The 113714-nt window shown below is 72.3% G+C and carries 108 protein-coding genes, 2 tRNA genes and 1 other RNA gene (2 of these 111 running past the window's edge); 48 read left to right on the forward strand and 63 right to left on the reverse strand.

The genetic code is table 11. The features are described from left to right. From uvrA to ASD19_RS05460, 8 genes are all read right to left on the reverse strand, one after another. Positions 1 to 1149, reverse strand: the 5' portion of a protein-coding gene (gene uvrA / locus ASD19_RS05425; protein ID WP_055989472.1) for an excinuclease ABC subunit UvrA. It extends 1740 nt beyond the left edge of the window; the window shows 1149 of its 2889 coding nt (coding positions 1-1149); it begins with the start codon at positions 1147 to 1149; its stop codon lies off the left edge, out of view. Positions 1150 to 1216: 67 nt separating this feature from the next. Continuing rightward, the gene (locus tag ASD19_RS05430) at positions 1217 to 1672 is read right to left on the reverse strand and encodes a MarR family winged helix-turn-helix transcriptional regulator (protein ID WP_442922507.1); all 456 of its coding nucleotides are present in this window, start codon (positions 1670 to 1672) and stop codon (positions 1217 to 1219) included. Between the two features lie 324 nt (positions 1673 to 1996). Next, entirely contained in the window at positions 1997 to 4078 is a 2082-nt protein-coding gene (gene uvrB / locus ASD19_RS05435; protein WP_055989478.1) for an excinuclease ABC subunit UvrB, read from the reverse strand. A 63-nt stretch (positions 4079 to 4141) separates the two neighbouring features. Further along, complete coding sequence (locus ASD19_RS05440; protein ID WP_230667499.1) at positions 4142 to 5893, reverse strand: acetyl/propionyl/methylcrotonyl-CoA carboxylase subunit alpha; 1752 nt, start codon at positions 5891 to 5893, stop codon at positions 4142 to 4144. Continuing rightward, positions 5874 to 7475, reverse strand: a complete 1602-nt coding sequence (locus tag ASD19_RS05445) for an urea amidolyase family protein (protein ID WP_055989484.1) — start codon at positions 7473 to 7475, stop codon at positions 5874 to 5876. Before ASD19_RS05445 ends, ASD19_RS05440 begins: the two co-directional genes overlap by 20 nt. Continuing rightward, positions 7472 to 8260 (reverse strand): putative hydro-lyase, encoded by a 789-nt coding sequence (locus ASD19_RS05450; protein ID WP_055989487.1) that lies wholly within the window; start codon positions 8258 to 8260, stop codon positions 7472 to 7474. The genes ASD19_RS05445 and ASD19_RS05450 overlap by 4 nt, the downstream gene beginning before the upstream one ends. After that, entirely contained in the window at positions 8257 to 9027 is a 771-nt protein-coding gene (locus tag ASD19_RS05455; protein ID WP_055989490.1) for a LamB/YcsF family protein, read from the reverse strand. The genes ASD19_RS05450 and ASD19_RS05455 overlap by 4 nt, the downstream gene beginning before the upstream one ends. Before the next feature lie 3 nt (positions 9028 to 9030). Then, positions 9031 to 10287 (reverse strand): NRAMP family divalent metal transporter, encoded by a 1257-nt coding sequence (locus ASD19_RS05460; protein WP_055989493.1) that lies wholly within the window; start codon positions 10285 to 10287, stop codon positions 9031 to 9033. 162 nt (positions 10288 to 10449) lie between these two features. Between ASD19_RS05460 and ASD19_RS05465 the strand changes: the two genes are divergently transcribed. Further along, on the forward strand, positions 10450 to 11091 hold the full coding sequence (locus tag ASD19_RS05465) for a GntR family transcriptional regulator (RefSeq protein WP_055989496.1): 642 nt from the start codon (positions 10450 to 10452) through the stop codon (positions 11089 to 11091). Here ASD19_RS05465 and coaE read toward each other — a convergent pair. Then, positions 11088 to 11690 carry a dephospho-CoA kinase gene (coaE, locus tag ASD19_RS05470; protein ID WP_055989499.1) on the reverse strand — a complete coding sequence of 201 codons (603 nt, stop codon included), beginning with the start codon at positions 11688 to 11690 and terminating at the stop codon, positions 11088 to 11090. The genes ASD19_RS05465 and coaE overlap by 4 nt on opposite strands. 51 nt (positions 11691 to 11741) lie before the next feature. After that, the gene (locus tag ASD19_RS05475; RefSeq protein ID WP_055990541.1) at positions 11742 to 12173 is read right to left on the reverse strand and encodes a DUF1761 domain-containing protein; all 432 of its coding nucleotides are present in this window, start codon (positions 12171 to 12173) and stop codon (positions 11742 to 11744) included. A 134-nt stretch (positions 12174 to 12307) separates the two neighbouring features. On the opposite strand from ASD19_RS05475, the gene ASD19_RS05480 reads away from it, so the two are divergent. Then, a complete protein-coding gene (locus ASD19_RS05480; RefSeq protein WP_055989502.1) occupies positions 12308 to 12664 on the forward strand; it encodes a VOC family protein in 357 nt (118 codons plus the stop codon). Positions 12665 to 12725: 61 nt separating this feature from the next. Here ASD19_RS05480 and ASD19_RS05485 read toward each other — a convergent pair whose 3' ends face one another. The 7 genes from ASD19_RS05485 to rpsA form a co-directional block, all read right to left on the reverse strand. After that, the gene (locus ASD19_RS05485; RefSeq protein WP_055989505.1) at positions 12726 to 13268 is read right to left on the reverse strand and encodes a CoA-binding protein; all 543 of its coding nucleotides are present in this window, start codon (positions 13266 to 13268) and stop codon (positions 12726 to 12728) included. Continuing rightward, on the reverse strand, positions 13265 to 14602 hold the full coding sequence (locus tag ASD19_RS05490; RefSeq protein WP_055989508.1) for an O-acetylhomoserine aminocarboxypropyltransferase/cysteine synthase family protein: 1338 nt from the start codon (positions 14600 to 14602) through the stop codon (positions 13265 to 13267). Before ASD19_RS05490 ends, ASD19_RS05485 begins: the two co-directional genes overlap by 4 nt. Next, entirely contained in the window at positions 14599 to 16620 is a 2022-nt protein-coding gene (acs, locus tag ASD19_RS05495; RefSeq protein WP_055989511.1) for an acetate--CoA ligase, read from the reverse strand. Before acs ends, ASD19_RS05490 begins: the two co-directional genes overlap by 4 nt. Further along, positions 16620 to 17444, reverse strand: a complete 825-nt coding sequence (locus ASD19_RS05500) for an ABC transporter permease (RefSeq protein ID WP_055989514.1) — start codon at positions 17442 to 17444, stop codon at positions 16620 to 16622. Before ASD19_RS05500 ends, acs begins: the two co-directional genes overlap by 1 nt. Next, entirely contained in the window at positions 17441 to 18472 is a 1032-nt protein-coding gene (locus tag ASD19_RS05505) for an aliphatic sulfonate ABC transporter substrate-binding protein (protein WP_055989516.1), read from the reverse strand. Before ASD19_RS05505 ends, ASD19_RS05500 begins: the two co-directional genes overlap by 4 nt. Beyond that, positions 18469 to 19452 carry an ABC transporter ATP-binding protein gene (locus tag ASD19_RS05510; protein WP_134744989.1) on the reverse strand — a complete coding sequence of 328 codons (984 nt, stop codon included), beginning with the start codon at positions 19450 to 19452 and terminating at the stop codon, positions 18469 to 18471. The genes ASD19_RS05505 and ASD19_RS05510 overlap by 4 nt, the downstream gene beginning before the upstream one ends. A gap of 172 nt (positions 19453 to 19624) precedes the next feature. Continuing rightward, on the reverse strand, positions 19625 to 21076 hold the full coding sequence (gene rpsA, locus ASD19_RS05515; protein ID WP_055989519.1) for a 30S ribosomal protein S1: 1452 nt from the start codon (positions 21074 to 21076) through the stop codon (positions 19625 to 19627). A 331-nt stretch (positions 21077 to 21407) separates the two neighbouring features. Here rpsA and ASD19_RS05520 point away from each other — a divergent pair, with 331 nt between their 5' ends. Genes ASD19_RS05520 through ASD19_RS05530 form a run of 3 tightly spaced genes read left to right on the forward strand, consistent with a single transcriptional unit; the run spans position 21408 to position 23290 of the window. After that, entirely contained in the window at positions 21408 to 22586 is a 1179-nt protein-coding gene (locus ASD19_RS05520; protein WP_055989523.1) for a hypothetical protein, read from the forward strand. 30 nt (positions 22587 to 22616) lie between these two features. After that, positions 22617 to 22892, forward strand: a complete 276-nt coding sequence (locus tag ASD19_RS05525; RefSeq protein WP_055989526.1) for a type II toxin-antitoxin system Phd/YefM family antitoxin — start codon at positions 22617 to 22619, stop codon at positions 22890 to 22892. A 2-nt stretch (positions 22893 to 22894) separates the two neighbouring features. Then, a complete protein-coding gene (locus tag ASD19_RS05530) occupies positions 22895 to 23290 on the forward strand; it encodes a type II toxin-antitoxin system VapC family toxin (RefSeq protein ID WP_055989529.1) in 396 nt (131 codons plus the stop codon). A gap of 140 nt (positions 23291 to 23430) precedes the next feature. Here the strand turns inward: ASD19_RS05530 and ASD19_RS05535 are convergent, their stop codons facing one another. Genes ASD19_RS05535 through ASD19_RS05550 form a run of 4 tightly spaced genes read right to left on the reverse strand, consistent with a single transcriptional unit; the run spans position 23431 to position 28585 of the window. Beyond that, entirely contained in the window at positions 23431 to 25347 is a 1917-nt protein-coding gene (locus ASD19_RS05535; RefSeq protein WP_055989532.1) for a glycogen debranching N-terminal domain-containing protein, read from the reverse strand. Next, positions 25344 to 26210 (reverse strand): carbohydrate ABC transporter permease, encoded by an 867-nt coding sequence (locus tag ASD19_RS05540; protein WP_055989536.1) that lies wholly within the window; start codon positions 26208 to 26210, stop codon positions 25344 to 25346. The genes ASD19_RS05535 and ASD19_RS05540 overlap by 4 nt, the downstream gene beginning before the upstream one ends. Next, positions 26207 to 27325, reverse strand: a complete 1119-nt coding sequence (locus ASD19_RS05545; RefSeq protein WP_055989539.1) for a carbohydrate ABC transporter permease — start codon at positions 27323 to 27325, stop codon at positions 26207 to 26209. The genes ASD19_RS05540 and ASD19_RS05545 overlap by 4 nt, the downstream gene beginning before the upstream one ends. Before the next feature lie 12 nt (positions 27326 to 27337). After that, on the reverse strand, positions 27338 to 28585 hold the full coding sequence (locus tag ASD19_RS05550) for a sugar ABC transporter substrate-binding protein (RefSeq protein ID WP_055989542.1): 1248 nt from the start codon (positions 28583 to 28585) through the stop codon (positions 27338 to 27340). 173 nt (positions 28586 to 28758) lie between these two features. Between ASD19_RS05550 and ASD19_RS05555 the strand changes: the two genes are divergently transcribed. From ASD19_RS05555 to ASD19_RS05565, 3 genes are all read left to right on the forward strand, one after another. Continuing rightward, a complete protein-coding gene (locus ASD19_RS05555) occupies positions 28759 to 29754 on the forward strand; it encodes a LacI family DNA-binding transcriptional regulator (RefSeq protein ID WP_055989545.1) in 996 nt (331 codons plus the stop codon). A gap of 83 nt (positions 29755 to 29837) precedes the next feature. Then, positions 29838 to 30848: a DUF4190 domain-containing protein gene (locus tag ASD19_RS05560; protein WP_055989548.1), complete on the forward strand. Its 1011-nt coding sequence runs from the start codon at positions 29838 to 29840 to the stop codon at positions 30846 to 30848. Between the two features lie 5 nt (positions 30849 to 30853). After that, complete coding sequence (locus tag ASD19_RS05565; protein ID WP_055989551.1) at positions 30854 to 31111, forward strand: hypothetical protein; 258 nt, start codon at positions 30854 to 30856, stop codon at positions 31109 to 31111. A gap of 122 nt (positions 31112 to 31233) precedes the next feature. Here the strand turns inward: ASD19_RS05565 and ilvC are convergent, their stop codons facing one another. From ilvC to ASD19_RS05595, 6 genes are all read right to left on the reverse strand, one after another. Then, positions 31234 to 32262, reverse strand: coding sequence for a ketol-acid reductoisomerase (gene ilvC / locus ASD19_RS05570; RefSeq protein WP_055989554.1), 1029 nt, complete (start codon positions 32260 to 32262; stop codon positions 31234 to 31236). A gap of 49 nt (positions 32263 to 32311) precedes the next feature. Then, on the reverse strand, positions 32312 to 32821 hold the full coding sequence (gene ilvN, locus ASD19_RS05575; RefSeq protein ID WP_055989557.1) for an acetolactate synthase small subunit: 510 nt from the start codon (positions 32819 to 32821) through the stop codon (positions 32312 to 32314). 1 nt (position 32822) lies between these two features. Further along, a complete protein-coding gene (locus ASD19_RS05580) occupies positions 32823 to 34631 on the reverse strand; it encodes an acetolactate synthase large subunit (protein WP_055989560.1) in 1809 nt (602 codons plus the stop codon). A 57-nt stretch (positions 34632 to 34688) separates the two neighbouring features. Next, entirely contained in the window at positions 34689 to 36407 is a 1719-nt protein-coding gene (gene ilvD, locus ASD19_RS05585) for a dihydroxy-acid dehydratase (protein WP_055989563.1), read from the reverse strand. A 75-nt stretch (positions 36408 to 36482) separates the two neighbouring features. Beyond that, entirely contained in the window at positions 36483 to 37280 is a 798-nt protein-coding gene (otsB, locus tag ASD19_RS05590) for a trehalose-phosphatase (protein WP_055989566.1), read from the reverse strand. Next, positions 37277 to 38764 (reverse strand): alpha,alpha-trehalose-phosphate synthase (UDP-forming), encoded by a 1488-nt coding sequence (locus tag ASD19_RS05595; RefSeq protein ID WP_082543004.1) that lies wholly within the window; start codon positions 38762 to 38764, stop codon positions 37277 to 37279. The genes otsB and ASD19_RS05595 overlap by 4 nt, the downstream gene beginning before the upstream one ends. A gap of 168 nt (positions 38765 to 38932) precedes the next feature. On the opposite strand from ASD19_RS05595, the gene ASD19_RS05600 reads away from it, so the two are divergent. Then, positions 38933 to 39220 (forward strand): hypothetical protein, encoded by a 288-nt coding sequence (locus tag ASD19_RS05600; protein ID WP_235562979.1) that lies wholly within the window; start codon positions 38933 to 38935, stop codon positions 39218 to 39220. Positions 39221 to 39226: 6 nt separating this feature from the next. Here ASD19_RS05600 and ASD19_RS05605 read toward each other — a convergent pair whose 3' ends face one another. Beyond that, positions 39227 to 39673: a GNAT family N-acetyltransferase gene (locus ASD19_RS05605; protein WP_055989569.1), complete on the reverse strand. Its 447-nt coding sequence runs from the start codon at positions 39671 to 39673 to the stop codon at positions 39227 to 39229. A gap of 248 nt (positions 39674 to 39921) precedes the next feature. Here ASD19_RS05605 and ASD19_RS14905 point away from each other — a divergent pair, with 248 nt between their 5' ends. The 23 genes from ASD19_RS14905 (at position 39922) to ASD19_RS05720 (ending at position 58753) form a co-directional block, all read left to right on the forward strand. Then, positions 39922 to 40545 carry a GntR family transcriptional regulator gene (locus ASD19_RS14905; protein WP_055989572.1) on the forward strand — a complete coding sequence of 208 codons (624 nt, stop codon included), beginning with the start codon at positions 39922 to 39924 and terminating at the stop codon, positions 40543 to 40545. Between the two features lie 115 nt (positions 40546 to 40660). Continuing rightward, a tRNA-Lys gene (locus ASD19_RS05615) sits at positions 40661 to 40736 on the forward strand. Positions 40737 to 40881: 145 nt separating this feature from the next. After that, the gene (locus ASD19_RS05620; RefSeq protein ID WP_055989575.1) at positions 40882 to 42573 is read left to right on the forward strand and encodes a GspE/PulE family protein; all 1692 of its coding nucleotides are present in this window, start codon (positions 40882 to 40884) and stop codon (positions 42571 to 42573) included. A 184-nt stretch (positions 42574 to 42757) separates the two neighbouring features. Then, positions 42758 to 43936 carry a type IV pilus twitching motility protein PilT gene (locus ASD19_RS05625; RefSeq protein WP_327040253.1) on the forward strand — a complete coding sequence of 393 codons (1179 nt, stop codon included), beginning with the start codon at positions 42758 to 42760 and terminating at the stop codon, positions 43934 to 43936. Beyond that, on the forward strand, positions 43933 to 45204 hold the full coding sequence (locus tag ASD19_RS05630; protein ID WP_055989578.1) for a type II secretion system F family protein: 1272 nt from the start codon (positions 43933 to 43935) through the stop codon (positions 45202 to 45204). The genes ASD19_RS05625 and ASD19_RS05630 overlap by 4 nt, the downstream gene beginning before the upstream one ends. 89 nt (positions 45205 to 45293) lie before the next feature. Continuing rightward, complete coding sequence (locus tag ASD19_RS05635) at positions 45294 to 45701, forward strand: type IV pilin protein (RefSeq protein ID WP_156377138.1); 408 nt, start codon at positions 45294 to 45296, stop codon at positions 45699 to 45701. A 125-nt stretch (positions 45702 to 45826) separates the two neighbouring features. Next, positions 45827 to 46177 carry a hypothetical protein gene (locus ASD19_RS05640; RefSeq protein ID WP_235562980.1) on the forward strand — a complete coding sequence of 117 codons (351 nt, stop codon included), beginning with the start codon at positions 45827 to 45829 and terminating at the stop codon, positions 46175 to 46177. Positions 46178 to 46185: 8 nt separating this feature from the next. Beyond that, entirely contained in the window at positions 46186 to 46707 is a 522-nt protein-coding gene (locus tag ASD19_RS05645) for a prepilin-type N-terminal cleavage/methylation domain-containing protein (RefSeq protein ID WP_055989588.1), read from the forward strand. Further along, positions 46698 to 48161 carry a hypothetical protein gene (locus ASD19_RS14765; protein WP_055989592.1) on the forward strand — a complete coding sequence of 488 codons (1464 nt, stop codon included), beginning with the start codon at positions 46698 to 46700 and terminating at the stop codon, positions 48159 to 48161. Before ASD19_RS05645 ends, ASD19_RS14765 begins: the two co-directional genes overlap by 10 nt. Next, complete coding sequence (locus tag ASD19_RS14770; protein ID WP_055989594.1) at positions 48158 to 48985, forward strand: prepilin peptidase; 828 nt, start codon at positions 48158 to 48160, stop codon at positions 48983 to 48985. Before ASD19_RS14765 ends, ASD19_RS14770 begins: the two co-directional genes overlap by 4 nt. A gap of 43 nt (positions 48986 to 49028) precedes the next feature. After that, positions 49029 to 50048: a type IV pilus biogenesis protein PilM gene (gene pilM / locus ASD19_RS05660; RefSeq protein WP_055989597.1), complete on the forward strand. Its 1020-nt coding sequence runs from the start codon at positions 49029 to 49031 to the stop codon at positions 50046 to 50048. After that, the gene (locus ASD19_RS05665) at positions 50045 to 50944 is read left to right on the forward strand and encodes a hypothetical protein (protein WP_055989599.1); all 900 of its coding nucleotides are present in this window, start codon (positions 50045 to 50047) and stop codon (positions 50942 to 50944) included. Before pilM ends, ASD19_RS05665 begins: the two co-directional genes overlap by 4 nt. Further along, entirely contained in the window at positions 50941 to 51594 is a 654-nt protein-coding gene (locus tag ASD19_RS05670) for a hypothetical protein (protein ID WP_055989602.1), read from the forward strand. Before ASD19_RS05665 ends, ASD19_RS05670 begins: the two co-directional genes overlap by 4 nt. 56 nt (positions 51595 to 51650) lie before the next feature. Further along, the gene (locus tag ASD19_RS14315) at positions 51651 to 52154 is read left to right on the forward strand and encodes an OST-HTH/LOTUS domain-containing protein (protein WP_162246654.1); all 504 of its coding nucleotides are present in this window, start codon (positions 51651 to 51653) and stop codon (positions 52152 to 52154) included. 76 nt (positions 52155 to 52230) lie between these two features. Continuing rightward, entirely contained in the window at positions 52231 to 53553 is a 1323-nt protein-coding gene (locus tag ASD19_RS05680; RefSeq protein WP_055989608.1) for an HNH endonuclease signature motif containing protein, read from the forward strand. Between the two features lie 56 nt (positions 53554 to 53609). Further along, positions 53610 to 54437 carry an inositol monophosphatase family protein gene (locus tag ASD19_RS05685; protein WP_055989611.1) on the forward strand — a complete coding sequence of 276 codons (828 nt, stop codon included), beginning with the start codon at positions 53610 to 53612 and terminating at the stop codon, positions 54435 to 54437. Beyond that, positions 54434 to 54973, forward strand: a complete 540-nt coding sequence (locus tag ASD19_RS05690) for a hypothetical protein (RefSeq protein WP_055989614.1) — start codon at positions 54434 to 54436, stop codon at positions 54971 to 54973. Before ASD19_RS05685 ends, ASD19_RS05690 begins: the two co-directional genes overlap by 4 nt. A gap of 159 nt (positions 54974 to 55132) precedes the next feature. Next, positions 55133 to 56095, forward strand: a complete 963-nt coding sequence (locus tag ASD19_RS05695; RefSeq protein ID WP_055989617.1) for a hypothetical protein — start codon at positions 55133 to 55135, stop codon at positions 56093 to 56095. Next, entirely contained in the window at positions 56085 to 56501 is a 417-nt protein-coding gene (locus tag ASD19_RS05700; protein ID WP_055989620.1) for a phage holin family protein, read from the forward strand. Before ASD19_RS05695 ends, ASD19_RS05700 begins: the two co-directional genes overlap by 11 nt. After that, complete coding sequence (locus ASD19_RS05705) at positions 56498 to 57073, forward strand: DUF3618 domain-containing protein (protein WP_055989623.1); 576 nt, start codon at positions 56498 to 56500, stop codon at positions 57071 to 57073. The genes ASD19_RS05700 and ASD19_RS05705 overlap by 4 nt, the downstream gene beginning before the upstream one ends. Before the next feature lie 70 nt (positions 57074 to 57143). Beyond that, the gene (locus tag ASD19_RS05710; protein WP_055989627.1) at positions 57144 to 58208 is read left to right on the forward strand and encodes a YihY/virulence factor BrkB family protein; all 1065 of its coding nucleotides are present in this window, start codon (positions 57144 to 57146) and stop codon (positions 58206 to 58208) included. A gap of 53 nt (positions 58209 to 58261) precedes the next feature. Further along, on the forward strand, positions 58262 to 58441 hold the full coding sequence (locus tag ASD19_RS05715) for a hypothetical protein (RefSeq protein WP_055989628.1): 180 nt from the start codon (positions 58262 to 58264) through the stop codon (positions 58439 to 58441). Positions 58442 to 58477: 36 nt separating this feature from the next. Continuing rightward, positions 58478 to 58753, forward strand: a complete 276-nt coding sequence (locus ASD19_RS05720; protein ID WP_055989630.1) for a hypothetical protein — start codon at positions 58478 to 58480, stop codon at positions 58751 to 58753. 23 nt (positions 58754 to 58776) lie between these two features. On the opposite strand, the gene ASD19_RS05725 is transcribed toward ASD19_RS05720, so the two are convergent. From ASD19_RS05725 to ASD19_RS05730, 3 genes are all read right to left on the reverse strand, one after another. Beyond that, on the reverse strand, positions 58777 to 59073 hold the full coding sequence (locus ASD19_RS05725; protein WP_055989632.1) for a DUF7882 family protein: 297 nt from the start codon (positions 59071 to 59073) through the stop codon (positions 58777 to 58779). Positions 59074 to 59193: 120 nt separating this feature from the next. Continuing rightward, positions 59194 to 59563, reverse strand: a transfer-messenger RNA (tmRNA) gene (gene ssrA, locus ASD19_RS14010). 156 nt (positions 59564 to 59719) lie between these two features. Continuing rightward, complete coding sequence (locus ASD19_RS05730; protein WP_055989635.1) at positions 59720 to 60949, reverse strand: CDP-glycerol glycerophosphotransferase family protein; 1230 nt, start codon at positions 60947 to 60949, stop codon at positions 59720 to 59722. A 52-nt stretch (positions 60950 to 61001) separates the two neighbouring features. Between ASD19_RS05730 and ASD19_RS05735 the strand changes: the two genes are divergently transcribed. After that, on the forward strand, positions 61002 to 62126 hold the full coding sequence (locus ASD19_RS05735) for a glycosyltransferase family 2 protein (protein ID WP_055989638.1): 1125 nt from the start codon (positions 61002 to 61004) through the stop codon (positions 62124 to 62126). Positions 62127 to 62137: 11 nt separating this feature from the next. Here the strand turns inward: ASD19_RS05735 and ASD19_RS05740 are convergent, their stop codons facing one another. The 3 genes from ASD19_RS05740 to ASD19_RS05750 all read right to left on the reverse strand — a co-directional run bounded on the left by ASD19_RS05740 (position 62138) and on the right by ASD19_RS05750 (position 66445). Next, positions 62138 to 63589 carry a CDP-glycerol glycerophosphotransferase family protein gene (locus tag ASD19_RS05740; RefSeq protein ID WP_055989641.1) on the reverse strand — a complete coding sequence of 484 codons (1452 nt, stop codon included), beginning with the start codon at positions 63587 to 63589 and terminating at the stop codon, positions 62138 to 62140. Next, a complete protein-coding gene (locus ASD19_RS05745) occupies positions 63586 to 64896 on the reverse strand; it encodes a CDP-glycerol glycerophosphotransferase family protein (RefSeq protein ID WP_082543006.1) in 1311 nt (436 codons plus the stop codon). The genes ASD19_RS05740 and ASD19_RS05745 overlap by 4 nt, the downstream gene beginning before the upstream one ends. 70 nt (positions 64897 to 64966) lie before the next feature. After that, entirely contained in the window at positions 64967 to 66445 is a 1479-nt protein-coding gene (locus ASD19_RS05750; protein ID WP_082543007.1) for a S1C family serine protease, read from the reverse strand. Between the two features lie 161 nt (positions 66446 to 66606). Here ASD19_RS05750 and ASD19_RS05755 point away from each other — a divergent pair, with 161 nt between their 5' ends. Next, positions 66607 to 67824, forward strand: coding sequence for an aminotransferase class I/II-fold pyridoxal phosphate-dependent enzyme (locus tag ASD19_RS05755; RefSeq protein WP_055989644.1), 1218 nt, complete (start codon positions 66607 to 66609; stop codon positions 67822 to 67824). A 19-nt stretch (positions 67825 to 67843) separates the two neighbouring features. Here the strand turns inward: ASD19_RS05755 and ASD19_RS05760 are convergent, their stop codons facing one another. The 5 genes from ASD19_RS05760 to ASD19_RS05780 form a co-directional block, all read right to left on the reverse strand. Then, positions 67844 to 68647 (reverse strand): carbon-nitrogen hydrolase family protein, encoded by an 804-nt coding sequence (locus tag ASD19_RS05760; RefSeq protein WP_442922509.1) that lies wholly within the window; start codon positions 68645 to 68647, stop codon positions 67844 to 67846. Further along, positions 68644 to 69141 (reverse strand): DUF6328 family protein, encoded by a 498-nt coding sequence (locus ASD19_RS05765; RefSeq protein WP_055989647.1) that lies wholly within the window; start codon positions 69139 to 69141, stop codon positions 68644 to 68646. Before ASD19_RS05765 ends, ASD19_RS05760 begins: the two co-directional genes overlap by 4 nt. Positions 69142 to 69465: 324 nt before the next feature. After that, a tRNA-Met gene (locus tag ASD19_RS05770) sits at positions 69466 to 69539 on the reverse strand. 185 nt (positions 69540 to 69724) lie between these two features. Continuing rightward, the gene (locus ASD19_RS05775) at positions 69725 to 72628 is read right to left on the reverse strand and encodes a UPF0182 family membrane protein (protein WP_055989650.1); all 2904 of its coding nucleotides are present in this window, start codon (positions 72626 to 72628) and stop codon (positions 69725 to 69727) included. Between the two features lie 67 nt (positions 72629 to 72695). Further along, entirely contained in the window at positions 72696 to 73739 is a 1044-nt protein-coding gene (locus tag ASD19_RS05780) for a YlbL family protein (protein WP_082543056.1), read from the reverse strand. 188 nt (positions 73740 to 73927) lie between these two features. Here ASD19_RS05780 and ASD19_RS05785 point away from each other — a divergent pair, with 188 nt between their 5' ends. After that, on the forward strand, positions 73928 to 75394 hold the full coding sequence (locus ASD19_RS05785; RefSeq protein ID WP_055989656.1) for a zinc-dependent metalloprotease: 1467 nt from the start codon (positions 73928 to 73930) through the stop codon (positions 75392 to 75394). 790 nt (positions 75395 to 76184) lie between these two features. On the opposite strand, the gene ASD19_RS05790 is transcribed toward ASD19_RS05785, so the two are convergent. Both ASD19_RS05790 and nudC read right to left on the reverse strand, forming a co-directional pair. Further along, the gene (locus tag ASD19_RS05790; protein ID WP_082543008.1) at positions 76185 to 77963 is read right to left on the reverse strand and encodes an ATP-dependent helicase; all 1779 of its coding nucleotides are present in this window, start codon (positions 77961 to 77963) and stop codon (positions 76185 to 76187) included. After that, positions 77960 to 78871, reverse strand: a complete 912-nt coding sequence (nudC, locus tag ASD19_RS05795; protein WP_235562981.1) for an NAD(+) diphosphatase — start codon at positions 78869 to 78871, stop codon at positions 77960 to 77962. The genes ASD19_RS05790 and nudC overlap by 4 nt, the downstream gene beginning before the upstream one ends. A gap of 129 nt (positions 78872 to 79000) precedes the next feature. Here nudC and ASD19_RS05800 point away from each other — a divergent pair, with 129 nt between their 5' ends. Continuing rightward, positions 79001 to 80296: a phosphotransferase gene (locus ASD19_RS05800; protein ID WP_055989662.1), complete on the forward strand. Its 1296-nt coding sequence runs from the start codon at positions 79001 to 79003 to the stop codon at positions 80294 to 80296. On the opposite strand, the gene ASD19_RS05805 is transcribed toward ASD19_RS05800, so the two are convergent. The 3 genes from ASD19_RS05805 to ASD19_RS05815 are packed head-to-tail and all read right to left on the reverse strand — an operon-like array spanning position 80221 to position 87786. Further along, a complete protein-coding gene (locus ASD19_RS05805; protein WP_082543009.1) occupies positions 80221 to 83748 on the reverse strand; it encodes an ATP-dependent helicase in 3528 nt (1175 codons plus the stop codon). The two genes, ASD19_RS05800 and ASD19_RS05805, sit on opposite strands and share 76 nt — an antisense overlap. Then, positions 83745 to 86975: an ATP-dependent helicase gene (locus tag ASD19_RS05810; RefSeq protein WP_055990562.1), complete on the reverse strand. Its 3231-nt coding sequence runs from the start codon at positions 86973 to 86975 to the stop codon at positions 83745 to 83747. Before ASD19_RS05810 ends, ASD19_RS05805 begins: the two co-directional genes overlap by 4 nt. A 10-nt stretch (positions 86976 to 86985) precedes the next feature. Then, positions 86986 to 87786 (reverse strand): fructosamine kinase family protein, encoded by an 801-nt coding sequence (locus ASD19_RS05815; protein ID WP_055989665.1) that lies wholly within the window; start codon positions 87784 to 87786, stop codon positions 86986 to 86988. A gap of 128 nt (positions 87787 to 87914) precedes the next feature. On the opposite strand from ASD19_RS05815, the gene ASD19_RS05820 reads away from it, so the two are divergent. From ASD19_RS05820 to ASD19_RS05830, 3 genes are read left to right on the forward strand one after another with little or no spacing between them, the layout of a single operon-like run. Beyond that, positions 87915 to 88136, forward strand: a complete 222-nt coding sequence (locus tag ASD19_RS05820; protein ID WP_055989668.1) for a DUF3107 domain-containing protein — start codon at positions 87915 to 87917, stop codon at positions 88134 to 88136. A 5-nt stretch (positions 88137 to 88141) separates the two neighbouring features. Further along, on the forward strand, positions 88142 to 88432 hold the full coding sequence (locus ASD19_RS05825) for a hypothetical protein (protein ID WP_055989671.1): 291 nt from the start codon (positions 88142 to 88144) through the stop codon (positions 88430 to 88432). Between the two features lies 1 nt (position 88433). Next, the gene (locus ASD19_RS05830; protein WP_055989673.1) at positions 88434 to 89096 is read left to right on the forward strand and encodes a DUF6226 family protein; all 663 of its coding nucleotides are present in this window, start codon (positions 88434 to 88436) and stop codon (positions 89094 to 89096) included. Here the strand turns inward: ASD19_RS05830 and ASD19_RS05835 are convergent. After that, the gene (locus ASD19_RS05835) at positions 89093 to 89809 is read right to left on the reverse strand and encodes a ferritin-like fold-containing protein (RefSeq protein WP_055989676.1); all 717 of its coding nucleotides are present in this window, start codon (positions 89807 to 89809) and stop codon (positions 89093 to 89095) included. The two genes, ASD19_RS05830 and ASD19_RS05835, sit on opposite strands and share 4 nt — an antisense overlap. Positions 89810 to 90017: 208 nt before the next feature. On the opposite strand from ASD19_RS05835, the gene ASD19_RS05840 reads away from it, so the two are divergent. Continuing rightward, complete coding sequence (locus ASD19_RS05840) at positions 90018 to 91439, forward strand: DEAD/DEAH box helicase (RefSeq protein WP_055990565.1); 1422 nt, start codon at positions 90018 to 90020, stop codon at positions 91437 to 91439. 198 nt (positions 91440 to 91637) lie between these two features. Here ASD19_RS05840 and ASD19_RS05845 read toward each other — a convergent pair whose 3' ends face one another. Continuing rightward, a complete protein-coding gene (locus ASD19_RS05845) occupies positions 91638 to 92528 on the reverse strand; it encodes a PHP domain-containing protein (RefSeq protein ID WP_235562982.1) in 891 nt (296 codons plus the stop codon). A 129-nt stretch (positions 92529 to 92657) separates the two neighbouring features. Here ASD19_RS05845 and ASD19_RS05850 point away from each other — a divergent pair, with 129 nt between their 5' ends. Next, a complete protein-coding gene (locus ASD19_RS05850; RefSeq protein ID WP_055989679.1) occupies positions 92658 to 93686 on the forward strand; it encodes an endonuclease/exonuclease/phosphatase family protein in 1029 nt (342 codons plus the stop codon). A 3-nt stretch (positions 93687 to 93689) separates the two neighbouring features. Here the strand turns inward: ASD19_RS05850 and ASD19_RS05855 are convergent, their stop codons facing one another. Further along, complete coding sequence (locus tag ASD19_RS05855; protein WP_230667517.1) at positions 93690 to 94073, reverse strand: DUF3054 domain-containing protein; 384 nt, start codon at positions 94071 to 94073, stop codon at positions 93690 to 93692. A 56-nt stretch (positions 94074 to 94129) separates the two neighbouring features. Between ASD19_RS05855 and ASD19_RS05860 the strand changes: the two genes are divergently transcribed. Further along, entirely contained in the window at positions 94130 to 95527 is a 1398-nt protein-coding gene (locus ASD19_RS05860) for an aminopeptidase P family protein (protein WP_055989682.1), read from the forward strand. 106 nt (positions 95528 to 95633) lie between these two features. Here the strand turns inward: ASD19_RS05860 and ASD19_RS05865 are convergent, their stop codons facing one another. Both ASD19_RS05865 and ASD19_RS05870 read right to left on the reverse strand, forming a co-directional pair. Continuing rightward, positions 95634 to 96290: an alpha/beta hydrolase family protein gene (locus tag ASD19_RS05865; RefSeq protein WP_055989685.1), complete on the reverse strand. Its 657-nt coding sequence runs from the start codon at positions 96288 to 96290 to the stop codon at positions 95634 to 95636. Continuing rightward, complete coding sequence (locus tag ASD19_RS05870) at positions 96287 to 96958, reverse strand: general stress protein (RefSeq protein WP_055989688.1); 672 nt, start codon at positions 96956 to 96958, stop codon at positions 96287 to 96289. Before ASD19_RS05870 ends, ASD19_RS05865 begins: the two co-directional genes overlap by 4 nt. An 85-nt stretch (positions 96959 to 97043) precedes the next feature. Here ASD19_RS05870 and ASD19_RS05875 point away from each other — a divergent pair, with 85 nt between their 5' ends. Genes ASD19_RS05875 through ASD19_RS05890 form a run of 4 tightly spaced genes read left to right on the forward strand, consistent with a single transcriptional unit; the run spans position 97044 to position 100564 of the window. Next, complete coding sequence (locus ASD19_RS05875; protein WP_134745741.1) at positions 97044 to 97532, forward strand: ASCH domain-containing protein; 489 nt, start codon at positions 97044 to 97046, stop codon at positions 97530 to 97532. Positions 97533 to 97590: 58 nt separating this feature from the next. After that, entirely contained in the window at positions 97591 to 98883 is a 1293-nt protein-coding gene (locus ASD19_RS05880) for a magnesium transporter MgtE N-terminal domain-containing protein (protein ID WP_055989691.1), read from the forward strand. Next, the gene (locus ASD19_RS14320; RefSeq protein WP_055989694.1) at positions 98883 to 99419 is read left to right on the forward strand and encodes a DUF1003 domain-containing protein; all 537 of its coding nucleotides are present in this window, start codon (positions 98883 to 98885) and stop codon (positions 99417 to 99419) included. Before ASD19_RS05880 ends, ASD19_RS14320 begins: the two co-directional genes overlap by 1 nt. Then, positions 99416 to 100564, forward strand: coding sequence for an Mrp/NBP35 family ATP-binding protein (locus tag ASD19_RS05890; RefSeq protein WP_055989697.1), 1149 nt, complete (start codon positions 99416 to 99418; stop codon positions 100562 to 100564). Before ASD19_RS14320 ends, ASD19_RS05890 begins: the two co-directional genes overlap by 4 nt. A 3-nt stretch (positions 100565 to 100567) precedes the next feature. On the opposite strand, the gene ASD19_RS05895 is transcribed toward ASD19_RS05890, so the two are convergent. Next, positions 100568 to 100939 (reverse strand): hypothetical protein, encoded by a 372-nt coding sequence (locus ASD19_RS05895; protein WP_055989700.1) that lies wholly within the window; start codon positions 100937 to 100939, stop codon positions 100568 to 100570. 77 nt (positions 100940 to 101016) lie between these two features. Here ASD19_RS05895 and ASD19_RS05900 point away from each other — a divergent pair, with 77 nt between their 5' ends. Next, a complete protein-coding gene (locus tag ASD19_RS05900; protein ID WP_055989704.1) occupies positions 101017 to 101646 on the forward strand; it encodes an O-methyltransferase in 630 nt (209 codons plus the stop codon). A 63-nt stretch (positions 101647 to 101709) separates the two neighbouring features. Here the strand turns inward: ASD19_RS05900 and ASD19_RS14015 are convergent, their stop codons facing one another. From ASD19_RS14015 to dapE, 3 genes are all read right to left on the reverse strand, one after another. Beyond that, complete coding sequence (locus ASD19_RS14015; RefSeq protein ID WP_082543011.1) at positions 101710 to 101880, reverse strand: DUF3117 domain-containing protein; 171 nt, start codon at positions 101878 to 101880, stop codon at positions 101710 to 101712. A gap of 120 nt (positions 101881 to 102000) precedes the next feature. Continuing rightward, positions 102001 to 103212, reverse strand: a complete 1212-nt coding sequence (locus tag ASD19_RS05905) for a hypothetical protein (protein ID WP_055989707.1) — start codon at positions 103210 to 103212, stop codon at positions 102001 to 102003. Then, positions 103194 to 104270: a succinyl-diaminopimelate desuccinylase gene (dapE, locus tag ASD19_RS05910; RefSeq protein ID WP_055989710.1), complete on the reverse strand. Its 1077-nt coding sequence runs from the start codon at positions 104268 to 104270 to the stop codon at positions 103194 to 103196. Before dapE ends, ASD19_RS05905 begins: the two co-directional genes overlap by 19 nt. Positions 104271 to 104293: 23 nt before the next feature. Here dapE and dapD point away from each other — a divergent pair, with 23 nt between their 5' ends. Beyond that, entirely contained in the window at positions 104294 to 105241 is a 948-nt protein-coding gene (dapD, locus tag ASD19_RS05915) for a 2,3,4,5-tetrahydropyridine-2,6-dicarboxylate N-succinyltransferase (protein WP_055989713.1), read from the forward strand. Positions 105242 to 105302: 61 nt separating this feature from the next. Here the strand turns inward: dapD and ASD19_RS05920 are convergent, their stop codons facing one another. The 10 genes from ASD19_RS05920 to ASD19_RS05965 all read right to left on the reverse strand — a co-directional run. Continuing rightward, on the reverse strand, positions 105303 to 106601 hold the full coding sequence (locus ASD19_RS05920; protein ID WP_082543012.1) for a citrate synthase: 1299 nt from the start codon (positions 106599 to 106601) through the stop codon (positions 105303 to 105305). Between the two features lie 215 nt (positions 106602 to 106816). Then, positions 106817 to 107929, reverse strand: a complete 1113-nt coding sequence (dapC, locus tag ASD19_RS05925; protein ID WP_055989716.1) for a succinyldiaminopimelate transaminase — start codon at positions 107927 to 107929, stop codon at positions 106817 to 106819. A 128-nt stretch (positions 107930 to 108057) separates the two neighbouring features. Continuing rightward, positions 108058 to 108387, reverse strand: coding sequence for a ferredoxin (gene fdxA / locus ASD19_RS05930; protein WP_055988408.1), 330 nt, complete (start codon positions 108385 to 108387; stop codon positions 108058 to 108060). A gap of 9 nt (positions 108388 to 108396) precedes the next feature. Then, on the reverse strand, positions 108397 to 108852 hold the full coding sequence (locus tag ASD19_RS05935; protein ID WP_055989719.1) for a hypothetical protein: 456 nt from the start codon (positions 108850 to 108852) through the stop codon (positions 108397 to 108399). Between the two features lie 40 nt (positions 108853 to 108892). Further along, positions 108893 to 109207, reverse strand: a complete 315-nt coding sequence (locus tag ASD19_RS05940) for an AzlD domain-containing protein (protein WP_055989722.1) — start codon at positions 109205 to 109207, stop codon at positions 108893 to 108895. After that, positions 109204 to 109938, reverse strand: coding sequence for an AzlC family ABC transporter permease (locus tag ASD19_RS05945; protein WP_230667526.1), 735 nt, complete (start codon positions 109936 to 109938; stop codon positions 109204 to 109206). Before ASD19_RS05945 ends, ASD19_RS05940 begins: the two co-directional genes overlap by 4 nt. A gap of 33 nt (positions 109939 to 109971) precedes the next feature. Continuing rightward, complete coding sequence (locus tag ASD19_RS05950) at positions 109972 to 110454, reverse strand: NUDIX hydrolase (protein WP_055989725.1); 483 nt, start codon at positions 110452 to 110454, stop codon at positions 109972 to 109974. Positions 110455 to 110469: 15 nt separating this feature from the next. Continuing rightward, a complete protein-coding gene (typA, locus tag ASD19_RS05955; protein ID WP_055989728.1) occupies positions 110470 to 112374 on the reverse strand; it encodes a translational GTPase TypA in 1905 nt (634 codons plus the stop codon). A gap of 96 nt (positions 112375 to 112470) precedes the next feature. Further along, entirely contained in the window at positions 112471 to 113046 is a 576-nt protein-coding gene (locus ASD19_RS05960) for a PH domain-containing protein (protein ID WP_055989731.1), read from the reverse strand. Positions 113047 to 113048: 2 nt separating this feature from the next. Then, positions 113049 to 113714 carry the end of an ABC transporter ATP-binding protein gene (locus ASD19_RS05965; protein ID WP_055989734.1) on the reverse strand. Its footprint extends 1059 nt past the window's final position, so only the last 666 of its 1725 coding nucleotides appear in the window; its start codon lies beyond the right edge, outside the window; its stop codon occupies positions 113049 to 113051.

The following is a 113714-nucleotide window of genomic DNA, read 5'->3' on the forward strand; positions in this document are numbered from 1 at the left end:
GTAGCGGACCTCGCGTCCCCAGCGGTTCTTGTAGCGGACGTTGACGTTGTAGCCCTCGCCGTACAGCACGGCGTCCTTGACCGACTCGGGCAGCGCGCGCCACGGGGTGTCGAGCGAGAAGTTCAGGTCGTGCGCGAGGCCCACCAGCAGGCGCTCGTAATACTGGAACAGCCCCTTGCCCTGCGTCGTCCACGGGACGATGACGCCCTCGCGGATCGAGAGCTCCTCGTCGCCCAGCATGAGCTCGACGTCGACCGACATCCGGGTGCCGAGGCCCGAGCAGGCGGGGCACGCGCCGAACGGCGCGTTGAACGAGAACGTGCGCGGCTCGATCTCGGTCAGCTGCAGCGCGTGCCCGTTGGGGCACGACAGCTTCTCGGAGAACGACTGCCACGCGTCCTCGCCCTCCTCGTCGACGAAGTTCACCTGCAGCACGCCCCCCGCGAGGCCCAGCGCGGTCTCGACCGAGTCGGTGATGCGTCCGAGCATGTTCTCGCGCGAGACGAGGCGGTCGACCACGACCGAGATGTCGTGCTTGTAGCTCTTCTTGAGCACGGGCGGCTCGGACAGCTGGATCAGGTCGCCGTCGACGATCGCGCGCGAGTAGCCCTTCGCGCCGAGCTCCTTGAAGAGGTCGACGAACTCGCCCTTCTTCTGCGACACGACCGGCGCGACCACCTGGTAGCGGGTGCCCTCGGGAAGCGCGTTCAGCTGATCGGCGATCTGCTGCACCGTCTGTCGCTGGATCCGCTCGCCGCACTCCGGGCAGTGCGGGACGCCGATCCGCGCCCAGAGCAGGCGCATGTAGTCGTAGATCTCGGTGATCGTGCCGACGGTCGAGCGCGGGTTGCGGTTCGTCGACTTCTGATCGATCGAGACCGCCGGGCTGAGGCCCTCGATGAAGTCCACGTCCGGACGGTCGACCTGACCCAGGAACTGGCGCGCGTACGCGCTCAGCGACTCGACGTACCGGCGCTGCCCCTCGGCGAAGATGGTGTCGAACGCGAGACTCGACTTGCCGGACCCGGACAGGCCCGTGAACACGACCATCGAGTGGCGCGGGATCTCGAGGTCGACGTTCTTCAGATTGTGCACGCGGGCACCGCGCACACTGATCTTTCCGGGGCTGGAGACGGGGACGATCGGCACCGTTCCAGTCTAGGTGGGGCCTCCGACACGGGATCCGAGAGCCCCGCGCCCACAGGCGAACCCCAGGCTAGGCGACCGGCTCGAAGCGCCCGGTGAAGGGCTTGATCGCGTCGCGGATCTCGGACACCTGGTCGATCGACATGCCGAGGCGGGCGAGCACCTTGCCGGGCACCAGGAGGGCTTGCTCGCGGAGGGCCTGTCCCTTGTCCGTCAGCTCGATGTCGAGGCGGCGCTCGTCGTCCGCGCGGCGCGAGCGGTGGATGAGCCCCTGCGCCTCGAGGCGCTTGACGAGCGGCGAGGCCGTCGCCGGGTCCATCGCGAGCTCGTCGGCCAGCTCGCTGAGCGTGCGCGGCGACTTCTCCCACAGCGCGAGAATCACGAGATACTGCGGGTGCGTGAGCCCCATGGGCTCGAGGACCGGGCGATAGATCGACACGACGTTGCGCGCCGCCGTCACCATCGCGAAGCAGAGCTGGCGCTCCAGCTTGAGCAGGTCGTCGGCGGCGATGTCCATAGTTGCCATGGTCCCCCTCAACCTTTCGTGTGCCCCGGATCATCCCGCCCGGCTCGGGGCGAGTCGAGTTCCCCGCACCGCGGCCCGGAGCGATTCAGTCTTAGTACACTCACCGTTATGACAGAGAAGACCACATGGCGCAAGAGGGTGCGCGATGCCGGCGGTCTGTATCAGTGGGCGAACGCCACGCTCATCCGGCTGGCGGGTCCGCCCCAGCTCAGCCCGAACGTCCCGCGCGACCGCGGCGGGGATCCGTGCGCTCACTGCGGTCGCCCCCGGCGGGACCATCGCCCGGAGGGCGAGACGCTGCTCTGCCCGGAGGGCTGACGCCGGTCAGGCGTGGCCGGCCTTCTCCATCTGGCGAAGCTCCCGCTTGAGGTCCTGCACCTCGTCGCGCAGGCGGGCCGCGAGCTCGAACTTGAGCTCCTCGGCCGCCGACAGCATCTGCTGGGTCAGGTCGGCGATCGCCTCCTCGAGCTGCTGCGCCCCCTCGGCCGCGATCCCCTCGCGCTTCTTGATCGGCGTCGGGGTCTTGCCCTTGCCGCTCTTCAGGCGTGACGCGTCGCGCTTCGACAGCAGCGCGTCGGTGTCGGCGCCCTCGCGCGCCAGCTGATCCGTGATGTCCGCGATGCGCTTGCGCAGCGGCTGCGGGTCGATCCCGTTCTCGCGGTTGTACGCGATCTGGATCTCGCGGCGCCGTTCGGTCTCCTCGATCGCGTTGCGCATCGAGTCCGTCATGGTGTCGGCGTACATGTGCACCTGACCGGACACGTTGCGCGCGGCGCGGCCGATCGTCTGGATCAGCGACGTGCCCGAGCGCAGGAAGCCCTCCTTGTCGGCGTCCAGGATGGCCACGAGCGAGACCTCGGGAAGGTCGAGGCCCTCTCGCAGCAGGTTGATTCCGACGAGCACGTCGTACACGCCCTGCCGCAGCTCGGTGAGCAGCTCGACGCGGCGCAGGGTGTCGACGTCCGAGTGCAGGTAGCGCACCCGCACGCCGTGCTCGCCGAGGAAGTCCGTGAGCTCCTCGGCCATCTTCTTGGTCAGCGTCGTGACGAGCACGCGCTCGTCGCGGTCCACGCGGATCCGGATCTGCTCGAGCAGGTCGTCGATCTGCCCCTTGGACGGCTTCACGACGATCTCGGGGTCGACGAGGCCGGTCGGACGGATGATCTGCTCCACGACGCCGTCGGCGACGCCCATCTCGTACTTGCCCGGCGTGGCGGACAGGTACACGGTCTGGCCGATCCGGTTCTTGAACTCGTCCCAGCGCAGCGGCCGGTTGTCCATCGCACTGGGCAGGCGGAAGCCGTGCTCGACCAGCGTCCGCTTGCGCGACGCGTCGCCCTCGTACATCGCCCCGATCTGCGGCACGGTGACGTGCGACTCGTCGATCACCAGGAGGAAGTCGTCGGGGAAGAAGTCCAGCAGCGTGTGCGGCGGCTCCCCCGGGCCGCGTCCGTCGAGGTGACGCGAGTAGTTCTCGATGCCCGAGCAGAAGCCGAGCTGCTGCAGCATCTCGAGGTCGAAGGTCGTGCGCATCCGCAGACGCTGGGCCTCGAGAAGCTTCCCCTGCGACTCGAGCTCCTTGAGGCGCTCCTCGAGCTCGTGCTCGATGGTCTTGATGGCGCGCTGGATCGTATCCGTGCCCGCCGCGTAGTGGGTGGCCGGGAAGATCGCGACGGCGTCGAGCCTCTCGATAACGTCACCCGTGAGCGGGTGGAGCTTGTAGAGCGCCTCGATCTCGTCGCCGAACAGCTCGATCCGGATCGCGTGCTCCTCGTAGACGGGGATGATCTCGATCGTGTCGCCGCGCACGCGGAAGTTGCCGCGGGAGAAGTCGACGTCGTTGCGGTTGTACTGCATCGCGATGAACTGCCGGATGAGCGCGTCCCGGTCGTACCGCTCCCCCACCTGCAGCGCGACCAGGGCGCGCAGGTACTCCTCGGGCGAGCCGAGGCCGTAGATGCACGACACGGTGCTGACCACCACGACGTCGCGGCGGCTCAGCAGCGAGTTCGTCGTCGAGTGGCGCAGGCGCTCGACCTCGGCGTTGATCGACGAGTCCTTCTCGATGAAGGTGTCCGTCTGCGGCACGTAGGCCTCGGGCTGGTAGTAGTCGTAGTACGACACGAAGTACTCGACCGCGTTGTTCGGCAGCAGGTCGCGGAACTCGTTCGCCAGCTGCGCCGCGAGCGTCTTGTTGTGCGCCATCACGAGCGTCGGGCGCTGCACCTGCTCGATCAGCCAGGCGGTGGTCGCGGACTTGCCCGTTCCGGTCGCGCCGAGCAGGACCACGTCGGTCTCGCCCGCGTTGATGCGGGCCGCGAGCTCGGCGATCGCCTTCGGCTGGTCGCCGGACGGCACGTACTCGCTGACCACCTCGAACGGGCGCACGCTTCGGGTCGTCTGCATGGATTCCAGCCTAGGAGGGGCCACGGACACGCGGCCCGCGGCGACGGCGCTCGCGGCGGACGCTCAGCCGTCGATCGCGCCGAGGGCCTCCCCAACGAGCACGCCGTCGCCCGCCTGCGCCGCGTGACGCAGCGTGCCCGCGCGGTGGGCGGGCACCCGGGTCTCCATCTTCATCGCGTCGATGACCGCGACGTCCTCCCCAGCGGCGACCGAGGCGCCGTCGTCGGCGAGCCATCGCACCAGCGTGCCGGGCACGGGTGCGACCAGCTCCGCCGGGTCCGCCTCCTCCCCCTCGACCGAGTCCCCGACCCCCGCCGACGCCGACGGCGCGCCGAGGCCGCCGAGCAGCGCCGCGGGCAGGCCGAGCACGACGCGCCGTCCGTCCAGCTCGATCGGGAAGCGAAGCAGCTCGTCCGCCGCGACCGGCTCCGGGCGCGCCTGCGCGTCGAGCCGCGGCATCAGCTCGGACTCGATCCACTGCGTGTGCACGGCGAACCCGGCGGTCGTGAACGCCGGGTCGTCGATCAGCTCCCGCGCGAACGGCGCGACGGTGGCGACGCCCTCGACGCCGAGCTCGCGCAGGGCCCGCCGGGCGCGCACGATCGCCGCGTCCCGATCCGCCGCATGCACGATCAGCTTCGCGATCAGGGAGTCGAATGCGGGCTGGACTGCATCGCCGGCCTCGAGACCGCCGTCCCAGCGCACGCCCGGGCCGCCGGGCACCCTCAGCGCCGACACCCGGCCGGGACTGGGCAGGAACCCGCGGCCGGGGTCCTCCGCGTTGATCCGGAACTCGATCGCATGGCCGACGGGCTCCGGGGTGGAGCGGAACGTCATCCCCTCACCGGCCGCGATGCGCAGCTGCTCCCGCACCAGGTCCACGCCGGTCACGGCCTCCGTGACCGGGTGCTCGACCTGGAGGCGCGTGTTGACCTCGAGGAACGAGATGACGCCGTCCGCGCCCATCAGGAACTCGACCGTGCCCGCCCCGCGGTACGACACCGCGGCGCAGATGTCGCGTGCGGCGTCGTGGATGCGGCGCCTCTGCTCCTCGGTCAGCCCGGGCGCCGGCGCCTCCTCGACGAGCTTCTGGTTGCGACGCTGCAGCGAGCAGTCCCGGTCGCCGACCACGACGACCCCGCCCTCGCCGTCGCCGAGCACCTGCGCCTCGATGTGGCGCGGACGCTCCAGGAACCGCTCGACGAAGCACTCCCCGCGGCCGAAGGCGGCCACCGCCTCGCGCGACGCGGAGGCGAACGCCTCGGCGACATCCTCCATCCGGCGGGCGACCTTGAGGCCGCGGCCGCCGCCGCCGAACGCCGCCTTGATGGCGATCGGCAGGCCGTGCTCGGTCGCGAACGCGACGGCCTCCTCCGCCGACGCGAGCGGCCGGTCGGTGCCCGCCACCAGCGGCGCCCCGACGCTCTGGGCGATCCGGCGGGCCGTGATCTTGTCCCCGAGGCTCTCGATGCTCTCGGGCGTGGGGCCGATCCAGATGAGACCCGCCTCCTCGACGGCGCGCGCGAACGCGGCGCTCTCCGAGAGGAAGCCATACCCCGGGTGCACCGCGTCGGCGCCGGCGGCCCGCGCGGCGGCGATCAGCCGGTCGATCGAGAGATAGCTGTCGGCCGGCGTGGTGCCGCCCAGTCCCTGCGCCTCGTCGGCCAGACGCACGTGCAGCGCGTCGGCGTCCTGATCCGCGTACACCGCGACGGATGTCATCCCCGCCTCGGCGAGTGCCCGGATGACCCGCACGGCGATCTCGCCCCGGTTGGCGATCAGCACCTTCTGCACATCAGGCTCCTGTCTGGTCATGTGCGCCGCGCTGAGGTGCGACGGCTCGGAAGCGGATGCGGACGCCGGGCGGCAGCTGGCCGGCCAGGTCCAGGTCGGCGTCGATCACGGCGCCGATGATCGGGTAGCCGCCCGTCAGCGGATGGTCCGGCAGGAACAGCACGGGCTGCCCGTCCGGCGGGACCTGGATCGCGCCGGTCACGGCTCCCTCGCTGGGAAGCTCGCCGGGGACCGCGCGCTCCAGCGGCACGGTGCCCGCGAGCCGGATGCCGACGCGGTCCGACCGCGGCGTGACCGTCCACTCCTGCTCGAGGAGCGTGCGCACGCCGGCGGCCGTGAACCAGTCATCGCGTGGCCCGAGCACGACGCGGAGGTCGACGACCTCGCCGGCGACGGGAAGGGGGTCGCGCGGAGCCGGCACCGGCTGCACGGCGGCGGAACCCGCGCGGGGGCCGTGGAGCGGGATGACCATGCCCGCGGCGAGCGGGGCGCCGCCGAGCTCCATGGGCCCCACACCGGCGAGCGTGTCGCTGGACAGGCTGCCCAGGGCCGGCGAGAGGTCGATGCCCCCTCGCACCGCGATCACCGCGCGCAGCCCATCCCGTGCGTGGCCGAGGCGCAGCTCGTCCCCACTCTCGACGGACGCCGGCGCCCCGTGCGGCACGGGCAGCTCGACCCCGTCCGTCCTGGCGATCACGGCATCCGCGCGGGCCCCTGTCACGGCGACGACCCCCGGGCCGCGGAAGCGGAGCACGGCGCCGCCTCCGGCCAGCTCGAAGGCGGCCGCGCCGGGACGATTGCCGACGGCGACGTTCGCGTCGCGAAGGGCCCTGCGGTCGGCGACCCCGGACGCCGAGACCCCGAGCGCAGCGTGCCCGGGACGCCCGAGATCCTGGATCACCAGCTGCAGGCCCGGGCGCACCACCTCGACGGCGAAGGGGCCGTGGTGCGGCGCGGGTGGCGCCGGAGGCGGGAGCTCGACGCGCTCCCGTGACGCACGCTCGAACCGCACCACGGCGCCGGGCTCGAGCAGGGCCGGAGGCTCCCGACGCAGGTCCCACATGACGGCGTCCGTGCGTCCGATGAGCTGCCAGCCGCCGGGGCTCTCTCGCGGATACACACCGGAGAAGTGCCCCGCGAGCCCCACGGACCCGGCCGGGATGCGCGTGCGCGGGGACGAGCGGCGCGGAACGTCGAAGATCGGATCGTCGCCCACCAGGTACCCGAACCCGGGCGCGTACCCGGTGAACGCGACGCGCCAGGTCGCCCCGAGATGCCGCGCCACGACCTCGTCGGCCGGGATCCCCAGATGGCGCGCCACCTCGTCGAGGTCCTCGCCGTCGTACCGGACGGGCAGCGTCACGGTGCCGGCCGCGACCGCCGCGGCCCGCGTGGCGCTCAGGGCCGCGATCCGCGTGCGCAGCTCGGTGCCGGTGATCGCGAGCGGGTCGAAGCGCACGAGCACCGTGCGCGCCGCCGGCACGAGCTCGTGCACACCGGGCAGCCCGGCGGCGAGGAGCGCAGCATGCAGGCTCATGGAGCCCTCGAGGTCATCCTCCTCGACCAGCAGCGCCCGGTCCGAGGCGGAGAGGACCCGCCTCACGCGAGGTACTCCGAGTCCGGCACGTCCGTCACGAACATGTGCCCGGGCGCGTGCGTCAGCGCGAACGGAGGACGCGACGCCATGATCGCCGCCTGCGGCGTCACGCCGCACGCCCAGAACACGGGGACCTCTCCGTCGCGCATCTCGGGCGCGTCGCCGAAGTCCGGTCGTCCGAGATCCGTCACTCCGAGCGCCGCCGGGTCGCCCACGTGCACGGGCGCCCCGTGCACCGCGGGATACCGGCCCGAGATCCTCACCGCGTCGGCCACCCGGTCCGCCGCCACCGGTCGCATGGAGACGACCATCTCGCCCCGCAGCCGCCCGGCCGGAAGGCACTGCCGGGAGGTGCGGTACATCGGCACGTTCCGTCCGAGCTCGCGGTGACGGATCGGGATGCCGGCGTCGGTCAGGCCCGCTTCGAACGTGAAGCTGCAGCCGATCAGGAAGGACACCAGATCCGGGTGCTCCGCCCAGGCGGCGGACGCATCGCTCGTCTCCTCTGCGAGCTCCCCGTCGCGCCACACCCGGTAGGCGGGGAGGTCCGTCCGCAGGTCCGATCCCGGCGCGAGCGTCGACTCGACGGCGCCGGCGTCGAGCACCTCCAGGACGGGACAGGGCTTGGGGTTCCGCTGGGCGAACAGGAGCACGTCGTACGCCCAGTCCGCCGGCACGGCGATGAGGTTGGCCTGGACGAGACCGTGCGCGACGCCGCTCGTGGGGGCGACGAGACCGCCGCGGTAGGCCGCGCGGGCGGCGCGCGCCTCGTCGACGACCGCACGCGTCATCGCGCTCCCTCCGCGAACGGCGCGATCCGGATGCCCCCGCTCTCGAGCAGCGCCCGCGTAGCAGCCGCCATCGCGATGGCGCCCGCGCTGTCGCCGTGCACGCAGATCGAATCCGCGCGCACCCGCACGTCGGTGCCGTCGATCGCTCGGATCACCCCCTCGCGTGCAAGGCGCAGCATGCGCGTCGAGACCTCGTCGGGGTCGTGCAGCACGGAGCCTGCCTCGCTGCGCGAGACCAGGTCCCCGGAGGGCGTGTAGGCGCGGTCCGCGAACGCCTCCGCAGCGGTCGCGAGCCCGGCCCGCTCGGCGACGTCGAGGACGACACCGCCTGCCAGTCCGAGCAGCACGAGCGACGGGTCCACGGCCCGGACCGCGGCGACGACGTCGCGCGCCTGCCGCTCGTCGCGCGCGATCGTGTTGTAGAGCGCGCCGTGCGGCTTGACGTAGCGGACGCGCCCGCCGACCCCGGCCGCCAGGCCGAGCAGCGCGCCGAGCTGGTACTCGACGTGGGCCTGAAGCGTCGCGGAGTCGACGTCCATGGCGTTGCGGCCGAAGCCCTCGTAGTCGCGGTAGCCGGGGTGGGCGCCGATCGTGACGCCGTGCGCGACGGCGGCTGCGAGCGTGTCGCGGATCCCCTCCGGGCTGCCGGCGTGGAACCCGCAGGCCACGTTCGCGCTCGTCACGATGCCGAGCATGGCCCCGTCGTCGGCCACGATCCGGTCGGGCGTGTTCTCACCGAGGTCGGAGTTGAGGTCGATCGACGTCACGGGTCAGCCGCCGATGCCGATGAACGCGAAGATCGGGCCGATCGAGACGGCTCCCATGTACCAGGTCAGCAGGGTGGCGAGCGTGCCCACGACGAGCAGCCAGACCGGGTAGCGGTAGCCGCCCAGGATGTCCCGCTGCCGGAACCAGCCGATGTACATGAAGATCGTCATGCCGATGGGGAGGATGAGCCCGTTGAAGCCGCCCACGAACACCAGGATGGCGGCGGGAGCCGCGCCGATGGCCAGGTAGAAGCCGAGCGAGACCACGATGAAGGCGACGGTCGTGATCTGCAGCGGCCATCCCGATCCGAGCTTCTTCGAGAAGGTCGAGATGAACGTCGCGGACGTGTACGCGGCCCCGATGACCGAGGTGATCGCCGCGGCCCAGAAGATCGCGCCGAAGATGCGGATGCCGGCGTCGCCGAGGACCGCGCCGAACGCCTGGCCGGCAGGGTTCGCCGCCTGGCTCGACAGGTCGAGGGTCACGCCGGAGGCGACGACGCCGAGGATCGCGAGGAAGAGCACATAGCGCATGACGCCCGTGACGAGGATTCCGCTGATCGACGCGCGATGCACGGACGCCACGTGCTCGGGGCCGGTCTTGCCGGACTCCAGGTAGCGGTGCGCTCCCGCGTAGGTGATGTACCCGCCGACCGTTCCGCCGACGATGGTCGTGATGGTGGCGAAGTTCAGCTCGTCCGGGACGAACGTCTGGCGCAGCGCGTCGCCGACGGGCGGCTGGGACACGATCGCGACGATGAGGGTCAGGACGATCATGACGATGCCGAGCACCATGACGACGGCGTCGACCACGCGCCCCGCGCGCTTGTAGAGGAAGATGCCGATCGCGAGGAGCGCCGAGAGCAGCCCTCCGATCTTGGCGTCGATGCCGAGCAGCGCGTTCAGGCCGAGGCCCGCGCCCGCGATGTTGCCGATGTTGAAGGCGAGGCCGCCGATCACGATGAGGGTCGCGAGCACATGCCCCGAGAACGGGATCGCCGAGTTCGCGAGATCGCCGGCGCGCTTTCCCGAGACCGTGATCATCCGCCACACGTTCATCTGCAGCGCGAAGTCGATCAGCACCGAGGCGAGGATCGCGAACGCGAACGCGGCGCCGAGCTGGGCGGTGAACGTGGCGGTCTGGGTGATGAAGCCGGGTCCGATGGCCGAGGTGGCCATCAGGAAGATCGCGCCGAGGATCGGTCCGCGACGCGAGCGGGCGAACGTCTTCGCCCGCTCGGCGGTGGTGGTCTCGCTCATGTCGTGCTCCTCTGGGGAAAGGGCCTGCGGGATGTGGGAAGCGGTCGCGGTGGGGCGCGCGACCTGATGTCGAACAACATCCCACGGATTGTTGAACAATCCAAGTCGTTTTTGTTTCAATCCTGTTGCGGCGCGCTCGCGGGCCCGCCGTAGGATTCCTGCATGCCCGCCCACGACGAGACGCTCGCCGACGTGCTGCGGCAGCGGATCATCGCCGGTGATTTCGCGCCCGGCACGCGGTTGTCGGAGACCTCGCTCTCCGAGTTCTTCGGCGTCTCGCGCAACACGCTGCGCGAGGCGTTCCGCGTCCTGGTCGAGCAGGGCCTGATCGAGCACATCCCCCATCGGGGCGCGTCCGTCGCGTCGCCCACGGTCGCCGACGTGATCGACATCTATCGCGCGCGTCGCACCATAGAACCCGCCGTGCTCGCCGCGGGGTCCCCGCTGCACCCTGCCGTGGACGCGATGCGCGACGCGGTCGAGGCGAGCGAGGCGGCCCTGTCCGCGAAGGACTGGCGGGCGGTCGGCACCTCCAACATGGCGTTCCACGCGGCCATCGTGGCGCTGGCGGACAGCCCGCGCCTCGGACGTCTGTTCCGCGACATCGCCGCGGAGCTCCGCCTGGCGTTCCTCGAGATCGACAGCCCCGAGGCGCTGCACGCCCCCTACGTGCCCCGGAACCGGGCCGTGCTCGAGGCATTCCTGACCGAAGGCGGACCGGCCGCATCCGACGAGCTGCACGCGTACCTCGTCCATTCCGAGCAGACCGTGCTCGGGGCGTTCACGCGGCTCGGACGCCGCTAACCCTCCGCCCGGAGCCGCTCCCACAGCGCGTCGGTCTGCACGAGCGTGTCGTCGAGGGATCCGGACGTGTCGATCACGACATCCGCGAGCTTCAGGCGCTCCTCGTCGGGCACCTGGTTGGCGATGCGCGCACGCGCCTCGTCCTCGCTCATGCCTCGGTGCTCCACCATGCGCGCGACGCGGACGTCGGCCGGCGCGTGGGCGACGACCACGGTGTCCCACTCCCCCGTGCCGCGCGCCTCCGCGAGCAGCGGCACGTCGTAGACCACGACGGCGCGAGGGTCCGCGTCGAACGCCGCGCGGAACCGCCGCTGCGACTCCGCCTTCACCGCGGGGTGGACGATGCCGTTGAGCGCCGCCAGCCGGTCGCGGTCGCCGAAGACGAGCGCACCGAGCGCGGCGCGGTCGAGCGCGCCGTCGGCGGTCAGCACACCGTCGCCGAACTCGGCCGCGATGGCCGCGAGCACCGGCGTCCCCGGCTGCTGCAGATCCCGCACGAGCGCGTCGGCGTCGATCACCACGGCGCCGTGCTCGGCGAGGCGGCGGGCGATCGTGGACTTGCCGGACGCGATTCCGCCGGTGAGCGCGACGAGGGGCATGCCAGCAGTCTGGCACGCCCCTTGCGCGCTGATCTGCGGTCGCCGCCCGGATCAGACCGTCCCGGCGGGCGGCCAGACGCCGATGATGATCGCCATGACCACGACCGTGACGAGCTCGTGCGCGATGTTCATGAGCGTCAGCTGGCCCGGCCGGCCCTCGAACGCGTCGTGCGTGATGAAGCGCGCGGCGGTGAGGCCCGCCCACAGCAGCACGGCGGTGACGAGCGCGGCCATGAGGTAGCTGCCCTGGTAGAAGTGCCAGGCGATGGTGATCGCCCCGGCGAGCACCCAGGCGGTGATGAAGCTGACGACCACGGTCACGACGATGGGCACGGTCGCGTCCTTGCCGGTGCCCTCCATCGACACCCCGGCCAGCTGCGACCACCGGGTGCCGAAGACCTTCGGCGCGTACCAGACCGAGCCGACGACCATGCTCGAGAGGGTGGCCAGGACGACGGCCCAGTAGTTGATCTCAGGAATCATGCCGCGACTGTACCGCGCGCCCGCCTCGCCGCGCGGGAGGCCGATCGAACGATCGCACTGCGGCCCCTTGCCGGTGTCGGCGGCCGGGCATACCGTGAGCGCGTCGGAGGCCACCCCACGACGAAAGGGCAGTCATGGCACACGGAGACGTCACGCACCTCGAGATCCCGGTCTCGGACCTGGAGAAGGGCAAGGCCTTCTACGCCGACCTGTTCGGCTGGCAGATCGAGGCTCCGCCGGGCTTCGAGGAGTACCCCATGTGGCAGAACCCCAACGGCGTCAGCGGTGGCGCGCTCACGCCGCGCGAGGAGGGCTTCACGCAGCCGCGCTCGATCGTCGAGGTCGACTCGATCGACGACACGCTCGCGAAGGCCGTCGCCGGCGGCGGCGAGATCGTCAAGGAGCGGACGCCGATCACCGAGACCAGCTGGTGGGCGCTGTTCCGCGACCCCGACGGCAACGTGGTCGGGCTGTTCGAGGGATCGATGTGATCACGTGACGACATGACGGGGCCGCACGGACATCCGTGCGGCCCCGGATCGGGTCGGTCGGTCAGCGCGACAGCAGCTGGCGCTTCGAGCTGATCACGCCGGTGTCGAACCCGGCCAGGTGCAGGCCGCCGTGGAAGCGGGCGTGCTCGATCTTGACGCAGCGGTCCATCACGACGGACAGGCCTGCGGCCTCCGCGAGCGCCGCGGCCTCCTCGTTCCAGGAGCCGAGCTGCAGCCACAGGGTCTTGGCGCCCACGTCGATCGCCTCCTGCGCGACGCCCGGCAGATCCTCGTGGCGGCGGAACACGTCGACGAGGTCGGGCACGACCGGCAGGTCGGCGAGCGACTTGTAGGCCGGGCGCCCCAGGATCGACTCGGCGCGCGGGTTCACGAAGTACACGTCGTAGGGCGAGCTTCCCAGCAGGTACGTCGCGACGAAGTAGCTCGCGCGCGCCGGGTTGTCGGACGCGCCGACGATCGCGATCGACTTGGTGGCGCGCAGGATCTCGTAGCGGTCCTGCGCTCCCGGGCCGACCCAGGTGCGGCCCGCCACCGGGGCCGAGGCCCAGGGCAGCTCGCAGGCCACGATGCCGCTTGCGCTCATCGGTTGACTCCCGTCGCCTCGGTGAGGGCCTGATCCAGGTCCCAGATGATGTCCTCGACGTCCTCCAAGCCGACCGAGATGCGGATCAGGTCGGCCGGGACCCCCGCGGCGACCAGCTGCTCGGGCGTGAGCTGCTGGTGCGTGGTGGACGCCGGGTGGATGACCAGCGTACGCGCGTCGCCGATGTTCGCCAGGTGCGAGGCCAGCTTGACCGAGTCGATGAAGCTCTCGCCCGCGGCACGGGCCGCGGCGGCGCGCTCGGCGTCGTCCGCGAACTCGCCGGCCGGCTTGACGCCGAACGCGAAGACCGAGCCGGGCCCGAGGGGGAAGTACTTCTGCGCGCGCTCGTGGTGCGGGTGCCCCTCGAGGCCGGCCCACGTCACGAACGAGACTCGCGGGTCGGTCGACAGCCACTCGGCGACCACGCGCGCGTTCGCGACGTGCGCGTCGATCCGCTGCGGCAGCGTCTCGACGCCCTGCAGCAGGTTGAACGCCGCCTGCGGCGTCAGGGCCGGGCCGATGTCGCGCAGCTGCTCGCTGCGGAGCTTGGTGAGGAAGCCGTACTCGCCGAAGTTGTCCCACCAGCGGATGCCGCCGTACGACGGCACCGGCTCGGTCATGGTCGGGAACTTCCCGTTCCCCCAGTCGAACTTGCCGGACTCGATCACGATGCCGCCGAGCGTCGTGCCGTGGCCGCCGAGGAACTTGGTGACCGAGTGGATCACGATGTCGGCGCCGTGCTCGAGCGGGCGCGACAGGTACGGGGTGGCGAGCGTCGCGTCGACCACGAGCGGCACGCCGGCGGCGTGCGCGACCTCGGCGAGGCCCGCGATGTCCGCGATCTCGCCGCCGGGGTTGCCGATCGCCTCGGTGTAGACGACCTTCGTGTTCGGGCGGATCGCGGCGGCGAAGTCGGCCGGGTCGCTCGAGGCGACGAACGTGGTGTCGACGCCGAAGCGGCGCAGCGTCACGTCGAGCTGCGTGATCGTGCCGCCGTACAGCTGCGCCGAGGCGACCACGTGGTCGCCCGCGCCGACCAGCGCGGCGAACGTGATGAACTCCGCGCTCATGCCGCTCGACGTGGCGACCGCTCCGATGCCGCCCTCGAGCGACGCCAGGCGCTCCTCGAGCGCCGCGACCGTCGGGTTGCCGATGCGCGAGTAGATGTTGCCGTACTTCTGCAGCGCGAACAGGTTCGCGGCGTCCTGCGCCCCGTCGAAGACGAACGACGTCGTCTGGTAGATCGGCACCGCGCGGGCGCCGGTGGCGGCGTCGGGGGTGCCGCCCGCGTGCAGCGCGCGCGTGCGGAACCCGAAACGGTGCTCCTCGGTCACAGGTTCTCCTTCTGGTGGGGCTTCTGGGCGGACTCCACCGCGGCGCGCACGCCGTCGACGGCCCAGGGGTTCTGCAGCGACGTCGTGTCGCCCAACTCGTCACCCTGCCACAGCTGCGCGAGCAGGCGGCGCAGGATCTTGCCCGAGCGCGTCTTGGGCAGCTCCGGCACGAACACGATGTGCTTGGGCTTGGCGACGGGCCCGATGTCGCGAGCGACCTGCGCGCGCAGCTCGTCCGCGTCCACGTCCTCGCGCGCCGCGACGAAGGCCGCGACCGCCTGGCCCGTGAGCGGGTCGGCGACGCCGGCGACGCCGGCCTCGCCGACCGCGGGGTGCGCGACCAGCGACGACTCGATCTCGATGGTCGACAGGCGGTGCCCCGACACGTTCACGACGTCGTCGAGGCGGCCGAGGATCCAGACGTTGCCGTCGGCGTCGATCGTCGCGCCGTCGCCCGCGACGTAGTACGCCCCGTGCTCCCCCTTGCCCGCGTAGGGCGCCCAGTACGAGTCGCGGTAGCGCTGCGGGTTCCCCCACACCGTGCGGGCCATCCCGGGCCAGGGACGGCGCACCACGAGCGTGCCGGCGCGGCCGGGCGCGACGGGCTCACCCTGCTCGTCGACCACCGCGGCGTCGATGCCCGGCAGCGGCACGGTCGCCGATCCGGGCTTGAGCGTGGTCACGCCCGGCAGGGGCGCGATCATCGCGGCGCCGGTCTCGGACTGCCACCACGTGTCGACCACGGGCACCTCGTCGCGGCCGTGGTTGCGGCGGAACCACACCCACGCCTCGGGGTTGATGGCCTCGCCGACCGTGCCCAGCAGGCGGATGGTCGACAGGTCGTACCCCTCGGGGATGCGCTCGCCCCACCACGTCATGAACGTGCGGATGAGGGTGGGCGCCGTGTAGTACACGGTCACGCCGTAGCGCTGGATGATCTCGAGGTGCCGCTCCTGCGTGGGGGTGTCCGGCGTTCCCTCGTAGATCACCTGGGTGAGACCGTTCGACAGCGGGCCGTATAGCTCGTAGGTGTGCGCGGTGACCCACGCGAGGTCGGCGGTGCACCAGTGCACGTCGTCGGGCTTGGCGTCGAAATGCGCCCAGTGCGCCCAGCTCGCGTGCGTCAGGTAGCCGCCCGACGTGTGCACGAGGCCCTTGGGCTTCCCGGTCGTGCCCGACGTGTAGATGATGAACAGCGGGTGCTCGGCGTCGAAGGCCTGCGGCTCGTGCACGTCCGGGGCGGTCTCGACCACGTCGTGCCACCAGACGTCGCGGCCCTCGGTCCAGGGCACGTCCTGGCCCGTGCGGCGCACCACCAGGACGTGCTCGAGGTGCGCGATGTCGGCCGCCGCGGCGTCGGCGTTGGACTTGACCTCCACGGCCTTGCCGCGGCGCCACTGGCCGTCGCTCGTGACGAGCAGCTTGGCGCCCGTGTCCTCGATCCGGAACCGCACCGCCTCCGCGGAGAAGCCGCCGAAGACGAGCGAGTGGACGGCGCCGATCCGCGCGCATGCGAGCGCGATCACGACGGTCTCGACGAGGACCGGCAGGTACACGACGACGCGGTCGCCGGGCTCGATGCCGAGCGCGAGCAGGCCGTTCGCGGCCTGCGACACGCGGCGCTGCAGGTCGGCGTACGTCACGGTGAGGCGGTCGCCGGGCTCGCCCTCGAAGTGCAGCGCGACCTTGTCGCCCCGCCCTCCGGCGACGTGCCGGTCGACGCAGTTCGCGGCGACGTTCAGCCGTCCGCCCGCGAACCAGCGCGCGGCGGGGACGGTCAGCTCGCCGTCGGCGCCGCGGACCGGCGGCTCCCACTCGTGCGCGGTGTGCCACGGCTCCGCCCAGTCGAGGCGGCGCGCCGCCTCCTCCCAGAATGCGATGGGGTCCGCCGCGGCGCGCGCGTACGCCTCGGCGCCCACGTTCGCCTGCGCGGCGAACGCGGCGGGCGCGGGGTATGCGCGCGTCTCCACGAGGCGGCTCTCCTCGGCGGAGGGCGCCAGCTCGGTCGCATCCGTCATCACAGCCACCTCTTCAGCACGGCCCGCTCGAACAGGACGAGCAGGGCGTTGGTCAGGGTGCCCAGCAGGGCGAGCAGCACGATCGCGAGCAGGATGCGGTCGACGCGACCGGTCTGCTGCGAGTCGGTGAGCAGCCAGCCGAGGCCCATCGATGACGCGATGAGCTCAGCCGCCACCAGGAAGAGCCACGCCTGCGCGAGAGCGAGGCGGAGGCCCGACACCAGGGACGGCACGACGGCGGGCAGCTGGATCGTGCGCAGGAGCGACCAGCCGCGCAGCCCGAACGAGCGGCCGGCCTCCACCAGATGCGGGTCGACGCGGCGCAGCGCGGCGGCCACGGTCGTGTAGACGGGGAAGAACGCGCCGATCGCGATCAGCGTGATCTTGGACTCCTCGCCGATCTGCAGCCACAGGATCAGCAGCGGCACCCAGGCGAGCGACGGCACGGCGCGCACCGCGACCAGCGTCGGGCTGAGCAGGATGTCCCCGAGGCGGGACAGGCCGACGATCGCGGCGGCCGCGAGCCCGATGACCGCCCCGGCCAGGAAGCCGATCACGACGCGCTGCGTCGAGATCGCGATGTGGAGCCACAGGCTGCCGTCGCCGATGAGCTGCCCGGCCGCCTGCACGACGGACAGCGGCGCCGGCAGGCGGTAGACGGGCACCGCGCCGGAGGCCGTGGCGATCTGCCATACGGTCACCAGCAGGACCGGCAGCGCGAGCCCTCCGACGACCCGGACGGACGTGCGCGACCACCACGGCCGCGCCGCGACCGGCGCCGCGGGGGCGCCGGTCGCGGCGTGCGTGCCGGAAGGCTGCGTCACTGTCCCGTGGCCTGCTTCGCGAAGGAGTCCTCGATGATCGACTCGAGGGCGGCGTCGACGGCCTCCTGGCCGCCCGCGACGTCGCCCGACTCCACGATCACCGGCGCGATCTTCTCGAGCACGGCGAGCTGGTCGGCGCCGGGAACCCCCGAGACGTCCAGGTTCGAGCGCTCCTCGATCACCGTGGCCGCGACGACGGGGGCGATGCCCGCGGCCTCGGCCAGCAGCGCCGCGGTCTCCTCCGGGTTCTCGAGAGCCCACGCGCGGGCCTCCTCGTACGCGTCGACGATCACCTGGGCGACATCCGCGTGGTTCTCGATGAAGTCCTCGGTCGCGTTGAGGAAGCCGTAGGTGTTGAAGTCGACGTTGCGGTAGATGAGCTGCGCGCCCGACTCGACCTCGGCGGCCGCCATGATCGGGTCCAGCCCCGCCCACGCGTCGACCGAGCCGCCCTCGAGCGCCGCGCGCCCGTCGGCGTGCTGCAGGTTCTGCACCTCGACGTCGTCCAGCGACAGGCCCGCGGTCTCGAGCGCCTGCAGCAGGAAGAAGTACGGGTCGGTGCCCTTCGTGGCCGCGATCGAGGCGCCCTCGAGCTGCTCGACCGACGTGATCTCGCTGTCGGCGCCGACCACGAGGGCCGACCACTCGGGCTGCGAATAGATGTCGATCACCTTGATCGGCGAGCCGTTGGCACGCGCGAACAGCGCCGCCGATCCGGCGGTGGACGCGACGTCGGCGGAGCCCGAGCGCAGCAGCTCGTTGGCCTTGTTCGAGCCGGCGGACTGCACCCACTCGACCTCGACGCCGTCGCCGAGCGCCGCCTCGATCAGGCCCTGGTCGCGGACCACGAGGCTCAGCGGGTTGTAGGTCGCCCAGTCGACCGTGACCGTGTCGGTCGACCACTCGGCCTCTCCCGACGCGGCCGCGGGAGCCGGCGCGTTCTCGCCCGCGACGCAGCCCGTGGCGACCATCGCCATGGCGCCGACCAGAGCGAGCGTCGGGACGGTGCGGCGGATGAGAGTGCTCATCGGTTCTCCTTGCGGGTGGTGGGGTGATGGTGGGTGTGCACGCCGAGCCCTTCCAGCAGGCCCGTGCGCAGATCCGCGAGCGCGCGATCGGCGCGGTCGCGAGGTCGGGAGCCCGGGACGGTGACGACCCGGGCGATGGAGCGGGGCGCGCCGGGGGCGGCCGCGGTCGCGGGCTCGTGGCGCTCCACGGCGACGGGCACCGCAGCTCCGGCGTCGCCGATGCCGGCGCCGGAGCCCAGGGCGACGACACGCGCGCGCTGGGCTGCGGGCGCCTCGGTCGGGTCGACGGCCGGGGCGTGGAGCGAGCGCAGCAGCAGGACGCGGTCGCCCAGATACAGGGCCTCCTCGACGTCGTGCGTAACGAGCAGGATGGTCGTCGGCTCGGCCGCGTGGATGTCCAGCAGCAGGTCCTGCATCCGCAGCCGCGTGAGCGCGTCGAGCGCGCCGAACGGCTCGTCGAGCAGCAGCACACCGGGGTTCCGCGCCAGCGCACGCGCGAGCGAGGCGCGCTGCGCCATGCCGCCCGAGACCTCGCGCGGGCGCTGGTCGGCGGCGTGCTCGAGCCCGACCAGCTGCAGCAGCTCGCGGACGCGCTCGCGCCCCTCGCGGCGGCCGGCGCGGCTGCTCAGCGTCCCGCGCGGCAGGCCGAGCTCGACGTTCTGCGCGAGCGTGCGCCACGGCAGCAGGCGCGGCTCCTGGAACGCCACGGCCGTGCGCTCATCCGTGTCAGACAGTGCGGTGCCGTCCAGGGTGATGGACCCGGCGGTCGGGGCGTCCAGCCCCGCGATCAGGCGCAGAAGCGTGGATTTGCCGCACCCGGACGGGCCGATCACCGAGAGGATCTCGCCGGGCGCGAGATCGATGTCGATGTCGCGCAGCACCTCGCGCGATCCGCCGGGCGCGGCGAAGGTGCGTCCGACGCCGGTCAGTGTGACGGCGCCGGCGCGCGCAGGGGCGACCGTTGGGGTGGGGAGGGACATCTCCCCCATGCTGACGCCGCGGACGCCGTCGTCCGAATCCGCGCGCAATATGACGTCACATTCCGCCGGGACCCGCGACATCCGACAGAATTCGCCCCTGCGGCTCCCGGACACACGAAGACGGGGTCGGATCCCGAAGGATCCGACCCCGTCTCAGGGTGTCAGCTGAGGATCAGCGACCGGCCAGCTTCTCGCGCAGAGCGGCGAGCGCCTCGTCGTCGGCCAGGGTGCCGGCGCCGGCCGACTCCGAGCTGAACGACGAGCCGGCGGCGAAGTCGTCGCCCGCCTCGGCCTCGGCCTCGGCGGCCTTGGCCACCTGAGCCTTGTGCTGCTCCCAGCGGGCCTGGGCGGCGGCGTACTCCTGCTCCCACTTCTCGCGGGCCTCGTCGAAGCCCTCGAGCCACTGGTTGGTCTCCGGGTCGAAGCCCTCGGGGTACTTGTACTCGCCGTTCTCGTCGTACTCGGTGACCATGCCGTACAGCGCCGGGTCGAACTCGGTGCCGTTGGGGTCGACCATCTCGTTCGCCTGCTTGAGCGAGAGCGAGATGCGGCGACGGTCGAGGTCGATGTCGATGACGCGGACGAAGACCTCCTCGCCCACCGAGACGACCTGCTCGGCCAGCTCGACGTGCTTCGACGACAGCTCCGAGATGTGCACGAGGCCCTCGATGCCGTCGGCGACGCGGACGAACGCACCGAACGGAACCAGCTTCGTGACCTTGCCCGGCGTGATCTGACCGATCGCGTGCGTGCGGGCGAAGACCTGCCACGGGTCCTCCTGGGTCGCCTTGAGCGACAGCGAGACGCGCTCGCGGTCCAGGTCGACCTCGAGGATCTCGACGGTGACCTCCTGGCCGACCTCGACGACCTCGGAGGCGTGCTCGATGTGCTTCCACGACAGCTCCGAGACGTGCACGAGGCCGTCCACGCCGCCGAGGTCGACGAACGCACCGAAGTTGACGATCGACGAGACGACGCCCTTGCGGACCTGACCCTTGTGCAGGTTGTTCAGGAACTGCGTGCGCGTGGCCGACTGCGTCTCCTCGAGGAGGGCGCGGCGCGAGAGCACGACGTTGTTGCGGTTCTTGTCGAGCTCGAGGATCTTGGCCTCGATCTCCTGGCCGAGGTACGGCGTGAGGTCGCGGACGCGGCGCAGCTCGATGAGCGACGCGGGCAGGAAGCCGCGCAGGCCGATGTCGACGATGAGACCGCCCTTGACGACCTCGATGACGGTGCCGGTGACGACGCCGTCGTTCTCCTTGATCTTCTCCACGTCGCCCCAGGCGCGCTCGTACTGCGCGCGCTTCTTCGACAGGATCAGACGGCCTTCCTTGTCCTCCTTCTGGAGGACCAGGGCCTCGACGACGTCTCCGACGCTGACGACCTCGTTGGGGTCGACGTCATGCTTGATGGAGAGCTCGCGCGAGGGGATGACGCCCTCGGTCTTGAAGCTCACGTCCAGCAGCACCTCGTCGCGGTCGATCTTGACGATCGTGCCCTCGATGATGTCGCCGTCGTTGAAGGACTTGAGGGTCTTCTCGACCGCGGCCAGGAAGTCCTCAGCAGAGCCGATGTCGTTGATCGCGACCTGCTTGGTGGCCGGGGCGGTCGTTGCGTTAGTCATGTAGTGGGTTGTCCTTGTTGGATTGTTTGCTCGGGCCGCGGCTCGGTCCCGGCCTCCGGTGCCCCGGACGCGCGAGACCACGGTTCGAACCGCGGCAGTTGGATTGTTCTCTTTCATCACGCGGTGGTCCGTCGCGGGAGAACCCGGATGACGCGCACACGCGTGACAGTTCAGGCTATCAGAGTCGAGGGTCCGTTCGGGGGCCGGATGCGAGCGGATCGCCCCGCGACAGGCCACGCTCGCTCGTCCACAGCCTCAGGTCGCGGGCGATGCCTTCCTCATCACACGAGATCACCCCCGCGCGTCGGCATCGAACGCCTACGTTCGCGGCATGTGCATCACGTCGAGCCCTCGATTCTCGATCGTCGAAGTGCGTCGCATCGGCGACGCGGAACCGGAGCGGGTGTTCCGGATGCTCGCCGACGCGCCGATCCGCATTCTCGCGCGCGCCATGCAACTCACGACCGGCGACGAAAGCAGCTGGGTGCACGAAGCCGAGTCCGACTGGTCACTCGCCGAGCTCGGCCGACGCGGGTGGGACTGGGAGGACGACGAACCGGGCTGCGACGAGCCGCTCGGCCCCGGGTACCGCGTCACCATCACCGGGTCCGAACCGGCCGAGGTCGGCGACTCCACCGTTCTCCTGCTCCGCTGCGGCGCCGAGCACCTGCCCAGGTTCTCGTGGTGGGATCTCGCGACGCCGATCGATCCGACACTTCTGCAACGCGACCTCGACATCGAGTTCGGGTTCGTGCCACGCCTGGTCGATCCCTCGCGCGCGGACGGCCCGGCACCCGGATCCCCTCTTGCAGACCTGTGCGCCCACCTGCCGCCGATCGACCGCGTGGCATTGGAGTCCCACCTCGAACAGCATGGACTGCTGCACCCCGCTCCCCTCGATGCACGGGAGACCACGGAGCTGACGTGGGCATTCGCGGCACTCGGCGACGCGATCGGCGGCGGCATCCCACAGGGCGCGGATGGCGGTCTCACGGCCGGATTCACCGAGGAGCTCGCGGGCACCCTGGGCTGGGAGCACACGCACGCGGGCGCGCTGATCGATGCCGCATGGCGGCATCGGCTGATGCGCCGGCTGCGCGGCCGGATCCTCACGACCAACCGGGGTCGGCTGAACAGCGCCAGAAGCAAGGCCGACATCGCCATTGACGCCGTCGGACTCTCCGCTCGCCATCCCTGGTCCGGGTCGCGAGAGACCGGCTCGACGCTCGCACTCCTCGCGATCGCCGACGGGATCGGCGAGCGCCTGGCCGACATCCCTTCCCTGCTCGCCGAAGCCCTCTCTCCTCTCGACGCACCCCGGGGAACGCACCCGCACGCCGAGTTCATCGGCGACCGCAGTCGCGAGACCCTCGCCCGCGACGATCTCCCCGACGTGCTCGCAGGCCTCGCTCTGCTCAGCGCACGTGGAGCACACGGCGTGATCACCCCACCGATGCGTCGACTCGCGAACCACCTCGCGGTGCAGCCGCGACGGTTCAGCCCCTTCTGAAGCGAGCATGCATGTTCTACAATGAAGCACATGTCGGAGATCGGGATCCGCGAGCTCAAGCAGAACGCCTCCGCCGTGGTCGCGCGGGTCACGGCGGGTGAAACCGTGGTGATCACCGACCGACGTCGCCCCGTGGCCCAGCTCTCGCCTCTGCCGCAATCGCCGCTCGAGCAGCTGCGAACGGCCGGTCAGGCCCGCACCGCGAGACGGTCGCTCGACGAGCTCGGGATGCCACCGGGCGGCATCGACGAGAGCGGGCGGGTGACCGCGGCCCTCCTCGCGCTGCGTGAAGACGAACGGCACTGAGCGTGGCCCACTACCTGGACACGTCCGCACTGGTGAAGCTGGCCGTGCATGAGGCCGAGAGCGCGGCACTGTTCGCCTGGGCGAAGGGTTACGGCGGCGATGCGCTCGTGACGTCGGATATCGCGCGAACGGAGCTCATGCGCGCCCTGCGGCGCTCGGCTCCCGACGCCGCGCAGCGCGGGCGCATCGTGCTGGAGAGCGTCACGCTCATCGGCCTGAGCCCGCAGATCCTCGACGCGGCGGGCCGCCTCGAACCCGTGACGCTGCGCAGTCTCGACGCGATCCATCTCTCCTCAGCGCTCGCGCTGGGCGACGACCTGGAGTCGCTCGTCACCTATGACGAACGACTCGCTGACGCGACGCGCGCATACGGCATCCCTGTCACCGCACCGGCCTGATCCGCACGACGGCCCCGCCTGGATGCCCGCAGCCCAGGTCACATCATCCGTCGCGAGATCACATCCGTCCCGCGAGATCACCCGCGGATGCATGTCTCCTCGCCGCGCGGATGTGATCTCGGTACCGGATGGAAGCCCGCTCAGCCCGCGGCGAGCGCGCTCCACGCCACGACGGCCGCGGCGGCCGACCACGCCTGGGGCCGGCACGCGGCCGGGTACGGCGTGGGCGCCGCGGTCTCGGTCGCGGGGTCGCCGCTGTGCAGCTCGGGCACGCGGTACCCGAAGCCCTCCGCCGCGGCGAGCAGCCCGCCCACCACGCCGCGCGCCTCGTCGCGCAGGCCCGCGCGGAGCATGCCGTGCGCGGCGATCGCGGTGTCGTGCGCCCACACGCTGCCGCCGTGGTACGACAGCGGCCAGTAGCCGCCGGCCCCCGTGGACATGGTGCGGATGCCGTAGCCGGACGACATCGACTCCCCCAGCAGCAGCGAGGCCACGTGGCGCTCGTCGTCGGGATCGAGGATGCCGGTGCCGAGCAGATGGCCGATGTTGCTGGTGAGCGTGTCCACCGGGCGCTTGTCGCGGTCGAGCGCGACGGCGGGATAGCGACCCTCCGGGGTGGAGACCCAGTACGCGTCCGCGAACCGGCCGCGCAGCGTCGCGGCCCACTCGCGCAGGCCCGTGGCGTCCTCGCCGAAGCGATCGAGCACGTCCGCGCCCCCGAGGACCGCCTCGTACGCGTACCCCTGCACCTCGCACAGCGCGATGGGCCCCTGCGCGAGCGCGCCGTCGCGCCACTGGATCGAGTCGCCCGAGTCCTTCCAGCCCTGGTTCGCGAGGCCGCGCCCGGATCGGTCGAGGTAGTCGAGGAACCCGTCGCCGTCGCTGTCGCCGTGCTCGGTGATCCAGGTCAGGGCGCGCCGCAGATGCGGCAGGAGCGCGCGGACCTCGTCGTCCGGCATGCCGGCGCGCCACGCGTCGACGAGCAGGCACACCCACAGCGGCGTCGAGTCGACGCTCCCGTAGTACGTGGGCGGCAGCACTACCTGCTCCCCCGGGATCTCGAGCGTCGTCGCGCGCAGCTCGTGCAGGATCTTGCCCGGCTCCTGCGCGGAGTCCGGATCGTCCTCGGCGCCCTGCAGACGGGCGAGGACGCGCAGCGTGGACGCCGCGATGCTCGCGTCGACAGGGAGCAGGAGACGCGCCGCCCAGATCGAGTCGCGGCCGAACAGCGTGAAGAACCACGGCGCTCCGGCCGCGTAGAACTCGTCCTCGGGCGCGTCCGGGAGCGCGAGCCGCAGCGCGTCGAGGTCGTCGAGCGCCGTGGCGAGCCACCGGGCCAGGCGCGGCTCGGGTCCCCGGACGGATGCGGCGAGCGCCGGCGCGTCCCAGGGCGCCGGGCGCGCAGCGGGCCGCACCACGAGCGTGTCGTCCGACAGCGCGACGACCCAGTCCACCGACACGCTTCCGCGCGGGGGCGCCGAGACCCGCCACTCCAGCTCGACGAGCTCCTCCGCGATCCGCACCTCCCCCCGGTGCGCCACCACGGTGAACCGGTGCGTCCCTGCGGCGACCGCGACCGATCCCTCGGTCGACAGCACCTCGAACTCCGCCGGCTCGGCCTCCCCCGCCTTGACCGCGTGCAGCGACGCGAACTCGGGCCGCAGTCGCACGCGCAGCGTCGCCTCGACGGGGATCGAGCGCCCGTTGCGGATCTCGAGGCGCTCCCGGACGGCGGCCCCCTCCGCCGTCCGGTCGCGGATCAGGCGCACGCGCGGATCCGGCATCGCATCGTCGATCGCCCGCAGCAGCCCGGAGAACACGATGCGCGACGCGCCCGGGCGCGACGTGCCGATCCACTCGATCGGCGACTCGTCGCACGTCAGCGTGAGCGCGCGCACGTGCCGGACGTCGCCGTGGTAGATCCCGTCGATGGGCGCGGCCCCCAGGTCGCCGCCGGGGCCGGACCACACCTGCGTCGGTGCGCGCAGCACGACCTCGGCCGCGTCGAGCAGCGGCTGCAGCGGCGGGGCGGGCGCGTCGGCGTGGTCGGACGTCATTCCTTCACGGCTCCTTCGCTGGCGTTCATGATGCGGCGCTGGAACACGAAGAACAGCACCGCGACGGGGATCGTCATGATGGCCGCCGCCGCGAGCTTCAGCGGGTACTGGCTCCCCTGGCTCAGCTGCCCGCTCGCGAGCGACGCGACGCCCTTGGTGAGGGTCGTCAGCTCGGGCGACTGCGTCGAGACGATGAAGTGGTTCAGCTCGTTCCACGACCCCTGGAACGACAGGATGATGATCGTGATGAGCGCCGGGCGCGCCATGGGCAGCACGACGGACCAGAACGTGCGGAACACGCCAGCGCCGTCGATCCTCGCCTGCTCCTCGACCGCGGTCGGGATGGACTCGAAGAAGTTCTTCATGATGAACACGCCCGCGGCATCCACCAGCAGCGGCAGCACCATGCCCGCGTACGAGTCGTACATGCCGAGCTGGTTGATCACGAGGAACTTCGGGATGAGCAGCACGACGGCGGGCACCGACATCACCGCCACCAGGGCCGCGAACACCACACCGCGCCCGCGGAACCGCAGGCGCGCAAGGGCGTAGCCCGCGAGCGAGTTGAAGAACACCCGTCCGGCGGTGACGAGGATCGTCACGAGCGCCGAGTTCGTGAACCAGACCGGGAAGTCCGAGTGCAGGAACAGCCGCTCGTACGCGGCCCAGGTGAACGTCGCGGGGAACAGCGAGACGGGCGAGGACGCGGCCTCCGCATCCGGCTTGAACGACGTGGCCACCTGCACCAGGAACGGATAGATGTACACGAGCGCGACCGCCGCGAGCACCGCGTACAGCAGGATCTGCCGCGCCATCACCCCGCCGGATCCCGCGCGGCGCACGCGCAGCGCCGACCCGCTCATCGGACGACCCCCACCCGCGCCTGGTCGACGCTCTCGGCCATGAGCATCCGCCGGCGCGAGACCGGGCGGTCGCGCAGCGCCCACCGCTGGATGAGCGTCATCAGCACGATGATCGCGAACAGGATGAACGCGATCGCCGCGCCCTGACCCCACTCCTGCGACAGGAAGGCCGAGTGGTAGCTCAGGTACGCGGGCGTGAGGGTGGTCTTGCCGGGCGCACCCTGCGTGCCGGTGTAGATCTGGTCGAAGACCTGCCAGCACCCGATCAAGCCGAGCGTGAGCACCGTGAACAGCGTGGGCCGCAGCTGCGGCAGCGTGACCTGCCAGAACCGCTGCCAGGCGTTCGCGCCGTCGACCATCGCCGCCTCCGTCACGTCGCCGCCGAGGTTCTGCAGCGCCGCGAGGAACAGCAGCATGAAGGTGCCCGACGTGGTGAACACCGCCATCGCGATGAACGCGCTCATCGCGACGGAGGGCCCGGCGAGCCAGTCCCACCACGTCACGCCGAGCGCCCGGTTCTCGGCCAGGGCGCCGGTCGGCTGCGTGATCCCGAGCGCGCCCAGCGCGATGTGCACGATGCCGCGCGGATCGTTGAACCAGTTCGGGCCCGCCGCCCCGATGTACGACATCACGCGGTTCACGACGCCGTTGGTCGAGAACAGGAACAGCCACAGCACCGTGATGGCGACAGAGCTGGTCACGGACGGGAAGTAGAACGCCGTGCGGAAGAAGCCCTTGCCACGCAGCGCCGCGCCGTTCACCAGGACCGCCAGCAGCAGCGCGAGCGCGGTCTGCACGGGGACCACGAGCAGCACGTACCAGGCGTTGTTGCGCAGGGCGATGCCGAAGTCGCGCTCGGCCAGCCCGCCGCCCGCCGTCACGGCCGCGTAGTTGTCCATCCCCACGAACGACACCGACGGCGACAGCGGGCTGCCTCGCCCCGTCCAGTCGCTCACGCTGACCCACAGGGCCATCAGCACGGGCAGGAAGAGGAAGACGCCGAGGATGATCACCACCGGAAGGGTGAAGATCCAGCCGGCGGCGCCCTCGCCGCGCCGGATCCCGGAGGGACCGGTGCGGCGAGGGCGGGCGGATCGCGCGGTCGAGGCGGTCATGGTCGCCGCCCGTCAGCCGAGCGCGGCTTCGAGGTTCCCCTGCACCGACTGCAGGATGGCCGCCGGGTCTCCGTCGCGCAGACCCTCGAGCTGGGCGTTGAAGTCGGTGATGATGTCGGCCGACCCCTCGATGTTCGGCGGGAACTGCGCGTACTCGGCCCCGTCCAGGAACGGCGCGAGCTCCGGGTTCGCCGACTGCCACTCCTGCGCGGCCGACTGGATGGACGGCATGGGGCCGAAGGCCTCCGAGAACGCGAGCTGCTGCTCCGTGCTGGTCAGGTACTCCACGAGCTCGAGCGCCGCCTCCTGGTTCGGGCTGTCCGCCGCCATGCCCCAGCAGTTGGTGAACTGCAGCGTGCCCTCGCCGCCCGGGCCCGCCGGGAGCGGCGCGACCGTGTAGTTCACGTCGGGGTAGTCGTTGGTCATCGCGCCGCCGATCCAGTTGCCCTCGATGACCATCGCGGCCGCGCCGGTCCCGAACGCCTCGCCACCCCAGCCGGCGCCGATGTCGGCGGCGTACGCGAACGATCCGTCGGTCAGACGGTCCTTGACGTACTGCAGAGCCTCGACGTTGGCGTCGCTGTCGGCGATCGCCTCGCCGCCCTCGATCAGACCTCCCCCGGCCTGCGCCATGAAGACGCCGATGCGCTGGTACTCGGCGCCGAACGCCAGGCCCACGCGGTCCTCGGTCGTGAGCTGCCCGGCGACCGCGGTGAGGTCCTCCCAGGTGGTCGGGATGTCGGCCTCGGTGAGCCCCGCCTCCTCCCACATGTCCTGGTTGATGATCAGCGCCAGCGTCGAGAAGTCCTTCGGAGCGCAGTAGAACTCGCCGTCGTATGTGAAGTTCTCCACGAGCGACGGGTAGAAGTCGTCCTTGTTCTCGAGCTGGTCGCCGTACGGCGCCAGGGAGCCGTTGCTCGCGTACCCGGCCAGAGCGTCGGTCGACAGGTAGAACAGGTCGGGCGGCGATCCGGCGGCGAAGCCCTGCGACAGCTGCTGCGGCAGGTCGTTCGCGACCTGGACGCTCGCCTCGACGCCCGACTCCTCGGACCAGGCGGCCACCGCCTCCTCGACCGCCGCGGTCTCGGCGTCGCCGGACGATCCGATCAGGATGCTGAGCTCGCCCGTGGGCGCCTCGCCGGTCGGCTCGCCGCCGCCCCCGCCCCCGTCGTCGAAGCCGGAGCCGCATCCCGCGAACAGGGCGGTGGTGGCGAGGAGTGCGGTGGCGCCGAGCGCCCGTGTGCTGCTGTGCCGTGCCATGAGACTCTTCTCCTTTGACGAGGCCTGACGGCGGATGATCCGGATTTGATCGTTCAACTCCCGGTGTTGGGGATCACAGTATGAACGTTCCAATGTCTCTGTCAAGAGGGGTGCGCGAAGGCCTAGGATGAGCCACTACCGGCGCATGCCGGGACGATCGCGAGGGAGACGGGATGAGCCGGGCGCCGAGACTTCAGGATGTCGCGCTCGCGGCCGGCGTCTCACGGCAGACCGTGTCGAACGTGATCAACTCCCCCGAGATCGTGCGGGAGGACACGCGCATCCGCGTGATCAAGGCCATCGCGGATCTCGGGTACCGCCCCCACGCGGCCGCCCGCAGCCTGCGCACCCGGCGCAGCTCGACCATCGCGGTGCACCTCGATCCGTACGCCGGCGGGGTTTCGGGCGTCGTGCTCGACCGCTTCGTGCACGCCCTGGCGGACCTGGCCGGGGATCGGGGGATGCGGGTCCTGCTCTACACGGCGCGGACCGAGGCCGAGGAGATCGCCCGCCTCGGCGACCTGCTGGACGGCGGCGAGGCCGACGCGATCATCATCACCGGCACGTATCACGGGGACCCGCGCACGCAGTGGCTGGCACGGCGCGGCACGCGGTTCGTGGCCTTCGGGCGCCCGTGGGGCGACGACGACCACCACGCGTGGGTCGACGTCGACGGGGCGGCCGGCACGCGCAAGGCGGCGCTCTGGGCCGTGGAGCACGCGGGCCCGGATGTGGCGTTCCTGGGCTGGCCCTCGGGATCGGGCACAGGCGACGACCGTGAGAGCGGATGGCGCTCCGTCGTGCCGGAGGGCCGCGGCGTGCGGCTCGTGTCCGAGGAGAGCGTGAGTGCGGCGCGGGCGGTGGTCGGCGAGGCGCTCGCCTCCGGCGCGGCCTTCGACGCGCTGGTGTGCGCGAGCGACGCCCTGGCGATGGGCGCGCATCTGGCCGCCGTCGCCGCCGGCCGTCCGGAGCTGCCGATCATCGGCTTCGACAACACGCCGGCGGCCGAGGCCATGGGGCTGAGCAGCGTGGAGCAGCTCCCCGAGCAGGTGGCGTCGGCCGCCCTGGATCTGCTGCTGGCATCCGGAGACGACCGCCCGGAGGACCGCCACGTGCTCGTGGAGCCGCAGCTCGTCGTGCGCGGATCCGCCGACGACGGGCAGGAGTGACCGGGGCGGACTGCCCGCCCGGAGCGCCCTGCCGCGGGAGCCCCTGCGCGATATCGTTCTCGCAGAACAGCTGAGGAGGCCCCATGTCCCTGCCCCCGAACCACGACGACGGCGCCACGCCGGAGTCCCCGACGCCTCCGACGCCCCCGGCGCCCCCGGCGCCGGCCGACGACGACGCGCCGCAATTCCAGGCGCCCACGACGCAGACGTCGATCCCGGAGTACACGCTTCCGCCTGCGCCGGTGCCGGACCCGGAGTTCACGGTCCCGCCGGCGCCGCCCGCCCCCGCAGGCGGTCCGCCGCCGCCCCCGGCCGGATCGCCGGAGGCCGCATCGGCCGCCTCCCTCGGCGCCTCGTTCCCCGGCGCGCCGCAGCCGGGCACGACTCCCGCCGATCAGGGCTACCCGGCCCCGGCGCCGCTGCCGCCCTACGCCGCGGCCCAGCCTCAGGGCTATCCGGGCGCGCCCGGAGCCGGACACCCCGGCGGGCAGCCCGGGCCGGGCTATCCCGGGTCCGGCTACCCGGGAGCCCCCTACGGCGGTGCGCCGTACGGCGGCGTCCCCGTCGCGCCGCCCAGCGCGCCCGGCAAGGGCCTGGCGATCACCGCGCTCGTGCTCGGCATCCTGGGCTTCCTCGGCGCGCTGATCCCGTTCGGGATCTTCGTGGCCGGCCTGCTGCTGCTCGCGGCCGTCGTGATCGGCATCATCGTGCTGGTCCGCAGGATGCCCGGCAAGGGCCTCGGCATCGCAGGGCTCGTGCTCGGCGTGATCGGCCTCATCGCCGGGACCGTGTCGACCATCGCGACCGTGAGCTTCCTGACGACGCAGGTGCCGACGATCATCCAGGAGGAGTGCGAGAACCAGGGCCTCAGCCCCGAGGAGTGCGAGGCCCTCATGCAGGGCGGCGGCACGGACGGCGACCCCTCGGGCGCGCCGGCCGATCCCGGTGTCGACGCCGTGCCGATCGCGATCGGCACCCCGTTCGAGGTGCCCATGGTCGAGGGCACGGCGCAGGTGACGGTCAACTCGGTCACGACGTCGGCGGACGCGCTTCCGGGCACCGACATCACGCCCGTCAACGGGAGTTCCTGCTGATCGACATGACGTGGGAGGTCACGTCGGGTTCGGTGGAGTACGTCGACGGCTATGACTTCGTGGAGCTCCTCGATTCGGAAGGCGAGTGGTACTTCAGCGAGTACGACTTCGAGGGCTACCTCGCGTCCGACGCCCTCGAGACCGGCGGCACCGTGCAGGGCCTGGTCGCGTTCGACGTCGACCCGGCCACGGGCCCGTTCGTCATGGAGATCTACGACGAGACCTACGAGCTGGCCTATCGCGGGCAGCTCCCCGGGGTCTGACGCCCCGCCCGAACGGAGCGACCCCCGCACCTTATGGGTGCGGGGGTCTGTTCCAGCTCAGGTAGAGCGGTCTGGGGCGTCGGCGATCGCCGCGAGCGGCGCCGCTCCGACGCCGTCGGAGATCAGCGCGCGGCCGAGCCCTCGACGTAGTCCTCGTCGGTCTGCTTCCAGGCGAACAGGGCGCGGAGCTCCTTGCCGGTCGCCTCGATCGGGTGACCCTGCTCCTTCTCGCGCAGCGCCAGGAACTCCTGGGCGCCGTTGTCCTGGTCCTCGATGAAGCGCTTGGCGAACGCGCCGGACTGGATGTCCGCAAGGACCTCCTTCATGCGCTCCTTCGTGCCGGCGTCGATGACGCGCGGGCCCGACACGTAGTCGCCGAACTCGGCCGTGTCGGAGATCGACCAGCGCTGCTTGGCGATGCCGCCCTCCCACATCAGGTCGACGATCAGCTTGAGCTCGTGCAGCACCTCGAAGTACGCGATCTGCGGCTGGTAGCCGGCCTCGGTCAGCACCTCGAAGCCCGCCTGCACGAGGTGGCTCATGCCGCCGCACAGCACGGCCTGCTCGCCGAACAGGTCGGTCTCGGTCTCCTCGGTGAAGGTCGTCTTGATGACGCCGGCGCGGGTGCCGCCGATGGCCTTCGCGTACGACAGGGCGACGTCCCAGGCCTGGCCCGACGCGTCGCGCTCGACCGCGATGATGTCCGGGATGCCGCGGCCCGCGACGTACTCGCGGCGCACCGTGTGACCCGGGGCCTTGGGGGCGACCAGGATGACGTCCACTCCCTCGGGCGCGTCGATGTAGCCGAAGCGGATGTTGAAGCCGTGCGCGAACGCGAGGGTCTTGCCGGGCTTGAGGTTCGGGGCGATCGACTCCGAGTAGATCGAGCGCTGGTGCTGGTCCGGCGCGAGGATCATGATCAGGTCGGCCCACTCGGTCGCCTGCGCGACGGTCATCACGCTGAAGCCCTCGTCGTGCGCCTTCTGCACCGACTTCGAGCCCTCCTTGAGGGCGATCGCGACCTCGACGCCCGAGTCGCGCAGGTTCTGCGCGTGCGCGTGTCCCTGCGAGCCGTATCCGACGATCGCGACCTTCTTGCCCTGGATGAGCGACAGGTCGGCGTCGGCGTCGTAGAAGATCTCGGTGCTCACGGTTGTGGTTCTCCTTGGTGGGTTGGGGTTCTGAAGCGTACGGGGAGCGTCAGCCGCGGAGGACGCGCTCGGTGATGGACTTGCTGCCGCGGCCGAGGGCCAGCAGGCCCGACTGGGCGAGCTCGCGGATGCCGAAGGGTTCGATCGCCTTGAGGAACGCGTCGACCTTGCCCTTGTCTCCCGTGATCTCGATGACCAGCGCGTCCGGCGCGTAGTCGACCACGTTCGCGCGGAACAGGTTGACGACCTCGATCACGTTCGACCGCGTCTGGTTGTCGGCGCGCACCTTCACGAGCATGTGCTCGCGCTGCACGCTGGTCGACGCGTCGAGCTCGACGATCTTGATGACGTTGATCAGCTTGTTCAGCTGCTTGGTCACCTGCTCGAGCGGCAGCTCGTCGACGTCCACGACCACGGTGATGCGGGACAGACCCGGCACCTCGGTCACGCCCACGGCGAGCGACTCGATGTTGAAGCCGCGGCGCGCGAACAGCCCGGCGACGCGGGTCAGCAGACCCGGCTTGTCCTCGACGAGGAGGCTCAGCACGTGCGTCGTCATCTCAGTCCTCCTGCTCGCTGAATGCCGGCGCGTGGTCGCGCGCGTACTGGACGTAGCTGTTGCTCACGCCCTGCGGCACCATCGGCCACACCATGGCGTCGGCGCTCACCACGAAGTCGATCACGACCGGGCGGTCGTTCGTCTCGAGCGCGGTCTGGATCGCGGCGTCCACGTCCTCGGCCTTCTCGACGCGGATCGCGAGGCAGCCGTAGGCCTCGGCAAGCTTGACGAAGTCCGGGATCCGGATCGTGTCGTGGCCCGTGTTGAGGTCGGTGTTGGAGTACCGGCCGTCGTAGAACAGGGTCTGCCACTGGCGCACCATGCCGAGCGACGAGTTGTTGATGATCGCGACCTTGATCGGGATCTTGTTGATCGCGCAGGTGGCCAGCTCCTGGTTGGTCATCTGGAAGCAGCCGTCGCCGTCGATCGCCCACACGTGGCGGTCCGGCTGCGCCACCTTGGCGCCCATCGCGGCCGGCACCGAGTAGCCCATGGTGCCCGCGCCGCCCGAGTTCAGCCACGAGTTGGGGCGCTCGTACTTGATGAACTGGGCCGCCCACATCTGGTGCTGGCCCACGCCCGCCGCGTACACGCCCTCGGGGCCGGTCAGCTCGCCGATGCGCTGGATGACGTACTGCGGCGCGAGCAGGCCGTCCGTGGTCGGCGCGTAGCCGAGCGGGTACTGCTCCTGCAGCCCGCGCAGGTACGCCCACCACTCGGCGATGTCGGCCTTCTCCCCCGCGGCGTGCAGTGCGGCGTCGAGGTCGACCAGCACGTCCTTGAGGTCGCCCACGATCGGCACGTCGGCCGTGCGGATCTTGGAGATCTCGGCCGGATCGATGTCGACGTGCACGACCTGCGCCTTGGGCGCGAACAGCGCGGCCTTGCCAGTCACGCGGTCGTCGAACCGGGCGCCCAGCGCCACGATCAGGTCGGCCTCCTGCAGCGCCAGCACGGCCGGCACCGAGCCGTGCATGCCCGGCATGCCGAGGTGCTGCGGGTGCGAGTCGGGGAACGCGCCCCGCGCCATGAGCGTCGTCACGACGGGCGCACCGCTCGCCTCGGCGAGGGTCTTGAGCTCCTCGGCCGCGCGGGCGCGGATCACGCCGCCGCCGACGTACAGCACGGGCTGCTTGGCCTGCGCCATGAGGGCTGCCGCGGCCTGGATCTGCTTGCCGTGGGCCTTGGTGACCGGCCGGTAGCCGGGAAGGTCGATCTTGGGGGGCCACACGAAAGGCGCCTCGGCCTGCTGCGCGTCCTTCGTGATGTCCACGAGCACGGGGCCGGGACGGCCGGTCGAGGCGATCTCGTAGGCGGCGGCGATGGCGCCCGGGATGTCCTCGGCGCGCTTGACCAGGAACGAGTGCTTCGTGATCGGCATGGTGATGCCGACGATGTCGGCCTCCTGGAACGCGTCGGTGCCCATGAGGGTCGAGAAGACCTGGCCGGTGATCGCCACGAGCGGCACGGAGTCCATGTACGCGTCGGCGATCGCCGTCACGAGGTTGGTGGCGCCGGGGCCGGAGGTCGCGATCGCGACGCCCACCTTGCCGCTCGCAGACGCGTAGCCCTCGGCCGCGTGGCCGGCGCCCTGCTCGTGACGCACCAGGATGTGGCGCAGCTTCTCGGCCGACATCAGCGGGTCGTACACGGGCAGGATGGCGCCGCCGGGCAGGCCGAAGACGTCGGTGACGCCGAGCAGCTCGAGCGAGCGGACGACCGCCTCGGCGCCCGTGATCACGGGCGCGGAGGCCGGCTGCTGACGGGATGCGGGCGGCCGGGGCGTGGCCGGAGCGGTATCGGAGGGCATGGTGATGCTTCCTTGAGTCGGATCGAGTCGAGGGAGGTCCGCGTGTGAGGAGCGGAATCAGCCGGTCGTCGCGCCCTCCGCTGCGGAGCGCACGAGTCGCGAGTACTTCGCCAGAACGCCTCGGGTGTAGCGCGGGGGCAGGGGTTCCCAGCCGGAACGGCGGGATTCGAGCTCCGCCTCGTCGACGAGTAGGTCGAGAGAGCGGGCCGCGATATCGACCCTGATCAGATCACCATCGCGCACCAGGGCGATCGGACCACCGTCCACCGCCTCGGGTGCAACATGGCCGATGCACAGTCCGGTTGTGCCGCCTGAGAATCGACCGTCCGTCAAGAGTAGTACATCCTTGCCGAGCCCAGCGCCCTTGATGGCCGCCGTGATGGCGAGCATCTCGCGCATGCCCGGGCCGCCCTTGGGGCCCTCGTAGCGGATGACCACGACGTCGCCCGCGGCGACCTTGCCCTCGGCCAGGGCGTCCATCGCGGCGCGCTCGCGCTCGAACACGCGCGCGGGGCCCTCGAAGACCGCGGCGTCGAAGCCGGCCGTCTTCACGACCGCGCCCTCGGGTGCCAGCGAGCCGTGCAGGATCGTGATGCCGCCCGTCGCGTGGATCGGGTCGTCGAAGCGGTGGATGACCTCGCCGTCGATCGGGTCCGGGTTCAGCTCGCGCAGGTTCTCGGCCACGGTCTTCCCCGTGACGGTCAGCGCGTCGCCGTGGATCAGGCCCTCGTCGAGCATGGCCTTCATGATCACGGGGATGCCGCCGTGGCGGTCGACATCGTTCATGACGTACTTGCCGAAGGGCTTCATGTCCGCGACGTGCGGCACCTTGTCGCCGATGCGGTTGAAGTCGTGCAGGCTCAGGCCGATCTGCGCCTCGCGCGCGATCGCGAGCAGGTGGAGCACGACGTTGGTCGAGCCGCCGAGCGCCATGGCGAGCGCGATCGCGTTCTCGAACGACTCCTTCGTCAGGATGTCCTTGGTCGTGATGCCCTGGCGCAGCAGGTTCACGACGGCCTCGCCGGAGCGGTGCGCGAAGTAGTCGCGGCGGCGGTCGGCCGACGGCGGCGCGGCCGAGCCCGGCAGGCTGAGGCCCAGCGCCTCGGCGACCGACGCCATCGTGTTGGCGGTGTACATGCCGCCGCACGCGCCCTCACCCGGAGCGAACGCGCACTCGATGCGCTTGAGGTCCTCTTCGGTCATCAGGCCCGCGCGGCAGGCTCCGACGCCCTCGAACGAGTCGATGATCGTGATGTCCTTCTCGGTGCCGTCCGAGAGCTTCACCCAGCCGGGCGCGATCGATCCGGCGTAGAGGAAGACGCTCGACAGGCCGAGGCGCGCGCTGGCCATGAGCATGCCGGGGATCGACTTGTCGCAGCCGGCGAGCAGGACCGTGCCGTCGAGGCGCTCCGCCTGGATCACGGTCTCGACGCTGTCGGCGATGACCTCGCGCGAGACGAGCGAGAAGTGCATGCCCTCGTGGCCCATCGAGATGCCGTCCGAGACCGAGATGGTGCCGAACTGCAGCGGGTAGCCGCCGCCCGAGTGCACGCCCTCCTTGGCGCCCTGCGCCAGGCGGTCGAGGCTCAGGTTGCAGGGGGTGATCTCGTTCCAGCTGGACGCGATGCCGATCTGCGGCTTCTCCCAGTCCGCGTCGCCCATGCCGACCGCGCGCAGCATGCCGCGCGATGTGGTGGCCTCGATGCCATCCGTGACGACCCGGCTGCGGGGCTTGATGTCGGGGGTTCCGGAGGGGGATGAAGCGAGGTCGACCATGAACGGAAGTCTATGCCCGCACGAGGGCCGCCCCCGTGCCCGTGCAGACCGCCCGACGAGCTCCGTTTCGACGCGTCAGGATGCTCGCGCGTCGGCCAGAGCGGTGAGCAACTCGGCGAGCTCGAGCGGGTCGGCGACGCGCACGCGCGCGGCCGTCTCGCCATCGCCCACGCGGACGCCGAGGTCGTGCGGCGCGAGGCTGCGCAGCGCGTCCTCGTCGGTCACGTCGTCGCCCGCGAACAGCACGGCCGTCGCGCCGGTCTCCGCACGAAGACGGGCGATCGCGGAGTCCTTGCCTTCATGCCGCCAGGCGTATTCGATGACGTTCTTGCCGGTGCGCCGCCGCCAATCGGGGGCCCGCTCCGCGACCAGCACGTCCACGAGCGATCCGGCGCGGCTCGCGTCGGCGGGGGCGGCCAGGCGCGTGTGCAGCGCGAAGCCGTAGGCCTTTCGCTCGATCCACGCGCCCTCGATGTCGTCGACGAGCCGCTCCGCGTCGGCGACGAGCGCGTCCGCGGCCGCGGCCTCCTGCACGACATCCGCCATCGCGACCTCCTCGGGCTCGAAACCCGCGGCGACGGCCGCCGGGCGCCAGAACTCGGCGCCATGGGATCCGGCGAGCCACACCGAGGAGTCGTCAGAGTGGGCGCCGATGACGCGCAGGTCCGTGAGCTGCCGTCCCGAGACGAACGCCACGACCGTGTCGGGCAGCTCCGCGAGCCGGCCCACCGCCTCCGCCGTCTCGGGCAGCGCGCGGACGGCCATCGGGTCGTCGCCGAGGGGCGCGAGGGTGCCGTCGAAGTCGAGCGCGATCAGCAGGCGCTCGGTGCGGGCCAGCTCGGCGATCGCCTCCCGCCAGTCCGGCGCGGTCATGCGCGGTCGCCCGTGGTCTTGGCCGGCCGCGCGGCGCCGTTCCGCGCGGCGCGCGACTTCTGGCGGCGGGCCTGCCGGACCTTGTCGATGTCGCTCAGGAAGTCGTGCGACCAGTCCTCGACGTCGTGCTCCAGCACGCGGCGACGCAGAGCGCGCATCCGACGCGACTGCTCGCCTGGGGACATCTCCACGGCCCGCATGATCAGGTCCTTCAGGCCGTCGATGTCATGGGGGTTGACCAGGAGCGCGCTCGTGAGCTCGTCGGCTGCGCCGGCGAACTCGCTCAGCACGAGCACTCCCGTGTTGTCGGTGCGGGAGGCGACGTACTCCTTGGCCACCAGGTTCATGCCGTCGCGCAGGGCCGTGACGAGCATCACGTCGGCGGCCAGGTAGAGCGCCACCATCTCCTCGCGCGGGAACCCCTGGTGCAGGTAGCGGATGGCCGTGTGGTGCATCGTGTCGTGGTCGCCGTTGATCCGCCCGACCGTCAGCTCGATCTCGTCGCGGAGGTCGGCGTACGCGTCCACACGCTGGCGCGACGGGCTCGCGACCTGCACGAGCGTCGCCTCGCCCACCTTGAGGCGACCGTCCTCGAGGAGCTCGCCGAACGCCTTCAGACGGTGCCGGATGCCCTTCGTGTAGTCGAGACGGTCGACGCCCAGCAGGATCGTCTTCGGGTCGCCGAGCTGCTCGCGGATCTCCTTGGCGCGGGCCTGCACCGCCGGGTCCTCGGCGAGGTCGATGTACGACTGCGCGTCGATCGAGATCGGGTACGCCTTGGCGATCGCCACGCGCGGGTTCTCGCGGTCGTCGTCGCCCGAGGGGACCACGATCTCGCTCGAGCGCGTCGTGTGGTGCAGCACGCGCCGCACCGACCGCTGGAAGTTGCCGGCGTCGGCCTGCCGCTGGAAGCCGATGACGTCGGCGCCCAGCAGCCCCTCGAGCACCTGGCGGCGCCACGGCAGCTGCGAGTACAGCCCGTATGCGGGGAACGGAATGTGGTGGAAGTAGCCGATCGTGACGTCCGGGCGCAGCTCACGCAGCATCTTCGGCACGAGCTGCAGCTGGTAGTCCTGCACCCACACGACCCCGCCCTGCTCGACGGTCTCGGCGGCGGCCTCCGCGAAGCGGCGGTTGACCCGCACGTACGACTCCCACCACGACCGGCGGTACACCGGCGCGGCGATCACATCGTGGTAGAGGGGCCAGATGGTGCCGTTGGCGAAGCCCTCGTAGTACGACTCGATCTCGCCCGCGCTGAGCGGGACGGGCACCAGCCGGGCCCCCTCGAAGTCGAACGGCTCGAGGTCGAGATCGGGCTGTCCGCCCCAGCCGACCCAGGCCCGGTCGGGCTTGCGCATCACGGGCTCCAGCGCCGTGACGAGCCCACCGGGCGAACGCCGCCAGGTCTCGTCCCCGTCGGGCGAGACCACGCGGTCCACGGGGAGACGATTGGCGACGACGACCAGATCTGCGCGAGTCATGAGGCTCCTCCTGCCGGTCTGGCCACAGTATCAGCGGGCCCGTTCGGACACCGTGCCTGGCCCCGGGGCTTGACGTCCCATGCCGCTGTCGTTATGACCGCATGCCATGCGCCCCGCCGGCCGCGCAAGCCCCTGCGGCGCGCGCGGTGTGCCGCTAGCGTGGGGGCCATGGGGATCCGCAAATACCTGAGTGGCACGGGACTGATCGGCACGCTCACGAGCGGCTACGCGCTGCTGCGCGGCGCGAACGCCCAGAACTTCACGTGGCGGACGGCGCTCGGCTGGCTGAGCTGGGCCATCACGTTCGCCCTGACGATCGGCACGATCCTCGACATCCGCAAGGCCAGCCAGGGTCGTCCGGTCTCCGATGACTCGCCCATCAAGGGCAAGGAGGGCAAGTACTACAAGCAGCAGGTCGCCGACACCGGCGGCGCGAAGCGCGCGCGTCGGCGCTGAGCGGTCTCAGCCCAGCGGGATCGAGTACTGCATGAAACCCGTGTCGGTCGCGACGCGGTCGTAGAGGGCGCGGGCGGTCGTGTTGGTGTCCCGCGTGAGCCAGTACACCTTGGCGCAGCCGCGCTCGCGGGCCCACTCGGTCACGTGGGCGATGAGCGCCCGGCCGTACCCGCCGCCGCGGGCCTCGGGCGAGACGAACAGGTCCTCCAGGTAGCAGTACTCCCCCAGCGACCACGTCGCGGGGTGGCTCAGCCAGTGCACCAGGCCGACGGGCGTGCCCGCGTCGTCGCGTACGAGCGCCCCGCGGATCGGTCCCTCCGGCTCGACCAGCCGCCGGAACGTGCCGTCCGTGACCTCGGGCGAGAGAGTCGATCCGTAGAAGTCGAGATAGCCCTCCCACAGGCCCTGCCAGGCGGTGCGGTCGGCGTCGGTGAGCTCGGTCACGAGGGGCATGCGGCCAGGCTATCCGGGGGCTGAGCAACGCGGCGGCGGCGGGCCGCGACCGCCTCGGAGCATCCTGCGAACCGGAATCCGCTCTGGACCCTCCCATTCACCAGGGCGTAACGTTTCAGTTCGCCCGGATATCGGTCAGCACGCGTACCCGACGCGACCGCGGGCGAATCACCCGATCCGCACCGGCTCCGCCGCGCCCTCTCCCGTGGGCTTGGTGGGAGCGGTGCCACCAGATGTGAGAGACAGAGATGATCGACACCCTCGAAGTCCCCAGCATGCGCCTCAGCGACATGGTGGCGGAGCGGATCGCGACCGCGATCATCGACGGCACGATGCCGGCGGGATCGCGCGTGCGGGACCAGGAGCTCGCCCAGAAGCTCGGCGTCTCCCGCATGCCCGTGCGCGAGGCGCTGCAGCGCCTGCAGCGCGTCGGCCTGATCGAGACCGCCGCCAGCCGGTACACGCGCGTCACCGCCGTCACCCCCGAGGTCGCGCAGGCGACGCGCCAGTTCGCCGGCCACTACGTCACGTCCCTGATGCGCATGGCCCTCGCCGCGGCGACGCCCGAAGCCCGGGTCACGGCCGCCGCGGAGATCGACGCGATGGTGGCGGAGCTGGACGCGGGAGGATCGCCGGCGGTGGCGTACCGCGAGCTTCAGGCCCTCTTCATGCGCGTGGCGGACAACGCGTTCATGTCCATGGTGTCCTCCGACCTGGGCCTCGCGATCGAGCGCAATCTCGCCGCCCTCGACGGGCCGGACGGCACCCAGGTGGCGGCCATGCTCCGCGATCTCCGCGATGCCATCCTCGACGGCGACGCGGCCGCGGGCGCGCGGGTGCTGCAGAGCGCGTTCGGCGTCGAAGACGAATGAGCCCCGCCCGGGACACGCCCGGGCCACGCCGTTTCCGGCCCCGATTGGCGCCCTCGGCCGCCGCCTGGTAACGTAGTCCCTCGGTTCGCGAGAGCGGAAAACGCTCCCGGATCATGCACCTCTAGCTCAATCGGCAGAGCAACTGACTCTTAATCAGTGGGTTCAGGGTTCAAGTCCCTGGGGGTGCACCACTCGAGAAGGCCCGGTCCACGCGACCGGGCCTTCTGCGTTGCACGGGCGACGACTCCTGCCCGGGGAGATCGACGGCGATGCCCGGGTACGGCATAGGATGCGATTCCCGACATCCTGGTAGCTCGCGTACCGAAAGGCAGGCCCATGGCCGGTCTCATCCACATCCTCGTCCGCCAGGGCGCTCTCCCCTTCGCGCGGGCCCAGCAGCTCGCGGGCACGGATCGCGAGGAGTTGATGCGGATCCGCGAGCTGCTCGCCGCCGGCGAGCTGTCCGAGGAGGAGTTCGCGCGTGCGCGGGCGACCGAGGCGGATGTGCCGTTCGTGCGCCTCGAGGACGAGCCGGTGGACGCCGACATCCTCGCCAGGATCTCCGTGACGTTCGCGCACGCGCACGAGCTCGTGCCGCTGCGCACGATCGAGCATCGCGGCCTGCCGCACCTGCTGCTGGCCATGGCCAACCCCGACGACGTGATCGCGCTCGACGACGTGCGCGTGGCGTACGGGATGCCGCCGTACATCGTCGTGGCCACGGCGAGCGAGATCCACGCCACGATCGACCGCCATCACCGCGCCGACGCAGAGATGACCGAGCTGACGTCCAGCCTCACGGTGGAGGAGGCGGAGGATCCGGACGACGGGTCCTTCAACGTCAGCGGCGGCGGCTCCGACGAGGACGACGACGCCCCCATCATCCGGTTCGTGAACCTCGTGCTCGGCCAGGGCATCCGCGACCGGGCCAGCGACATCCACATCGAGCCGACCGCGGACCGCGTGCGGGTGCGGTACCGGATCGACGGCGTGCTGCACGAGATGCCGAGCGCCCCCAAGGCGATCCAGTCGGGCGTCATCTCGCGCCTGAAGATCATGAGCGACATCGACATCGCCGAGCGCCGGATCCCGCAGGACGGCCGCATCTCGGTGCAGCACGACGGCCGCAAGGTCGACCTGCGCGTGGCCACGCTGCCGACCGTGTGGGGCGAGAAGATCGTCATGCGCATCCTGGACCAGGCGAGCACCGCGCTGAAGCTCGAGACGCTCGGGCTCTCGGAGCGCAACCTGACGGCCTACCGTCGCGCCTACACGAAGCCCTACGGGATGATCCTGGTCACGGGACCGACCGGCTCCGGCAAGTCGACCACGCTGTACTCCACCGTCGCCGAGCTCGCCCGGCCGGAGGTCAACGTCATCACGATCGAGGACCCGGTCGAGTACCGGATGGCCGGCGTCAACCAGGTGCAGATCAACACGCAGGCGGGCCTCACCTTCGCGAGCGCGCTGCGCGCCATCCTGCGCTCGGATCCCGACGTGATGCTGGTCGGCGAGATCCGCGACGCGGAGACCGCCAACATCGCGATCGAGTCGGCGCTGACCGGCCACCTCGTGCTGTCGACGCTGCACACCAACGACGCCCCCAGCGCCGTCACGCGCCTGGTCGAGATGGGCGTCGAGCCGTTCCTGGTCGGCTCCGCTCTCGACGTCGTGGTGGCGCAGCGCCTGATCCGGCGCCTCTGCGACCGCTGCAAGGAGCCGGACGAGATCGGCGCCGAGGCGCTCGCGGCCGCGGGCTTCGCCCGCGCCGAGACCGAGAACGGGACCCTGTTCCGGCCCGTCGGCTGCGCGCACTGCGCGGAGACGGGCTACCACGGCCGGGCCGCCGTGCACGAGGTCATGACGGTCACCGAGGAGATCGAGCGGCTCGCGGTCGCGCATGCCTCGAGCAACGACATCGCGCGGGTGGCGCGCGAGCAGGGCATGCGGACGCTGCGCGAGGACGGGTGGGCCAAGGCCCTCGCGGGGCTGACCTCGGTCGAGGAGATCCTGCGCGTCGTGATCTGACGCGCCCGGGGCGGCCGCGGAGCCGCCGGACCCGGGTGACAAGCCGGGTGAATTCAGCGGCCCGACCCGAGAGGCCGGACCCGCAGAAAATCAAGGTTCACCCCTGAACTACCCGGGTAGTTTCAGTCAGGAATGGCGAAATCTGGGTATTTCTCCCCGGGGACCTGTGCGTATACTGAGCGGCGTGACGGTACCCCCCTCCGTTGCCACGCAGGTCTCCCCCGAAGGCCTCCTGGCACCTCAGCTGACGCTGCTCGACGCCCTGCACCGCGTGGTCGCCCAGGGCGCGTCCGACCTGCACGTCACGGCGGGCGTCCCGCCGATGATCAGGGTCGACGGCTCGCTGCGGCCCATCGAAGGCGCCCCGGTGTGGACGGCGGAGACCGTGGCGCGTGAGATCGCGACCCTCATGTCCCCCGAGCAGCGCGAGCGGTTCGAGCTCGATCAGGAGCTCGACTTCGCGCACGCGCTGTCGGACGAGGCGCGCTTCCGCGTCAACGTGTACCGCCAGCGCGGGGCGACGGGCGCCGTGCTCCGTCTCATCCCCACGCGGATCCGCTCGCTCCGCGAGCTCGGCATGCCGGCCGCGGTCGCGAGGTTCGCGACGCTCCCCCGCGGCCTCGTCCTCGTGACCGGCCCCACCGGCTCGGGCAAGTCGACGACGCTCGCGGCGATGATCGACCAGATCAACCGCACGCGGGCCGACCACATCATGACCATCGAGGACCCGATCGAGTTCCTCCACACGCACCAGCGGTCGGTGGTCAACCAGCGCGAGGTCGGCCAGGACACGGAGTCGTTCCAGCGGGCGCTGCGCCAGGTGCTCCGGCAGGACCCCGACGTCATCCTGATCGGCGAGATGCGCGACCTCGAGACCATCCAGGTCGCGCTGACGGCTGCCGAGACCGGACACCTCGTGTTCGGCACGCTGCACACCCAGAGCGCGCCGCAGACGATCGACCGCATCATCGACGTCTTCCCGCCGCACCAGCAGGACCAGGTGCGCACCCAGCTGGCCTCCACGCTGCGCGGCGTCGTCTGCCAGACGCTGATCCCGCACGCGAGCGGATCCGGACGCGTCGCGGCGACCGAGGTGCTCGTGATGACGGCGGCCGTGGCCAACCTCATCCGCGAGCAGCAGATGCACCAGATCCCGGGCGTGCTGCAGGCCGGGTCGGCCCACGGCATGCACACGCTCGACCAGAACCTCGCCGCGCTCGTCGACGACGGCCGCATCACGTACCAGGCGGCCGAGGAGCGCGCGCAGGACCTCGAGGGCTTCCGCCAGCTCGCCCGGCACACCAGCGGCGGATCCGACGGCATCGACTACGGCGACGGCTTCACCAGGCGGAGCCTCAGGTGAGCGCTCCGTCCTCAGCCGGCCCGCAGGCCGGCTCCCCGTCGACGCCTACCCAGGCGTGGGACTACGTCGGCGCCGACTCCACGGGCCGCAAGCGCAAGGGCACGATCGACGCTCCGAGCCGCGCCGCGGCGCTCGCCCGGCTGCGCGAGCAGGGCATCACGGCGACGTCGCTGCGCGAGTCGAGCATCCTGACGCGCGAGCTCGACGTGTCGTTCCTGAAGAAGAAGATCAAGCTCGACGAGATCTCGCTCGCGACCCGCCAGCTCGCCACGATGCTGGATGCCGGCCTCACGCTCGTGCGCGGGCTGACCATCCTCGTGGACCAGGTCGAGAACCCGCGGCTGCGCGACGTGCTCCAGACCGTGCGGCGCGACATCGAGCGCGGCAAGCCCCTGTCGGACGCGCTCGGCGCGCGGCCCGAGGTGTTCCCGCCGCTCCTCGTGCACATGGTGCGCTCGGGCGAGGCCGGCGGCTTCCTGGCCGAGGCGCTCACGTCGGCCGCCGACGGCTTCGACGCCGATCTGAAGATCCGCAACACGATCAAGGCCGCGATGACCTACCCCATCATCGTGATGATCGTCGCGGTGCTCGCGGTGATCGCGATGCTCGTGTTCATCGTCCCGGTGTTCAAGAAGATGTTCGAGGGCATGGGCGGCGAGCTGCCGCTGCCGACCCAGGTGCTGGTCACCCTGTCGGAGAACATGCTCTGGATCGGCCCCGCGCTCGTCGTGCTGGTCGTGGCCGCCGTGCTGTGGTTCCGCCGCTACGGGCGCGAACCCGACGTGCGGCTCGCGATCGACACGGCCCGGCAGAGGATCCCGGTGCTCGGCCCGTTCTTCCGCAAGGCGGCCGTCGCGCGGTTCACCCGGACGCTGTCCACGACGCTGAGTGCGGGCGTGCCGATCCTGCAGGCGCTGGGCATCGTGAAGCAGACCGCCGGAAGCGCCCTCGTCGAGGACGCCGTGGGCCGCATCGCCGACGGGGTCCGCCGCGGCAAGGGCCTGACCGCCCTGATGGCCGACGAGCCCGTGTTCCCCCAGATGGTCACGCAGATGGTCGCCGTGGGCGAGGACACCGGCGCGCTCGACACCATGCTCAAGCGCGTCGCCGAGTTCACCGACCGCGAGGTGCAGCAGACCGCGCAGCGCCTCACCGCCATGATCGAGCCCCTCATGGTCGTGATCGTCGGCTGCATCATCGGCGGAATGATCGTCGCGATGTACCTGCCCATGTTCGGGATCTTCGAGCAGATGCAGCAGTCCGCCTAGTCGTGCCGGCGCCGCCGGACCCCCGTGCACCGCGACGCGGAGCACTCCTTCCTCCCCACCCACAGAAAGAGAGAGTCCTCGTGAAGAACATGATCGACGCGCTCGTGCGTCGCCAGAACGAACTCAAGAAGGACGACCGCGGCTTCTCGCTCATCGAGCTGCTCGTGGTCGTGCTGATCATCGGCGTCCTCGCCGCGATCGCCATCCCGGTGTACATCGGCACCGTCAACGCCGCCAAGGCCTCCGCCGTGGAAGCCGCAGCGACGACGGCAAAGGCTACCTATACGGCGCTGGTTTTCGAGTACGAGTCGGACAGCGACCCCACGACTACGTGGTCTCAGGCCGCGACTGAGGCGGCCGGAAAGGCAACCTCGGCGGACATCTCAGTCGTCGTGGCCGGCACGCCTGCAACTGCGGATGACGTCGAGTTCACTGCGACCCACGATGACACGGCTATCGCGCCGTTCACTACCTCCACCGGCGCGCCGACGTCGTAACCGTCTCGGGCCCGTGGGCGCGGCTGCCACGTCCACGGGCCCAATTCTCGCAACCGACGATGCACAGACAGACAAAGCCCGAGCATGGGTTTGGGTCACTTGAGGCGCTGATAGCCATGTTCCTGGTGGCAGTGGTTGCGGTCGCATTCCTGCCGATGATCATGACGGGCCTCCGGTCCGCCGTGACGAACACGACGGCCACCACCGCGACACAGCTGGTCAACGAGCAGCTGTCGCCGCTCTCCGCGAAGCCGCACTCGTGCACCGCCGTGCAGACGTGGCTCGGCACCTCGGTCCCCACGGTCACCGACCCCCGGGGTCAGACCATCTCCATCCAGCGCAGCGGACCCGCGAGCCTGAGCTGCAGCACACCGCCGACGACGGTCACCGTCACGGTGACCGCGACCGGCACCGACCCCTGGTCCGGCGACGCCCGCACATGGGCGACCGCCACCACCATCGTCCTGATCGACTAGAGGACCCCATGATCCGCCCGACACGCGACGACCGCGGCTTCACGCTCGTGGAGCTGCTGGTCTACGTCGTGCTGCTCGCGGGCATCCTGACGCTCGGCGCCGGTCTGGTCATGAGCGTGACCCAGGGCTCACTGCGGGTCACGAGCTCGGCCGACGCCTCCCGCGACGGCCAGACCATCGCCCGCACGATCACCACGTCGGTGCGCAACGCATCGCACGTGAGCGCCGACGGCGACTTCGTCGTCGCCCGCCTCGAGGACGGCGCAGGCGACGCATGCCACGCGTGGTACGCCTATGGCGGCTCCGTCTACGCGCGCATCTCCGACGCGGCGATCGCCCAGCCCGCCGGCGCGCCCGGGTCGACCTGGATGCGCGTCGGCACCGGGCTGGTCTCCACCTCGGGCGTGTTCACCGCGGCTTCGGGCGGCGTCAAGGTGACGTTCCAGGTCGACACCCGCACCTCCCCGACGCTCATCGAGACCGTCGCGGTCCCGCGCCTGCTGGGCACCGGAGGCAACCCATGCGCCTGATCTCCCTCGCCTGGGCGAGCCGCGACGACCGGGGCTCCGCGCTCGCGGCCGTGGTCGGCATCGTGCTGCTCACGGTCGTGGTCGCCCTCACGGTCGCCACCACGACCGTGCAGTCGCTCGAGCGCACCGACGACACGCGCGACACCGTGTCCGCGGAGTTCGCCGCCGAGGCTGGCGTCGCGGTCGCGCAGGCCGCGATCGAGGGCGCCGCGTGCGGCGGCGGCACCTTCGCGAGCTCGTCCGCCGCGCCGTTCCATCGCACAATCGTGCAGCACGTCGTGGGCGGCGTCATGACGAACGGATGCCCGACGGCCGACGAGGAGTACCGGATCGTCGCGACCGGATACGACAGCGCCGCCTCCTATGCGGCCGACGACGGCCGGAGCGTCGAGGCGAGATACGAGGCCGTGCCGCAGCCCTTCGCGCCGACCGGCCCGGCGATGTACTCGCACGGCGGCATGAGCTTCGGCAACAACGGCGACATCCAGCCCCTGACGGGCGACGACATGAGCATCATGATGCACGACGGCGACCTGGTCTGCGCGAACTCCATCTCGGGCAACACCGACGTCATCGTCAAGAGCGGCAACCTGACGGCCAGCAACGGATGCGAGATCGGCGGCGACACGTGGGTGTCGGGCTCGGCGACCCTGGCCAACGGCGCGAGCATCGCCGGCAAGCTCGTCGCGAGCCACCTGATCCTGCAGAACAGCCACTCGGGCACGCTCGGTCCGCTGTACGCGGACGACACCACCGGAAGCGCCCCGGGCCAGCTCGTCGATCACGGTCCGGTGCAGTCGAAGAGCGCCGCCGGCGCCATGCCCACGGTCCCCGGCTGGGTCGACTTCGAGTTCGAGGCCGCCGACTGGCCCGGGTACACGGTCGTCACGCTCTCGGGCTGCAATCGCACGGCCGCGAAGAGCGCCCTCGACTCCCTGGGCGGATCCCCCGGCGTGCTCAACGCGCTCCACTGCATCGAGCTGGATCTCACCGGCCTCGGGCAGACGACGGTCCAGACCCTCACGGCGAACGTCGCGATCTTCGCCCCGAGCTTCAAGCTCTCGCAGACCAAGTTCGCCGGGCAGACCGGGAACGAGCGCCTGTGGCTGGTCACTCCCGACTACATCGACAACGGGGTGCCGAGCTGCGGCGAGGCCGACGGCACGGGCATCATCGTGCCCGACGACACGTCGCTCGCGAACTCGTCGGAGTTCACCAACCTCGCGGTCATGCTCTACACGCCGTGCAGCATCTCGTTCGGCAACTCGCTCGTGATCCACGGGCAGGTGTACGCGAACTCCATCCACGTCGAGCAGCACCTGACCTACCGCTACGCCCCGACGGGCCTCCCAGGCACCAACCTCTCGACGGGGGCGGACACGCCGCCCATCGAGCTCGCCCTGAGCTCGTACCGGAACACGTCCACGACCGCCAAGAGCCTGGGGGCGCCGTGATCGCCGTCGTCACCACCGGGGTCGGCCTGTTCGGCCTCGCGATCGGATCCTTCCTGAACGTGGTCGCGCACCGCGTGCCGCTGGGGCAGTCGGTCGTCGCTCCGCGCAGCGCGTGCCCGGCGTGCGGGCACGAGATCCGGGCGTACGACAACGTGCCCGTGCTGTCGTGGCTCATCCTGCGCGGCCGGTGCCGCGACTGCGCCGCCCCGATCTCGGCGCGCTACCCGATCGTCGAGGCCGTCACGGCAGCGCTGTTCGTCGTCGTCGCCGCTGCCTTCGCGCCCTCGATCGCCGCGGCGACGACCGCGGCCGGGGCGTGGGCCGCGTCGCTCGTCCTCGTCGCGCACCTGGCGCTCGCCGGCTTCGGCGTCGCGCTCGCGGCGATCGACCTCGACACGCAGCGCCTCCCCGACGCGCTGGTGCTGCCCCTGCTCGGGACGGGCGTGGCGCTGTTCACCGCGGCGGCCGCGCTGACCGGCGCCTGGGGCGACCTGCTCCGGGCCGGCATCGGCGCCGCCTCGCTCGGCCTTGTGTACTTCGCGATCTTCCTCATCTCGCCGCGCGCGATGGGCTTCGGCGACGTCAAGCTCGCGCTGCCGCTCGGGATGTTCCTCGCCTGGCACGGGTGGGGCGCGCTCGTCGTGGGCGCGATCGGCGCGTTCGCGCTGGGCGCCGCGGTGGGCGGGGCGCTCATCCTGGCGCGGCGCGTCGACCGGCGCGGCGGCATCCCCTTCGGGCCCTGGATGATCGCGGGCGCCTGGCTCGGCATCCTCGCGGGCGAGGTCCTCGCCCGCGCCTATCTGCAGCTGTTCGGACTCGCGTGATGAAGGGCGGATCCATGTACTCCACTCCGACGGGAGCCCTCACATGGGCAGGGTGATCGGGCTCGACTTCGACAGCACCTCGGTCCGCGGCGCCGAGCTCTCAGGCGTGGGCACCGCGTCGCCGCGCGTCGAGCGGTTCGGCGAGGTCCGGCTGCCGCCCGGCGCCGTCCACCACGGCGAGGTCGTGGAGCCGAACACCGTCGCGGATGCGCTGCGGCGCCTGTGGGAGAGCGCGCGGTTCAGCACGCGCGCCGTCGCGCTCGGCATCGGCAGCCACCGCGTGATCGCGCGCCCCCTCACGGTCGATGACGGCAAGCCCGAGCAGGTGCGCCTCGCCCTGCCCATGCACGCCGACGGGCTGCTGCCGTTCCCATCGTCCGAGGCGCTGATCGACTTCTACCCGATCGAGCGCGATCCCGCGCATCCCGGCAAGGTGCGCGGGCTCCTCGTCGCCGCCGCGCGCGACGCGGTCGACGACAACGTCAGCGCCGTGCGGCGCGCCAAGCTCCGGCCCGAAGCCGTCGATCTGGTGCCCTTCGCGCTGGCGCGCACCCTGCTGCGCGGCGACCACGCCGACGGCACGGTCGGCCTCGTCGAGGCGACCGGCTCGACGACCAACGTGCTGATCGCGTCCGACGGCGTGCCGCAGTTCCTCCGGATCATCCCGAGCGGCCTCGACGAGGTCGCGACCCAGCTGGCGGCCCTCCTGGGCCTGGAGGACGCCGAGGCGCAGGCGGCCGTCGTGACCGCCGACCTCGCGAGCGAGCCGTACCTGATCGACGCGCTGCGCGACGCCGCCCAGCCGCTCGTGAACGCGGTCGGGAACACGGTCGACTACTACCTCGGCACGAGCGAGGCCGGCGAGCTGCGCCACATCCTGCTGACCGGTCACGGGATGCACTCGCAGCTGCTCGGCGAGCAGCTCCAGGCCCGCACGCGCAAGCGCGTGCTTCCCGCCGATCCGCTCGACCAGGTGCGCCTGGCGCGCCGCGTCGACCGCGCCGCGATCGCCGCGAGCTCCTCGGCGGTCGCGATCGGGCTGGCGATGGGGGTGGCGTCGTGAGCGCCGACGAGGAGGTCGGCGGTCGCCGGGCCCGCCGCAGCACGTTCGGCGACGGCGCGCCCGCCTCGGACGACGCGTTCGCGGTGCTCCTGGCGGGAGAGCAGACCGACGCGGCGCCCGGCGGCAAGGTGAAGAAGAAGGTCGGGAAGGCCGCCAAGGCTCCGAAGCCCGTGGCGAAGGCCAAGCGCCCCCGCCCCGCGCGGCGCCCCGCGAACGCGCTCGACGTCGGCGGCGTCCCCCGCGTCGATCTGCTGCCGACCGAGCTGCGCAATGCCCGCGCCTGGCGGGTCGCGCGCGGGCGCGCGCTCATCATCGTGCTCCTCGCGGCGATACTCGTGCTCGCGGGCGTCGGCACGGCGCTGTGGCACGCGGCCACGACCGACCTGGCTCGCGACGCCGCGGCGGCGCGGACCGTCGAGCTGACCGACCGGCAGGGCCGCTTCGGTGACGTCAGCGCGCTGCTGTCCCGCATCACGCGGTCCGAGGAGGCGCTCGCGACCGCATCCGCGGACGAGGTGGACTGGCCGCGCCTGCTCGACGATCTCGGTCGCGCGCTGCCGGCGGGCTCCCGGGTCACGACGGTCGCGGTCGACTCGACCACGCCCCTCACGGAGATCGCGCAGCCCGCGGATCCGCTCCGCGGCGCCCGGATCGGCACGCTCACCTTCACGGCCTTCACGCCCACGATCCCCGACACCGCCGCCTGGGTGCGCGCGCTCAACGAGGTCGAGGGATTCGAGAACGCCACGCCGCGGGCGGCGGTCGCCGAGGCGCCCGACGCGCTCGGCACCGGGGTGCTGGGCTACACGATCGAGATCGCGGTCGACCTGACCGACCGCCGGCTCGTGACGCCGCCCGAGGCGGAGGCCCCGGCGGAGGAGGAGGACGCATCGTGAACCGGATCGGCGCGACCTATCTGCTGGCGACCGTGCTCGCGATCGGACTGCTCGGCGTCGGCTTCGTGTGGGGCGTCAAGCCGTCGCTCGACGCCGCCGCGGCGGCCACGACCGAGCGCATCCAGATCGAGTCGCAGAACCAGCTGTTCGAGATGCGCATCGCGCAGCTCTCCGAAGCGCGCGACGGACTCGCCGCGCACGAGGATCGCCTTGCCGAGCTGCAGCGCGCCGTCCCCGCCGACGGCGATTACGACGACTGGCTCGCGGAGCTCGACCGCCTCGCCGCGGCGACCGGGGTCTCCATCACGCAGGTGACCGTGGCCGACTCCCAGCCGCTCGCGACCGAGGCGCCGCCCGCGGCTCCCCCGGCCTCCGACGGCGCGAACCCCGACGGTGCGGCAGCGCCTGCCGCTCAGCCCGAGGCCGCGCCGTCCGCCGGGGCCCCGGCTGCGCTGCTCGCCATCCCGGTGCAGATCGGCGTGAACGGCCCCGCCGCCGGCGTGCGCGGATTCATCCGGGAGCTTCAGGGCGCCGAGCGCCTGACGCTCGCCTCGCGGTTCGCGTTCTCGTCGAGCGACGAGCAGCCCGACGTCCTCGCCGGCACCACGGGCGCGCTGATCGACGGCCTCATCTGGGTGCTTCCCGAGTGACGCCGGCGGGTGCGGCGCTCCCGGCTCGGGGGTCGCGCCGCGAGAAGTCCATCGCCGTGCTGTTCGACGCCGAGAACATCGCCCCGGCGTGGGTCGGACCCGTGCTGGGCGAGGTGGCGCGCCACGGCATCGCGTCGAGTGACGGCGACTTCACCCGACTGGCGGCGCGCATTCGGGAGGACGGCATCCCGGTGCTCGGATACGGCGAGCGCAAGACGCCGAGCGCGTTCCGCAACGCGTGCGACCAGTTCACCTACTTCGATCTGCTCGAGGGCGCCACCCCGGCACGGGAGCGCGACGGCGCGACGAAGACGTCGTCACCAGGCGGCGATGCGAAGCTCGTCGCGCTGCTGCGCGCGGCGGTCCTGGCCACTGCTGACGAACAGGGCTGGGCGAATCTCTCCCCGGTCGGACAGCACGTCCGCAAGAACGCGCCGGACTTCGATTCCCGCAACTGGGGGTTCGCGCGCCTGAGCGAACTCGTCAAGGCGACGGAGCGCTTCCACATAAAGACGCGCGGCACGACGATCGTGGTGGCCGACAAGGCCCTCGTCCCCTAGGTTTCCGAGCTGATCCACTTCTCCACACCCCGCGAACATTCGAACAGATGTCCGAGGCGGGTGCGAGAATGGGGGCATGCCGAGGTTCGAGGATGCCGACGAGGTCAGCTGGGGGTTCACCCCGGCGGAGCGGTCGCGCACGCGTGCCTCGATCGAGGAGCTGAAGCGGATCCGCGCCGAGCGCGCCCGGCTCGACGCGCGCGAGGCCGGGCTCCTCTCCGACGTGACCGGGATCGCGCTGGAGCAGGTCGCACGCGACCCGAACGGGAGCGACCACGCGTTCCCCCTCCGCTCGATGACCGCCGAGCTCGCTCTGGCCCTCAAGGAGTCGCCTCGCACGATGCAGTCCCGGATGGATCGCGCGCACGAGCTCGTCTCGAAGTTCCCCGCAACGCATGCCGCATTGTCGAACGGGCGGATCACCGAGCGGCACGCTCGCGAGATCGTCGCCGCGGGTACGGACATCCCGGAGCCCGAGGCGCGCGAGGCCTATGAACGCGAGGTCGTCCGGCTCGCCGCCACGAGGACGCCGCACGGGATCAAGAGCCTCGCCAGGCAGATCGCCGAGCGCCACCACCCGACGACGCTCGCGGAGCGCGACGAGCGCGCGCGGGCCGATCGGCGCACGTGGGTCGAGGACCTGCCCGACGGCCAGGCCATGCTCGGCATCATCGGACCGGCCGTCGCCATCCATGCCGCGCACGACCGCCTCACCTCCTGCGGCGAGGAGGTGAAGCGCGACCGCCGCGCGGTCGTGCGCGATCTCGACGGCGTCGAGCCCGCGCCCGAGGACCCCGCCTACGCCAAGTACACGGACGATCGGCACCTCAGCCAGCTGCGCGCCGACATCGCGCTCGACCTGCTGCTGTGCGGCCTGCCCACGGGCCACGAGCTGGAGCAGGCGATCACCGCGACGGTCGAGGTGGTCATCCCCGTGACGACGCTCGCGGGCCTCGACGACGGGCCCGCCCTCCTCGCCGGCTACGGCCCGATCGACCCCGACACCGCCCGTCGCCTCGCGGGAACCGCCGTCGGGTGGGAGCGGGTGTTCCTGCACCCCGACACCGGCGCCCTGCTCACGGTCGACCATCACCATCCGACCGCCGCGCAGCGTCGATACCTGCTCGCCAGGGACCGGACGTGCCGGGTCCCGGGATGCACCGTCAAGGCGAAGCACGCCGACATCGACCACACCATCCCGTGGTCGCGCGGCGGCCCGACCGCGGTGACGAACATGGCCGCGGTCTGCGAGCAGCACCACATGATGAAGCACTTCTCCCCCTGGCGCTTCGAGCAGCTCTCGCGCGGCCGCATGCGGATGCGCAGCCCCGCGGGGTACGACTACGTCCACGCGGCGGAGACCATCTACTACCTGCCGCGCACACCCGCTCCCTTCTGATCCAGGTGCGGCGGCGCCTCAGCGGGGGCGACACCACCCGCAGGTATCCTGTTCCGGTGACTCCCCCCGCGTCCGGCTCCCCCCTGTCGTTCGGCGATCTCGACGCGGACCTGCAGCTCGCGCTGTGCCTGGCCGACGCGGCCGATGCGCAGACCCTGCCCCGCTTCGACGCGGCCGACCTCGACGTGTCGCGCAAGGCCGACCGCACCCACGTGACCGACGCCGATCTGGCCGCCGAGCGCGCGGTGCGCGAGCTGCTCGCCCAGCAGCGCCCCGACGACGGCATCTTCGGCGAGGAGTACGGCGCCGACGAGGACCGCGCTCGCCGCTGGATCATCGACCCGATCGACGGCACCGCCAACTTCCTCCGCGGCGTCCCGGTCTGGGGCACCATGATCGGCCTCCAGATCGACGGCGTGATGCGCCTCGGCGTGGTCAGCTCCCCGGCGCTCGGCCGCCGCTGGTGGGGCGCCATCGGGCTCGGCGCGTGGACGAGCGTCGACGGCGGCGAGCCGCGCGCCATCCGGGTCTCCGAGGTCGCCACGCTCGACGACGCGAGCGTCAGCTTCCAGAGCATCGGCCAGTGGGACGACGCCGGCCACCTCGACGCCCTCGTCGCGCTGACGCGCCGCGTGTGGCGCGACCGTGCCTACGGCGACGTGTGGTCGTACATGCTCCTCGCCGAGGGCAGGCTGGAGATGGTCGGCGAGTTCGACGTCAAGGAGTACGACCTCGCAGCCGCGGCCGCCATCGTGACCGCGGCGGGCGGCCGATTCTCCTCGTTCGAGGGCGAGCCGACGATCGCGTCCGGCTCGGCCGTGGCGACCAACGGCGTGCTCCACGACGCGATCCTCGAGGTCCTGCACGGCACGGGGACGTCATGACCCCCGGGCGCCGCGCGGCGGCCGTCCTACTCGCCGTGACGGCGATGCTGGGCCTCGCCTCGTGCGCGCCGGAGCCGGGCACGGCGCCCGCCGACCCCTCGGCGCCCACCGCGGGGGCGAGCGCTCCGCCGGCCGATCCGAACGCCGAGCCGACGTGCGAGACGATCCTGTCGGAGTCCCTCGTCGCGGAGTTCAAGGGCTACGGCCTCGAGGCGATCGAGGAGCCGTTCAGCTTCGGCGATCCCGCTACCACGTCGATCGAGGGCGGCGTGATGTGCACGTGGGGCGCACCGGACGTCGCGACCGACCACGGCGTGCAGATCTTCGGATGGGCCCCGCTCGACGCGGCCGGCGCGGAGAAGTGGCAGGCTTTCCTCACCGAGCAGGGCTGGACGCGCAGCGATGAGGGCGGGCTGGCGGTCTACACCGAGCCGTTCGCGCCGGTTCCCGAGGACGCCATGGCGTACGCGTTCGGCGACGGCTTCGTGAAGGTCGCCGCGCCGAAGCAGAACCTCGCCGTCATCACCTGGCCCTGACCTTCTTCCGTCGATTCCGCGCCTGACTGCGCCACTGGATGGCGCTCCGCGCGTTCTCATGCCACGGCCGCGCCTTCGCGTCAAGAGGTAGGTGCCGCCCGCGATTTGCGCGTTACATCGAAGTCCCACGTCCGCAAGCGGTAAGGGAGAGGAAGACCGATGTCGCAGAACTATGGAGCGGTGCCCCCGTCGACCACGACAGGCACAGGATCCACGTCAGGCACGACCGAGACGGCGAAGCAGGAGGCTTCGGAGGTCGCCGGCACGGCCAAGGCCGAGGCCGGGCACGTCCTCGACACCGCCAAGCAGGAGGCGTCGACGGTCGCCCGCGAGGCGAAGACGCAGGCGAAGCAGGTGTACGCCCAGACCAAGCGCGAGCTGAGCGACCAGGCGGCCACGCAGCAGCAGCGGGTGGCCGACGGCCTCCGCTCGATCGGCGACGAGTTGCAGTCGCTCGCGCGCAACTCGGAGAACGGCGGCGTCGCGACCGACCTCGTGCGCCAGGCGTCCACGAAGCTGACCGACGTCTCGTCGTGGCTGTCCGCCCGCGACCCCGGCAGCCTGCTCGACGAGGTGAAGACCTTCGCGCGGCGCAAGCCGGGCCTCTTCATCGGCGGCGCATTGGTCGCCGGCGTGCTGGCGGGTCGCCTCGCACGCGCACTCGGCGAGTCCGCGGCCGACGAGCGCGGCGCCACCGCCGGCACCTCGGGCACGGTCCCGCCGCCCGCGCCGGTGACCGGCACGGGCGTCGGCGCGAGCACGGGCTACGGTGCGGGCGGCTACTCGCCCGGCACGGCTGTCGGCACGGGCGTCGGCGCCGGGGTGGGCGCCGGGGCGGTCGGCACGGGCGCCGGGACCGCAGGCTCGAGCACCGCCGGCACGGGCACCGGAACCGGCGAATGGGCGAGCGGCGAGGGCGACGACCCCGCGACCGCGCACACCGTCGACCCCGCGTTCGGCTCCGGCGTCTCGGACATCCGTCCGACGCCCCAGGGCGGCCAGCCGGTGACGTCCACCGGCGCGGCGGGCGAGTCCACGCCGCTGTACGACGACTCGCACGCTGCGAACCCGGCCGCCGAGCCGGGCTTCGAGGGACTCGGGGAGCCGCACGATGGCCGATGAGACGACGCCCTCGGAGCAGAAGGCCGCGAACACGTCGCTCGGCGACCTGCTGGGCGAGGTGACGCAGGATCTCTCGCTGCTGATGCGGCAGGAGATCGCGCTCGCCAAGGCCGAGCTGAAGGAGTCCACCACCCGCGCGGCCAAGGGCGGGGGGATGATCGGCGGCGCCGGCTACGCGGCGTCGATGGCGATCTTCTTCCTGTCCGTCGCCCTGTGGTGGGGACTCGGTCAGCTCATCGGGCTCGGCTGGTCCGCCGTGCTCGTCGCGGTCATCTGGGCCGTGATCGCCGCGGCGCTGTTCCTGACGGGCCGCAATCAGATCAAGGAAGTGAAGGGGGCTCCGCGCACCGTGGAGTCGCTCGGGAAGATCCCCGACGCACTGAAGAGGAATGAGGAGAACCGATGACCGATTCGCCTGAGGCGATCCGCGCCGACATCGAGCGCACTCGCCGTGAACTCAGCCGCGACGCCGACGCTCTGGTCGACAAGGTCACGCCCTCGAAGGTCGTGCACCGCCAGACCGACAAGATCAAGGGCGCGTTCGGCTCGCTCCGCACCCGCGTCATGGGCGCCGCCGACGACGCGGGCTCGGCATTGCACGATCGCGGCTCGTCCGTCGCGGGCGGCGTCTCCGACGCGACCCACCGCGTGGCCGCCAAGGCCGAGGGCAACCCTCTCGCCGTGGGCCTCATGGCGTTCGCCGCCGGGCTCGTGGTGTCCTCGCTCATCCCCGCCTCCGCCAAGGAGAAGGAGCTGGCCGAGGGCGTCAAGGAGCAGGCCCAGCCGCTCGTCGACGAGGCCAAGCAAGTCGCGCAGCAGGTCGGTCAGGACCTGAAGGAGCCCGTGAAGGAGGCCGCCACGGCGGTCAAGGACACCGCCTCGGACGCCGCATCGCACGTGCAGTCCGACGCGCAGGATGCCGCCGGCACCGTGCGCGAGCGCGCAGACGAGGCACGGTCGAACGTCAGCGGCAGCTGACCTCCGACCACCCGCACGACACGGGGGCGGCGGCACGGGCCGCCGTCCCCACCCCTGGAAAGGCACGATCATGAGCCGCACGACGTCCGCGCCGGTCGACGACCAGAAGCACTCCCCCGATCCGGATCATCCGGACAAGCCCGACTCCCTCGGCGAGATCGAGAAGCCGTCATGGAAGTACGCGCTGAAGAAGACGGTGGCGGAGTTCGGAGACGACGAGTGCCGCGACCTCGCCGCCGCCCTCACGTTCTACACCGTGCTGTCGCTGTTCCCCGGCCTGATCGCGGTGTTCTCCCTGCTCGGCGTGGTCGGGCAGGACGGCGAGGCCGCGAACGCCGTGCTCGGCATCGTGCGCGAGGTCGCGCCGGACGCGGCCGAGGGCCTTCGCGGCCCGCTCGAGGAGGTCGCGAGCTCCTCCAGCGCCGGCATCGCGCTGATCGCCGGTGTCGCCGTCGCGATCTGGTCGGCGTCGGCCTACGTCGGCGCGTTCAGCCGCGCCATGAACCGCATCTGGGAGATCGACGAGGGCCGCCCGTTCTGGAAGCGCAAGCCCGCGCAGCTCGCATTCACGCTGCTCACGATCGTGCTGGCCGTGATCGGGATCGGCCTCCTGATCATCTCGGGTCCCGTCGCCCGCACCGTCGGCGAGGCGCTGGGCATCGGCGAGACCGGCCAGCTGATCTGGCAGATCGCGAAGTGGCCGCTGCTCGTGGGCGTCGTGATCTTCTTCGTGGCCGCCCTCTACTACTTCACTCCGAACACCGAGCAGCCGAAGTTCCGCTGGGTGAGCGCGGGCGCGGTCATCGCGATCGTCACGCTCGCGCTGGCGTCGCTGGGCTTCGGCATCTACGTCGCGAACTTCTCGAGCTACGACCGGACCTACGGGTCGCTCGCCGGAGTCGTGATCTTCCTGCTGTGGGTGTGGATCGCGAACATGGCGCTGCTGTTCGGCGCCGAGTTCGATGCGGAGCTGGAGCGCACCCGTGAGCTGCAGGCCGGCATCGAGGCGGAGGAGCGCATCCAGCTGCCGCCACGCGACACGACGCAGATCGAGAAGGCCGCCGAGAAGGAGAGGAAGGACCTCGCCGAGGCCCGCCGCATCCGGGAGTCCGCGCGCGAGCCCGATGACGAGTGACGCGTGTATCTGTGGCGCGTCTCGCGCATCCTTCAGTGCGGGAGGTACGGGAGATGTACGACGTGGACACGGACGGCAGCCACTACTGGTTCGAGTACGCCGTGAAGCGCTCCGGCTCACCCGGCAACGCGGTCGGCCCGCTCTCCCGCCACGAGGCGGAGCGCCTGGCCGCCGAGACCGGCGGAGTGCTGCTCCGGCGCCGCATCAGCCAGAGCCTGTGGGCGACCGCCTGACGGGTCGCCGGCGCGGCCCTCGATAAAATCGAGGACGTGCTGATCGGCGTCATCCGTCCCACCGAGACCCGCGAGCTGAGCGCCGAGGGCGCAACGCTGGACGACGTGCACCGGGCCCTCGAGGCGCAGGTGCCGGAGGGATGGCAGCTCACCCACGCGAAGGTGTCGATGCCCAAGGGATCGAGCGCGCTCACCGCCACCGGGCGCATGGCCCGCTGGGGCGAGACGCGCGAGATCAGCGCGGCGGACATGGCCGCGCTCGAGGCGCAGGTGCCGGAGGGCTGGTCGCTGCTGGCGGTGCGGAGCGACTGACGGCTCGAGAGCGGATCGCCCGGCTAGGTCGACACGAGGCGCTCGCCGAGCTGGATGCCGCTGAGCCCCAGGGCCTCCTCGGCGAGCTCCTCGAGCAGGTCCGGGTCGAGCTGCGGCGACTCGGCGGACTCGAACACGAAGCGGAGCGGGATGCCGGGCCCCACCCAGATCGTGCTGCGACCGCTGCCGTCGCAGTGCGGCCAGGACACGCAGAAGCTCTCGTGGCGACGGAGCTTGGCCAGCATCACCACCTTGAGATGCGCCAGCGTGCGATCGTCCAGGTCGACTGGAGGGAGGTCGCCATACAGGAGGATGCCCACGCGAGATACCGTAATTTCGAGAGCGCTCCCACCGCCAGAGGGACGACGAGTGTTACGCGCCGCGACGCAGAAGGCCCCGCGTTCCAGAGGATCGCGGGGCCTTCGCACAGTGCGACAACGTCGTGGAGCTGGGGGGAATCGAACCCCCGTCCAGCGCTGAGTCTCTGGGGATTCTCCGGGCGCAGTCTGTGAAGACGTTCTGCTCGGCCCCGACCTTTGTCACAGACACCTAAGTCGACGGGCCCAGTCGAGAAAGAGTCCCGCGTGACGTCCCGACACCGTCACGCAGCAAGATCCCTAGATGACGCCAGAATCCGTGTCGGGATCACCCACGGTCTGACGGACTATCGGGCTCGCTTAGGCAGCGAGGGCGAAGTCAGTGCGCTTTGCATTGGCACTTATTGTTTTGCAGGGAGCGTTTTCGAGATAACCCTGCATCCTCGGCCCGCTTCTCGCAGATTCGCAAGCACTGTCGAAACCGATCAGCCCCGTGAATTCCTTCTCGCGAAGGAGCCGTTGTCGCACGCTGTGGAATTGCCATCCCGGTCCGGAGACCGGGCGATCTCGGTGACGAGCACCGAGCATCACAGACTACAACGGATCGGAGCGCGACGCCATTCCCGGCGAGTCGGCCGCGCCGCGCGGGTCACCGGCCGGCCCGCGCGCTCCAGTCGTCCCACTTCGCCATGAGCTGCTCGATCGCGGCGTGGAGGCGCGCGGTCGCGGCGCCGGGCGTCGTGTCGCCGAAGTAGTGCGTAACCCAGTGGCGCAGGCGCTCGGCCGCCTCGGGGTCGTGGCGCACGCGCTCGACCTCCTCGACGATTCTCGGCGCGTCCTCGGCGCGGAGCCATTCGCACGCAGACAGGTAGCCGCCCTCGTCCACCTCGGCGGCCGGATCGGCCGGGCGCGTGATGAGCAGCGGCTTCCCGGCCGCGAGGCGGTCGTAGACCATGGCGGAGATGTCGGCGATCGCGACATCCGCGGCGGCCAGCTGCCAGCCGAGATCCGGGCCGTCGTCGTACACGTGATGCGCCTCCGGATCCGCCGCGTTCGCCGCCTCGATCGCCTGGATGATCCGCTGGTTCGCCTCCCCGAACTCGGGATCCACCACGCCGCTGCGCGGGTGAGGGCGATAGATCACCCGATGGCGCCCGGTCGCGAGCAGCGCCTGCACGAGCGCCTCGCCGTGGGTCCGGATCGAGCCGTAGTGCGCGGCCGGACGGTCGCCCTCCCACGTGGGCGCGTAGAGCACGACGGTGCGCTGGTCCGGCGTGTAGGGAAGCTCACCCGAGTAGTGGTCGGCCTGCGGCCGGCCGATCTCGATCGTGCGGCGGTCGAGATCGAAGTCCCACAGCGTGCGGCTCAGGCGCTCGCGCGCGGCCTGCCCGGCGATCAGGGCGTAGTCGTAGGCCTTGTACTGGTTGGTGGTCATGTACATCTTGTCGGACTCGCCGTGGTTGATGAACACGTGCCAGCGCTCGCCGTACCGGAACATCTGGAAGTTGCGCGTGTTCTGGTTCACATACAGGACGATCCGGATGTCCTGCGCGTCGAGGAACCGCTCGATGTCCCGCACGGTCGGCACGAACGCGACGGGGAGCGCGTCATCCTTCAGCAGGGCCGCGGCGCCGGTGGCGCTGCGCGCCATCACGACCACCGGGTGCGTGTGGGCGAGCTCGGCGAGCGGGCGGTACCACTGCCGCATCTGGTACATGTTCACGTCGCCGTCGGCGAAGTACACCGCGATGCGGAAGGTACCCGGCGTGTGCGGGGGGCGGGCGGCCAGCGCGGCCCTGATGGCGTGCTTCGCGCGGCGTGAGGCGAGGGCCTTCCGAAGGAGTCCGACCGCCGTCTTCACATCCCGCGCCACGCCCATCCGACCAGCCTAACCAGCGGTCTCACGGGCACCTGCGTGGGATGATCGACGAATGCGTAACGATCCCGCCGAGCGGCTCCGCGCGTCTCGGCAGGAGGCGCCGCGACGCGACGCGCCGGCGGTCCCGCCCGGCTCGGGCGTGTCCTTCGTGATGCCCGTGCTGAACGAGCGGCGCTATCTCCGGCGCGCGGTCGAGACGGTGCTGGAGCAGCGGGTCGACGGCCCGGTCGAGGTCGTCCTCGCGCTCGGCCCCTCGAGCGACGGCACCACCGAGCTCGCGCGCGAGCTGGCGGCCGAGGACGGCCGCATCGTGCTCGTCGAGAACCCGGCCGCCGACATTCCGGTGGGGCTCAACGCCGCGATCCGCGCCAGCTCCCACCCGACCATCGTGCGGGTGGACGCCCACTCGGAACTCGCGCCCGGCTACACGGCGCGGGCGCTTGCGACGCTCGAGCGCACGCGCGCCGGGAACGTCGGCGGCGTGATGCGCGCCGACGGGCGCACGCCGTTCCAGCGCGCCGTGGCGCGCGCGTACAACTCGCGGATCGGGCTGGGAGGCGGCGCCTACCACGGCGGGGCTCCGGAGGGCGAGGCCGAGTCGGCCTACCTGGGCGTGATGCGCCGCGCCGTCCTCGAGCAGGTAGGGCTCTTCGACGAGTCGATCCGCCGCGGCGAGGACTGGGAGCTCAACCTGCGCATCCGCTCGGCCGGCTACCGCGTCTGGTTCGATCCGGCGCTGTCCGTCACGTACTGGCCGCGCGAGAGCTGGATCCGGCTGGCGCGGCAGTTCGTGGCGACCGGCACCTGGCGCGGCGAGCTCGTGCGCCGCTACGGTCTGCGCAACTCGCTGCGCTTCTTCGCGCCGCCCGTGCTCGTGCTCGCGGTGCTGCTCTCCGTCGTGGTGGGCGTGCTGCAGATCACGGGAGTCGTCTCGGGCGTCTGGGCGGCAATCGCGTCGCTCGTGCACGTGCCCGTGGCCGCGTACATCCTGCTCGTCCTGGTCGTCGCGGCCGGCCGCGGCGGCGGATCGGGCCTGCGCGACAAGCTCTGGACCCTCGCGGTGCTGCCGACGATGCACCTGGCGTGGGGCGCCGGGTTCCTCGTCGGCCTCACGCGCGGCGCGCACGACACGGTCGACACCTCCCGGCTCGACGGCCGCAACACACCGCTGCCGTAGCCGGCCGCGGGTCAGCGGTCGAGGAGGCCCTGATCGAGGATGCGGGCGACGACCCGCTCCGACGCCCGGCCGTCGTCGCGCGCATTGAACCGGGCGGTCCAGGCCGCGTATCGGTCCGCGTGCTCGGCCGGGTCCGCGGCGAGCGCGGCGACCAGCTCGTCCTGCGTGCGCACCAGCGGTCCCGGCGCGCGGGCGGCGAGGTCGAAGTAGAAGCCGCGAAGCTCGCCGCGGTAGTGCTCCATGTCGGGCACGAGGAAGTACATGGGCTTGCCCGTGACCCCGAAGTCGAACATGACGGAGGAGTAATCCGTGATCAGCGCGTCGGCCGCGAGCAGCAGCGGCGCGGCATCCGGATAGCCGGTCACGTCGATCACGCGGGCGCCCGCCACGTCGTGCCCCGGCAGCAGCGTGCGGGAGTGCCCGCGCACGAGCACGACCGCGCCGGTCTCGGCGGCGAGCGCCTCGGGGTCGAGGAAGTCAACGATCTCCTGACGGTCGTCGCGCCAGGTGGGGGCGTACAGCAGCACCCGCTCCCCCGGCGCGATGCCCAGCTCCCCGCGGACCGCCGCGGGGTCGCCGTTCACGAGCGCGTCGTTGCGCGGGTAGCCCTCCACCCAGATGGGACGACCGAAGAACGCGTACGCCTTGCGCAGGATGCGCGCCGCGTACGGGTTCTGCGCGAGCAGCACGTCCCAGCGCAGCGACTCCTTGACGACGGCGCCCGCGCGCCGGGGGTCGAAGCCCGGCCGGTGCAGGGCGAGCCGCTTGAGGGGCGTTCCGTGCCACGTCTGCAGCACCTTCTGCCCGCGTCGGCGCACGTACCGGCGTCGCAGCCAGTCGTTCACGACGAGCACGCGGGCCGCGCTGCGCGCCCGCCACCACTCGGGGCTGCCCTCGACGACAGCGACGGCTCCCTCGGGCACGCGCACCGACAGGTCGACGACGCTCCAGTACCGGATGACGCCGGGAGCCACCCGGGCCAGCTCCCGGTCGATCGCGAACGGGTTGCAGCCCGCGCCGCGCCCGTAGAAGCTCTCGAAGAACACGGCGTTCTCGAGCGGCGTCGCGCGGTCGACGTAGCGCCGCTCGAGCGCGCCCTGCGCATCGGGATCGTCGTAGACCGGGTCGACCGGCGGGCCGACGACGAGCGCGGCGCCGCGCAGCTCGGCCCGGAGGCCCGCACGCGACGATCCGCCGAGCACCCGCATCGGCAGCTGCGCGTCGATCTCGACCCCCTCGATACCCACGCGGTACTCGCCAGTGGGCAGCGGGAGCTCGGGTCCGCCCCAGCGCGACGCGCGCAGCGGGAACCGCACGGTCCAGGTCTTCCCGCCCCCGGTGATCCGGCCGTCGACGTGCGCGCGCGGGCCGGTGAGCGTGGCGGACGCAGGTCGCGCGCCCGCCCCCTGGATCACGAGCTGCGGATCGCCCGGCTCGAAGCGGGCCGTGATCTGCGAGGTCATCGAGTGGCCTTCCGTACTCGGTCGTTCGGGTCGTTCGGGCCGGTGGATCGGCCGGCGGGTCGCGGGACGTCCGGCGCCAGGCCCGCGCGCGCGACGATCGCCGCGTAGACGCGCTCCGCGCTGCGGCCGTCGTGGAACGCGTGGACGCGCTCGCTCAGCGCGCGCGAACGCGCGGTGCGCTCCGCCGCGACGGCGGGATCCCCGAGGAGCGCGTCGAGCTGCGGCAGCAGCTCCGCCCACGTGGTGGCGGCGTCATGGCCCGCCACGTCGCGATACGCGCCGTAGAACCCGCGGCGTCGCGCGTAGGCCGCCACGTCCGGCGCGAGGAACAGCACCGGGAGCGGGACCAGCGCGGCGTCGTACACGAGCGACGAGTAGTCGGTGACGAGCGCGTCGAGGCCCGGGAGCGCCGGTGTGACGTCGTTGAGCAGCTCGGCGCCGAGCGAGCGCACCCGCGACACCCCCGCGGGCGGCGCGTAGTCCCCCGCGCCCAGCCGGTGGGAGCGGACCAGCAGCACCGCGTCATGGCGCGCGAGCGCCTCGTCGATCGCCTTCCAGTCGGCGGCCCCCGGGACCGCGGGATCCGGCTCGCCGTCGCGCCACGTGGGCGCGTACATCACGAGCCGCTCTCCCGGAAGGTCGGGGACGAGCCTCCGGATCACCGTCTGCGCGCTCTCGCGCCGTTCCTCGGCCGTGCCTCGCGAGAGGACGTCCGTGCGCGGCTCTCCGGTCACGACGATGCGCTCGGCGGGCAGGCCGAACGCCGACTCCAGCCGCCCGCGCACCAGGTGCGAGGCCGCGGGCAGGAGGTCGATGCGGCGGGCCGCGGCGCGGTACATCAGCCCGAGCGCGCGGCTCACGAGCGCGGCGCCCACGCGGATCGGGCTGCGCAGCGTCTCGGGCGCGTCCAGGCCGATCCGCTTGAGCGGGATCCCGTGCCAGAGCTGCGCGACGAAGCCGCTCCCGATCGCATAGGGGTTGACGTCGCCGAAGCCGTACGCCACGACGATCACGCCGGCGCGGGCCGTGGCCCAGAACCCCGCGAGCGACGACTTGCGCAGCGTGGGGATGCCCAGCGCCGCCGCGTCGCGCGCCTCCCGCGGGTCGTCGGTCAGCCAGACCGCGTCCCGTCCGTGCTCGGCCGCGACCTGCCAGAGCGCGAGCGCCCCGTCGCCGATCCCCGCGCCGCAGCCGAAGACCCAGCTTTCGGTGCGCGGGGTCACCAGCGTGACCAGCCGCCCGAGCGCATACAGCGGCAGCCGGGCGATCTTCCGCGCGTTTCCCGCACCGAAGGAGAAGGAGGCCACCCCGCGAGCCTATGACATGCCCGTCCGGGCCTGCCGTGGCTCGCGGGGCGGCCGATCACTCGATCGCCGGCTACTCCCCCAGCGATCCGAGGGTGACGTCGATCGTGTGCGACTCCCCGTCCCGCACGTACGTCAGCGTCGCCTGGCTGCCGCCCGCGGCGGCGCGCACCTGCGCGGTGAGGTCCACGGCGGATCCGATGCGCACGCCGTTGAACTCGGTGACGATGTCGCCCGCCCGCAGGCCGGCCTGCTCCGCGGCGCCGCCCGGAGTGACCTCCTCGATCAGCGCGCCCGCCGTGGTCGCGTCCCGCGCGGCGCTCGCCGGCGTGACGCTGGCCCCGAGCAGGCCGTGCGTGGCCTTGCCCTCGGCGATCAGCTCGTCCGTGACCCGCTGCACCACGTTCGACGGGATCGCGAACCCGACCCCGATGGATCCGGACTCGCCGCTCGAGCCGCTCGCCGTGGCGATCGCGACGTTCACGCCGATCAGCCGGCCCTGGGAGTCGACCAGCGCACCGCCCGAGTTGCCCGGGTTGATCGCGGCGTCGGTCTGGATCACCGCGATGGAGATGGACTCGCGCGCCTGGCCGGGGTACTCCTGTCCCGGGATGTCGAAGAACCAGGGGCTCTCCTGCTCCTGCTCCGGCGTCTCCTCGGCCTCGTCGCCCTCCTCGGGCGTCGCCGCCGACGCGATCTCGATGCTGCGGTTCAGCGCGCTGACGATGCCGGTCGTGACCGTGTTGGACAGCCCGAGCGGGGCGCCGACCGCGACGGTCGTGTCGCCGACGTTGAGCTTCGCGGAGTCCGCGAACTCGATCGGCGTGAGCCCCTGGGCGTCCGCGAGCTTGATGACCGCGAGATCGTAGGTCGGGTCGGTGCCGACGATCTCGGCCTCGTAGATCCGGCCGTCCGACGCCGTCACCCGGATCTGCGCGTCTCCGGTCGCCCCGCCGAGCGTGACCACGTGCGTGTTCGTGACGACGTAGCCGTCCTCGCTCAGCACCACCCCGGATCCGGATCCGGATTCGGATCCGCCGGCCACCTCGATCGTCACGACGCTGGGCAGCACCTCGGTCGCGACGGCTGTGGCCTCGTTGACGGAGCCCGGATTGTTCACCGTGATGTTCGAGGGGCCCGACGCGGCGCCGGGGGCGCCGTCGGATCCCCACAGCGCGTCGCCCGCGTAGCTGCCGCCGAGACCGGCCGCCCCGCCGACGAGCGCGGCGGCGACCAGCAGGGCGGCGACCCGGCCGGCGCCGGGCTTCGCGCGCTCCTGCCGATCCTGACCGGCGCCCCCGTGGAGGTCCTTCGGCAGCGGCTGGGTGGGCTGGGTGAGCTGGGGGTGCGCGGCCTGGCCGAACGCGTGACCGTGAGGCGCAGGCGCGGAATACCGCGCCGGCGGGACGGTGCCGTAGGCCGGCGAGGGGTGGGGCGCCGGGGGCCGCGGCGGGATGTGCAGTCCGTCCGGGGCGCGGTAGTCGCCCGGCCCGGCCTGCGGGGCGCCGCCCGAGGTCGGCTCGGGCGTCTCGTCGGAACGCTGGGTGTCCATGGCTGCTCCTTTGTACAGATGCTTCGGGGATGCGAGCGCTTCAGGCTTCCGAAGCCCTTCCAGGGTCGCGCCGTTTCCTTTGCGAAACCTATGACGGCAGTATGGCGTCTGTGTGACCGCCCGAGGGCGCTGCGCGGCGGGCCCGGCGGTAGCCTGGCGGGATGCGAGACGTAGCCGGCGCCTGGCGGCGCACCGCCGAGGGGGCGGGACTCCTGCGGACCGATCCGAGCGGCGGCGGGGTGGTCGTCGGCAGCACGATCTTCGCCGAGATGACGGCTCTGGCGGGCCGCACCGGGGCGATCAACCTCGGTCAGGGGTTTCCCGACGAGGACGGTCCCGCCGAGGTGCTCGAGGCGGCCAGGGACGCGATCGCGCGCGGCGCCAACCAGTACGCGCCCGGTCCCGGCATCCCCGAGCTCCGCCAGGCCATCGCCGAGCATCAGCAGCGCTTCTACGGGCTCGGCCACGACCCCGACGGCGAGGTCCTGGTCACCACGGGCGCGACCGAGGCGCTCGCATCCGCGCTGCTGGCGCTGATCGACGGCCCCGAGGACGAGGTGGTCGTGTTCGAGCCGTACTACGACTCCTACGCGGCCTGCGTGGCGCTCGCCGGCGCGACCCTCCGCACCGTGCCGCTGCGCTGGCCGGACTTCCAGCCCGACCTCGACGAGCTCGCGGATGCCGTGACCGACCGCACCCGCGTCATCCTGGTGAACAACCCGCACAACCCGACCGGCACGGTCTTCGAGCGGCGCGTGCTCGAGGAGATCGTGAGCCTGGCGCACCTGCACGACGCCGTCGTGGTGTCGGACGAGGTGTACGAGCACCTGACGTTCGACGCCCCGCACCTGCCCGTCGCGGCGCTTCCCGGCGCCGCCGAGCGCACGCTCACCATCTCGTCCGGCGGCAAGACGTTCCGCACCACCGGATGGAAGATCGGCTGGGCGTGCGGGCCCGCCGAGCTGATCACGGCCGTCCAGACCGTGAAGCAGTTCCTGACCTATACGAGCGGGTCGCCGTTCCAGCCGGCGATCGCCGCCGGGCTGCGTCTGCCGGACGCGTTCTTCGCCGGGATCGCGGCCGACATGAAGCGCAAGAGCGAGATCCTCGGCGAGGGCCTGCGGGCCGCGGGCCTGGCGGTGTCCGCGCCGCGCGGCTCGTACTTCACGGTCGCCGACGCGTCGTCCCTCGGCGTCGCGGACGCCGACGCGTTCTGCCGCGGCGAGCTCGCGCAGGCCGGCGTGGTCGCGATCCCGCTCACGGCGTTCGTGACGCCGGAGCGCCGGGCGGAGTACGCCTCGCTCGTGCGCTTCGCGGCGTGCAAGCGCACGGAGGTCCTGGACGAGGCCGCCGCGCGCCTGGCGGCCTACGCCCGCTGAGGGCGACCGCGGCGGCGGCTCAGCGCGGCACGACGCGGTAGCGCCGCAGCGCGAGCGCGGGGTTCACGCGGCGCACGGTCGCGATCGCGTCGCGGTCGGCCCATCCGACGGTCACATCCGTGCCGGTGCCGATCGCCGCGATCGCCACGCCCTGCGGGTCGATCACGGCGGAGTGCCCCACGCCCAGCGTGGGCGGATGATCCGCGGCCGCCACATACATCGTGTTCTCGATCGCGCGAGCGGTCAGCAGCGTCGTCCAGTGGTGCTCCTTGAGCGGTCCGCGGACCCACTCGGCGGGCACGAGCGCGACGTCCGCGCCCGCATCGGCGAGCGTCCGCGCGACCTCCGGGAAGCGCAGGTCGTAGCAGGTCATCAGGCCGAACGTGAGGCCCGCGACCTGGAACATCTCCGGCTCCGACAGCTCGCCCGCCTCGATCCAGTCCGACTCGCGCTGGCCGAACGCGTCGTACAGGTGCTGCTTGCGGTAGCGGGCGATCACGCCGGAGGCGTCGACGGCGACGACCGTGTTGCGGACGTGGCCCTCGTCGCTCGCGCGCTCCACGAGCCCGGCGACGACGACGATCCCCAGCTCGGCGGCGACCTGCGTGAGCATCTGCACGAAGGGGCCGTCGAGCGCCTCGGCGTGGGCCGCCAGCGTCTCGTCGAACGGGTCGGTGAAGAAGCTCGAGTACTCCGGGAACACCACGACGTCCGCGCCCCGGTCGGCGCCGCGCCGCGCGAGCTCGGCCACCGCCTCGCGGTTCGCCGCGACGTCGGCGGTGGGGGCGAACTGGGCGACGCCGATCCCGATGGGCGCGGTCACGATTCGCCCCGCCGATTGCGCCGGGACCGCAGGAAGAGCGGCACGATCAGCCACAGCACGACGACGAACACCGCCAGCACGATGGCGGCGATCCACGACGCCGTGTCGCTCACGACCACATCGAAGATGAACGCCACGACGCCCACCAGCAGCAGCGAGACGATCACGAGCGCGGACTGCAGGGACGCGTGACCGTAGGCGACGATCGTCCCCTTGGCCCCCTCGCGGAACAGGATGCGATGCAGCGCGACCGGAGCCAGCGCGATCACGGCGCTCAGCGCCGAGAGCACGACCAGCACCAGGTAGAAGATCCGCTGCCCCTCGGCCAGGTCGAGGAACGCCGGCTGGAACGCGAGCGCGAGCAGGAATCCCGTCAGGATCTGGGTGCCGGTCTGCAGCACGCGCAGCTCCTGCAGCACCTCGATCCAGTTACGGTCGTACCGCTCGGCCGGGGTCTCGTTGCGCAGCGCGTCGCGATCGGTGGAGCCGGTCATGCGCCCATCCTCCCGCCGTGCGCCCACGCGGGCAAACCCGCACGCCGCGGCTTGACAAGGCCGCGGCGCGGGTCCTCAGCCTGGGGCTGGAAGAGGGTGGGCACATCAGATCCTCGGTCCGTGGGCGCGAGCGGCGTTCGACGCGCGCACCGCGATCCGGACTGACAGGATGTGGAGCAGAACGTCCCCGCGCAGTCCGAGGCGACTCAGGAGCCCGAGCGCCCGGAATCCTCGTGCTCGACGTCGCGAGATCCGGTTCGCTCGACAACCCACCCCTGCGCATGGCAAAAGGCCCGGTCAGAAGACCGGGCCTTTCGCTTTTTGTTGCGGGGGCAGGATTTGAACCTACGACCTCTGGGTTATGAGCCCAGCGAGCTACCGAGCTGCTCCACCCCGCGGCACAAGAGTTAACTTTAGCACGCGATCCCAGAGGTGGCCAATCGGGGCGGTCACCCGTGATTCCCGGGCGCGTCGCCGGGCGTTCATCCGCGCGTCAACCTGCCCCGGGCCAGGAGAAAGCCGCGAGGCGAGGAGAATCCGGGTGGGATCGTCCTCGCCTCGCGGCGTCTTCCTTGTGTCGCGGTCACTCCCCGGTGAGCTCGACGAGCCGCTGCACAGCCTCGTTGAGGCGCTGGTCGGCCTCCGCGTAGGCCACCTGGTCGTCGGACGCCAGGGCGGCCTGCTTGTCGGCCAGGGCCTGCTGCGCGTCGGCGAGCGCCTGGGCGTACGCGTCGCCCTCGGCGGGCGGCTCGGTGCCGGGGTCGGCGGGTGGCTCCGTACCGGGGTCGGCCGGCTCCTCGCCCGGTTCGACCGGCGTGACCTCCTCGTCGCCCGTCTCGGCACCCGAGTCGCCGCCGAACAGCGTGTCGAGCGCGTCGGCGAGCGTGTCCTCGAAGGCGAGCTGGTCGCCGAACGCCACAAGCACCTTGCGCAGCAGCGGGTAGGTCGTCCCACCGGTCGACTGCACGTACACGGGCTGCACGTACAGCAGACCGCCGCCGACCGGCACGGTCAGCAGGTTGCCGAGCCGGACGTTCGAGTTGCCGATCTGCAGCACGTTCATCTGCGACGCGATCTCGGCGTCCGAGTCGAACGCGTTCTGCACCTGGCCGGGGCCGGGCACGGTCGTGTCGGCCGAGATCTCGAGCATCCGGAGCTTGCCGTAGTCCTCGCGCTTGACGCCGTCCTCGCTGCCGGCGTCCGAGTCCACCGAGAGGTAGCCCATCAGCACGTTGCGCTGGCCGCCGTCCGGGATGAACGTCGTGAACATCGAGAACGTCGGCTCGTCCTGGCCGGGCATCCGCATCGACAGGTAGTACGGCGGCTGCAGCACCTGGTCGTTCGCGGGGTCCGGCGGCGTCGCCCACGCGTTGTCCCGCTGGTAGAACGCGCCGGCGGTGTCGACGTGGTACGTGCCGAGCATCGCCCGCTGCACCTTGAACAGGTCCGTCGGATAGCGCACGTGGCTCATCAGCTCGCCCGACATCTCGCTGATCGGCTCGACGGTCGAGGGGTAGACCTTCTGCCACGCCTGCAGCACCGGGTCCTCCTCGTCCCACGCGTACAGCGTGACGCTGCCGTCGTAGGCGTCGACCGTGGCCTTGACCGAGTTGCGGATGTAGTTGATGTCGTCCAGACGCAGGTTCGGCGTCGGGTTGGTCGAGTCGCTGATCGCCTGCGACAGGCTCACGCCGGTCGAGTACGGGTACGTGGCGCTGGTCGTGTACGCGTCGACGATCCACACGATGCGCCCGTCGACCACGCTCGGGTACGGGTCGCTGTCGATCGTCAGGTACGGCGCGACCTTCTGCACGCGCACCGCGGGGTGGCGGTCGTACAGGATCTGCGACTCCTCGTTCACGTTGTCCGAGAACAGGATCTGCTCCGACTGGAACTTCATGGCGTACAGCAGCTTGTGGAAGAAGCTGCCGATGCTCGGCCCGCCGTCGCCCTCGAACGTGTTGCGCGTCTCGCTGGCGCCCTCCTGCCCGCGCGGGTAGTCGAGCTCCATCGGATCGGTGCCGTCCGGCGCGCCGACGATCGAGTACTCGGGCGAGTTCTCGCCGAAGTAGATGCGCGGCTCGTAGTCGAGCTCGGACAGGAAGCCCGACGACGGGATGTCGCTCTCGATGAAGACCGGCTCGCCCTCGTTCGTGCGCTCGTTGCCCTTCGCGGCGACGAGACCGTAGCCGTGGGTGTAGACCATGGTCGTGTTCTGCCAGGTCTGCGCGCTGTCGTCGAGCTGCTGCAGGTCGAGCTCGCGGACCGCCACGACGGTGTCCTGGGTCTCGCCCTCGATCTCGTACCGGTCGACGTCGAGCCGCTCGTTGAAGCCGTAGTACGCGCGGTACTGCTGCAGCTGGCGCACCGTGGGGCTGATGATCGCGGGGTCCATCAGGCGCAGCGAGGCGGTGGTGTCGGCGTCGTTGCGCAGCTGTCCCGCGGCGGCCTCGGTCTCGGCGCTGAACTCGGTCTTCTCGATCCCGTCGAGGCCGTAGGCCGCCCGGGTCATGTCGACGTTGCGCTGGTAGTAGTCCATCTCGAGCGCGCGCTGGTTGGGGCGCACCTGGAACGTCTCCACGGCCCACGGGTAGCCGACGCCCACGACGAGCGACGTGACGATGAGCAGCGCCGTCGCGACCAGCGGGTAGCGCCAGCGGCCGATCACGGCGGTCACGAAGAACAGGATGGCCACGAGCGCAGCCACGACGGCGAGGATCGTCTGGCCGGGGATGACCGCGTTGACCTCGGTGTACGCCGGACCGGTGATGCGGTCGCCCGGCGCCACGAGCGTGGCGTACCGGTCGAGCCACAGGCTGACGGCCTGGATCAGCAGGTAGACGCCCGCGATCACCGCGAGCTGGATGCGGGCCGGCTTCGAGATGCGCAGCTCGCCCTGGCCCGCGCGCACCGAGCCGTAGAGGTACGACACCACGCCGGTCATCAGAAGGCTGATCAGCGTGACGGCCGAGGCGAAGCCGACGATGGCCTGATAGAAGGGCATCGCGAACATGTAGAAGCCCGTGTCGAGCCCGAACTCGGGGTCGGTCTGCCCCGTCGCGACGCCGTTGATCCAGAGCCAGGTGGTCTCCCACTGGGCCGAGGCGGCGAAGCCCGCGAAGAAGCCGAAGAACACCGGGATGCCCCACATCGCCAGGCGGCGGAGCGGCTCGACGACCTCCTGGTAGCGGTCCAGCTGCGAGCTCAGCCGCGCGTAGACGGGGCGCAGGCGGTACGCGAGGAAGATCGCGAGCCACACGGGCGCGGCCATCGCGACGAACCCGATCACGAACATCACCACGCGCGCCAGCCATTGCGTGGTCAGCACGTTCTCGAAGCCCAGCTGGGCGAACCAGAGGAACTCGGCGTAGAGGTTCGAGAAGGCGAAGAACGCGACGACGAGACCGGCGATCACCGCCAGGGAGGTCGTCACTATGCGTCGGAACGGGGACGGCGCGGCCGCCCTGGGCGCGGAGGTCGTGGTCACCTTCTCAGTCTAGGCATGGGTGTCTATGCCCCTGCCGCGAGGATCGGCGCCCCTCGCGATCCGTCCGTCAGCCGCAGGTCGGCAGCTCGGCGGTCTCGCCGGCCTTGATGCCGTCGAGCGCATCGAGCGCGTCGTCGAGGGTCTCGACCGAGAACACGTGAAGGCCCTCGGGCACGTGCCCGACCACCTCGCCGCAGTTCGCGGCGGGAGCGAGGAACCACTCGGCGCCGGCCTCCCGCGCGCCGTAGAGCTTCTGCCGGATGCCGCCGATCGGGCCGACCGTGCCGTCCGCGGCGATCGTGCCCGTGCCGGCGACCTCCTCGCCGCCGTTCAGCGCCCCCGGCGTGAGGACATCCACGATCCCGAGCGCGAACATCATGCCGGCGCTCGGCCCGCCGACGTTGTCGAGCTGGATCTTGACGTCGAACGGGAAGTCGAAGGTCGTGGTCAGCGTGATGCCGATCAGCCACGCGGTCTCGCCGTCGATCGCGGCCTGCTCCGGCGTGATCCGGACGCTGTCCCGCACGCCGTCGCGCTCGTAGACGATCTCGACCGGGTCGCCGCCGCCCTGCTGGATGAGCTCGCGCAGCGCGGCCGCGTCGGCCACCCGGGTGCCGTCCGCCGACACGATCTCGTCGCCCGGCTCCAGGAGACCCGCCGCGGGCACGTCCTCCCCGGCCAGGGCCGCGACCTCCACCTCGGCGCCCACGTCGTGACCGAGCTCGCTCAGCGCGGCGGCGGTGGCCTCGGCCTGCGAGTCGACCATCAGCGTGGCGTTCTGCTCGTCCCGCTGCTCGGGGCTCACGCCCTCGGGGAAGACGGCGTCGATCGGCACGACCGCGCGCGACGGGTCGGCCCACGCGAGCGCCAGCTCGAACCAGGAAGGCGTGCGCTCGCGGTTGCCCACGACCTGCACCGTGGTCAGGTCGAGCGTCCCGGATGTCGGGTAGGTCTCGGCGCCCGAGATCTCGATCAGGGGCAGCTGCTCGCCGTCGGCCGACTCGGCGGTGCCGATCGTGTCGTACACGGGACCGGGGCGCTGGATGACGTACGCGGTCGGGAGGAAGGTCAGCACGACCAGCACGACGATGGCCACGACGACCGCCCACATGCCCGCCAGAGTGCGGCGCGGCAGCGCGTGCTCGCGGACCGGCTCCGCACCCTCGTACTGCGTCACAGCTTCCTTTCGCGCCGTCGTTCGCGGGCGGCGTACAGCGCTCGCGGCGAAGCCCGGCTGGGCGGGGACGGGTGAGACTAGCGTAGTTCTCGATCGGACTGACCGGCTGAAAGGCGGCTGACGTGGCAGATGACGACCGCTCCCCCGAGGAGCAGTTCCAGGAGCTGATGCGGCAGCTGTTCGGCGCGTCCGGCGAGGACTTCGATCCGTCGCAGTTCGCGCGGATGGACCCCGAGCAGCTCGCCCGCCTGACGGGCGGGCAGATCGACCCGGCGACGCTCTCGCAGGTCATGCAGAACCTGCAGAGCGCGTTCCGGCAGTCGGGCGGCGGCATCCCCTGGGAGGTCACCAAGCGCCAGGCGCTGCACCTGTCCAACCAGGACGGCCTGAGCGTCACGCAGGGCCAGCGCAGCGATCTCGACCAGGCCTTCCACCTTGCGGACCTGTGGCTGTCGGAGGCGACCGCGATCTCGGACCTCGGCAGCATGCCGCGCGCGATCACACGCGGCGAGTGGGTCGAGCAGAGCCTGGCCGTCTGGCAGGAGCTCGCCGAGCCCGTGGCGACGAGCGTCGCCGACGCCCTGACGGAGAGCCTGAGCTCGCAGGTCCCCGAGGAGATGCAGGGGCTCGTCGCCAACGCCGGCCAGGTGATGCGCAGCGTCGGCGGCTCGCTGTTCGCGACCCAGCTCGGCCAGGTCGTCGGCAAGCTGTCGCTCGAGGTCGTCAGCGGCGGCGACGTCGGCATCCCCGTGCTCCCCGCGGGGACGGCGGCCATCCTGCCGCAGAACTTCGCGGATCTCGGCCGCGGCCTGGAGATCCCGGACGATCAGCTGGCGCTCTACGTCGCGGCGCGCGAGCTGGCGCACGCGCGCCTGTTCCGTCACGCCAAGTGGCTGCGCCTGCACGTCCTGTCGCAGGTGACGGAGTACGCGCGCGGCGTGCACATCGACACCGAGCGGCTGGAGGAGATGGCGTCGCGGTTCGACCCGTCCGACATGGACGAGCTGCGCGCGGCCCTGGAGAGCGGCGCGCTCCTGCCGCAGCAGACCGAGGCGCAGAAGCGCGCTCTCGACCGCCTCGAGAACATGCTCGCCCTGATCGAGGGATGGGTCGACGTCGTCACCGCCGACGCGACCGCGCGGATCCCGAACCTCGACCGCATCGCCGAGGCGATCCGCCGCCGCAGAGCCGTAGGAGGGCCCGCGGAGGACGCCCTCGGCGCGCTCGTGGGGCTCAAGCTGCGACCGCGCCGCCTGCGCGAGGCCGCCGCGATGTGGCGCGCGGTGACCGAGGCGGTCGGCATCGAGGCCCGCGACGCGCTGTGGGACTCCCCCGACTTCGTCCCCGAGTCCACCGACATCGACGACCCGTCGGCGCTGATCGCGCGGCTCGAGGCGAGCCAGCGCGGCGAGGCGCCCCAGCGGGACGAGATGGACGACGCGCTCGATCGGCTTCTCGCGGAGGCCGAGCACGGCCGCCCGGAGGACGCCGGTCCGGACGACGCAGGGGGCGCGGGATCCGGCGGCGGTGACGACGAGGGTCCGGGGACGCCAGACGGCGGCACGCCGGAGGGCCCCCGCCCCGTGTGAGCCTCGTCCACAGGCCGGCGCCCAGCACGGGCGGAGCCGGTCCTGTGGACAGCGCCGCCGCCCGCCGGCGCGGGCGAGCACGATGGCGGCATGACGATCCTGCGACTCGATCCCGCGCTCCCGGCCCTCTGGCGCGACGAGCGCACGCTGCAGCTGGGCGCGCACGCCGTCGTGACGCTGCCGGATCCCCCGCCCTGGCAGCAGCGCGTGCTGCACGCGATGGAGCGCGGGGTCGCGCCGGCGACGCTCGCCCGGCTCACGGCGGCTCTCGAGGTGCCGCCGGCCGAGCTCGAGGCGTTCCTGGTGCTCGTGGACGCGGCGCTCGCCCGTCCGCAGGAGGTCCCGCGGATCTCCCTCTGGGCCGCCGACGGCGTGGACGCGACCACGTGCACGGACGTCGCCGAGGCGCTCGGCGCGGCGGGCTTCGCGGCCACGTGGCCGCCCACCGGGGCCGCGGTGGACGCCGACGCGGTGGTGCTGCTGGCACAGCATCACGTCCCGCCGCACCTGCCCGCGCGCCTCATGGCCGGGGACGTCGCCCACCTGCCGGTCGTGTTCGACGGGGGAGGTGCGACCGTCGGGCCGCTCGTCGCGCCCGGGCGCACGGCGTGCCTGGCGTGCCTGGCCGCGCACGAGCGCGACCGGGATCCGGCCTGGCCGGCCATCGCGGCGCAGCTCGTCGGGCGCCGGCCCGTGCCCGTGCCGCGGCCCAGGGCGATGGAGGCGGGCTCCCTCGCCGCCCGGCTGCTGCGCGACGCGCCTCGGGCCGACGCCGCGGCGCAGCGCGGCGTCAGGGCGACGACGTCCGTGCGCCAGGACGCCGAGGCGCGCCGGTCGTGGCGGTCGCACCGCCCTCATCCCGAATGCCTCTGCCGGTCGGCGACGCCGGCGAGCGCCGATCATCGCCCGCACGCAGGTGCGGACCGATCTCGGCGAGGAAGCGAGACGGCGACCGCTCGCCCCGTCCCGATCCGCGAGACCACGAGATCGACAGGGTTCGCTCGGCCCGCGTGATGCCGACGTAGGCCAGGCGCCGCTCCTCGTCCACGCCCTCGAGCGACGACGCGTAGGAGATGGGCAGCAGCCCCTCGCTGAATCCCATGATGTGCACGTGCGGCCACTCGAGGCCCTTGGCGGCGTGCAGCGTCGACAGCGTCACGGTGCGCAGGGACGGCTCGTGCTGGTCCTTCGCGCGCGCCATCAGGTCGTCCGCGAACGAGCGCAGCGTCGTCCCCTGCGGGGCGTCCTCGGCCAGCCGCAGGATGGCCGCGCGCGCCTCCCAGGCGTCCCGCACCGCTCCCCCGGCGGCCGGCGGCTCGTCCTGGTGCCCGAGCCCGCGCAGCGCGGTGCGCACCTCGTCGACGAAGCCGTCGCCGTGCGGCGCGACGGCCGCGGCGCGGATCGCGAGCACGGCCTGGCGCACCTCCGGCATGTCGAAGAACCGCGTGCCGCCCAGGACGGTGGTCGCGATGCCGCGCGCGGCCAGCGCCTGCTGGATGAGCGCGGACTGCGCGTGCGACCGGTACAGCACAGCGATCTCGTCGGCCGTCGCGTTCCGCAGCTGGCGCGAGACCACGTCGGCGACGCCCTCGGCCTCGGCCTGGTCGTCGGGGTACGCGGTCACCTCGGGCTTGGGCGACGAGGACTCCCCGCGCGCGGCGACGAGCGTCAGGGCGCCGGGACGCCCGCGCATGAGGGCGTTCGCGACGTCGAGCACGGCGCCGTCCGATCGGTAGTTGCGCTCGAGGCGCACGACCGTGGCATCCGGATAGCGCGTGCCGAACTCCAGCAGGAAACGCGAGTCCGCGCCCGTGAACGAGTAGATGGTCTGGCTCGCGTCGCCGACCACGCAGAGGTCGCGGCGGTCGCCCAGCCAGAGCTCGAGGAGCCGGTTCTGCAGCGGCGAGACGTCCTGGTACTCGTCGACCGTGAAGTGCCGGTACTGCTCGCGGACCGCGATCGCGACGCGCGGCTCGGCCTCGAGCATGCCGGCGCACGCGAGCAGCACGTCCTCGAAGTCAAGCTGCCGGCGCTCGTCCTTCAGCTTCTCGTACTGGCCCATGAGGTCCACCAGCTGCTCGTGCCGCAGGGACCCGACGGTGCGGCCGAGCCGCGCGTACTGCTCGATCGAGCGCATCGTGACCTTGCGCCATTCGATCTGCGACGCGATGTCGCGCAGCGTCGCCCGGTCGGGCCGCAGCCGCAGCGCGTCGGCCGCGTGCGCGAGGAGCTTCACCTTGTTGTCGACGATGCGCGGGGCCTCGTCTCCGGCGATCTGCGGCCAGAAGAAGTTGAGCTGGGCGAGCGCGGCCGCGTGGAAGGTCTTGGCCGACACTCCCTCGACGCCCATCGACCGGAGGCGCCCGCGCAGCTCCCCCGCCGCCTTTGTCGTGAACGTCACTGCCATCACGCGCTGGGGCGAGTACGCGCCCGTGTCGACGCCGTGCGCGATCCGGTGCGTGATCACGCGCGTCTTGCCCGCGCCGGCGCCCGCGAGCACGGCGACCGGCCCGCGCAGCATCGACGCCGCCTCCCGCTGGTGCTCGTCGAGGCCGTCCAGCGCGCTCATCGCTCGTCCCCCGGGGCGGTCTCGTCGTACCACGCGCGGATCAGGCGGTGCGCGATCGAGACGCCGCTCGGGAAGGCCGTGGACCCCCGGCCGGCCAGGCCCTCGCCGATCTCGTCGCGTGTGAACCAGCGCACCGCGAGGATCTCCGTGCCGTCCGGACGCGCCGCCTCGACGTCCTCGGCGACCGCCTCGAACCCGAGCATGAGCGAGCGGGGGTACGGCCAGGGCTGCGAGCCGCGGTAGCGCAGGTCGCGGAGCCGCACACCCGCCTCCTCGAGCAGCTCGCGGTGGATCGCGGACTCGAGCGACTCGCCGGTCTCGACGAACCCGGCGAAGCACGAGTGCATCCGCCCGCCCCAGGCGGCGTTGGCTCCGAGCAGCAGGCGCGTGCGGCCCGGATCCGTCACCGCCACGATCACTGCGGGATCGGTGCGCGGGAAGTGCTCGCGGCCGCACGACTCGCATCGGCGCGACCACCCGGCCTGCTTGAGCACCGCGCGCCCGCCGCACGCGGGGCAGAAGCGGTGGCCGACGAGCCAGCGTCCGAGGCTCACCGCCACGATGAACGTGTGGGTCTCCCCGGGGTCCAGGGTCGCGCCGATCTCGCGCAGCCCCGCCCAGCCGGCGGGGGCGTCGAACGGCTCCGGCTCGGCCGGATCGAACGCCGCGACGAGCACCGCCGCACCGTCGGCGTCGCGACCGAGGAAGCCCCATTCGGCGCCCGCCGGGACGTCGGCGGGCGCGACAACGTGCAGGGCGGGGACGTCGCCGGCCGCGCGCGGAGCCGCGTCTCCGCGCACCGCGAGCACGCGCGTGGACGCGTCGCCGCGCAGGCGCTCCAGCAGACCGGGGAGCTCCCGCTCGGGTGCCGCGAGGTCGCTCGCGATCACGGCGGCGGATCGGCTCATCGACATCTCCTCGCGTCGCGCGCACGGGCTGTCCGACGGTGTCTCCGACGGGCGGACGTCCGCGGGCGCCTGGCCCTCGCGGGCGTGGCGCGGTGGGGCGCCGGGACGTTGCGACCTAACCTGGGAGGCATGGCACGCTCTCCTCTCACTCTAGCGGCGGCCGTCACGGCGGCCGTCCCGGACGTGGAGGTCGTCGGCGTCCGGCGCCTCACCGCGGGCGGCGGCGGGCGCTTCGACGCCGCGGTCGCCCGTCTCGCCGACGGCCGCGAGCTCGTGGCGCGCGTCGCCTCCGAGGAGAGCGTCGACCAGGAGATCGCCGCCGAGGTGGTCGCGCTGCGCGCCCTCACCCCCGGCGTGCGCGGCATGCTGCCGTTCCTGGCGCCCGAGTACGTCGGCGCGACCGCGCTGCCGGGCGGACGGGCGATCGTCACGACGTTCGTGCCCGGCTACCTGATCGACGCCGACGAGATCCCGCCCGGCGAGGGCGCCGCCACGTCCGTGGGCCGAGCACTGGCCGCGCTGCACGCCCTGCCGCCGTCCGTCGTCCGCTCGGCCGGGCTGCGTGAGCGCACGGCTGAGCAGTCCCGTGCCGAGGTGCGCCGGTTGATCGACGCGGCCGGCGCGAGCGGCCGGCTGCCGGTGCGGCTGACCGTGCGCTGGCGCGACGCGGTGGACGACGACCGCCTCTGGGCGTTCGAGCCGGCCGTCGTGCTCGGCGGCACGCAGGCCACGTCGTTCCTCTACACCGACGACGAGCGGGGAGCCCCGGCCGTCTCCGGCGTGCTCGACTGGCACGGGCTCTCGATCGACGACCCGGCCGTCGACCTGCGCTGGATCGCCTCGGCCCCGGATGCCGCGCGGGACATCTTCCGTGCCTACGGCGAGGCCGCGCACCGCGCGCCGGATGCCGGGGCGCGGGTCCGCGCGCGCCTGCACGCCGAGCTGGAGTTCGCTCGCTGGCTCGTGCACGGGCTCGAGGCGCACCGCGCGGATGTCGTCGCCGACGCCGCCCGGCTGCTCGAGTCGCTCGCAGAGGGCGTGCGCGACGATGTCCTGCTGGCCGAGATCGACGACGACGGGCGCACCGACATCGACGACGCGCTCACTGTGCTGGCGAACGTGCCCGCCACGCCCGCCGCGCCGGCCGTCGACACGTCGATGCAGACCGACGCGTTCGACCCGGACGAGCTCTCGCTCGCGGCCGACGGCTCGTGGAGCGACGACATGCGGGCGCGGGCCGCGTCCGCGGCCAACGAGACGCAGCCGCTCGACCCGTCCGAGTTCGTGGGCGTCACCACGCCGGAGGGCGAGCGCCCGGCCGAGGCCGATCCGGTCTCGCCGGACGAGGATCAGCGCGACGCGGAGGAGGCGCGCCGCTCGGCGCGCGCCGCGTTCCAGCGCTGGACCAGCTCCTCCTCGGAGTAGATCCGGTCGCCGCGGATGACGAGGTCGTCCGCGACGTAGTACAGCGCGACGTCGATGCGGTCGAGCGGCACCCCGTGCCGGCGGTGATACGCGAGGCGGTAGAGCGCGAGCTGGAGCATGCGCTCCTCGCGCTCGGCCGCGGTGCGGGGCGCCTTGCCGGTCTTCCAGTCGACGATCTCGATCCGGCCGTCCCGCTCGTACACCGCGTCGAGCTTGCAGATCACGATGTGCGCAGGCGATCCGCCGGCCTCCGAGGCCGCACCGAGCGCGAAGTCGATCTCGGTCTCGACCTCGAGCGGCCTCAGCGGGGCCCACTCGCTGCGCAGGAACGTCTCGCGCAGGCGCGCGAGCGCGGCCTCGTCCTCGGCCGAGACCTCGGTCTCGGGCGTCGCGGCGTCCGACCAGATCTCCTCGTCGCTCTCCCACAGGGCGTCGTCGGTCGACGATCCAGCCCCCGCGATGCCCGATCGCTGCTCGACCCACTGGTGGAACAAGGTGCCGATGCGAGTCTGCGTGTACGGCCGCTCGGGCAGCGGACGGTCGATGGACGCCACGGTGCCGGCGAAGTCGGCGACGTAGTCCTTGAACCGCGACGCCGGGATGCGGGTCGGCGCGGCGGGCCGCCGGCCGCGGCTGCGCTCCTCGCGCTCGGCGAGCAGCCGGGCGGCCTGACCCGTGGGCTCGGCCGGTGCCGTGGCGCGCACGAGCTCGGCCGCCGCCATCACGCGGCCGCGCCGGTTCCCGAGGGGGTCGAGCGGCCACTGGCGCGTGAGCGCGGTGCCCTCGTACGGGTTGTCGTCCTTGTCGACCTCCCCGACCTCCTCCAGCCCCAGCTCCTCGATCAGCTCGACGAGGTACGGGCTGGGGCGCCGCGGCGACTTCTGGCCCGCCCAGTGCGCCCCGGTCAGCAGCAGGTCGCTGCGGGCCCGGGTCACCGCCACGTAGGCGAGCCGGCGCTCCTCCTCCTGCTGGTAGTCGCGGTAGGCGTCCTTGAAGCGCACCAGCGCGCCGCCGTGCGGGTAGGCCTTGGTGCGGCCCGCCGCGAGCGAGTCCAGCGCGGCCTTGTGCCGCTTGAGGGGATCCTCCCCCGCCTCGGCCATGGCTCCCGCGGGATCCCAGCCGAACCGCGGCAGCGCGGCCGCGTCGCCGCGGAGCGAGAACGGCGCCACGCCGAACCCGAACCAGCCCGACGTGTCGCTCACGCGGCTCGGGAGCTCGTCCTCGACCATCCGCACGACCGCGACCGCATCCCACTCGAGGCCCTTGGAGCCGTGGATCGTGAGGAGCTGGACCACCCCGGGCTCGGGAGGCTCGGTGCGCGGCATGAGCTCGTCGGTGGACTCGGCCTTGTCGAGCCAGGCCAGCAGGCTGCCGATCGTGCCGCGCTCGTCGGCGGCGAGGAACCCGCGCACCTCGTCGACGAACGCGCGCAGCTGCGTCGACGCGACGCGCGCCGATCCGCGCGTCTCGTTGGCCGCGAGCTCGATGTCCAGGCGCAGCTCTCCCTCGATCAGGCGGATCAGCTCCGGGATGGGCTGCCCCACCGCGCGGCGCAGCCGGTCGAGCATCTCTCCCGCGCTCCGAAGGCGCGCGCGTCCCTCCGGCGTGATCCCCTCGAGCAGGCGGTAGTCGTCGCGCGCCGTGCGGACGAAGTCCAGGGCGTCGACGATCGACACGGCCTCGTCGACCCCGGCCGAGGTGCGCAGCCGGTCCTTCAGCTCGTCCGGCAGCGGGGCGAGAGAGCCGTCGCGCACGGCGAGCGTGGCCGCCAGGTCGTACAGCGCGGCCATGTCGGCGACCCCGATCCGGAAGCGCGGGCCCACGAGCAGGCGGATGAGTGCCGAACCCGCGGTGGGGTCGTGCAGCACCCGCAGCACGGACACGACGTCGGTGACCTCCGGCGTGGAGAGCAGGCCGCCGAGGCCCAGGATGCGGTGCGGGATGCCGCGGTCGCCCAGCGCCTTCGCGAAGGTCTGCATGTGCTTCTTGGACCGGAACAGGATCGCGCCCGTGTGCGGCTTGTCGCTCGTGTGCTCCTCGCGCACCCGCGCGAACCAGTCGGCCACGGCCGCGGCCTCGTCGTCGACGGTGAGCTCGAACCTCGACGACACGCGTCCCTCGCCGGCGCCCGGGCGGGGCTCGAGCTCCGGCACGGTGAACGAGCCGCGGCCCTGCAGCGGGCGCAGCACGCGGTTCGCGGCCGCGAGGATCCGCGCGTCGTTGCGCCAGCTCGTCATCAGGCTGAAGTGCGCGGCGGGCACCTCGCGCGCGAACGCGGAGTCGAACGCGTACAGGTTGTCGGCGCTTGCGCCGCGCCAGCCGTAGATGGACTGGTGCGGGTCGCCGACCGCCATCACGGTGCCGTCCCGGAAGAGCTCGGCCAGGAAGCGCGTCTGGATCACCGAGGTGTCCTGGTACTCGTCGAGCAGCACGACCCGGTACTGCGCCCGCAGGTCCTCGCGCACCTGCGGCGCGGTCTCGACGATCTCGTAGGCGCCGTTCACCTGATCCGCGAAGTCGAGCACGCCGCGGCGCTGCTTCTCGGCGATGCAGTCGCGCACGAGCTGCACCAGGATCGGCGTGGCGAGCAGGTTCGCAGCTGCCTTGTCGACCGCCTCCTTCTCCCGGTACGGCTCGAACGCCGCCGCCTGGTCGAGCGCGACGCGCTGCAGCTCGTCGAGGTCGATGCGGTGGTCGAGCACCTCGGCCGACAGCCGCTGCACGGCGTCCACGACGCCGTTCAGCGCGCGGTCGACCTCTTCGAGGCCGGGGATCTGCGCCCGCAGCACCACCTGCCGCGCGATCAGCCACGACGCGGACTGGCTGAGCATCGCGGCGTCCGGGTCGCGGCCGATGCGGGCCGCGTGCTCGCGCACGATCGAGTCGGCGAACGCGTTGTAGGTCGCCACGCGCGGCCGGATCATGAGGTCGTCGACCGTGCGCGGCGCTGTCGGGTCCCATCCGGTGTCGAAGGATCGGGCCAGCGCGTCGAGCACCTCGCGCCGCACCACCTCGCGCTGGGCGGGCGTCGCGGCGGCCTCGATGCGCGCCAGGGCGCCGCTGCGCACGACGTCCCGCAGGTGCGGCAGCAGCCCGCGCCGCCCGAACTCGTCGATCAGCGCGAGGCGGGCGCCGATCCGCTCGGCGAGCTCGCCGGCCGCCTTGCGGGTGAAGGTCAGCCCGAGGATCTCGTCGCGCCGGACGTGCTCGTTCGCGACGAGCCACACCACGCGGCCCGCCATGGTCTCGGTCTTGCCGCTGCCGGCCCCCGCGACCACGAGCGCCGGGCTGGGCGGCGCCTCGATCACGCGCTGCTGGGCCTCGGTGGGCGTCGGCAGGCCCAGCGCGGCGGCGATGTCGGTCGCGGCGATGCCGTGTCCGCCGCGCCACTCCGGCGCCGCGCCGCCTGCGGCCGGCTCGGGAATCGGATCGAGGTCGGTGCGCAGGGTCATGCGCTCACCGCGTCGATCGTGTGGATGCGGCAGGGTTTCACGAACATCCCCTCGGTGCAGTGCGCGTCGACCTGGGCCGTGAAGCTGCTCGCGGACATCCCGCGCGCCGCCTCGGCCACGCGACGCAGGAACTGCGCGCGGGGCTCGTCGGCCAGCCGGTGCTGGTGCGCGACGCGGTAGTCGCTCTTGGCGAGCGTCTGCGAGACGATCACGAGGCGCGCACCGGCCAGCGAGCCCGCCGGCGCGCCCTCGACGAGCCCCTCCTGCACGGCGACCTGATACGCGGCCAGCTGCGCGTGCTCGACGACGTCGCCATCGCCGGGCTTCTCGTAGCGGCCGCTCTTCAGGTCCACGACGACGACGTGCTCGCCGGCCGCCGGATCGCCGCACTCCATGGCGGTCCAGCCTCGCGAGCGCCCGGGCGCATGCTCCCCCGCGCCCGTCGGGTACGTCTCCACGCGGTCGATCACACCGCTCACCACGGCGCGCTGCGGGCCGTGGATCTCGTCGCCCACGTACACGGCCGGGGGCGCGTCCTCGGCCGGGCGGGTGTCGACCGCGAAGCGGAACGGGGCCTCGGACGCCACATGCGCTCCCCCGTCGGCGCGCACGGCCGTCAGGTAGGCGTGCAGGCGATCGACGTAGAGCTCGGCCCTCGCGCGCTCCTTCGCGGCGATCCACGGGGTCTCGAAATCGAGCTCGGGCCAGCGCTCCGCGAGCACGGCGCGCAGACCCTCGAGGTCTCCGTCGGGGTGCCGCTCGAGCGCGGCGTGCAGGATGGTGCCGATGCCGGCGCTCGGCGGGGTGACCGTGCTGCCGCCGAGGCTGTCGATGACCCAGCCGAGACCGCACTCCTCGAACGCCTCGAGCCGCGACGGCGAGACGCGCGCGGGCCCGGCGTCGAGGTCGCGCAGGGGCGCGTCCGTCGACGGCTCGCGCACGCCGTACCACTCGCGGGGGTCGGCGCCGGGCACTCCCGCGGCGGCGAGCATGGCGAGCTGCCCGGCGGCCTCGGCCCGCGCCTGCTCGTCGCCCGACTCCGTCAGCGCGCGGCGATGCCGTGCGACCAGCCCGCGCAGCGTCAGCGGATGCTCCGCGCGGCCGTCGTCGGGCGGCGGGTCGGGCAGGAAGGAGAACAGCGCGCTCGGGCCCGTGTCGTCATCGTCCACCGCGGTCACGAGCAGGCGCGTGCGCGCGCGGGAGACCGCCCGCACGAACAGCCGCAGCTCGTCGTGCATGGCCGCGCGCCGCCGGTCCAGCACGCCCGCCGGCTCCGCCCCGGCGCGGCCGTCGCGATGCGCGGCGACGGCGTCGGCGAGGCGCCACGACTCCAGCAGCCCGCCGCGCAGGCGCACGTTCGGCCAGACGCCCTCCTGCACCCCGGCGATCACGACGGCGTCGAACTCCACGCCGAGAGCGTTCGCGGGGGTCATCAGCGTGACGGCGCCCTCGCGCTCGGGGGCCGCCAGCATGTCCTCCGGGACATCGCTGTCGAGGATCTCGCGGATGAACGGCTGCGGGCCCTCCTCCGGGCTCCGCTCCACCGAGCGCTTCGCCGCCGCGAACAGCGCGACCAGCCCGTCGAGGGCGCGCCCGATCTCGGCCGCGAGCGGGCCCTGCCCCTGCGCCGCCTCGTGCCACGCCCGGTCCAGGCGGCGGCCGTCGCCGGTGCGCGCACGGTCCCACACCAGCCACAGCAGCTCGTGGATGGTCGCCCCGCGCGCTCCTTCCTCGTGGACCAGCCGCAGCGTCTCGGCCAGGCGCCGCCCGGTGCGGGCCTCCGGGGTGTCGATCAGGTCGAACGTCGCCGGGTGCCCCAGCGCCTCGTGCAGCAGCTCGCGCGCCGGGCGGTTGCCGCCGTCGGCGAGCTCGGCGTGGCGCATGTGGGCCCGCAGGCGGCGCAGACCGACGCCGTCCAGCCCGCCGAAGGGCGAGCGGAGGGCCTCCACCAGCCGCTCGGCGTCGCGCTCGGCGTGGGCCTGCAGGCCGAGCCGCACGATCTCCACGATGTCGTGCACGACCGCCTCGCTGCCGAGGGGCCGCTGGACGCCTGCCGCGCGCGTCGGAACCTCGCGCGCCGCGAGCTCGGCTTCGAGCATCGTGAGCTGCCGCGTGTCGTGCGCGATCACGGCCATGCCGGACCACGGCACGCCTCCGAGCAGGTGCCAGTCCCGGAGGGTCCACGCGATCCGGTCGACCTCCTCGTACGGAGACGCGGCCAGGCACGTCGAGACGGCGCCGTCGTCCTCGGCCTCAGGACCCGGCGGGCGGCGGTGCGCGACCACGCCGCTCGCGCCGATGGCCTGCGTCACCGAGCGGGTCAGACGGGTGAGGGCGGGCGCGGCCCGGTGCGCGCCGTCGAGCACGAACCGCTCCCCCAGCGCCGTCGCGAGCTCCAGGAAGAGCTCCGGCGTCACGCCGCGGAACGCGCCGGATCCGACATCGGGGTCGCCGAACGCGAGCACCGCGACGCCCCGTGCGCGCAGCGCCCGCACGACGGCGACGCCGCCGCGGGTGAGCTCCTGGGCGTCGTCGATCAGCACGATGCGCAGCCGCTCGAGCCCGGCGATCACCGCGCCGGCGCGCAGGGAGGCCGCCGCCTCGGCGTAGAGCTCCGCGACCTCGCGATGGGGCGAGCGCATGCCGTCCAGCACGTTCCGGTAGTCCCTCGCGAAGCCGGCGACGGCCGTCCAGGCCGGCACCCCCATCCCCTCCAGCTCGTCGGGCCCCACGCCGAGCTCGGCGAGCTCGCTGAGGAACGCACGCAGCTCCGAGCGGAAGCCCTTCGAGGCGCGCACCGGCGCGGCGAGGTCGGCCGGCCAGCGGACGACCCCGTCCCGCTCGTCCTCCTCGTCGCCCGCCAGGATGTCGGCCACGATCCGGTCCTGATCGGCGCCCGTGAGCAGCTTCGGCGGTTCCTCGCCGCGGCGCACCGCCTCGGCGCGGACGACCTGGAACGCGAACGAACCGATCGAGCGGGCGAGCGGACCGGGGGTCGCGACGGCGACGCGCACCCCGAGCTCGTCGCGCAGCCGCGTCGCCGATGCGCGCGTCGGCGTGAGCACGACCACCTCGTCGGACGCCGCCCCGCGAGCGAGCAGACGCGCGACGCGCTCGACCAGGACCGCGGTCTTGCCGGTGCCGGGCGCGCCGATCACCGTGCCCGACGCGTCGCCCGGCAGCTCGAGGACGGCGCGCTGCCCGGCGTCCCACTCGCGAGAGGTCATGCCGTCCACGCTAGAGGCGGCCCCGGACATCGGCGCGATCGCGCCCGGCGAGTGCGAGCACGGCCGCGGCCGCACGCGCGAGCTCGACGCCGTAGGCACGTCCGTGGCCCGCTGCGTGCACCGCGAGGGGATGCAGCTGATGCAACGGGACGCGCGCCCGCCAGCCGTCCCGCAGCGGATGCGCCGCGTCGTATCCGGCCAGGATCTCGCTCAGGTGCGGCGCTCCGAACAGCGCCAGCATGGCCAGATCGGTCTCCCGGTGGCCTCCGTGCGCGGCCGGGTCGATCATCACGACGCCCTCCGGCGAGAAGAGCACGTTGCCCGCCCACAGGTCGCCGTGGACCCGGGCGGGCGGCTCGCCGTCGTCGAACGCGCCGGCGGCGACGGCGTCGCACGCCCGGCGCACGAGATCCGCCTCGTCGCACGTGACCGTGCCCGCCGCAACCGCGATGTCGAGGAACGGCAGCACCCGGTCGCGGGCGTAGAACGCGCCCCAGCTGGCCTCGTGCGCGTACGCCTGCGGCCGCCGCCCGATGAACCCGGGCCCGTCCCAGCCCTCGGGCGGCGCCCCGAACGCGGCCGCGCCCGCGTCGTGCGTGCGGGCCAGGGCCGCGCCGAACGCGCGCGCCGCCGCGGGCGTCGGCCGCGCCTCGGCGACGCGCTCGAGCACGATCCGCCCCGGCCCGACCCGGATCACGTCCACGACCCGCGCTCCCCCGTCGGCGCCGCCGAGCCAGCGCAGTCCGGCCGCCTCCGACTCGAAGAAGCCCTCGGGGGCGTGCGGGTCCTCCTTCACGACCGTCGCGCGCATGTCACCAGTCTCGGTCGATTTCGCCCTCAGCGTTCAGCGCCCTGCCGCGTCCGTGCCCTGCCATAGAGTTGACGCACGGCCCGTCCGACACGGATCGGCCGGTCAGGCGCGACGAAAGGCAGTCACCCGTGGACATCCGCATCGGCATCACCAACACCGGCCGCGAGCTGAGCTTCGAGTCGTCGGAGAGCGCCGACAGCATCAAGGCCACGGTGGCCGAGGCGATCACGTCCGGCGCCCCGCTGACGCTCACGGACGTCAAGGGCAACTCCTACATCGTGCCGACCGCGAACCTGGCGTTCGTCGAGGTCGGCAGCGAGGAGACCCGCCGCGTCGGCTTCGTGGCCTGACGCCGGTGTACATCCTCCTGGCCCTGATCGCCGCCGTGGCGATCGGCGTCGGCGTGCACTTCGCCCTGCCGCACCGTGAGCGCCGCGGCGTGGCGCTCGCCCCGTCGATCGCGGGCGCGGCGGCCGCCGTCGCCTACGGCGTGTGCACGTGGACCGGGCTGGGCGAGGCGAACATCTGGACCTGGGTGATCTCGCTGGCCGCCGCCGCGGTCGTCGGCGTCGCCGGCACGGCGGCCATCACCCGCTCGCGCGCCGCGCGCGACGAGGCCGCCGCCCGCCGCCTGGGCCTGGCCTGACATGACCGGGGCGGGCGGGTACGCCCGCCCGCCGATCGCGCCCGCCGTGTTCGTCGACGACCTCGGCCGTCCCTACGGGGAGCGCTGGGGCATGGATGGGACGCCCGAGGACAGCTGCTCGGTCGTCAGCCACCCCGAGCGGTTCGCGCCGCTGCACGAGGTCGCCGATGCGCTGGTCGACTGGCTGAGCGCGACGTTCGACGTCCAGGTCGAGGAGGGCGCGGAGCTCGCGTCCGACCTGCTGCATCCGCGGCCCTCCGTCCTGCGCGCCGTTCGGCTGACCCCGGCGCATCCGGATGCCGCCTCGCTCACGTTCGTGTGGACGGACTTCCCGGGGATGATCGTGCACGCGGGCCTGCTGCACGACTTCCCGTATCCGGCCTGCGGCTGCGACGCGTGCGACGAGACCTGGCAGACCTGCGCGGACGAGCTCGAATGGCTGGTCGCGGCGGTCACGGCGGGCGGGTACGCCGAGACGCTCACGGGCGGCGCGCACGCCGAGCTGTGGCACCGCCTCGCGACGACGGATCGCCGCGGGTCCGGCGGAGGGCCCGCGGGGCTCGACGGGCGCGTGCTCGACGCGGCACGCCCCACCCTCGACCGCCTGCCCGGCGGCTGGGCCGCCTGGCCTCGGCGAGCCGGCACCGAGGACGGCGCCCGCTAGGCCGCCAGACCGAGGGCGTCCATGCGCCGTGCGTGCGCGGCCATGAGCGCCGTGAAGACCGGCTCGACCTTCTTCTCGTCGGCCTCACCGAGGCTCTGCGGGCGCAGTGCGGCGCGCGCGACCAGCAGCGTGTCACCCACGAGGCGACGGGCCCACATCGACAGCAGGGAGCGCATCTCGTCGTCGGCCTCGATCGTCGCCCGGATGAGGTCGACGATCAGCTCGCGGTCGCTGTCGACGTTCAGGATGCGCGCCACCCGGCGCCCCGTGTCGCCGTAGCTGGCGGCCAGCGTCCGGTAGAAGTCGTCGAGCATGCCCGCCGTGATGTGGACCGACAGCATGGTCTCGCGCGGCCGCGCCCCGATGGTCGCGCGCCGGAAGCCGTCGAGCTGCTCGCGGAACGGCGCCATGATCTCGGTCGGCTCGTCGCCGCGGTCCCGGATGACGTCGACGATCGCGCGGTGCTTGACCAGCGCGGCGCCGGCCGCGAGCGACAGCGCCTCCTTCTCCTGGAGATCGGGGGTCGCGCGGATCAGCCGCGTCAGCGTCTCGAAGTAGCCGAGCTGGAGGTATGCGGCCTGCCCCAGGAACGTGTCGACATCCGGCGCGAGCTCTTCGAAGTCGACGCGGGTGGCGTCGCCCATCTCGCCCCGCGGACGCAGCCGCAGGATGCGCGCGGGCGGGCGCCGCTCCCAGAACCTCCAGTTGACCACGGAGCCAGCCTACGGCGTCGAGGCTCCCGGACCCGAGCGATCCGCGCCCACGCGAGCGCGTCGCGCGCTCCGGGGCCGCCGCGCACCCCTCGGGTAGGCTGGTGCGGTCCCCGGCGACGGATCGGGGCCGCCGCGCCTGGAGCAGATCGAGGGCGTGGATCGCACTTCACCCAGGCAGCGCTGGCTGCCGGACAGGCTCGAGCACATCGTGACCACTTTCACCGACCTCGGCGTCGATCAGGACATCGTCGACGCCCTCGCCTCCAAGGGGATCGTCGACGCGTTCCCGATCCAGGAGCAGACCATCCCCCTGGCGATGCCCGGCCAGGACGTCATCGGCCAGGCCAAGACCGGCACCGGCAAGACCTTCGGCTTCGGCATCCCCGTGGTGCAGCGCCTCGGGCCGAACCCGGAACCCGGCGTCAAGGCGCTCATCGTCGTGCCGACCCGCGAGCTCGCAGTGCAGGTGTACGAGGACCTCGACCTGCTCACGTCGAACCGCTCCACCAGCGTCGTCGCCATCTACGGCGGCAAGGCCTACGAGGGCCAGATCGACCAGCTGAAGGCCGGCGCGCAGATCGTCGTCGGCACCCCCGGCCGCCTGATCGACCTCGCGGGCCAGCGCCTGCTCGACCTGTCCAACGCGACCGAGGTCGTGCTGGACGAGGCCGACAAGATGCTCGACCTCGGCTTCCTGGCCGACATCGAGAAGATCTTCCAGAAGGTCGCCCAGGTGCGCCACACGCAGCTGTTCAGCGCCACCATGCCGGGTCCGATCGTCGCGCTCGCGCGCCGGTTCATGTCGAACCCGATCCACATCCGCGCCACGGACCCGGACGAGGGCCTCACGCAGGCGAACATCAAGCACATCGTCTACCGGGCGCACTCGCTCGACAAGGACGAGGTCATCGCCCGCATCCTGCAGGCCGAGGGCCGCGGCAAGACCGTGATCTTCACGCGCACGAAGCGCGCCGCGCAGCGCCTGGTCGACGAGCTGACCGACCGCGGGTTCAACGTGGGCGGCGTCCACGGCGACATGGGTCAGGAGCAGCGCGAGCGCTCCATGGCCGCGTTCAAGGCCGGCAAGAAGGACGTGCTCGTCGCGACGGACGTCGCCGCGCGCGGCATCGACGTGGACGACGTCACGCACGTGATCAACCACACCATCCCGGACGACGACAAGACGTACCTGCACCGCGCCGGCCGCACGGGTCGGGCGGGCCGCACGGGCATCGCGGTCACCTTCGTGGACTGGGACGACCTGCACAAGTGGGCGCTCATCAACCGCGCGCTCGAGTTCGGCCAGCCCGAGCCCACCGAGACGTACTCGTCGAGCCCGCACCTGTACACCGACCTGGACATCCCGGCCGGCACCAAGGGACGCCTGACGACGGCCCCCAAGGCCGAGCGTCCGCAGCGCAACGAGCGCCGCAGCGAGGGCGAGGGCCGGGAGCGCACGCGCCGTCGCCGTCGCCCCGAGGACCAGGCCGCCGAGGCGCCCGCCGAGAAGCCCGAGGGCTCCGGCACGCACGACGGCGCCGGCAAGGAGCACCACGACGGCAAGCCCGCCGCGGCGCGCCGCCGCCGTCGCCGTCGCCGCGCCTCGGGCCAGACCGCCCAGGGCGCCTGATCCAGCAACGCCCGGGGGCGGGACCCCGCCCCCGCGTTTCGCGAAGCACCTGTGCCGTCGTGCGAGCGTCAGCGAGCGTGGAGCGAAGCGACCGCGCGCGAAGCGCGCCCTCACGCCTCAATGGAGCGAAGCGACAGTGGTCGAGCGGCGAGCGGCACCCCGAAGGGGTGCCCGAGCCGATCGACGGGCGTGAGAGGACTAGGGATACACCGGGGCGATGCCGGTGGCGCGCTCGATGATGCGGGCCACCATCTCGTCGGTCGTAGTGTTCTCGCCCGGCAGGTTGGGCTTGCCGCGGCCGTGGTAGTCGCTCGAGCCGGTCACGATGAGGTCGCGGTCGGCCGCGATGCGGCGCAGGATGCGCTTGCCCGCCTCGGTGTTCTCCCGGTGGTCGATCTCGAAGCCGGCCAGGCCGGCGTCGATCAGGTCGTGGATCACCGGCTCCGGCAGCATCCGGGCGCGACCCGAGGGCGTCGGATGCGCGATGATGACGACTCCCCCGGCCCGCGTGACGAGCTCGACGACGCGGTGCGGCGCGGGCGCGTAGTGGGGCTCGTAGTAGCCCTCGCGCGGGTGCAGGATGCCGTCGAACGCCTCGCCGCGGTCCCGCACCAGACCGCGTGCGACGAGCGCGTCGGCGATGTGCGGACGCCCCACGGTCGCGTCCTCGGTCGTCTGCGCGAGCACGTCGTCCCACGTCAGGTCGTAGTCGCGCGAGATGTTGCGCACGATCCGCTCGGCCCGGCCGATCCGGTCGCCGCGGATCCGATCTGTCTCGGCCCGCAGCGCAGCGTCGTCCGGATCGAACAGGTACGAGAGCATGTGGACGCTGCGCCACTCGTGCTTGGCCGAGAACTCCATGCCGGGCAGCAGCGTCATGCCGAGCGACACGGCCGCCTCGGCCGCCTCCGCCCATCCAGCGGTCGTGTCGTGGTCGGTGAGCGCGACGGTGCGAAGCCCGTGCCGGTGCGCCGACGCCATCACGTCGGCCGGCGGCTCGGTGCCGTCCGACCGCGCGGAGTGCAGGTGCAGGTCGCTCGGGCCGCTGAATCGCTGCGCCGGGATGCCGGTGCCGCCCAGTTCTCCCACGAGCCGATCGTAGCCGCTCGCAGGCGCCCCGGAGCGCGGCGCGTCCGGCCGCTCGGAGCCCTCCCGACATGACCCCCGGACGGTGCCGCATCCGCCGCTTTCCCAGGTCGCCGACCTAGGGTCGAAGGCGTGCTGCGACTGCTCGGGATCCTCGTGACCGTGGTGTTCGCGATCGCGACCGCGGTGCTCACGTGGCCGTCGTTCTTCCATCTGGAGCGGACCGTCCCGGTCGCCCAGATCGTGTCGATGCGCGGGGTCATGGTGGCCGGCTTCGCCGTCCTGACGCTCCTCTTCCTGCTGTTCGCGCTCGCCCGCCCCCTGCGCGGCTTCGCGATGTCGATGGCCCTGGTCGCGGCGATCGGCGCCATCGCGGGCGGCGTCACGCTCGGGATGCGCGGGTACGGCGACGCGCTGCCGGCCGAGACCGCCAGCAGCGTGCGCGTCATGACGTGGAACACGGCGGGAGAGGCCACCGGCGCGTATCAGATCGCCCAGACCGCCGTGGCGATGAACGCCGACATCATCGCGCTGCCCGAGACCGCGCAGAGCGTGGGCGAGAACGTGGCGATCGAGATGCGCGAGCTCGGCCGCCCGATGTGGGTCCACCACGTGCAGTACCACGAGGAGATCGAGCGGGGCCCGCAGTCGTGGGTCACGACCATCCTGATCTCCCCCGACCTGGGCGACTACGCCGTCATCGAGTCGTCGGACGACGGAACCAGCAACACTCAGGTGCTGCCGAGCGCGGTCGTCATGCCGGTGGACGGCATCGGCCCCACGGTCGTCGCCGTGCACGCGATCGCCCCGCGCCCCTCCTACATGGAGCTGTGGCAGCAGGACCTGCAGTGGATCGCGGACCAGTGCCCGGCGGGCGAGGACGTCATCATCGCGGGCGACTTCAACGCGACGGTCGACCACATGACGTCGCTGGCCGCGGACGGGTACGATCTCGGCTACTGCCGCGACGCGGCCGCCCAGACGGGCAACGGCGGCGTGGGAACGTGGCCCACGGACGTCCCGGCGCTGCTGGCGACGCCGATCGACCACGTCATGCACTCCGACTCGTGGCGCGCGACCGGCTCGATCGTGCTGACGAACCTGGACGGCGCGGGGAGCGACCACCGGCCGCTCGTCGTGCAGCTGGAGCCGGCCGGCTGAGGATCAGGCGCGACGCGACCGGCGCACCGCGCGCGCGACGAGGCGCCAGCCCAGCAGCAGCGCCGCGAGGGCGAACGCGGCGACGATCACGAACGGCGCGGCCGTGCCCTGCCCCGTCGCCATCCGCAGCAGCATGCCGCCGACGAGCGTGGCCGCGTACGCGACGGCGCCCGACCGGAGGGATGCCGTGTGCCCGCCGAGCGCGAACCGGTTGACGAGCCATCCGATCACGAGCCCCACGACGAAGGGCCCCGCGGTCGCGGGGAATCCGGCGCCGATCGGCGCCTCGCCGTGCGTGCCGCGGCCCAGCGCGCAGAACGCGAGGACCAGGACGAGGTCGATCGTGTACACGAGCGCAGGATGCATCGGGCGGGCGGGAGCGGTCACGCTCCCAGGCTAGGCGAGACCGCGCGGACACCGCCCACCGGTGAGAGACTGGGAGCATGTCAGAGACCACCGAGAAGCAGACCGAGAAGCCGGGCGTCACGAACCGCAAGCAGCCGTACCCGCAGGGCTTCCTCGACACGATCTCGGAGGGCTGGGCCGAGCGCCCGGAGCAGCTGCCTCCGTTGCGCGAGCAGGCGCCGTACGCCGCCGCGCGCCGCGCCGCGGTCTCGCGGGCCTTCCCGGGCAGGCGCCTGGTCGTCCCGGCCGGACCGCTCAAGCAGCGCAGCAACGACACGGACTACCCCTTCCGCGTGCACTCGGCGTTCGCGCACCTGACGGGATGGGGCGCGGACTCGGAGCCCGACTCGGTCCTGGTGTTCGAGCCCACCGACGACGGACACGACGTCACCCTGTACTTCCGGGAGCGCGCCGACCGCACGACCGCCGAGTTCTACTCGGACGCCACGATCGGAGAGTTCTGGATCGGCCCGCGCCCCGCGCTCGGCGGCGTCGCCGGCGAGCTCGGCCTGCCGACCGCCCACATCGACGCGTTCGAGTCGAAGGAGGGCGACCTCGTCGTCGACCAGGACGAGGATCTCACGCGCTTCGTGTCCGAGCTGCGCCTGGTCAAGGACGAGTTCGAGATCGCGCAGATGCGCCTCGCCGTGCAGGTGACCGCCGACGGCTTCGACGACATCGTGCGCGAGCTGCCGCGCATCGTCGAGCACCCCCGCGGCGAGCGGGTGGTCGAGGGCGTCTTCCACCAGCGCGCCCGCAGCGACGGCAACTGGGAGGGCTACGACACGATCGCCGCGTCGGGCCCGCACGCCTGCTACCTGCACTGGACGCGCAACGACGGCGCCGTCCTGCCGGGAGACCTCATCCTGATCGACGCCGGCGCCGAGGTCGACAGCCTCTACACCGCGGACATCACCCGCACGCTGCCCGTGAGCGGCACGTTCACGCCCATCCAGCGCAAGATCTACGAGACCGTGCGCGAGGCGGCCGACGCGGCGTTCGCCGCGGCCCGGCCGGGCGTGAAGTTCCGGGCGCTGCACGAGGCCGCCATGGAGGTCCTCGCGCGCCGCACGGCCGAGTGGGGCCTGCTGCCGGTGACGGCCGAGGAGGCGCTGGACGCCGACCGCGGCGGCCACCACCGCCGGTACATGGTGCACGGCACCAGCCACCACCTCGGCCTGGACGTGCACGACTGCGCCCAGGCGCGACGCGAGATGTACTACGACGGCGTCCTCGAGCCCGGCATGGTGTTCACGATCGAGCCGGGCCTGTACTTCCAGATCGACGATCTGACGGTCCCCGAGGAGTACCGTGGCATCGGCGTGCGCATCGAGGACGACGTGCTGCTCAACGAGGACGGCCCCGTGAACCTCTCGGCGGCGATCCCGCGCACGGCGGACGAGATCGAGGCCTGGATCAGCCGGTCTCGCAGCTGACCTGAGACAAGGACGACTCCGCGGCACGAGGACGATTCCACCTTGGATGTCCTTGCGTCGCGGATTCTTCCCGGTCTGGCGCCGCGCGACGCGACCGGTCGTGCCGTCAGCGGACGAACGCGGCGACGATCGGCGCGAGCTCCGCGCCGATCACGTCGGCGGCGCGCTTGCGACCCTTGACCGCGAACGAGTGGTCGCCGCCCTCGATCCAGGACACGGTCGCGTCCTGACAGGTCGCGACCACCGCGTCGAAGTGCTCGCGCGGCTGGATGAACGGGTCGTTCTCGCCCTCCACGAACAGCTGCGGCGCCTCGATCGCGGGCAGGTGCTCGGCCCGCGGCCGGTCGGGGCGCCCGGGCGGATGCAGCGGGTAGCCGAGGTAGATCAGGCCGCGTACCGGGAAGTCGCCCTCCGCGGCCGCCATGGACGCCATCCGGCCGCCGTAGGACTTGCCCGCGGCCCACACGGGCAGGCCGTCGCCGGACGCGTGGTCCACGACCGCGCGCCACGTCGCGATCGCGTCGGCCGGGCGCCCCGGCATGCGGCGCCCCGCCTCGACGTACGGGAAGTTGAACCGGATGACCGTGAGCCCCTCGCCCGCGAGCGCCGCGCCGAGTCCGGCCAGGAACGGATGGCGCATGCCGGCGCCCGCGCCGTGTGCCAGGGCCACGATGCCGCGCGGCGACTCGGCGGCGTCGACGGCCAGGGAGACCGAGGTCTCACCGCCGGGAAGCGCGACGGCGAGCGAGCCCTCCGCGGTCACGCGCCGCCGCGGGTGTCGCCGGGGCCCTCCCCATCGGGGCGCGGCGGGGCGACCGGGTCCGCGCCCGGTTCCGCCGGGGCGGACGGCACGTGCGGCTCCGGATGCGCCGCGGGCGCCGCGGGAGGAGCGGTCGGCTCGACGCGCACGCCGTAGCGCGGGGGCTCGGTCGCGGCGGGCGGGGCCGCCGCCGGCGCGGGCGGCGCGCTGCTCGCGCCCAGCGCCTGGCGGGCCTTCGCCACGCTGCGCGGCAGCACCGTGACCTCGTAGTGGTCGGCCGACACCTGCATGACGCTGGCGAAGTCGCGACGCCGGCGCAGCAGCGCGTACGCGATGAGACGGAACAGCATGCCGAACGCGATGCCGACGAGCAGCAGGCCCGCGAACACGGACATCGGCAGGCCCGGCGTCCAGATCACGACCATCGCCGCGAACAGCAGGCCGAGCAGCACGCCGTTGACCGCACCCGACCAGGCGGCCTGCGCATAGCCGAGCCGGCCTGTGACCTTCTCGACCGAGCGCAACGCCGTGCCGACGATCGCGATGTCGGCGGCGGGCACCTCGGCCGCGATCAGCCGCGACACGGCCTTCTGCGCCGCGTCGTACTCCTTGAAGCTCGCCACGGTCTCGCCGACCTCGAACTGTCGGCCCATCCCGCTCATCATGCTCATGCGCGCCATTCTTCCACGTACCTCATCGCGGCAGGCCGAGGTCGCCGCCCGCCGCGCGCGGGCGCGGCGCCCGTAGGGTGGGAGCGTGCCGATCCCCGACCCGGACCCTGCCGCTCTGGCCGCCTTCTGGGCCGACGCTCGCGCCGCAATCGCGGCATCCGCGCCCGAGGTGCAGCTCCCCGAAGAGCCGCCGTCCGCGTGGGGGTTCGGCGGCACGCCCGAGCACGCCGACGCGCTGCTCGATCTCGTCCTGCGCGGCGTCAAGACCGGCACGGCGAGCGCGGTCTGGGACTTCGAGGCCTCGGGCGAGGAGTTCCCCGCGCCCGGCCAGCTCGACATCATCCTGGACGGAGCCGGACGCCCGCGCGCCGTCATCCAGAACACGGCGCATGCGGTCGTCCCCTTCGACGAGGTGGACGCCGAGCACGCGCACGCGGAGGGCGAGGGCGACCGCTCGCTGGATCACTGGCGAGCGTCGCACGAGCGCTTCTTCACGGAGTTCGCGGAGCACGAGCGCGGCTTCTCCCCATCCATGCCGGTGCTCATCGAGCGCTTCCGCGTCCTGCACCCCTGACGCCCGCCGGCCCGCCGGGCCGGAACGCCGGAGCGGGGCCGCGGGCTACGCTGGGAGCATGAGCACGCAGAGGGTTTTCGCGGCGCGCCTGGCCGGCTGCCCCGTCTTCGACCCCGCGGGCGACCGGCTCGGCAAGGTCCGGGACGTCGTCGTCGTGTACCGAAGTAGCGCGGCCCCGCGCGTGATCGGCCTGGTGTGCGAGATCCCCGGCCGCCGTCAGGTGTTCGTCTCGATCGGGCGCATCACCTCGATCTCGTCCGGCCAGGTCATCACGACCGGCCTGATCAACGTGCGCCGGTTCCAGCCCCGCGCCGACGAGGTGCGCGTGCTCGCCGAGATCGTGGGCCGCCGCGTCCATTTCGTGGACGGCAGCGGATCGGCCGTGATCGAGGACGTCGCGATCGAGCCCAACCGCGTGGGCGAGTGGGCCATCGGCCAGCTGTTCCTGCGCAAGCCCAAGACCAGCGCGTCCCCGTTCGCGAAGGGCCCGACCACGTTCGCGACGTGGAGCGAGGTGCGCGAGCAGCACACGCCGGGCGAGGCGCAGTCCGCCGAGGCCCTGGCCGCCAGCTACGCCGAGCTGCGCCCCGCCGACCTCGCCAACACGCTGCTGGACCTGCCCGAGGAGCGGATGATCGAGGTCGCCGAGGAGCTCTCCGACGAGCGCCTCGCGGACGCGCTCGAGGAGATGCCCGAGGAGGAGCAGGTCCACATCCTCGAGAAGCTGGGCGACGAGCGCGCCGCCGACGTGCTCGACGCCATGGAGCCCGACGACGCGGCCGACCTCCTGGCGGAGCTCGAGCCCGAGCGCAGCGAGGAGCTGCTCCAGCTGATGGAGCCCGAGGAGGCCGAGGACGTGCGCATGCTGCTGCGCTACGGCTCCGACACCGCGGGCGGCCTGATGACGACCGAGCCGATCATCATGTCGGCCGATGCGACGATCGCCGAGGCGCTCGCGACCATCCGCCGGCACGAGCTGCACCCCGCCCTGGCGGCGAGCGTGTTCGTGACGCTGCCGCCGTACGAGACCCCCACGGGACGCTTCCTCGGCGCCGTGCACTTCCAGCGGATGCTCCGCTACCCGCCGCACGAGCGCATCGGCGCCATCCTGGACGACACGCTCGAGCCGGTGCCCGTCACGGCGTCGGCCGCCGAGGTCGCCCGGCGACTCGCGAGCTACGACCTCGTGTCGCTGCCCGTGGTCGATCAGGCGCACCGCCTGGTCGGCGCGATCAGCGTCGACGACATGCTCGACTACCTGCTGCCCGACGACTGGCGCTCGCAGGATGCGGACCATCCGCTCCCGCCCGCGCCCGTGACCGGCACGATCCCGACGGTGGGGCGCACGTGATGGCGCCGCGCGACATCTCGCGGCCCGAGACCGTGCGCGGCCGCACGCCGCGCCTCGCGGCGTCGGCCCCCACGCGCGGTCGCGACCGGTTCGGCCGCGCCACCGAGTGGATCGCCCGCGCGATGGGCACGCCGGCGTTCCTGATCGGCCTGAGCCTCTTCGTCCTGGCATGGATGCTCTGGAACTCGCTCACGCCGCAGGGCTGGCGCTTCGACTCGGCCGATCTGGGCTTCACGGCGCTCACGCTCGCCCTGTCGCTGCAGGCGTCGTACGCGGCGCCGCTCATCCTGCTCGCGCAGAACCGGCAGGACGACCGCGACCGGGTGCAGATCGAGCAGGACCGTCAGCGCGCCGAGCGCAACCTCGCCGACACCGAGTACCTGGCCCGCGAGATCGTCGCGCTGCGCCTGGCCCTCGGCGACATGGACCAGCGCATGGTGTCGCGCGACGAGCTGCGCGACGAGCTGCGGGGCCTGCTCGAGGAGCTGGACGCCCGCGCCGAGCGCGGCGGCCGACCGGCGGGCGAGCAGGCGTGACCGACCTCGCGGCGCGGGTGCGCGACGCGGTCGGCCAGGTCTCGGACCCGGAGCTGCGCCGCCCCCTCGCGGAGCTGGACATGGTGCGCGGCGTGGAGGCCGACGGCGCGGACGTGCGGGTCGGCATCGCCCTCACGATCGTGGGATGCCCCGCCGCCGACCGGATCGAGGCCGACGTGCGCCGCGCGGCCGAGTCGGTCGAGGGCGTCGGCGCCGTCGCGATCGACGTCGGCGTCATGACCCCCGCGGAGCGGCAGGCGCTGACCGCGCGCCTCCGGCCCGCACGCGGCATGCCCTTCGGGCCGGACTCCCTCACGCGCGTGATCGCCGTGACGAGCGGCAAGGGCGGCGTCGGGAAGTCGACCGTGACGGCGAACCTGGCCGTGGCGCTCGCGCAGCGCGGACTGGCGGTCGGCCTCGTCGACGCGGACGTGCACGGGTTCTCGATCCCGCCGCTGCTCGGCCTCGCGAAGGACGGCGTCGTCGCGCAGCCCACGCGCGTCGACCAGCTCATGCTCCCGCCCGTCGCACACGGCGTGAAGGCCATCTCGATCGGGATGTTCCTGCAGACCGGCGACGGGGCCGGCACCGCGGGTACGGGCGCCGTCGCGTGGCGCGGGCCGATGCTGCACCGCACGGTGCAGCAGTTCCTCACCGACGTGTACTTCGGCGACCTCGACGTGCTGCTGCTCGACATGCCGCCGGGCACGGGCGACGTCGCGATCTCGGTCGGCCAGCTGCTCCCCCACGCCGAGGTGCTCGTCGTCACGACGCCCCAGGCGGCGGCATCCGACGTCGCGGTACGCAGCGGGCTCGTCGCGCGGCAGACGGGCCAGCGCGTGATCGGCGTGGTCGAGAACATGGCTGCCATGACGCTGCCCGACGGCACGGTCATGGACCTGTTCGGCGCGGGCGGCGGAGCCGAGGTGGCCGCGGCCCTGTCCGCGGACGGCGAGGACGTGCCCGTTCTGGCGTCCATCCCGCTCAGCCCCGCGCTGCGCGCCTCCGGCGATGCGGGCGATCCGGTCGTCGTCGCCCACCCGGACGACCCGGCCGCGCGCGAGATCGCGCTCCTCGCGGAGCGCGTCGCGGCGCAGCCCCGCCGCCTGGCGGGCCGGCGCCTCCCGGTGAACCCGGCGCGCTGAGGGTCAGGTCGCCTCGGAGTCGAACGGCGGGGGCGTCGTGGCGCTGAAGGTCTGGCGCGTCAGCGGCGTCGTGCGGGGCGGCGCGATCACCGGCGCGGCCGGCTTCGCGGGAGGCTCGTCGTCCTCGAGGAGCGCCTCGCGGATGATCCGGCGCGGGTCGTACTGGCGCGGATCGAGCTTGCGCCAGTCCACGTCGTCGAACTCCGGGCCGATCTCCTCGCGCACCCGGGTGCGGGCTCCGTTCGCGAAGTCCCGCGCGCGCTTGACGGTCTTCGCGAGCATCTCGGCGTAGCGCGGCATGCGCTCGGGTCCGATCAACAGGGCCGCGATCGCCGCGATGATCATCACCTTCTCGAAGGTGAGCCCGAAGAACATGCCTTCAGCCTACCGGCCGCGCCTGCCCGGCCCTCACGCCCGGCGAGCCTAGGCTGGAGGGGATCGAGGAGGTCTGAATGAGCGAGCAGGATGCGATCGCGCGCTTCGCACGCGACACGATCGTGGAGCCGGATCACATCGCCCGGGCCCGCCAGCACGCCCTCGAGCTCGGCGCCGCCCCGGTGAGCGCGGGTGTGGGCGCGCAGTGCGCCGTGATCGCGGCCGCGACCGGCGCGCGCTCCATCATCGAGATCGGGACCGGAGCGGGCGTCTCGGGCCTGTGGCTGCTGCGCGGCGCGCCCAAGGCCGTCCTCACGACGATCGACTACGAGCCCGAGCACCTCGGCGCCGCGCGCCAGGCGTTCACGCACGCGAAGGTGCCGCCCGCGCGCGTGCGCTTCATCACGGGCCGTGCCGCCGACGTCCTGCCGCGCATGAACGAGGCGTCCTACGACATCGTGCTGATCGACGCCGACCCCGAGAACGTCATCGACTACGTCGAGCACGGCCTCCGGCTGGCCCGCCCGGGCGGCACCGTCCTGGTGCCGCGCGTGCTGAACGGCAGGGTCGCCGATCCGGTGCAGCGCGACGCCGTCACGGTGGCGTACCGCACGCTCCTCCAGGAGACGCAGAACTCGCCCGCCGTCATCCCCGCCCTCTCCACGATCGGCGAGGGGCTGCTCCAGCTGACCGTCGTCGCCGACTGAGCTCCGGACGACGACGAAGGGCCGGATCCGATCGGATCCGGCCCTTCGTGAAAGCGTCGCGCCTCAGGCGTTCACGACGTCGCCGAGAACGCCGTAGAGCTCCTTGGCCTCGTCATCGTTGACCGAGACGACCAGACGGCCACCGCCCTCGAGCGGCACACGCACGATGATGAGGCGTCCCTCCTTCACGGCCTCCATCGGTCCGTCACCGGTTCTGGGCTTCATGGCTGCCATCGTGGCTCCCTTTCGTCGTGGTCTCCCCTGTCAGTTTACCGTGGGAGCGCGACCGGGCGATTCGCACGCCGACTCGGGACGACGGTATCCCGGTCTGCCTGGCGGCTCGGCTCGGCTCCGTCAGGGCACCTGCCAGTAGGTGCTCCCCGCGCCGTACATAAGGGCGATCCAGACCCACTGCCCGAGCACGCACAGCGCCAGGGCGGACCACCGCCCGGCCGCCGACCGGGGCGCCGCGCCCCACAGCGGGGACAGCGGCAGAAGCAGGCGGAACGTGCTCGACTGCGGGAAGAAGACGGCGAGCAGGTACAGCAGGTAGCTCGCCGCCCACAGGCGCACCTCGACGCCGAGCGCCCGCACGGGCCTTGCGATGAGCGCCGCGGCCGCGCCGGCGACGAGGAGGCCCAGCGCGACGTAGCCGGCCCAGGCCGGCAGGCCCCAGATCCCGAACCAGACCTCCGCGGCGCGGATCCACCCCTCGAACGGCACGAAGCCGTCGATTCCGGGCACCCATCCGCGGCGCCACGCGAGCTCGGTCTGCAGATAGGCGTCGGCCCGCCCGGTCGCCAGGCCCGCGATGACCTGCCACGAGAAGCCGACGACGACTGCGAGCGCGCCGAGGGCCAGGACGTGCGCGACGTCGCGCGTCACCAGCGGGTCCGAGCGCCGCAGCCGGCAGCGCCAGATCCCGTACAGGCCCAGCAGCAGCGCGAACGCCAGCACGCCCGGCCGCGTGTACCCCATGAGCGGGATGAGCGCGTAGAGCCACCCCCAGCGCCGCTCCACCAGGCAGACGAGCGCCCACATCAGCAGGGCGAGGAACAGCGACTCGGCGTATCCGACCTGGAACAGCGCCGCCAGGGGGGCGCTCGCGAAGAGCGCGACCGCCCACGTGGCTGCCTCGTCGCCGATCCGGCCGCGCAGCAGGCGGTGCAGGCCCAGGCACGCGACCCAGCCCGCGACGAGCGAGACGACGAGCGCCCCCGCGCCCCACGTGCCCAGGCCCACGATGTTCGCGAGGTGCGCGTACACGGGCATGAACGCCCACGCGTTCTCCTCGACGTGCCCGCTGGCGTCGACGGGCAGCTCGGCCGGATAGCCCGAGACGGCCACGAGCCAGTACCACTGTGCGTCCCAGCCCAGGACGTAGTCGGCGAGCGACGGATCCGCGCCGAAGCGCGACGTCGCGGGCGAGGCGGACGCCACGCCGAGCATGAGGGCGGTCGTGACGATCCGCGCGGCGACGTAGATCAGGGCGATGCGGGCCGGCGCGGGCCATCCGGCCCACACCGCCCGCGCACGGTCGAGCGGCGTCAGCGGGCGCTCAGCCACGCGCGCAGCCCCCGCTCGACCTCCTCGATCTGGGAGACCGCGACCCGCTCCTCGTCGTGGTGGGCGAGCAGGGGATCGCCCGGGCCGTAGTTGACGGCCGGCACGCCGAGCTTCGAGAACCGGGCGACGTCCGTCCAGCCGTACTTGGGGCGCGGCTCGCCGCCCACCGCGCGGAGGAACTGCTGCGCGAGCGGCGCGTCGAGCCCCGGGCGCGCGCCGCCCGAGAGGTCGGTGATCTCGACCTCGAACCGGTCGAACACGCTCCGCACGTGCTCGACCGCCTCGTCCTCGCTGCGGCTCGGGGCGAAGCGGAAGTTCACCTCGACCTCGCACAGGTCCGGGATCACGTTGCCCGCGACGCCGCCCGAGATCTTCACCGCGTTCAGGCCCTCGCGGTACTCGAGGCCGTCGACCGCGATCGTCTGCGGGCGGTACGCCGCGAGCGTGTCCAGGATGGGCGCCGCCGCGTGGATCGCGTTCTCGCCGATCCAGGCCCGGGCGCTGTGCGCGCGCCGGCCGTGCGTGCGCACCACGGCGCGGAGCGTGCCGTTGCAGCCGCCCTCGACGAGCCCATTGGTCGGCTCCCCCAGGATGGCGAAGTCGCCCGCGAACAGGTCGGGCCGGTTCGCGGCCAGGCGGGTGAGCCCGCTGCGCTCGGCGGCGACCTCCTCGTGGTCGTACCAGATCCACGTGATGTCGACCACGGGGTCGGTCAGCTCGGCGGCGAGCTTGAGCTGCACCGCGACGCCCGACTTCATGTCGACCGTGCCGCGCCCCCGGATGTACGGCTCGCCGTCGAGCAGGAAGTCGAGCGTGGGCACGTTGTCGTTGATCGGGACCGTGTCGATGTGGCCGGCGATCACCACGCGCTGGCCGCGGCCCCGGTGGGTGCGGGCGACGATCGTGTCCCCGTCGCGGTGGAAGTCGAGGTGCTCGAGCGGCTCGATCGCCTCCTGGATCGCGTCCGCGAGCGCGCGCTCGTCGTCCGACACGCTCGGGATGTCGCAGATGGCGCGCGTGATGTCGGCGGAGGAGGCGGTCAGGTCCAGCGTGGGCATGGCTCTAACTCTAGGCTGGAGGTATGACTGATGAGCGCTGGGTGTCGGGTGTCGGACTCGCGACGGTTGCCGCCGACGGCACCGTCCTGGACACGTGGTTCCCGTCGCCCCGAGCGGGCCGTGCGACCGACCTCGCGGACGAGGTCGACAGCCTGGACCGGCTCGCGGCGCCGGACGACCGCCGCAACGTGTCCGTGGAGGTCGTGACCCTCGAGATCGACCTGGACGTCGCGCCGGCCTCGACGTCGGACGCCTACCTCCGTCTGCACGCCCTGTCGCACCGTCTGGTGCGCCCGAACGAGCTGAACCTCGACGGCATCTTCGCCCACCTGCCGAACGTGGCGTGGACGACCGCCGGCCCGATGCACCCGGACGACGCGAACCGCCTGCGCCCCTACCTGCAGCGCGACGGCGTCCAGATCGTCTCGCTCGACAAGTTCCCGCGCCTGACCGACTACGTCATGCCCGAGGGCGTCCGGATCGCGGACGCCTCGCGCGTGCGCCTGGGCGCCTACCTCTCCCCCGGCACGACCGTCATGCACGAGGGCTTCGTGAACTTCAACGCCGGCACGCTCGGCGCCTCCATGATCGAGGGCCGCGTGTCGCAGGGCGTCGTGGTCGGCGACGGATCCGACATCGGCGGCGGCGCATCGATCATGGGCACGCTCTCGGGCGGCGGCAAGCACCGCGTGTCGATCGGCGAGCGCTCGCTGCTCGGCGCCAACGCGGGCGTGGGCATCTCGATCGGCGACGACTGCGTCGTCGAGGCGGGCCTGTACCTCACCGCCGGCACCAAGGTGCTGCTGGTGGACGAGCCCCCGACCGCCGACGGCACCCCGCGCGTCGCCAAGGGCGCACAGCTGTCGGGGTCGAGCGGCCTGCTCTACATCCGCAACTCGCTCACGGGCGCGATCGAGGCCCGCCGCCGCACCGGCGTCGGCGTCACCCTCAACCCCGCCCTCCACGCGTGATTCTCTAAACGAAGAAGCCCGCCTCTCCTTCCGGAGAGGCGGGCTCTTCGTTACGAGAAAATCAGGCGCCGGGGTACGCGCGCTCGGGCGAGCCGGTGAAGAGCTGCTGCGGGCGGCCGATCTTGGTCTTGGGGTCCTGGTGCAGCTCGCGCCAGTGGGCGAGCCATCCGGGAAGGCGGCCGATCGCGAACAGGACGGTGAACATCCGCGTCGGGAAGCCCATGGCCTTGTAGATCACGCCCGTGTAGAAGTCGACGTTCGGGTAGAGGCGACGCTCTTTGAAGTAGTCGTCCTCCAGCGCGATGGCCTCGAGCTCCTTGGCCAGGTCGAGCAACGGGTCCTGCACGCCGAGCGCCTCGAGAACCTCGTCGGCCGACTGCTTGACGAGCTTGGCGCGCGGGTCGTAGTTCTTGTAGACCCGGTGCCCGAAGCCCATCAGCTTCACGCCCTCTTCCTTGTTCTTCACCTTCTCGACGAAGCGCTGCACGCCCATGCCCGAGTCGCGGATCTGCGCGAGCATGGTCAGCACGGCCTCGTTCGCGCCGCCGTGCAGCGGGCCCGAGAGGGCGTGGATGCCGGCCGAGATCGACGCGAACTGGTCGGCGCCGGTCGAGCCGACGAGACGGACGGTCGAGGTCGACGCGTTCTGCTCGTGGTCCTCATGCAGGATCAGCAGCTGCTCGAGCGCGCGCGACATGACGGGGTTGACCTCGTACTCCTCGCTGCGCACGCCGAAGTTCAGCTTGAGGAAGTTGTCGACGAAGCTCAGCGAGTTGTCGGGGTACAGGAACGCCTGGCCGATGCTCTTCTTGTGCGCGTAGGCCGCGATCACGGGCAGCTTCGCGAGCAGGCGGATCATGTTGAGCTCGACGTGCTCGGGGTTGGCCGGGTCCGACTCGTCCTCGTAGTACGTCGACAGCGCCGAGACGCCGGACGAGAGCACCGCCATGGGGTGCGCGGTGTGCGGCAGGGCCGTGAAGAAGCGGTCCTTCAGGTCCTCGTGCAGCAGCGTGTGGTGACGGATCTTGTCGTCGAACTCGGCCAGCTGGTCGGCCGTGGGCAGCTCGCCGTAGATCAGCAGCCAGGCGACCTCGAGGTAGTTCGAGCGGGTCGCGAGGTGCTCGATCGGGTAGCCGCGATAGCGCAGGATGCCCTTGTCGCCGTCGATGAAGGTGATGTCGGACTTGGTGGCCGCCGTGTTCACGAAGCCGTAGTCCAGCGCGGTGTAGCCCGTCTGACGCGTCAGCGTCGACACGTCGATGCTCGGCGCCCCGCACGTCGCCGGCAGCACCGGGAACTCGGCGGTCTTGTCACCGATGGTCAGGGTGGCCTTGTCGGGCTGCTGTCCCGCGTCGCTCACGGCGCCTCCTTGGGATGTCTTTGTCGCGATCGATCTCGCTCACCAGGAAGTCGGCGCACCGCCGTCGTTCGCGCCGGCGCACCGCTGGGGCGGTGCCCCGGGATCCCGGGACAACCTCCTACAGCCTATCGGCCGCGGGAGACGACTGTGACACTCGCCCAATCCCGGGGCGATCCGTTGACGGATCGCACGAAACGGCGGGATCCGGACCCGGCTCAGCCGGCCGCGGCACGCAGGCGGGAGGCCGCGGCCGCGATCCGCTCGTCGCTCGCGGTGAGCGACAGGCGCACGTGCTGCGGGTGGAACGGGCCGTAGAACACGCCGGGGCCCGCGAGGATGCCGAGGTCGGCGAGCCGCCCCATCGACTCCCACGCGTCGCGGCCCTCGGTCGCCCAGAGGTAGAGCCCGGCCTCGCTGCGGTCGATCCGGAAGCCCGCCGCCTCGAGCGCCGGGCGCAGCACCTCGCGACGCGCGCGATAGCGCTCCTTCTGCTCGGCGACGTGCGTGTCGTCCGCGAGCGCGACGGCCATCGCGTGCTGCACGGGCGCCGGCGGCATGAGCCCCAGGTGCTTGCGCGCCGTGAGCAGGTCGCCCACGATGCGGGAGCAGCCGGCGAGGAACGCCGCGCGGTACCCGGCGAGGTTGGACTGCTTGCTGAGCGAGTACACGCTGAGCACGCCCGCACGGCTGTCTCCGATGACGCGCGGGTCCAGGATGCTCGGCACCGGCTGCGCGTCCCACGGGGCGTCCCAGCCGAGCTCGGCGTAGCACTCGTCGCCCGCGATGACGGCGCCCAGCTCGCGCGCGCGCTCGACCGCGCGGCGCAGCTCGTCGACGCTCCACACGCGTCCGTCCGGGTTTCCCGGCGAGTTGATCCAGATCAGCTTGGCGCCCTCGGGCCACTCGTCGGGCTCGTCCGACGCCACGGGGGTCGCGCCCACCACGCGCGCGCCGACCTCGTAGGTCGGGTAGGCCGCGCGCGGGTGCACGACGATGTCGCCCTCGCCGAGGCCGAGCAGCAGCGGCAGCAGCGCCACCAGCTCCTTCGAGCCGATGGTGGGCAGGACGTTGCGCGGCTCGAGGCCGGGCACTCCGCGCCGCCGTGCGTACCAGGCGGCGATCGCCTCCCGCAGCTGGGGGGTGCCCACGGTCTGCGGGTAGGCGTGCGCGTCGGTCGCCTCGGCGAGGGCGCGGCGCACCACCTCGGGCGTGGGGTCGACCGGGGATCCGATGGAGAGGTCGCAGATCCCGTCGGCGTGCGCGCGGGCGCGCTCGGCGTACGGGGCGACTGCGTCCCAGGGGTAGTCGGCCAGGTCGCGGACGGTCATGCCGGCCCGCTCAGTGCGCGTCGCCCTGCGGGGGCAGGGCCGCGACGATCGGGTGGTCCTTGGGGATCACGCCGACCTTGGCGGCGCCGCCGGGCGAGCCGATCTCGTCGAAGAACTCCACGTTNGGTTCAGGCGTGCGCGTCGCCCTGCGGGGGCAGGGCCGCGACGATCGGGTGGTCCTTGGGGATCACGCCGACCTTGGCGGCGCCGCCGGGSGAGCCGATCTCGTCGAAGAACTCCACGTTCGCCTTGTAGTAGTCCTGCCACTCGTCGGGCAGGTCGTCCTCGTAGTAGATCGCCTCCACCGGGCACACCGGCTCGCACGCACCGCAGTCCACGCACTCGTCCGGGTGGATGTAGAGGCTGCGCTCACCCTCGTAGATGCAGTCGACCGGGCACTCGTCGATGCACGCGCGGTCCTTGACGTCCACACACGGAAGGGCGATCACATAAGTCACGGATCGATTCTACGCGTCGTGGGAGCCGGGGCCCTCGACGCGCCCGGGTCCCGCCGTGGCGGCGCCGTCCGTCCGCGGCGCCGACGCCGCCCGGATGCGGGAGAGGTCCGGCCAGGCGCCGACCAGGAGGACGACGCCCGTGAGCGCGTACGACCACACGACGCCGAGCGGGAACTCGCCCGCCGCGGGCTGCGGCACGACGACGGATCCGCCCGGGCCGCGGCCCGAGTACACGAGCAGCATCGCGAGCATGCCGAGCCCCGTGATCCACGTCACCCAGCGGTCGGCGACCAGCAGCCGCACGCCGATCAGCAGCGCGCCGCAGCCGATCAGCGCGAGCGCGAACCCGACGGGGATCGGCCCGAGGAGATAGGCGTGCGCGATCGTGCCGGCGACGCCGAAGACGGCGCCCGCGACGGCCGCCAGGGCGGCCAGCAGGAGGCGGGAGGGCCAGGATGCGCGCATCGTCCCAGGGTATCCGGCCCCGCCGAGGCTCCGCTCGGTGCTAGGCCGCCCAGCCGAGCGCGCGGAGCACCGCGGCGACCACGGCGGCCGCGAGGACGACCACGATGAACGGCGCGCGCCGCCACAGCAGCGCCCCGGCGACGAGCAGCGCGGGCACGCGCGCGTCGAGCGTGACCGCCATGCCCGCCCCGACCGTCTGCACCGCCACGAGCGCGGCGAGAAGCGCGACCGTCAGCAGGTCCGTGATGCGCGCGGGCCGCTCGCGCTCGAGCCACTCGGGCGGCGTCAGATAGCCCGCGAGCTTGAGGACGACGCACGCGATCGCCGCGATCAGGATGGCGGTCCAGAGCGTCATCGGCGCGCCCCGTCCCGGCGGCCGAGCCAGTCGGTCCAGCCCACTACGACGGCCACGACCGCCGCGATCAGGACGGGCAGCCCGGGCATGAGCCACGGGGTGACCGCAGCCGCGACGACCGCCGCGGCCGCACCCACCGCGATCGCCTGCCGAGAGCGCAGTCGCGACCACAGCAGGGCGAGGAACGCCGCCGCCGCCGCGGCGTCCAGGCCGTAGGCCCGCACGTCGCCGAGCACGTCGCCCAGCAGGGCGCCGGCGAGCGTCGAGAGGTTCCAGAGCAGGTAGATGCCGATTCCCGTGACCCAGAACCCGATGCGCCGCGCCCGCGGCTCGATGTGCGCGAGCGAGACGGCGACGGACTCGTCGATCGTGAACTGCGCCGCCGCGAGGCGCCGCCACCACGACACGGCGCCGTCCGGGCCGACGGCCACGACCGGGTTCATCCGGATCGCGTACGCCACGTTCCGGGCGCCGAGCAGCACGGCCGACGCGATGGCGGCCGGCGCGGCCGCGAGGCCGCCCGAGGCGATCACGCCGATGAACGCGAACTGCGATCCGCCCGTGAACATCAGCAGGCTCAGCACGCACGTCTGCCAGACGTCGAGCCCGGCGGCGACCGACAGCGCGCCGAAGGAGACGCCGTAGGCGCCCGTCGCGACCGACACCGCCACGCCCTGCCGCCACGCGCTGCGCTCCTCGGCGTTCAGTGCGGGACGGACGGTGCTGCTCACTGGAGCGAGACTACCCGCGCGCGGCGGGGCGGATCACCGCTCGAAGCGGGCCACTTCGCCACCCGTGGCCGCCTGCAGGATCCGGGAGCGCATGTCGTCGTCCAGGTCGCCGAGGTCGTCCACGCGGCGCCAGAGGGCCTCGGAGTTCTCGCCGTCCGCCGGGTGCGGCTCGCCTGTCACGTAGCGGCAGCGGAAGACCAGGTCGAGGTACTGCGCGCGGTCGCCGTTGTCGTAGACCATGGGCGGCGTCGCGCGGACCCACGAGAGCACCTCGGCCTCGGCGACCACGTCGGCCTCCTCGAGCACCTCGCGCACGGCCGCGACGGCCGGCTCCTCCCCCGGGTCGACGATCCCCGTCACGGGCGTGAGCCGCCCGTTGTCGGCGCGCCGCACCAGCAGCACCTCGTCGACTCCGTCGGCTCCGGGGCGCAGCACCACGGCCGTCACGCCCGACAGCCACAGCATGTCGGTGCCGACCTTCTCGCGCAGCGCCAGGATGAACTCTGGCGTCGGCATGCGGAGCGCCCCGGGTCAGCCGAGCTTCTTGGCGCGCGAGGCGGCGCGGCCGCGCTCGGTCGCGTCGAGCACGACCTTGCGGATGCGCACGGCCTCGGGCGTGACCTCGACGCACTCGTCCTCGCGGGCGAACTCGAGCGACTCCTCGAGCGACAGGATGCGCGGGGGCGTCATGGACTCGAAGGTGTCGGCCGTCGACGAGCGCATGTTCGTCAGCTTCTTCTCCTTCGTGATGTTGACGTCCATGTCGTCGGCGCGCGAGTTCTCGCCCACGACCATGCCCTCGTAGACCTCGTCGCCCGGCTTCACGAAGAACGACATCCGCTCCTGCAGCGCGATCATCGCGAATGGCGTCGCCACGCCGGCGCGGTCGGCCACGATCGAGCCGTTCTGACGCGCGACGATCTGGCCCGCCCACTCGTCGTAGCCGTGCGAGATCGCGTTCGCGATGCCCGTGCCGCGCGTGATCGAGAGGAACTCGGTGCGGAAGCCGATCAGGCCGCGCGACGGCACCACGAACTCCATCCGGATCCAGCCGGTGCCGTGGTTGATCATGTTGTCCATGCGGCCCTTGCGCGCGGCCATGAGCTGGGTCACGGCGCCGAGGTGCTCCTCCGGCACGTCGATCGTGAGGTGCTCGTACGGCTCCTCGAGGCGGCCGCCCTCGCCCTTGCGCGTGACGACCTGCGGCTTGCCGACCGTGAGCTCGAAGCCCTCCCGGCGCATGTTCTCGACCAGGATCGCGAGCTGCAGCTCGCCGCGGCCCTGCACCTCCCACGCGTCGGGGCGGCCGATATCGACCACGCGGATCGACACGTTGCCGATCAGCTCGCGGTCGAGACGGTCCTTCACCATGCGCGCGGTGAGCTTGTGGCCCTTGACCTTGCCCACGAGCGGCGAGGTGTTGGTCCCGATGGTCATCGAGATCGACGGCTCGTCGACCGTGATGAGCGGCAGCGGGCGCACATCGTTGGGGTCGGCGATGGTCTCGCCGATCATGATGTCCTCGAAGCCCGCGATCACGGCGATGTCGCCGGGACCGGCCTTCTCCGCCGGGTAGCGGTCGAGCGCCTTTGTCATGAGCAGCTCGGTGATGCGCGCGTTCTGGGTCGTGCCGTCGTGGCGGACCCACGCGACGGTCTGGCCCTTCTTGAGCTCGCCGTTGAAGACGCGCAGCAGAGCCAGGCGGCCCAGGAACGAGCTGGAGTCGAGGTTGGTGACCCACGCCTGCAGCGGCGCCTCGTCGTCGTACGACGGGGCCGGCACGTGCTCGAGGATCGCCGCGAACAGCGGCTCCAGGTCGTCGTTGTCGGGCAGCGAGCCGTCGGCCGGGCGCGTGCGCGACGCGGCGCCCGCGCGGCCCGAGGCGTACACGACCGGCACGTCGAGCAGCGCGTCGACGTCGAGGTCGGGCACGTCGTCCTGCAGGTCGCCCGCGAGGCCCAGCAGCAGGTCGTGCGCCTCCTCCTCGACCTCCGCGATGCGGGCGTCGGGGCGGTCGGTCTTGTTCACCAGCAGGATGACCGGCAGCTTCGCCTCGAGCGCCTTGCGCAGCACGAAGCGGGTCTGCGGCAGCGGGCCCTCCGACGCGTCGACGAGCAGCACGACGCCGTCGACCATCGACAGGCCGCGCTCGACCTCGCCGCCGAAGTCGGCGTGGCCGGGCGTGTCGATCACGTTGATCGTGACGGGCGAGTCGGTGTGCTTGCCGTTGTAGGTGATCGCCGTGTTCTTGGCGAGGATCGTGATGCCCTTCTCGCGCTCGAGGTCGTTCGAGTCCATCGCGCGCTCCTCGACGTGCGCGTGATCGCCGAACGATCCCGTCTGCCGGAGCATGGCGTCGACCAGCGTGGTCTTGCCGTGGTCGACGTGCGCGACGATCGCGACGTTGCGGAGGTCGGAGCGGAGGGCGCGCGCCATGAAGGGTCCTTAACTGAAGAAGTGAGCGGGTCCGGAGCCGGACGGGGAGATCTTATCGTGCGGGCCTGACGGCCCGCCGAGCGCGCGGCGGCGCGCTCAGCCGGCGGCGAACCAGGCCGCGACGCACCACACCGCGATCGCGACCGCGGATCCGAGGGCCACCAGGTTCCAGGAGCGCGTGATGCGCGCGCCCGGCTGAGGGCCGACGGAGGCCTGCAGTCCGCGCAGCACCTCGAGGGTGTCGGCCTCGGACGAGGCCCGGGCGGTGCGGGTCGAGGGGCGCCGGCCGGGGCGGGCCGTGATGGCCCACGCCTCGACGACGCCCTTGCGGCGCGCCGCGGCGCCGAGGTCGCCCTGCGCGCGGCCGGCCTCGGTGAGCTCGAACTCGAGCTGCCAGCGCATCCGGACGTCCTCGACGGTCGACCACGGAAGACGCACGGTGCGCAGGATGTTGTGCACCCGCACGTCGTCGTCGGTGACGGCGATGTGCGGGGCGTACAGGAAGACGTAGACGAACCAGACGGGTAGGAGCAGCCACGGCGCGATGAGCAGCGCCTGCGGCACGCTGCCCCGTACGACCACGTCGCCCAGCAGGAGCGCCACGACCGCCGCGACGCCCACGAGCCAGAACAGGCCCGTGGGCGCGCGGAGGACGCGGGCTCGGTCGGTCACGCTCAGTGGCCGGCCAGGTTCACGGAGGCGCCGGGGATCGCGTCCAGCAGGCGCTGCGTGTACGCCTCCTGCGGGTTCGAGAAGATCTCGTCGACGGTCCCCTGCTCGACGACGCGGCCCTTCTCCATGACGCACACCAGGTCGGCCGCGACGCGGACCACCGCGAGGTCGTGCGTGATGAAGAGGTACGTCAGGCCCAGCTCGCCCTGCAGGTCCGCGAGGAGCTTCAGGATCTGGTCCTGCACGAGCACGTCGAGCGCCGAGACGGCCTCGTCGAGCACGACGATCGCGGGCTTGAGCGCGAGCGCCCGCGCGATCGCGATGCGCTGGCGCTGACCGCCCGAGAGCTCGTTCGGGTAGCGCCACGCGAGCTCGCGCGGCAGCGACACCTGCTCGAGCAGCTGGAACACGCGCGCCTGGCGCGACTTCTCGTCGCCCACGCCGTGGATGCGCAGCGGCTCGGCGATCAGGGCGCCGATGCTGCGCAGCGGGTCGAGCGAGCCGTACGGGTCCTGGAACACCGGCTGCATGCGGCTGCGGAGGCGGAAGACGTCCTTCTGCCCCATCTGGGCCGTGTCCTTGCCGTCGATCAGGATCTGACCGCTGGTGGCCGTCTCGAGCTGCAGCACCATCTTGGCGACCGTCGACTTGCCCGATCCGGACTCGCC

Source organism: Microbacterium sp. Root53, assembly GCF_001426925.1.
Taxonomy (GTDB): domain Bacteria; phylum Actinomycetota; class Actinomycetes; order Actinomycetales; family Microbacteriaceae; genus Microbacterium.

Coding starts and splice junctions, on each gene's coding strand:
- ASD19_RS05430 (WP_442922507.1), bottom strand. CDS start 1,672: ATGGCAACTATGGACATCGCCGCCGACGACCTGCTCAAGCTGGAGCGC.
- uvrB (WP_055989478.1), bottom strand. CDS start 4,078: ATGCAGACGACCCGAAGCGTGCGCCCGTTCGAGGTGGTCAGCGAGTAC.
- ASD19_RS05440 (WP_230667499.1), bottom strand. CDS start 5,893: ATGACCAGACAGGAGCCTGATGTGCAGAAGGTGCTGATCGCCAACCGG.
- ASD19_RS05450 (WP_055989487.1), bottom strand. CDS start 8,260: ATGACGCGTGCGGTCGTCGACGAGGCGCGCGCCGCCCGCGCGGCCTAC.
- ASD19_RS05460 (WP_055989493.1), bottom strand. CDS start 10,287: ATGAGCGAGACCACCACCGCCGAGCGGGCGAAGACGTTCGCCCGCTCG.
- ASD19_RS05465 (WP_055989496.1), top strand. CDS start 10,450: ATGCCCGCCCACGACGAGACGCTCGCCGACGTGCTGCGGCAGCGGATC.
- coaE (WP_055989499.1), bottom strand. CDS start 11,690: ATGCCCCTCGTCGCGCTCACCGGCGGAATCGCGTCCGGCAAGTCCACG.
- ASD19_RS05475 (WP_055990541.1), bottom strand. CDS start 12,173: ATGATTCCTGAGATCAACTACTGGGCCGTCGTCCTGGCCACCCTCTCG.
- ASD19_RS05480 (WP_055989502.1), top strand. CDS start 12,308: ATGGCACACGGAGACGTCACGCACCTCGAGATCCCGGTCTCGGACCTG.
- ASD19_RS05485 (WP_055989505.1), bottom strand. CDS start 13,268: ATGAGCGCAAGCGGCATCGTGGCCTGCGAGCTGCCCTGGGCCTCGGCC.
- acs (WP_055989511.1), bottom strand. CDS start 16,620: ATGACGGATGCGACCGAGCTGGCGCCCTCCGCCGAGGAGAGCCGCCTC.
- ASD19_RS05505 (WP_055989516.1), bottom strand. CDS start 18,472: ATGAGCACTCTCATCCGCCGCACCGTCCCGACGCTCGCTCTGGTCGGC.
- ASD19_RS05510 (WP_134744989.1), bottom strand. CDS start 19,452: ATGTCCCTCCCCACCCCAACGGTCGCCCCTGCGCGCGCCGGCGCCGTC.
- rpsA (WP_055989519.1), bottom strand. CDS start 21,076: ATGACTAACGCAACGACCGCCCCGGCCACCAAGCAGGTCGCGATCAAC.
- ASD19_RS05520 (WP_055989523.1), top strand. CDS start 21,408: ATGTGCATCACGTCGAGCCCTCGATTCTCGATCGTCGAAGTGCGTCGC.
- ASD19_RS05525 (WP_055989526.1), top strand. CDS start 22,617: ATGTCGGAGATCGGGATCCGCGAGCTCAAGCAGAACGCCTCCGCCGTG.
- ASD19_RS05535 (WP_055989532.1), bottom strand. CDS start 25,347: ATGACGTCCGACCACGCCGACGCGCCCGCCCCGCCGCTGCAGCCGCTG.
- ASD19_RS05540 (WP_055989536.1), bottom strand. CDS start 26,210: ATGAGCGGGTCGGCGCTGCGCGTGCGCCGCGCGGGATCCGGCGGGGTG.
- ASD19_RS05545 (WP_055989539.1), bottom strand. CDS start 27,325: ATGACCGCCTCGACCGCGCGATCCGCCCGCCCTCGCCGCACCGGTCCC.
- ASD19_RS05550 (WP_055989542.1), bottom strand. CDS start 28,585: ATGGCACGGCACAGCAGCACACGGGCGCTCGGCGCCACCGCACTCCTC.
- ASD19_RS05555 (WP_055989545.1), top strand. CDS start 28,759: ATGAGCCGGGCGCCGAGACTTCAGGATGTCGCGCTCGCGGCCGGCGTC.
- ASD19_RS05560 (WP_055989548.1), top strand. CDS start 29,838: ATGTCCCTGCCCCCGAACCACGACGACGGCGCCACGCCGGAGTCCCCG.
- ASD19_RS05565 (WP_055989551.1), top strand. CDS start 30,854: ATGACGTGGGAGGTCACGTCGGGTTCGGTGGAGTACGTCGACGGCTAT.
- ilvN (WP_055989557.1), bottom strand. CDS start 32,821: ATGACGACGCACGTGCTGAGCCTCCTCGTCGAGGACAAGCCGGGTCTG.
- ASD19_RS05580 (WP_055989560.1), bottom strand. CDS start 34,631: ATGCCCTCCGATACCGCTCCGGCCACGCCCCGGCCGCCCGCATCCCGT.
- ilvD (WP_055989563.1), bottom strand. CDS start 36,407: ATGGTCGACCTCGCTTCATCCCCCTCCGGAACCCCCGACATCAAGCCC.
- otsB (WP_055989566.1), bottom strand. CDS start 37,280: ATGACCGCGCCGGACTGGCGGGAGGCGATCGCCGAGCTGGCCCGCACC.
- ASD19_RS05595 (WP_082543004.1), bottom strand. CDS start 38,764: ATGACTCGCGCAGATCTGGTCGTCGTCGCCAATCGTCTCCCCGTGGAC.
- ASD19_RS05600 (WP_235562979.1), top strand. CDS start 38,933: ATGGGGATCCGCAAATACCTGAGTGGCACGGGACTGATCGGCACGCTC.
- ASD19_RS05605 (WP_055989569.1), bottom strand. CDS start 39,673: ATGCCCCTCGTGACCGAGCTCACCGACGCCGACCGCACCGCCTGGCAG.
- ASD19_RS14905 (WP_055989572.1), top strand. CDS start 39,922: ATGATCGACACCCTCGAAGTCCCCAGCATGCGCCTCAGCGACATGGTG.
- ASD19_RS05620 (WP_055989575.1), top strand. CDS start 40,882: ATGGCCGGTCTCATCCACATCCTCGTCCGCCAGGGCGCTCTCCCCTTC.
- ASD19_RS05635 (WP_156377138.1), top strand. CDS start 45,294: ATGATCGACGCGCTCGTGCGTCGCCAGAACGAACTCAAGAAGGACGAC.
- ASD19_RS05645 (WP_055989588.1), top strand. CDS start 46,186: ATGATCCGCCCGACACGCGACGACCGCGGCTTCACGCTCGTGGAGCTG.
- ASD19_RS14765 (WP_055989592.1), top strand. CDS start 46,698: ATGCGCCTGATCTCCCTCGCCTGGGCGAGCCGCGACGACCGGGGCTCC.
- pilM (WP_055989597.1), top strand. CDS start 49,029: ATGGGCAGGGTGATCGGGCTCGACTTCGACAGCACCTCGGTCCGCGGC.
- ASD19_RS05680 (WP_055989608.1), top strand. CDS start 52,231: ATGCCGAGGTTCGAGGATGCCGACGAGGTCAGCTGGGGGTTCACCCCG.
- ASD19_RS05690 (WP_055989614.1), top strand. CDS start 54,434: ATGACCCCCGGGCGCCGCGCGGCGGCCGTCCTACTCGCCGTGACGGCG.
- ASD19_RS05695 (WP_055989617.1), top strand. CDS start 55,133: ATGTCGCAGAACTATGGAGCGGTGCCCCCGTCGACCACGACAGGCACA.
- ASD19_RS05700 (WP_055989620.1), top strand. CDS start 56,085: ATGGCCGATGAGACGACGCCCTCGGAGCAGAAGGCCGCGAACACGTCG.
- ASD19_RS05705 (WP_055989623.1), top strand. CDS start 56,498: ATGACCGATTCGCCTGAGGCGATCCGCGCCGACATCGAGCGCACTCGC.
- ASD19_RS05710 (WP_055989627.1), top strand. CDS start 57,144: ATGAGCCGCACGACGTCCGCGCCGGTCGACGACCAGAAGCACTCCCCC.
- ASD19_RS05715 (WP_055989628.1), top strand. CDS start 58,262: ATGTACGACGTGGACACGGACGGCAGCCACTACTGGTTCGAGTACGCC.
- ASD19_RS05730 (WP_055989635.1), bottom strand. CDS start 60,949: ATGGGCGTGGCGCGGGATGTGAAGACGGCGGTCGGACTCCTTCGGAAG.
- ASD19_RS05735 (WP_055989638.1), top strand. CDS start 61,002: ATGCGTAACGATCCCGCCGAGCGGCTCCGCGCGTCTCGGCAGGAGGCG.
- ASD19_RS05740 (WP_055989641.1), bottom strand. CDS start 63,589: ATGACCTCGCAGATCACGGCCCGCTTCGAGCCGGGCGATCCGCAGCTC.
- ASD19_RS05750 (WP_082543007.1), bottom strand. CDS start 66,445: ATGGACACCCAGCGTTCCGACGAGACGCCCGAGCCGACCTCGGGCGGC.
- ASD19_RS05755 (WP_055989644.1), top strand. CDS start 66,607: ATGCGAGACGTAGCCGGCGCCTGGCGGCGCACCGCCGAGGGGGCGGGA.
- ASD19_RS05765 (WP_055989647.1), bottom strand. CDS start 69,141: ATGACCGGCTCCACCGATCGCGACGCGCTGCGCAACGAGACCCCGGCC.
- ASD19_RS05780 (WP_082543056.1), bottom strand. CDS start 73,739: ATGTGGGCGGTCGTCGTGGCCATCGTCGTGCTGGTCGTGCTGACCTTC.
- ASD19_RS05790 (WP_082543008.1), bottom strand. CDS start 77,963: ATGAGCGCGCTGGACGGCCTCGACGAGCACCAGCGGGAGGCGGCGTCG.
- nudC (WP_235562981.1), bottom strand. CDS start 78,871: ATGAGCCGATCCGCCGCCGTGATCGCGAGCGACCTCGCGGCACCCGAG.
- ASD19_RS05800 (WP_055989662.1), top strand. CDS start 79,001: ATGGCACGCTCTCCTCTCACTCTAGCGGCGGCCGTCACGGCGGCCGTC.
- ASD19_RS05805 (WP_082543009.1), bottom strand. CDS start 83,748: ATGACCCTGCGCACCGACCTCGATCCGATTCCCGAGCCGGCCGCAGGC.
- ASD19_RS05810 (WP_055990562.1), bottom strand. CDS start 86,975: ATGACCTCTCGCGAGTGGGACGCCGGGCAGCGCGCCGTCCTCGAGCTG.
- ASD19_RS05815 (WP_055989665.1), bottom strand. CDS start 87,786: ATGCGCGCGACGGTCGTGAAGGAGGACCCGCACGCCCCCGAGGGCTTC.
- ASD19_RS05830 (WP_055989673.1), top strand. CDS start 88,434: ATGACCGGGGCGGGCGGGTACGCCCGCCCGCCGATCGCGCCCGCCGTG.
- ASD19_RS05860 (WP_055989682.1), top strand. CDS start 94,130: ATGTCAGAGACCACCGAGAAGCAGACCGAGAAGCCGGGCGTCACGAAC.
- ASD19_RS05870 (WP_055989688.1), bottom strand. CDS start 96,958: ATGAGCATGATGAGCGGGATGGGCCGACAGTTCGAGGTCGGCGAGACC.
- ASD19_RS05880 (WP_055989691.1), top strand. CDS start 97,591: ATGAGCACGCAGAGGGTTTTCGCGGCGCGCCTGGCCGGCTGCCCCGTC.
- ASD19_RS14320 (WP_055989694.1), top strand. CDS start 98,883: ATGGCGCCGCGCGACATCTCGCGGCCCGAGACCGTGCGCGGCCGCACG.
- ASD19_RS05895 (WP_055989700.1), bottom strand. CDS start 100,939: ATGTTCTTCGGGCTCACCTTCGAGAAGGTGATGATCATCGCGGCGATC.
- ASD19_RS05900 (WP_055989704.1), top strand. CDS start 101,017: ATGAGCGAGCAGGATGCGATCGCGCGCTTCGCACGCGACACGATCGTG.
- ASD19_RS14015 (WP_082543011.1), bottom strand. CDS start 101,880: ATGGCAGCCATGAAGCCCAGAACCGGTGACGGACCGATGGAGGCCGTG.
- dapE (WP_055989710.1), bottom strand. CDS start 104,270: ATGCCCACGCTGGACCTGACCGCCTCCTCCGCCGACATCACGCGCGCC.
- dapD (WP_055989713.1), top strand. CDS start 104,294: ATGACTGATGAGCGCTGGGTGTCGGGTGTCGGACTCGCGACGGTTGCC.
- dapC (WP_055989716.1), bottom strand. CDS start 107,929: ATGACCGTCCGCGACCTGGCCGACTACCCCTGGGACGCAGTCGCCCCG.
- ASD19_RS05935 (WP_055989719.1), bottom strand. CDS start 108,852: ATGCGCGCATCCTGGCCCTCCCGCCTCCTGCTGGCCGCCCTGGCGGCC.
- ASD19_RS05940 (WP_055989722.1), bottom strand. CDS start 109,207: ATGACGCTCTGGACCGCCATCCTGATCGCGGCGATCGCGTGCGTCGTC.
- ASD19_RS05950 (WP_055989725.1), bottom strand. CDS start 110,454: ATGCCGACGCCAGAGTTCATCCTGGCGCTGCGCGAGAAGGTCGGCACC.
- typA (WP_055989728.1), bottom strand. CDS start 112,374: ATGGCGCGCGCCCTCCGCTCCGACCTCCGCAACGTCGCGATCGTCGCG.